70 protein-coding genes and 2 pseudogenes are annotated in these 82,618 nt (G+C 40.1%); 51 read left to right on the forward strand and 21 right to left on the reverse strand.

Going from position 1 to position 82,618, the window contains the following annotated elements; all coding sequences use genetic code 11:
• Positions 1 to 136: 136 nt before the first annotated feature.
• The 3 genes from fghA to fosX all read left to right on the forward strand — a co-directional run bounded on the left by fghA (position 137) and on the right by fosX (position 5,256).
• Positions 137 to 988: an S-formylglutathione hydrolase gene (gene fghA / locus VF06_RS29155; RefSeq protein WP_099073190.1), complete on the forward strand. Its 852-nt coding sequence runs from the start codon at positions 137 to 139 to the stop codon at positions 986 to 988.
• Between the two features lie 1,009 nt (positions 989 to 1,997).
• Positions 1,998 to 4,211, forward strand: a complete 2,214-nt coding sequence (glgP, locus tag VF06_RS29160) for an alpha-glucan family phosphorylase (RefSeq protein WP_099071545.1) — start codon at positions 1,998 to 2,000, stop codon at positions 4,209 to 4,211.
• A 640-nt stretch (positions 4,212 to 4,851) separates the two neighbouring features.
• Positions 4,852 to 5,256, forward strand: coding sequence for a FosX/FosE/FosI family fosfomycin resistance hydrolase (fosX, locus tag VF06_RS29165; protein ID WP_099071544.1), 405 nt, complete (start codon positions 4,852 to 4,854; stop codon positions 5,254 to 5,256).
• 213 nt (positions 5,257 to 5,469) lie between these two features.
• Here fosX and VF06_RS29170 read toward each other — a convergent pair whose 3' ends face one another.
• Both VF06_RS29170 and VF06_RS29175 read right to left on the reverse strand, forming a co-directional pair.
• Positions 5,470 to 6,420, reverse strand: a complete 951-nt coding sequence (locus tag VF06_RS29170) for a glycine zipper family protein (protein ID WP_099071543.1) — start codon at positions 6,418 to 6,420, stop codon at positions 5,470 to 5,472.
• A 320-nt stretch (positions 6,421 to 6,740) separates the two neighbouring features.
• A complete protein-coding gene (locus tag VF06_RS29175) occupies positions 6,741 to 8,396 on the reverse strand; it encodes a DUF1565 domain-containing protein (RefSeq protein WP_099071542.1) in 1,656 nt (551 codons plus the stop codon).
• 420 nt (positions 8,397 to 8,816) lie between these two features.
• On the opposite strand from VF06_RS29175, the gene VF06_RS29180 reads away from it, so the two are divergent.
• The 4 genes from VF06_RS29180 to VF06_RS29195 all read left to right on the forward strand — a co-directional run bounded on the left by VF06_RS29180 (position 8,817) and on the right by VF06_RS29195 (position 13,512).
• Positions 8,817 to 11,021: a GTPase domain-containing protein gene (locus tag VF06_RS29180; protein ID WP_099071541.1), complete on the forward strand. Its 2,205-nt coding sequence runs from the start codon at positions 8,817 to 8,819 to the stop codon at positions 11,019 to 11,021.
• A gap of 18 nt (positions 11,022 to 11,039) precedes the next feature.
• Positions 11,040 to 12,038 carry a hypothetical protein gene (locus tag VF06_RS29185; protein ID WP_099071540.1) on the forward strand — a complete coding sequence of 333 codons (999 nt, stop codon included), beginning with the start codon at positions 11,040 to 11,042 and terminating at the stop codon, positions 12,036 to 12,038.
• Between the two features lie 23 nt (positions 12,039 to 12,061).
• On the forward strand, positions 12,062 to 12,925 hold the full coding sequence (locus VF06_RS29190) for a hypothetical protein (RefSeq protein ID WP_099071539.1): 864 nt from the start codon (positions 12,062 to 12,064) through the stop codon (positions 12,923 to 12,925).
• A 194-nt stretch (positions 12,926 to 13,119) separates the two neighbouring features.
• A complete protein-coding gene (locus tag VF06_RS29195) occupies positions 13,120 to 13,512 on the forward strand; it encodes a hypothetical protein (RefSeq protein ID WP_099071538.1) in 393 nt (130 codons plus the stop codon).
• A 167-nt stretch (positions 13,513 to 13,679) separates the two neighbouring features.
• Here VF06_RS29195 and VF06_RS29200 read toward each other — a convergent pair whose 3' ends face one another.
• The 4 genes from VF06_RS29200 to VF06_RS29215 form a co-directional block, all read right to left on the reverse strand.
• Positions 13,680 to 16,061: a phosphoketolase family protein gene (locus VF06_RS29200; protein WP_099071537.1), complete on the reverse strand. Its 2,382-nt coding sequence runs from the start codon at positions 16,059 to 16,061 to the stop codon at positions 13,680 to 13,682.
• A gap of 669 nt (positions 16,062 to 16,730) precedes the next feature.
• On the reverse strand, positions 16,731 to 17,306 hold the full coding sequence (gene rimM, locus VF06_RS29205) for a ribosome maturation factor RimM (RefSeq protein WP_099071536.1): 576 nt from the start codon (positions 17,304 to 17,306) through the stop codon (positions 16,731 to 16,733).
• Between the two features lie 108 nt (positions 17,307 to 17,414).
• Positions 17,415 to 18,698, reverse strand: a complete 1,284-nt coding sequence (locus tag VF06_RS29210; protein ID WP_099071535.1) for a valine--pyruvate transaminase — start codon at positions 18,696 to 18,698, stop codon at positions 17,415 to 17,417.
• A gap of 181 nt (positions 18,699 to 18,879) precedes the next feature.
• Entirely contained in the window at positions 18,880 to 20,064 is a 1,185-nt protein-coding gene (locus VF06_RS29215; RefSeq protein WP_099071534.1) for an RNA-guided endonuclease InsQ/TnpB family protein, read from the reverse strand.
• A gap of 246 nt (positions 20,065 to 20,310) precedes the next feature.
• Between VF06_RS29215 and VF06_RS41420 the strand changes: the two genes are divergently transcribed.
• The 3 genes from VF06_RS41420 (at position 20,311) to VF06_RS29230 (ending at position 22,551) form a co-directional block, all read left to right on the forward strand.
• Complete coding sequence (locus VF06_RS41420; protein ID WP_180267493.1) at positions 20,311 to 20,481, forward strand: hypothetical protein; 171 nt, start codon at positions 20,311 to 20,313, stop codon at positions 20,479 to 20,481.
• Positions 20,482 to 20,504: 23 nt separating this feature from the next.
• Positions 20,505 to 21,614: an S-(hydroxymethyl)glutathione dehydrogenase/class III alcohol dehydrogenase gene (locus tag VF06_RS29225; RefSeq protein ID WP_099071532.1), complete on the forward strand. Its 1,110-nt coding sequence runs from the start codon at positions 20,505 to 20,507 to the stop codon at positions 21,612 to 21,614.
• A gap of 349 nt (positions 21,615 to 21,963) precedes the next feature.
• On the forward strand, positions 21,964 to 22,551 hold the full coding sequence (locus tag VF06_RS29230) for a Uma2 family endonuclease (protein WP_099071531.1): 588 nt from the start codon (positions 21,964 to 21,966) through the stop codon (positions 22,549 to 22,551).
• Between the two features lie 124 nt (positions 22,552 to 22,675).
• Here VF06_RS29230 and VF06_RS29235 read toward each other — a convergent pair whose 3' ends face one another.
• On the reverse strand, positions 22,676 to 25,705 hold the full coding sequence (locus tag VF06_RS29235) for a PAS domain-containing hybrid sensor histidine kinase/response regulator family protein (protein ID WP_099071530.1): 3,030 nt from the start codon (positions 25,703 to 25,705) through the stop codon (positions 22,676 to 22,678).
• A gap of 517 nt (positions 25,706 to 26,222) precedes the next feature.
• On the opposite strand from VF06_RS29235, the gene VF06_RS29240 reads away from it, so the two are divergent.
• The 5 genes from VF06_RS29240 (at position 26,223) to VF06_RS29265 (ending at position 31,683) form a co-directional block, all read left to right on the forward strand.
• Entirely contained in the window at positions 26,223 to 27,476 is a 1,254-nt protein-coding gene (locus VF06_RS29240) for a glycosyltransferase family protein (protein ID WP_099071546.1), read from the forward strand.
• Positions 27,477 to 27,834: 358 nt separating this feature from the next.
• Positions 27,835 to 28,329, forward strand: coding sequence for a hypothetical protein (locus VF06_RS29250; RefSeq protein ID WP_099073413.1), 495 nt, complete (start codon positions 27,835 to 27,837; stop codon positions 28,327 to 28,329).
• A 49-nt stretch (positions 28,330 to 28,378) separates the two neighbouring features.
• Entirely contained in the window at positions 28,379 to 29,365 is a 987-nt protein-coding gene (locus VF06_RS29255) for a hypothetical protein (protein ID WP_099073414.1), read from the forward strand.
• Positions 29,366 to 29,427: 62 nt separating this feature from the next.
• Positions 29,428 to 30,159 (forward strand): ABC transporter ATP-binding protein, encoded by a 732-nt coding sequence (locus VF06_RS29260; RefSeq protein ID WP_099071790.1) that lies wholly within the window; start codon positions 29,428 to 29,430, stop codon positions 30,157 to 30,159.
• A gap of 225 nt (positions 30,160 to 30,384) precedes the next feature.
• Positions 30,385 to 31,683, forward strand: coding sequence for an ABC transporter permease (locus VF06_RS29265; RefSeq protein WP_099071788.1), 1,299 nt, complete (start codon positions 30,385 to 30,387; stop codon positions 31,681 to 31,683).
• Positions 31,684 to 32,028: 345 nt separating this feature from the next.
• Here VF06_RS29265 and VF06_RS29270 read toward each other — a convergent pair whose 3' ends face one another.
• On the reverse strand, positions 32,029 to 32,412 hold the full coding sequence (locus VF06_RS29270; protein ID WP_099071787.1) for a hypothetical protein: 384 nt from the start codon (positions 32,410 to 32,412) through the stop codon (positions 32,029 to 32,031).
• Between the two features lie 517 nt (positions 32,413 to 32,929).
• Between VF06_RS29270 and VF06_RS29275 the strand changes: the two genes are divergently transcribed.
• Positions 32,930 to 33,562 (forward strand): M23 family metallopeptidase, encoded by a 633-nt coding sequence (locus VF06_RS29275; protein ID WP_099071786.1) that lies wholly within the window; start codon positions 32,930 to 32,932, stop codon positions 33,560 to 33,562.
• Between the two features lie 200 nt (positions 33,563 to 33,762).
• On the opposite strand, the gene VF06_RS29280 is transcribed toward VF06_RS29275, so the two are convergent.
• On the reverse strand, positions 33,763 to 34,188 hold the full coding sequence (locus VF06_RS29280) for a hypothetical protein (RefSeq protein WP_099071785.1): 426 nt from the start codon (positions 34,186 to 34,188) through the stop codon (positions 33,763 to 33,765).
• 122 nt (positions 34,189 to 34,310) lie between these two features.
• Positions 34,311 to 34,457: a cysteine peptidase family C39 domain-containing protein gene (locus VF06_RS39685; protein WP_143861649.1), complete on the reverse strand. Its 147-nt coding sequence runs from the start codon at positions 34,455 to 34,457 to the stop codon at positions 34,311 to 34,313.
• A gap of 348 nt (positions 34,458 to 34,805) precedes the next feature.
• Here VF06_RS39685 and VF06_RS29285 point away from each other — a divergent pair, with 348 nt between their 5' ends.
• The 3 genes from VF06_RS29285 to VF06_RS29295 all read left to right on the forward strand — a co-directional run bounded on the left by VF06_RS29285 (position 34,806) and on the right by VF06_RS29295 (position 37,456).
• On the forward strand, positions 34,806 to 35,099 hold the full coding sequence (locus VF06_RS29285; protein WP_099071784.1) for a microviridin/marinostatin family tricyclic proteinase inhibitor: 294 nt from the start codon (positions 34,806 to 34,808) through the stop codon (positions 35,097 to 35,099).
• A 270-nt stretch (positions 35,100 to 35,369) separates the two neighbouring features.
• Positions 35,370 to 36,347: an MvdC family ATP-grasp ribosomal peptide maturase gene (locus VF06_RS29290; RefSeq protein ID WP_099071783.1), complete on the forward strand. Its 978-nt coding sequence runs from the start codon at positions 35,370 to 35,372 to the stop codon at positions 36,345 to 36,347.
• A 140-nt stretch (positions 36,348 to 36,487) separates the two neighbouring features.
• Complete coding sequence (locus VF06_RS29295; protein WP_099071782.1) at positions 36,488 to 37,456, forward strand: MvdD family ATP-grasp ribosomal peptide maturase; 969 nt, start codon at positions 36,488 to 36,490, stop codon at positions 37,454 to 37,456.
• A gap of 45 nt (positions 37,457 to 37,501) precedes the next feature.
• Here the strand turns inward: VF06_RS29295 and VF06_RS29300 are convergent, their stop codons facing one another.
• Both VF06_RS29300 and VF06_RS29310 read right to left on the reverse strand, forming a co-directional pair.
• Positions 37,502 to 38,668 (reverse strand): baeRF3 domain-containing protein, encoded by a 1,167-nt coding sequence (locus tag VF06_RS29300; protein ID WP_099071781.1) that lies wholly within the window; start codon positions 38,666 to 38,668, stop codon positions 37,502 to 37,504.
• A gap of 782 nt (positions 38,669 to 39,450) precedes the next feature.
• The gene (locus VF06_RS29310) at positions 39,451 to 40,314 is read right to left on the reverse strand and encodes an isocitrate lyase/PEP mutase family protein (protein ID WP_099071779.1); all 864 of its coding nucleotides are present in this window, start codon (positions 40,312 to 40,314) and stop codon (positions 39,451 to 39,453) included.
• Positions 40,315 to 40,855: 541 nt separating this feature from the next.
• On the opposite strand from VF06_RS29310, the gene VF06_RS29315 reads away from it, so the two are divergent.
• Together VF06_RS29315 and VF06_RS29320 are read left to right on the forward strand one after the other, a co-directional pair.
• Positions 40,856 to 41,626: a red chlorophyll catabolite reductase gene (locus tag VF06_RS29315; protein WP_099071778.1), complete on the forward strand. Its 771-nt coding sequence runs from the start codon at positions 40,856 to 40,858 to the stop codon at positions 41,624 to 41,626.
• 80 nt (positions 41,627 to 41,706) lie between these two features.
• Positions 41,707 to 42,741, forward strand: coding sequence for a nitrilase-related carbon-nitrogen hydrolase (locus VF06_RS29320; protein ID WP_099071777.1), 1,035 nt, complete (start codon positions 41,707 to 41,709; stop codon positions 42,739 to 42,741).
• Here the strand turns inward: VF06_RS29320 and VF06_RS41425 are convergent.
• Positions 42,718 to 42,879, reverse strand: coding sequence for a hypothetical protein (locus tag VF06_RS41425; RefSeq protein WP_180267644.1), 162 nt, complete (start codon positions 42,877 to 42,879; stop codon positions 42,718 to 42,720). The two genes, VF06_RS29320 and VF06_RS41425, sit on opposite strands and share 24 nt — an antisense overlap.
• A 134-nt stretch (positions 42,880 to 43,013) precedes the next feature.
• Between VF06_RS41425 and VF06_RS29325 the strand changes: the two genes are divergently transcribed.
• Positions 43,014 to 44,435: an aldehyde dehydrogenase family protein gene (locus VF06_RS29325; RefSeq protein WP_099071776.1), complete on the forward strand. Its 1,422-nt coding sequence runs from the start codon at positions 43,014 to 43,016 to the stop codon at positions 44,433 to 44,435.
• A gap of 138 nt (positions 44,436 to 44,573) precedes the next feature.
• Here the strand turns inward: VF06_RS29325 and VF06_RS42195 are convergent, their stop codons facing one another.
• Positions 44,574 to 44,828, reverse strand: a complete 255-nt coding sequence (locus VF06_RS42195; protein WP_099076835.1) for a hypothetical protein — start codon at positions 44,826 to 44,828, stop codon at positions 44,574 to 44,576.
• A 464-nt stretch (positions 44,829 to 45,292) separates the two neighbouring features.
• Here VF06_RS42195 and VF06_RS43010 point away from each other — a divergent pair, with 464 nt between their 5' ends.
• The 5 genes and pseudogenes from VF06_RS43010 (at position 45,293) to VF06_RS29355 (ending at position 46,880) form a co-directional block, all read left to right on the forward strand.
• Positions 45,293 to 45,448, forward strand: coding sequence for a restriction endonuclease subunit S domain-containing protein (locus VF06_RS43010; protein ID WP_244918103.1), 156 nt, complete (start codon positions 45,293 to 45,295; stop codon positions 45,446 to 45,448).
• A 105-nt stretch (positions 45,449 to 45,553) separates the two neighbouring features.
• A complete protein-coding gene (locus VF06_RS29340; RefSeq protein WP_099071774.1) occupies positions 45,554 to 45,793 on the forward strand; it encodes a type II toxin-antitoxin system RelN family antitoxin in 240 nt (79 codons plus the stop codon).
• Positions 45,786 to 46,160 carry a type II toxin-antitoxin system RelE family toxin gene (locus VF06_RS29345; RefSeq protein ID WP_099071773.1) on the forward strand — a complete coding sequence of 125 codons (375 nt, stop codon included), beginning with the start codon at positions 45,786 to 45,788 and terminating at the stop codon, positions 46,158 to 46,160. The genes VF06_RS29340 and VF06_RS29345 overlap by 8 nt, the downstream gene beginning before the upstream one ends.
• A gap of 58 nt (positions 46,161 to 46,218) precedes the next feature.
• A pseudogene (locus VF06_RS43415) lies at positions 46,219 to 46,449 on the forward strand (hypothetical protein).
• Positions 46,450 to 46,643: 194 nt separating this feature from the next.
• The gene (locus VF06_RS29355) at positions 46,644 to 46,880 is read left to right on the forward strand and encodes a type II toxin-antitoxin system VapB family antitoxin (protein ID WP_099071772.1); all 237 of its coding nucleotides are present in this window, start codon (positions 46,644 to 46,646) and stop codon (positions 46,878 to 46,880) included.
• On the opposite strand, the gene VF06_RS41435 is transcribed toward VF06_RS29355, so the two are convergent.
• Entirely contained in the window at positions 46,865 to 47,170 is a 306-nt protein-coding gene (locus tag VF06_RS41435; protein WP_099071771.1) for a hypothetical protein, read from the reverse strand. The two genes, VF06_RS29355 and VF06_RS41435, sit on opposite strands and share 16 nt — an antisense overlap.
• Between VF06_RS41435 and aroA the strand changes: the two genes are divergently transcribed.
• The 4 genes from aroA (at position 47,154) to VF06_RS29380 (ending at position 51,547) form a co-directional block, all read left to right on the forward strand.
• Complete coding sequence (aroA, locus tag VF06_RS29365) at positions 47,154 to 48,434, forward strand: 3-phosphoshikimate 1-carboxyvinyltransferase (RefSeq protein ID WP_099071770.1); 1,281 nt, start codon at positions 47,154 to 47,156, stop codon at positions 48,432 to 48,434. The genes VF06_RS41435 and aroA overlap by 17 nt on opposite strands.
• 13 nt (positions 48,435 to 48,447) lie before the next feature.
• Positions 48,448 to 48,894 (forward strand): DUF3598 family protein, encoded by a 447-nt coding sequence (locus VF06_RS29370; protein ID WP_099071769.1) that lies wholly within the window; start codon positions 48,448 to 48,450, stop codon positions 48,892 to 48,894.
• Positions 48,895 to 49,106: 212 nt separating this feature from the next.
• Positions 49,107 to 50,495, forward strand: coding sequence for a histidine--tRNA ligase (gene hisS / locus VF06_RS29375; protein ID WP_099071768.1), 1,389 nt, complete (start codon positions 49,107 to 49,109; stop codon positions 50,493 to 50,495).
• A gap of 137 nt (positions 50,496 to 50,632) precedes the next feature.
• Positions 50,633 to 51,547, forward strand: coding sequence for an FTR1 family iron permease (locus tag VF06_RS29380; protein WP_099071767.1), 915 nt, complete (start codon positions 50,633 to 50,635; stop codon positions 51,545 to 51,547).
• A 97-nt stretch (positions 51,548 to 51,644) separates the two neighbouring features.
• Here VF06_RS29380 and crtW read toward each other — a convergent pair whose 3' ends face one another.
• Together crtW and VF06_RS29390 are read right to left on the reverse strand one after the other, a co-directional pair.
• A complete protein-coding gene (gene crtW, locus VF06_RS29385; RefSeq protein WP_099071766.1) occupies positions 51,645 to 52,427 on the reverse strand; it encodes a beta-carotene ketolase CrtW in 783 nt (260 codons plus the stop codon).
• Positions 52,428 to 53,277: 850 nt separating this feature from the next.
• Positions 53,278 to 54,675, reverse strand: a complete 1,398-nt coding sequence (locus tag VF06_RS29390) for an IS4 family transposase (protein ID WP_244918195.1) — start codon at positions 54,673 to 54,675, stop codon at positions 53,278 to 53,280.
• A gap of 125 nt (positions 54,676 to 54,800) precedes the next feature.
• Here VF06_RS29390 and VF06_RS29395 point away from each other — a divergent pair, with 125 nt between their 5' ends.
• The 5 genes from VF06_RS29395 to VF06_RS29415 all read left to right on the forward strand — a co-directional run bounded on the left by VF06_RS29395 (position 54,801) and on the right by VF06_RS29415 (position 62,234).
• Complete coding sequence (locus VF06_RS29395) at positions 54,801 to 55,175, forward strand: hypothetical protein (RefSeq protein WP_099070261.1); 375 nt, start codon at positions 54,801 to 54,803, stop codon at positions 55,173 to 55,175.
• A gap of 216 nt (positions 55,176 to 55,391) precedes the next feature.
• The gene (locus VF06_RS29400; protein ID WP_099071483.1) at positions 55,392 to 55,682 is read left to right on the forward strand and encodes a hypothetical protein; all 291 of its coding nucleotides are present in this window, start codon (positions 55,392 to 55,394) and stop codon (positions 55,680 to 55,682) included.
• A gap of 652 nt (positions 55,683 to 56,334) precedes the next feature.
• The gene (locus VF06_RS29405; protein WP_099071484.1) at positions 56,335 to 56,820 is read left to right on the forward strand and encodes a VOC family protein; all 486 of its coding nucleotides are present in this window, start codon (positions 56,335 to 56,337) and stop codon (positions 56,818 to 56,820) included.
• 302 nt (positions 56,821 to 57,122) lie between these two features.
• Positions 57,123 to 59,645 carry a two-partner secretion domain-containing protein gene (locus VF06_RS29410; protein WP_180267437.1) on the forward strand — a complete coding sequence of 841 codons (2,523 nt, stop codon included), beginning with the start codon at positions 57,123 to 57,125 and terminating at the stop codon, positions 59,643 to 59,645.
• 156 nt (positions 59,646 to 59,801) lie between these two features.
• A complete protein-coding gene (locus VF06_RS29415; RefSeq protein ID WP_244918231.1) occupies positions 59,802 to 62,234 on the forward strand; it encodes a CHAT domain-containing protein in 2,433 nt (810 codons plus the stop codon).
• On the opposite strand, the gene VF06_RS29420 is transcribed toward VF06_RS29415, so the two are convergent.
• The gene (locus VF06_RS29420) at positions 62,192 to 63,154 is read right to left on the reverse strand and encodes a tetratricopeptide repeat protein (protein WP_099071487.1); all 963 of its coding nucleotides are present in this window, start codon (positions 63,152 to 63,154) and stop codon (positions 62,192 to 62,194) included. The genes VF06_RS29415 and VF06_RS29420 overlap by 43 nt on opposite strands.
• 207 nt (positions 63,155 to 63,361) lie before the next feature.
• Complete coding sequence (locus tag VF06_RS29425; protein WP_099071488.1) at positions 63,362 to 65,227, reverse strand: serine/threonine-protein kinase; 1,866 nt, start codon at positions 65,225 to 65,227, stop codon at positions 63,362 to 63,364.
• A gap of 681 nt (positions 65,228 to 65,908) precedes the next feature.
• Between VF06_RS29425 and VF06_RS29430 the strand changes: the two genes are divergently transcribed.
• The 4 genes from VF06_RS29430 (at position 65,909) to VF06_RS29445 (ending at position 72,301) form a co-directional block, all read left to right on the forward strand.
• Complete coding sequence (locus VF06_RS29430; protein ID WP_099071489.1) at positions 65,909 to 67,426, forward strand: helix-turn-helix domain-containing protein; 1,518 nt, start codon at positions 65,909 to 65,911, stop codon at positions 67,424 to 67,426.
• Positions 67,427 to 67,437: 11 nt separating this feature from the next.
• Positions 67,438 to 67,740: a fertility inhibition FinO-like protein gene (locus VF06_RS29435; RefSeq protein WP_099071490.1), complete on the forward strand. Its 303-nt coding sequence runs from the start codon at positions 67,438 to 67,440 to the stop codon at positions 67,738 to 67,740.
• Positions 67,741 to 68,324: 584 nt separating this feature from the next.
• Entirely contained in the window at positions 68,325 to 68,711 is a 387-nt protein-coding gene (locus VF06_RS29440) for a hypothetical protein (protein WP_099071491.1), read from the forward strand.
• Entirely contained in the window at positions 68,708 to 72,301 is a 3,594-nt protein-coding gene (locus tag VF06_RS29445) for a plasmid replication protein, CyRepA1 family (protein WP_099071492.1), read from the forward strand. Before VF06_RS29440 ends, VF06_RS29445 begins: the two co-directional genes overlap by 4 nt.
• Positions 72,302 to 72,413: 112 nt before the next feature.
• Here VF06_RS29445 and VF06_RS29450 read toward each other — a convergent pair whose 3' ends face one another.
• The gene (locus VF06_RS29450) at positions 72,414 to 73,076 is read right to left on the reverse strand and encodes a tyrosine-type recombinase/integrase (RefSeq protein WP_099071493.1); all 663 of its coding nucleotides are present in this window, start codon (positions 73,074 to 73,076) and stop codon (positions 72,414 to 72,416) included.
• A gap of 536 nt (positions 73,077 to 73,612) precedes the next feature.
• Here VF06_RS29450 and VF06_RS29455 point away from each other — a divergent pair.
• The 4 genes from VF06_RS29455 (at position 73,613) to VF06_RS29465 (ending at position 76,210) form a co-directional block, all read left to right on the forward strand.
• The gene (locus tag VF06_RS29455; protein WP_099071494.1) at positions 73,613 to 74,179 is read left to right on the forward strand and encodes a hypothetical protein; all 567 of its coding nucleotides are present in this window, start codon (positions 73,613 to 73,615) and stop codon (positions 74,177 to 74,179) included.
• 151 nt (positions 74,180 to 74,330) lie between these two features.
• Positions 74,331 to 74,543: a hypothetical protein gene (locus VF06_RS39700; RefSeq protein ID WP_143861861.1), complete on the forward strand. Its 213-nt coding sequence runs from the start codon at positions 74,331 to 74,333 to the stop codon at positions 74,541 to 74,543.
• Between the two features lie 77 nt (positions 74,544 to 74,620).
• Positions 74,621 to 74,890 (forward strand): ferredoxin reductase domain-containing protein, encoded by a 270-nt coding sequence (locus tag VF06_RS29460; protein ID WP_143861862.1) that lies wholly within the window; start codon positions 74,621 to 74,623, stop codon positions 74,888 to 74,890.
• 612 nt (positions 74,891 to 75,502) lie between these two features.
• Positions 75,503 to 76,210, forward strand: coding sequence for a hypothetical protein (locus VF06_RS29465; RefSeq protein WP_099071496.1), 708 nt, complete (start codon positions 75,503 to 75,505; stop codon positions 76,208 to 76,210).
• Here VF06_RS29465 and VF06_RS29470 read toward each other — a convergent pair.
• A complete protein-coding gene (locus tag VF06_RS29470) occupies positions 76,172 to 76,396 on the reverse strand; it encodes a hypothetical protein (RefSeq protein ID WP_099071497.1) in 225 nt (74 codons plus the stop codon). The genes VF06_RS29465 and VF06_RS29470 overlap by 39 nt on opposite strands.
• A gap of 309 nt (positions 76,397 to 76,705) precedes the next feature.
• Here VF06_RS29470 and rbp point away from each other — a divergent pair, with 309 nt between their 5' ends.
• The 7 genes and pseudogenes from rbp to VF06_RS29505 all read left to right on the forward strand — a co-directional run bounded on the left by rbp (position 76,706) and on the right by VF06_RS29505 (position 82,384).
• On the forward strand, positions 76,706 to 77,014 hold the full coding sequence (gene rbp / locus VF06_RS29475) for an RNA-binding regulator (protein WP_099071498.1): 309 nt from the start codon (positions 76,706 to 76,708) through the stop codon (positions 77,012 to 77,014).
• 71 nt (positions 77,015 to 77,085) lie between these two features.
• Positions 77,086 to 77,276 (forward strand): annotated as a pseudogene (gene rpsU, locus VF06_RS29480) (30S ribosomal protein S21).
• A gap of 1,400 nt (positions 77,277 to 78,676) precedes the next feature.
• Positions 78,677 to 79,066 (forward strand): four helix bundle protein, encoded by a 390-nt coding sequence (locus VF06_RS29485; protein ID WP_099071499.1) that lies wholly within the window; start codon positions 78,677 to 78,679, stop codon positions 79,064 to 79,066.
• Positions 79,067 to 79,277: 211 nt separating this feature from the next.
• Entirely contained in the window at positions 79,278 to 80,141 is an 864-nt protein-coding gene (locus VF06_RS29490) for a hypothetical protein (RefSeq protein ID WP_099071500.1), read from the forward strand.
• A 21-nt stretch (positions 80,142 to 80,162) separates the two neighbouring features.
• Entirely contained in the window at positions 80,163 to 81,209 is a 1,047-nt protein-coding gene (locus VF06_RS29495) for a tyrosine-type recombinase/integrase (RefSeq protein ID WP_099071501.1), read from the forward strand.
• Positions 81,210 to 81,212: 3 nt separating this feature from the next.
• Complete coding sequence (locus tag VF06_RS29500; RefSeq protein ID WP_099071502.1) at positions 81,213 to 81,704, forward strand: hypothetical protein; 492 nt, start codon at positions 81,213 to 81,215, stop codon at positions 81,702 to 81,704.
• A 2-nt stretch (positions 81,705 to 81,706) separates the two neighbouring features.
• A complete protein-coding gene (locus tag VF06_RS29505; protein ID WP_099071503.1) occupies positions 81,707 to 82,384 on the forward strand; it encodes a hypothetical protein in 678 nt (225 codons plus the stop codon).
• Positions 82,385 to 82,618: the final 234 nt, after the last annotated feature.

Here is an 82,618-nt window from a genome sequence, read left to right on the forward strand (position 1 = left end):
TTCCCCTTTCCCCTTTCCCCTTTCCCCTTTCCCCTTTCCCCTTTCCCCTTTAAAGAGCCAAGTTTACTTGTCGAACTGCTAGTTCGCGTTAGAATATTCTTTTTTTGGCAACCCCTTAGAAAAGAGAATATAACCAATGCCTAGCCTCAACTTGATTTCAGAATATAAAAGCTTTGGTGGTAAAGTCGGTTTTTACAGTCATGCGTCGTCAACCTGCAAAGGTGAAATGCGCTTTGCCATCTATCAACCACCACAAGCAACTCAACAACCTGTGCCTATTCTTTATTTTCTCTCTGGTTTGACTTGCACTGAAGAGAATTTTATGGTCAAAGCAGGTGGGGTGCAGCGCTTTGCAGCTGAGTACGGTTTGATATTGGTTGCACCAGACACTAGCCCTCGTCATACTGGCATTCCAGGTGAGGATGATGATTGGGACTTTGGCACAGGTGCGGGGTTTTATGTTGATGCCACACAAGAACCGTGGCGTCAATATTACCAAATGTATAGTTATGTCGTCCAAGAATTACCTGCTGTAATTACTGCAAACTTCCCGGCGCGATCGGATAAACAAAGTATTTTTGGTCATTCAATGGGGGGACATGGGGCGTTAGTCTGTGCAATGAGAAATCCGCAACTATACAAATCAGTATCAGCTTTTGCACCTATTACTGCACCTATGCGTTGTCCTTGGGGTCAAAAAATTTTCAGTGGTTATCTTGGTAGCGATAAAGAAACTTGGCGTGCTTATGATGCTAGTGAATTAGTCAAAAAAGTTGGATATCACAGTTCGATCCTCATTGACCAAGGCACTGTTGATAAATTTTTAGCTGAACAATTAATGCCAGAAGTATTTGAGCAAGCTTGTGCAGATGTTAACCAGCCACTAAACTTACGTTATCAAGAAGGTTACGACCACAGTTATCATTTCATCTCCACTTTTATTGAAGATCATATCCGCCATCATGCGATCGCTTTGGGATGTAAGTGAAGCAATCCTATTTCAGTTGTGAATAATATTGGTGTTGACTGTTGACTGTTAAGTAGCTCAATTTAAAAAAACGTCATACGTAGATGTCAATAAATGTAGTAGCGTGTCTAGCTTTAAATGTTGCAATAGATTTGATTGTAGGATGGGTGTCCTCACCCCTCTGGGCGGGCAAGATGCCCACCCCACAAGAGTTTATTAATGCACTATTTTAGCTTTGTCACGCTAGTAGGGTGTGTTATGCCGTAGGCTAACGCACCTCTGTAGACTGTACTATAGCAATTGAGGTGCGTTACGCTTTGCGATAACGCACCCTACCATTGTTTTATGTTTAATTAAGTTGACCTACTTAAGTGTCAACAACCCTAACACGTAACATTTCACAAATTATTTGGGATTGCTATATATGAGATAAGAATAATTCGTAATGCCCTTCGCCCCATTACGAATTATTTAGTATTAGGAAATTCCAAGTAAATAAACCACGTTGTACGGCGAACAAGCGTTCGCCCCCACCAGGGATTGTGGTTGAAATAGATGAAAAAGGCTTTAACCGGAATTCCTTTATTTCAGAATAAATACTTTTGCTCGCAACTAAGTGCATAAGTAATTTTAGTTAGCTAAATAAAAAAATATAAAAAAATATTAAGAATAAAATAAATAAATTAAAAAAATGTCAATGAATTTGATATAAAAAAATATCATATTTCTCCAACAAACAGAGATAATCTTTAGAAGACCAAAAACAGTAAAAACCATTCATTTGGATAAAGTTTGATGTCGAACGACAGCTCCAACTTCAGGGAAAAATTCAGCCAGTGAGGATTTCAGCATCATAAATCCTGAAGAGGAAATTAAAGGAATGGGGTAAACAGGGCTTTGGGCTAAACAGGGCATTGGACAGCGAACAGTGACCAGTCAACAGATAACTGATAACTGTCATCTCCCCACCTCCCACTCCCTACTTCCTATTCTCCAGAGAAAAAATTAAAACAGAAGGGTGTAGATTAGTATGGTTAAAAACAGTGCAACAGAAGCAGCACGACGCTTGAGTGAAAAGTTACCTTTGCCGCTCAAGCGTTTAGCAGATTTGGCTTATAACTATTGGTGGAGTTGGAGTGGCGATCGCGTTTCTTTATTCCAAACCATCGATCCCCAAGAATGGGAACGATGCGGACATAATCCAGTGGCGATTTTAGAGTCAGCAAGTTACGAACGTCTGACGCAATTAGCAGAAGACCCATCTTACCTAAAGCAGATATCCGCCTTGGCGCGTGAATTTGACCGGTATATTACCCAGCAAGATACTTGGGTGAGTCGAGTTGCACCGCAAGTATCCCACGACCACCCCATTGCTTATTTTTGTGCAGAGTTTGGCATCCACGAATCCCTACCCGTTTACTCTGGTGGCTTGGGTATTTTGGCTGGGGATCACCTGAAATCATCATCGGATTTGGGCGTACCGATGGTTGGTGTCGGCTTGTTGTATCGCCAAGGTTATTTCCGGCAACGCTTGAATCGCCACGGTTGGCAAGAAGATTATTATATTGACAACCCATTTGGGCAAATGCCCCTGGAGTTAATTAAAGATGACCAAGGGGAAGCGATAACTATCCAGTTACAAGTCCGCCAGCGATTGGTAAAAGTGCAAATTTGGCGAGTGCTTGTTGGGCGAGTGACATTATATTTATTGGATAGCGATCGCAATGATAACGATCCCATTGACCGTTGGCTAACAGGACACCTATATGGAGGTAACTTAGAAACCCGCATTGCCCAAGAAGTTGTTTTGGGTATTGGTGGTGTCCGTGCTTTGAATGCTTTGGGTATTCAACCTTCTGTCTATCACCTCAACGAAGGACACGCTGCATTTTGCACATTGGAAATTGCCCGCTTAGAAATTGAACGCACTGGCAAATCCTTCTACGACATCGAAGCCAAAGTGCGGAATAGTTGTGTATTTACTACCCATACCCCCGTTCCCGCCGGTCACGATGTCTTCTCACCGGATTTAATAGACTCCTTCTTTGCCAGCTATTGGCCGCAATTGCGACTTTCCCGCGAGCAATTTTTGGCCTTGGGCGCAAGGCGACTGGGCGATCCCTGGGAACCCTTTGGGATGACGGTTTTAGCACTGCGGATGTGTCGGGCTTGTAACGGTGTGAGTGAATTGCACGGGCAAGTTTCTCGTAAAATGTGGACAGTTTTGTTTCCGCAGCGATCGGAAGATACAGTACCAATTGGTTACATTACCAATGGCGTTCATGCACCCACTTGGACTGCACCACTGTTGGCTGACTTATACAACGAGTATCTGGGAGAAGACTGGAAAACTCGCGCCGTCGATCCCAAAATGTGGGCTAAAGTTGACGAAATTCCCGATGAGGAACTGTGGTCGCGACATCTGATTCTCAAAGAACGATTAATTGCTTTTACACGTTATAAAGTCAAGAAATCGCGGGAGTTACGTGGTGAAAATCAGCAACTCATTCAAGCAACCGAAAGCTTACTCGATCCCAACGTCTTAACCATTGGATTTGCCAGACGCTTCAGCCCTTACAAACGTGGGGATCTAATTCTGCGGGACGCCCAACGGGCATTAAAGATTTTTGGCAACAACTCCCGCCCAGTACAAATTATCTTTGCCGGAAAAGCCCACCCAGCAGATGAAGAAGGCAAGCGGATTATCCAACGGTTAATGGAATGGTGTCACAATTCCGGTATTATTAACCGAGTTGCTTTTATTGAAGATTACGACATTTACACTGGACAAAAATTGGTGCAAGGTGTGGATGTTTGGTTGAATAATCCCCGTCGTCCCCTGGAAGCTTCTGGTACAAGCGGGCAAAAAGTCTGCTTTAACGGCGGTCTCAATTGCAGCGTTCTCGATGGCTGGTGGTGCGAAGGTTATCAAGCCGGAAAGGATGGCAAAGGAATTAACGGTTGGGCAATTGGTGAAGATGCTCATACTAGCGACCAAGAATTGCAAGATCGCATTGACTCGCGATCGCTTTATCAGTTGTTAGAAGAAGAAATCGTTCCTTTATACTATGACCAAGATGCCCAAGGCATTCCCCACCGTTGGGTGCAGATGATGAAAACATCCATTAAGACAAATGCACCGTTATTCAACACTGACAGAATGATTGCTGACTACGTTTCACAAGTGTATGTCCCAGAGATTGCTAAAACTGTGGAACCGATTTTAGGAAAAGTTCTGCTGTAAAAACACCGAGGAGTGATAAGTGAGGAGTTAAGAGTTTTGTAATAACCAGGACTTACGCAAAAATAACGTAATTCCGTCATTACGAGCGATAGCGAAGTAATCTCCCCTGATGCTGGGATTGCTTCCCTACACTCCGTTTCGGTCGCAATGACAATGCTGGGATTGCTTCCCTACACTCCGTTTCGGTCGCAATGACAATGCTGGGATTGCTTCCCTACACTCCGTTTCGGTCGCAATGACAATATCGGCGTTGCGTAAGTCCTAATAACGTTAGAGCAAACTTACTCAATTACTAACTAATCCACACTCACCCCACCCCGGTTTTGTCTAAAGCCAAAACCTCCCCTCCCCGCCTGCGGGGAGGGGATTGATATCATGTCCGCCTAATTACCCATAATAAAAACCTCTCCGCGTCTTTGCGTCCCCGTGTCTTTGCGTCAGTCCTAACTATGGGTCTTTAACCGAACCTGATATGAGGGGTGGGGTAAAACGGCTGTGGGACAAGGGTTTAAGCTTAAGTGTTTAATTTAGTCCTTCTACTTAATTAGAATCTTGAAAGTCACAGAAGTTAAAGTTAATCAAATTAATACTATTTTGTCGATCAAACCTTTAATCAAAAATCTTAAGAGAATATCAAAAAATGATTCAAGGAATTAGCCATATTACATTCATCGTCAGAGACTTAGAGAAAATGAAAAAATTCCTGACATTTATATTTGATGCTCAGGAAGTTTATTCTAGTGGCGAACGAACCTTTTCCATATCAAAAGAAAAATTCTTCCTGATTAATGACTTATGGATTGCGATTATGGACGGTGAGTCTTTATCAGAGAAAACTTATAACCATCTGGCTTTTAAAATAACTGAACAAGACTACGAACTATATGCCGCTAGATTAAAAAGTCTTGGAGTAGAAGTCAATGAATGTCGAAGTCGTGTGGAAGGCGAAGGACGTTCCTTGTATTTTTACGAGTATGACAATCATTTATTTGAGTTACACACAGGAACTTTAAATCAGCGGCTACAAAGGTATCTAGAAGACTGAATTCACTAATGGCAAAAAACCAGCTTTGTTTTGTTTGTCTCTCAACTTGTTTTTTATAAACTATATTCCGAAACTCAAATAATACCAATTTGAAAAATGATTGCGACAGATGTATAGCCAAAAGCGATTACTACTAACTGTTTCACAATCCAAAATCTAAAATCTAAAATCCAAAATGGTATAAGTTTGCGATGTTAATAGCAGCATGTACTTTTAAGAACGAATTAACATCGGGTCATAAATTTGGCACTCTTGAACGCCATATTTGCTCAAAATTAAGCTAGCGCCATCAAGATCGTTGTCTGTGCCACTAAGGATGAGTATGTAATTGCCTTGCTCAATTTGCTCGTTGTAAAAACGTGCCCACTCATCTGGTATTCCTAACCTCAAGGCATCAAAGCGATCGCTTAAAATAACACCTGTCGAGCCAATCAATTGAGGAAAGTCTTTGCTAATTAAGCAAATCTGGCTTACTGGAAAACCCACAACCAGCATATCATTAATTGCCGCTTCAGCATTATCTATGCGATCGAAGTAATTAATCGCATACTTGGTCAGAATTCCAGTTTTATTGGGAATGGCGCTAACAGAAGTCGTTGTGTTCAAATAATTTGTAGTTTCATACTCAGTATTGAAATGCTCGTAAATGCCGAACTCTTCAATTCCCCAACGCTGTAAAATTGCTTCTACTTGAATAATTTCTAATGATGTACAATCGACAATTATTAAATAGTGTCCATCCTCTACTCGCTCGTTATATGCTCTAGCTCGATCCTCCGATATTCCCCAACCAACTAATGCACCAGCAAAAGTCCCAGTAGCAGCACCAATACTTGCTCCTACAAGAGTTGTAACCAAAGCAGTTGCAGCTGCGCCAGCCAGCATTATTGGCCCGACTCCAGGAATCGCTAAAGTCCCAAGGCCTACCAATAAACCAGTCAAACCACCAACAGCACCGCCTGAAAGTCCTCCTACTGTTGCACCTTCGTCAGCTTTATCACCAGTTTCACTATTGGCAATGTCATAATTGCGGTCTGGGTTCTGTACAACTACAGAGACTTTCTCCATCGCCAAACCAGAATCTTTCAATTCCTGTAGTGCCTGTTCTACATCAGGGCGATGAATAAATACGCCTACAACGCGTTGATTTTGACTTAAAATCATTATTACTCCTTAGTAGCAGGGAAAATTAATTACCTGCAAATCTCGTATTTTAGTACTTGTAATCTTAAATACAAATTTGTGTTACTGGAATTCATCTTAAGTAGTAAAATATATTTACAAAAGGTGCGATCGCTACCTCCTTAAGACTCAATTAGTATCAAGTTCCGATAATCACTGATTATTAAAATTTCTCCCTTGTGCCCTTGTCCCCGCTGTTAAAGGGGAAAGGGAAAATAACAAACCTTTCCCCCTTTCCCATTCCCCTTTTCCCGACTTCTCTTAGAAGTCTATTGATGTGTTGCAAAGCCAAACAAAGGAATTTACGCACTCACAATATAAGGTGAATCGATGGCCGCTACACGACCAGCATCTAACAAAGCTTGATATACCATCACAGCAACCTCAGCACGCGTAGCATCGCGGGTAGGATTGAGTTGTTTGAGATTCGGGTGATTAACGATAATCTCTTTTTGAACAGCTTTGATGACTTCATCCTTAGCATAATCAGGAATCTTTGCTTGGTCATCAAAAGTTTTGTTGGTTGCTGTACCATTAGCAGATAATCCCAATCCATTTACCAGAGAGACAATCACTTGCACGCGCTGGATATTTTTGTTAGGGGCGAAGGTATTATCAGGAAAACCAGAGAGAAATAAACCTTGATATGCTTGCTGAATTACCTTGGCTGCCCAAAAGTCTGCTGGTACATCTTTAAATTTAGTAGCTGCGCGGTTTGATGATGGGTTGAAAGCTTTGACTATTAATGCCGCGTATTGCGCCCGCGTCATTGTAGCATCAGGTTTAAATGTGCGATCGGGAAAACCATTAACAATCCCAAATTTGACTAATTCCCGAATAAATGCACCCGCCCAATGATTATTAATATCTGTTAGTTCAATAGTAGGTGTGGGTGTAGGAGTTGGAGTTGGTGTCGGAGTTGGTGTTGGTGTTGGGGTTGGGGTTGGAGTTGGAGTTGGTGTTGGTGTAGGGGTTGGCGTTGGAGTTGGAGTTGGCGTCGGAGTTGGCGTAGGCGTTGGCGTAGGAGTTGGTGTTGGAGTTGGTGTTGGAGTTGGAGTTGGTGTTGGTGTTGGTGTTGGCGTCGGGACTGGAGAATCAGCAAACTCTACCTTTCCTGTGACTTTAGTCGGATCTATTGTATTTCCCACAGAAACCAGTTTGTTGGAACTGGCATTTTGCAAATCAAATTTACCGTTATTGCGTAGAGTATTGCCCCCTGGATTATTGGTACTGCCGATATCTGGTGAGGCAGTTGCAATTATAGTTAGACCATCATCGGTATTATTTTCACTCAAATTATTCCGCAAGACAGGACGGGCGCTACCAGAAACGACGATTCCAGAACGGTTTTCATAAATTTTGTTATCTCGCAGTATGGGTGATGCAGTATCACTAATGGCAATACCAAAACCTGTTTTGAAGAAAGTATTACCTTGAATTTGTCCTTGAGAATTTTTTGCGATCGCCACTCCATTAGCTGCATTCTCACTGAACACATTACCTAGAATAACTGGGTTAGCGTCCCCTGTAGCAAATACTCCCTCCCGCTTACATTGAGTGAAGGTGCTATTAGCAACAGTGGGGGCGGTTGATTCAATCCAAACACCACTACCACGAGTAGCCAGATTTGTGACAGTCACTCCCCGGAGTTCGGCTTTATCAGATAGCACAAAAGTGACATTTTGAGCGGCAAAAGTACGGCTCAGGAAAGTACCGCTTCCTTCAATAAAAATACCGTTTCCTTTGTTAATTTCATTACCTATCACTATTACCCCAGATGCAATGGTTAGGGGAAACACTTCACCGCTAGCTGCATTGTAATTACCATTTGCCAGTTGAATCTTAGTATCAACTGTAGCTACCTTCAGGGCTTGAGTAATAGTTTTGAATGGGGCTTGTTGGCTACCTGCGTTGGTATCGCTTCCGGCCACTGGATTTACATAAAAAGTTTGAGCCATATTTATACTTCCAAAAAATACATAGCTATCCTAGCGCTAACCATGCAAATGAGTAGCGATGGATGCATGATGAAAGTACTTTTCAGTACAAAGTTAAAAAATTACGCAAATACTTTTTAATTCGTTACGTTATCAAAAATTTTCATGGATGGGTGTTTTCCCATGATTAGCCTATAGTAGTTGTAGGGAGGTGATTGTACTCTCAGTAGAAGGCAAAAGCAACAGAGGCAATGGGATATTGTTTCTGGAGATTGGCATCAACTCTGTATGGGTTTGTCGATTTGAATTTTGAAAACTTGCTGTGACTTACTAAAATTAGTTAGATTTAGACAGGAATCATATACTTTCACGGACGATGGCTTTTATAGCAAAAGTTTGACATCCGCTATCAAGGAATTATTTTGGTTACATCCTAATTTTATGAATCTAGATAAAACTGCTCAAATAATCAGTATTATTGAGCAACGTCGTCCTTTAGTGAATAAAATTGAACGTGTAGAAAGTAATCTTCGCTCTCTAAGCTTAGCACTACATCATCTTCAAGAACACAGGGAACAATTGCTGTCAAAAATTGATGAAGAAGCAGTTATCACAAAGTTGCATAACTTAAATTTTTCTGGACTTCAGACAAAAATTGAGGCAGAATTAATTGCTTTAAATAAGCTCAAAACTCGTTTTAATCGCAATACTTTAAATATTGGGGTAATTGGAAGGGCAAGGCAAGGTAAAAGTCGTTTATTGCAAAGCTTGACAGGATTGACATCGGCGGAAATTCCTGATGGCGATCGCCAACATTGTACTGGAGTTCGTAGCACTATTCACCATAATTCTAATTTCGCTACTTATGGAGAAGTTTGGTTTCATACTGAAAGGTCTTTTTTAGACGAAGTAATAGCACCTTACTATGAAAAATTGCGTTTGGGTTTAAAACCAATCACCCTAGAAGCCTTTGCCAATCATCCCTTACCTCCTTTACCAGTTGAACTCACAGAATATGCTGAACCGGGAGCAATGTATCAACATTTGCGGCGATATCATATTAATTTAGACAAATACCGCCACCTGCTAAAAGTAACTTCACCCCGACGTATTAGCCAAGCAGAAATTCGCGAATATGTGGCTCAAGATACCACTGATGGACAGCGAATTTTCTTTAATTACTTAGCAGTACAAGAGGTAAAAATCACTTGTAAATTTCCTCATGAAGCGGTGGGACAAATTGCCTTGGTAGATATGCCAGGATTAGGAGATACAGGAATTGGTGATGAAGAGCGTTTGGTTAAGACTTTAGCACATGATGTAGATGCAGTAATTTTTGTGCGTATGCCTAAATCCTCTGGTGATTATTGGGCAGATGTGGATGTCCGACTTTATGATATTGCGGCCAATGCAATCACAGAATTACCGATAAATTTATGGTCTTTTTTAATTTTGAATCGGACTGATTCTACATCCAATAACAGCGATAATTGGTATAACTGTCAAGACCTTGCTCAAACACTTTCAGAAAAGCATATTCAGGTTGTTAATCATGTTATTGCCAATTGTGCCAATCCCCAAGAAGCAAATCAAGTGCTGGAATTAATTTTAGATTATCTAGCAAAAAATATTACGATTCTAGACAGTAAATATGCTTTTCTGTGTCAAGAACGTCTTGTGCAACTACAAAATACAGTGGCAGTAGAATTAGAAAAAGCTCGTCAAGTATTAGAACAAGCTGCAAGTGGAGAAAACTGGTTTCCTTTGTTTGAAAATTTATTTGCACAACTTTGGGATAATTTAACCACTGGTTTAGAAGCACTGTTAAAAAAATTAAGAGAACAGCGTGATGCTCAAAATATTGAGTTTAGACAACAGGTTGAAGCAGCTTTAAAAACTTGTCAACAAGATAGTGGAATTCCCACAGAAGCAGAAATTGAAACTCGACGTAACCGTGTTGGTGGTTATCCCAATGCATATTATGAATATTTAAATGAGGTTCGTGCTTATTTATCCCAGCACTTCCTGTTATTAGATAAAGGATTAAAACAGGGATTAGATCGGGTGAAAGGTCAAGTATCTGAGGTATTAATTAATCAAGCTGGTTTGGGATTTGTAAGTGATGTTCGTGGGGAAGAATTCATCAACGCGATCGCTGCATATATCCCCAACGAACTCATTCCCAGTCAACCTAGTCGCTTAAAACTAGGATTCCAGATTCTTGCTGACTTTGAGCTTTCCTATCGAGGAATGATTCAACATCGTATCAGACAACGTTTAGATGATTTAACTCCCGATGAAACATCTTTACAACTCTCATCTTCTCCTTGTGCATCTGAAGTTTTATCATGTCTCCAAGCACTACACTCTGAAGCTATTTACAAATGTAGAACAGCATTAGATGATTTATTAGCTGAACCTAGCCAAGCTGCTTTTGCCATTGTTGAAGAATTTTTAGACCGCGTTCTTCGTGCTGAAGGCGCTAAAACAGAATGGCGGATATTTCTAGAAGAAGTTCGTTCTGAAGTCTGGTGTGATGAGTTTGAGCAATTAGGCGAACGCACCAGAACTAGGCGGGAGTGGATAGATTCTATAGAATGTGCTGCTACAGCTAACAAATTAAGCGGAATGCAATTCCTCAATTAATCAAGGAAAGAGACTGGAATGCAAGAACTTCAAATTACAATGCTGGGGCCTAGTGGTGTGGGAAAAACTACATTATTAACAGCAATGTACGAACAATTTGAAAGTAATATTGGGTTAACTAATCTTCAACTGACTCCTGACGATGATAGTGCAGCTATTTTACAAGACCGTTTAGTTGAATTAAAAAGTTTAATTGATGTTTTTGAAGCCAGAGGAAGAACAGGTATTCAAGGAACAGAAGCTTTAGCCGGCCCTGAATCCTTACGTGCTTTTAGATTTGGTTTAGGGAAAAAAGGTGAAGCTCCATCATTACAATTGTGTTTTCGCGATTATCCTGGCAAATATCACGAAACTAGTGCGACTTCAGAAGAAAAACAATTTGTGAAAGAACTCCTTCAGAACTCAGTGGCAGTTTTAATTGCCATTGATGCTCCAGCTTTAATGGAAGACCCCAAAGGAGTTTTGCACGAAAAAATTAATCGTCCTCAACAAATAAAAAATCTTTTCAATGCTGCTTTTCAAGACTTAGATTCACCTAGATTAGTAATTTTTGCCCCGGTGAAGTGTGAAAAATATTTAAAAGACGATAAATCTGCATCTGAATTAATAGACCGAGTGAAAAAAGGTTATGAAAATTTATTTAATCATTTCAATTCAGAAAAATTAAGTCCTTTAATTGTCAGTGTGATTACTCCTATTCAAACAGTTGGTAGTGTAGTTTTTTCCCGCATTGAATTTGATTCTCAAAATAACCCACACTTTTATTTTCGTAAAATTAGGCATGATGCCTACTATAATCCTAAAGATAGCGAACAATTATTGCGTTATCTCCTCAGATTTTTGCTCAAACTTCATCTAGATTCGCGCAATCGCAGTTGGGGATTTTTTAGCTTCGTTAGAGGTTGGTTAAGTTTAGATGATTACCTCAGAAAAGCCGTAGATGAATTTGCACGAGGATGCAAAACCACAGGAGGTTTTGTTGTGATTAAAGGCGAACAATTACTAAATATTTACTAGAATATTTATTAGGATTTAAAACTATGCAACTTTATGTCCAAAGCCGGGGAATCAATCAAGAGTATGATTATCGCTGGTTAAAGATTAAACAAGACAATCAAGTTCCAGAAATTCCTCCTATTTTACAAACACAAATTTCTGATAATTCTGGAACTGCATTTCGTGTGGCTGATATGATAGATAGCCAAGTTCCATCAATAATTTTAATTCGGTCGAATGGCGAGCTATTATTATTAGTCACTGCATTAGAAGCCAGAGAAGAAAGAATTGATTTTATGGGGCGTAGAGTTCGTAACTCTGTTGTGTGGATATATCCAGAAAGTAACGAACAAGCACTAAGGTCTCTAACTGTCCGGGCTTTGAGAGGAGAGCTACAACAAGAAGTCGATCGAGCGATAACAATTGGAGGAGAATACGGTTTTACTGTGTTATTTGAGGAAATTAGTCGATTAGCTAATCCAGAAAGTATTGATAATTATGAAGCAGATTTAAAACCAAAAATTGGGAAGAATTTTTTAAAATTAAGGGAAGAATTAGCTTTAGAATTAGAACGCCATAAATTGCCTCAAAGAAATGGACTTTTAATTCTACTTACAAGTATAAAAACAAAACCTGCTCTCATCGAAGCTAATGTTTGGAGAGGTTTATCAAATCGTTTGCTTAATGATGATTGGGAAATAATTCCAGAAAAAAAAATTCTTACGGGAATCTGGATATTGGTTTTGGCAGTGGTCATTGTACTGGCGATCGCCTTGCTATTAATTATAATAATTCCTCAGAAAATACAGCCAAAAATGAATTCTTCACCACCTCCTCAAATAAACAAGATACTGGAGGAAACGAATCATTCATTAGTTTTGTTCCCAAAGAATTTGATGTCGAACTAAATCAAGTTGGAGAAATTATCAAACTCATCTTTGATAATCCTGTTGAATTCATTCAAAAAGGCATTGACTTTAACAAGGCTCTGTGGGAACTTAATGAATACGACCAAGAAAAGTTATTATATATTACTTCATTTATTTTAGAACAAAAAAACCTAGATAATGATGCTAATGAAAGAACTTTAACAGATAGAAAAATGACGCTAATTAATTTAGCAGAATCAGCAATGAATTATTATTTTAATAATATTAAAAATATCCAAAATGGCAAACTAATTAATAATCATAATGTTTTCATATCAAATAGTTTAGAGTATATGAATAACCCAATTATTGATTTGATTGACAAAAAAGCAAAGCTGAATCAAGCCATATTAACAATTACTTCTATTCGTCAAAAAGAAGAATTATTTTCTCTGGTTTCATATATTCTGCAAGAGAAGCAGTTAGCAAATAAAGCTATAACAAGACGGCTCACTAATGAAGACAAAAAGTTTTTAGCTAAAGCATTATTGATTTTACAAAAACATTCCGATCGATTAAAGGAAATTAAGCGAAAAAATAGGAAAAATTCAGATAAATGGATATAGTTGTGGAAATAAACGATCGCCTCAATACTTGTCGGTTAAGGGGAAAAGGGGAAGGGGAAAGGGGAAAGAAAAAACCTTTAACCTTTACCCTTTAACCTTTTCCCCAAACCCAATGCCGAGTTAAAAATCGTTAACCGAGCAGTATTGACGATCGCCTAAAATACCACTTAATACGGCCACTTCCAGTCCCGAATTTCCGGCATATCATCGCCGTACTTCTCAATGTAGTGCTTGTGTTCTATGAGTTTATCTCGCATTTGCTGTTTGACATAAGCTGCCTTAGATCCGAGTTTGGAAACCCGGTCTATGACATCGATTACAAGATGGAAGCGATCGAGGTCGTTGAGAACAACCATATCAAAAGGCGTGGTGGTGGTTCCCTCTTCCTTGTAGCCGCGCACATGCAAGTTCTTGTGATTGGTCTGGCGGTAAGTTAAGCGATGAATCAGCCAGGGATAGCCATGAAACGCAAAGATGATCGGTTTGTCGGTGGTGAAAAGTGTATCAAAGTCTTTTTCATTCAAACCGTGGGGATGTTCGCTTCTTGGCTGTAGTGTCATTAAATCCACTACGTTGATTACCCGCACCTTTAAGTCAGGGAAGTTTTGGCGCAAGATGTCTACAGCCGCCAAGGTTTCCAAGGTGGGAATATCGCCGGCACAAGCCAGTACTACATCTGGTTCGTCGCCTTGGTCGCTGCTTGCCCATTCCCAAATGCCGATGCCTTTGGTGCAATGCTTAATGGCTGCATCGATGTTGAGATATTGCAATGCTGGTTGTTTTCCGGCAACAATCACGTTGACATAGTTCCGGCTTCTCAAACAATGGTCTGTTACTGATAGCAGAGTGTTGGCATCGGGGGGCAAATACACGCGCACGATTTCTGCTTTCTTGTTAACCACATGGTCGATAAAACCGGGGTCTTGGTGGGAGAAACCATTGTGGTCTTGTCGCCAAACGTGGGAGGAAAGCAGATAATTGAGGGAAGCAATTGGTCTGCGCCAGGGAATGTGTCTGGTGGTTTTCAACCATTTGGCGTGTTGGTTGAACATGGAATCAATGATGTGGATGAAGGCTTCATAACAGGAGAAAAAGCCGTGACGACCGGTGAGGAGATAGCCTTCTAACCAACCTTGACAACTAGTTTCGCTGAGAATTTCCATCACCCGACCGTCTGGGGAAAGATGGTCGTCTTCTGGGAGGATCTGGGCTACCCAAGTCCGGTCTGTAACTTCAAACACAGCATCTAGACGATTGGATACAGTTTCGTCGGGGCCGAAGATGCGGAAATTGCGTTTGTCTTGGTTCAGTTGCACAATATCTCGCAGGAATCTACCAGTAACTCTGGTTGCTTCTGCGATCGCTTTACCTGGTTCGGCAATATCTATGGCATAATCTCGAAAATCCGGCATTTTCAGGTCGCACAATAGCAAACCACCGTTGGCGTGGGGATTGTCACCCATGCGTCGCTGTCCTTTGGGAGCTAGTTCTGCCAGTTCCTCAATCAGCTTACCATTGCTGTCGAAGAGTTCTTCTGGTTTATAACTCTTCATCCAATCTTCTAGGAGTTTTAGGTGTTCTGGCTGTTTGCTGATGTTGCCAAAGGGAACTTGATGCGATCGCCAATAATCTTCGGTTTTTTTGCCATCTACTTCCTGGGGCCCTGTCCAACCTTTAGGGGTTCGCATGATAATCAGCGGCCACTGGGGACGTTCCGTAAAACCATGTACGCGGGCTTCTCTTTGGATACTTTGAATTTCAGGGATGATTGTATCCAGAGTTGCCGCCATTTGCTGGTGTACATCTGCCGGATCGTGACCTTCTACAAAGTATGGTTTGTAGCCATAGCCGACAAATAAACTTTCTAATTCTTCATGACTAATCCGTGATAATACTGTTGGGTTAGCAATTTTATATCCATTTAAATGCAAAATTGGCAGTACCGCACCATCACGGGCTGGGTTGAGAAATTTATTCGAGTGCCAGCTAGTAGCTAAAGCACCAGTTTCCGCTTCCCCGTCACCCACAACAGCAGCAACAATCAAATCTGGATTATCAAAGGCAGCACCGAAAGCATGGACGAGGGCATAACCTAGTTCTCCGCCTTCGTGGATGGAACCAGGAGTTTCCGGTGCAACGTGGCTGGGGATACCACCAGGGAAAGAGAATTGTTTGAAGAGTTTCTGCATCCCCTCAACATCTTGGGAAATGTTGTGGTAGTACTCACTGTAAGTACCTTCTAAATAAGTGTTGGCTACCAATCCGGGGCCTCCATGACCAGGCCCAGCAATGTAAATTGTGTTGAGGTCGTATTTTTTAATAACCCGATTTAGGTGAGCATAGATGAAATTCAACCCTGGTGTTGTTCCCCAGTGACCCAAAAGCCTGGGTTTAACATGTTCTATTTTTAGCGGTTCTCTCAGTAGTGGATTGTCCAGTAGATATATTTGCCCGACTGAAAGATAGTTCGCTGCACGCCAGTAAGCATTAATTTTGCGTAATTCTTCGTCTGTTAAAGGCTTTGTTTGTGGAGTAGTTGCTAATGTCATTTCGACACTCCATTACAAAAGGATTTTGACCAGTTCATTAGTATGCAATTTTACTTGTCTGGAGTATGAAGATCATCTTACTCATGACAAATATTTCCAGAAACGAGTTGCTAAAGGTAGCCTTGGTAGGCACATAATACCTTTACTCACATCTAGAATAAGTCTAAATAACTATGGAATCTTGCTAGTAGTAAGCTAGCAAGACTAGTTTAATATTGCTGGTTTTTTAATATTAATTTTCAAATTCGTTTGATTTATTCTAAAAATAAAAAATTCTCTTTTCAAGAATTATATTTTAAGAATTTATAATATATTTATTTTGATGGATGTTGATTTACAGCAGTTTTCATGTATTTAGACCACAATCTTGTTTCTTCTTTTCTTCCTTTGCGTCTTTGCGTGAGATAAAAATAGTGTGGTTAATTTACCTGAAAATCGCTGTAATACTGTTTTTGAGGAAATTAAAGGTTTAATTAGGGTAGCATATCACTACTATAGCGATTCCCAGTGATGTGAGGTACAGATAATATTTTGAAACGCAAAGGAACGCAAAGTAAAGCGCAGAGGTACGCCGAGATTTGCACCTCAGCAGACTAGGAAACGCTATAAATCGAGGAATTTAGTTTTATATATCGTAAGGAAACCCTTTGTTTCTGGGTAACATATGATTTAATTATTAATTTCCAATAATCCATCTGGTGGTGTAATTTCAATGCGACCTGTTTGCAAGTCTACCACTGGGGCGATCGCTTCTACAAAGGGAATCAAAACAGTCTTTTGTGCTTTGTCATTGGTAAAAGATGAATGCAATTTTACTTCTAACAAATCATTACCAGCAGGGATGATATCTACCACCGTACCGACAAGTTCGCCAGAAGCTTGCATGAATACTTCCAAACCAATCAAATCAAGGACATGATATTCATCTTCGCCTAATTCGGGGCGATCGCTTGCTAGCACCATTAACTTACAACCGCGCAACTCCTCCGCTTGATTGCGATTTTCCACCCCAGCTAATTTGATGACATATAAATTTTTCCCTTCAATATAACGTCCTGCCAATAACTCTATCGGTTGCGGTTCCCTCTCCCCAGGACGCAACAACCAGCGTTTTCCCGGCACTTGAAACCGTTCTGGGAAATCCGAGTCAGGATAAACTCGTAACTCCCCAGATAATCCTTGAGGTGCAACAATCTTACCAATTTCTAGCCAGTCATTAGTCATTAGGTATTGGGCATTGGGCATTGGGCATTGGGCATTGGAATGGGGAAAGGGAAAGGGGTAAGGGGGAAAGGGGAAAGATTAAATTTATTCCTTTTCCCTTTTCCCTTTAACCTTTTCCCCTGCCCCTCATTACACACTCACAGCCGCACGCTGATAAGCTTCTTCGGCTACTTTAGCTAAACGTTGCATACCAATGGCTATTTCTTCATTGCTGCCGGTGAGGCTGATACGCAGGCATTGGTGCTTGTGCGCCCATTCTTCCTCTAAACCGGGGAAAAAGGTACTTCCAGGGACAGTAATAACACCTACTTTTTTCAATTCTTGGTAAAATTCCCAGTCGGTGATGGGTAGATTTTCTAGCCATAACCAAGCAAAAATTGCTCCTTCACCGCGATGGAGGAACCAAGGTAAATTCTTGGGCATTGCTTGTTCTAAGCTGGTTTCTAAAACGGTAAATTTATTTTGATAGAAGGGACGAATCACAGTTTGGGAAATTTCCACTAATGCACCAGAATTAATTGCTAAGGCTGCGATCGCTTGACCGTAACGTGAAGAATGCAGACTCGCGTTTGCCTGGAAACACTCTAGCACCTCAATCCACTTTTCATCCCCTATGGCAATACCAATTCTTTCTCCTGGTAATCCGGCTTTGGATAAACTCATACAGTGGAGAATATTATCGCCAAACACCGGGGTCATTTCTGTAAAGTTCAATGACGGAAATGGAGGCGCATAAGCCGAGTCAATTAGCACGGGTGAATTGTAAGCTGAAGCCAAGGCAGCAATCTTTTTCACTTCCTCATCAGTCAGGACATTACCAGTGGGATTACAGGGACGAGAGAAAATGACACATCCTGTGTTTTCAGTAATCGTCACTTGGCTAAAATCTGGGCGATATTTAAATCGGTGGGCAGCTGCATCAATATCTAGGGTGGGTTTGTAGGCGACTAAAGCTTTTGGTTCCAAGCAAATACCGCCGTAACCAGTGTAATCAGGACTCAGGGGCAAAACGATTTGTTTTAATTCACCGCTGTTGGTGTAGCCACCGAAGGTATTTGCGGCGTAGAAATAAAGGGTTTGACTGCCGGGAGTGATAAAGATATTGCGATCGCTCAATTTTAACCCGTAGCGTTTATTAAAGTCGTTGGCGATCGCTTCAATTAATGGTGCATAGCCTTGGCTTGAACCATAGCGACAAACCACTTCACCATATTCTGGACTCGCCAAAAGCTGTGCAGTGCAATCCCGCCATAACTGTTCTACCTCCGGTAAAATCAACGGGTTCCCAGCACTCAAATTAATAAACTGCTGCCCTGAACCGGCTCGTAATGTTTCAATAATATCCTTCATGATTGCTCTGACGCCAGTCAGGTTGGACATTTGAGCGCCAATTTGTGTTAGGGCAGGGTTCATAAGCTGTAACAAAATTTATTAATTTAGGGTGGACAAATTACTTGGGGTTTGCTGCTGACATCAAGTTTACATCGTTGTCACAACAACTTTTTCCGCCTTTAACCAATCTAGCTAGAGAATGATATTTTTACAAATTGACACTCCCCCTACTTTAGCGAAGCGGAGTAGGGGGATTCTTGGTTCAACCAGCCGACTTATCTATACTTGTTTCCAAGTCTAAACAGAGGTCGTTCTGTCCCCAAGCGTAGATCCCGGTGTGCCCCACCGTTCTTAATGACTTAGCTAAAATGTTCAGTGCAGCGTTCTCATCACGACATAACTCAGCACCGCAAATGCATTTATGGGTACGAGTTGACAAACTTTTCTTAACTTGCCTACCACAAGATGAGCAATTGATACTTGTATATTGAGGAGCTACAGCAATAGTTATCTTGCCGTAGATATCTCCAAAATATTCAAGCCAACATCGAAACTGATACCACGCTGCATCACTGATACTTTTAGCTAATTTGTGATTTTTAACCATGTTTCTCACTTGCAAGTCTTCATAGGCAATCAAGTCTGCCGACTGAATAACGCACTTTGCTAATTTCACAACAAAGTCTTTACGCTGCCTACTGACTTTCAAGTGTTTTCTTGCTAATTTACTTTTAGCTTTTTTGTAGTTATTAGATTGTGATTGACCCTTACGAAACTTTTTTGATACTCGCTTTTGTAGTCTCTTTAATGCTTTTTCAAATTTCCTTAAAAACCGAGGATTCTCTACTTTATTTCCATCTGAATCAGTATAGAAGTGAGTCAAACCAACATCTAATCCTACCGCTTTTCTACTAGATTCTACTTCAACTTTTCTATCAAAGGCAATGCAGAATTGAACATAATAACCATCTGCGCGTTTTATTAAACGGACACGTTTAATGTCTTTAATTTGATAGAAATGCAAGTCATAGGTTCCAACTAGTTTTAGTTGTCCAATTTCAAATCCGTCTGTTAGAGTTAAATATTTCCTATCTTCTGACAATTTCCATCCTGTAGTTTTATATTCTACAGAATGACCACGTTTTTTAAATTTTGGAAAACCTTTCTTGCCTGAAATCTTTTTCTTGCAGTTGTCGTAGAACCTAGCAATTGCTGACCAAGCTCTATCTGAGGCGGCTTGTCTAGCCATTGAGTTAAGCTTACCTGCCCACTCAAAGTTTTTAGCCAGAATTTTACAGTAGGAACTTAAGTCATACTTACCAATTTGCTTGTTATCCATCCAGTAACGAATACAAGAATTACGTATAAACAAAGCAGTCCTGATTGCCTCATCAATCAGATTAAACTGCTGTTGCTTACCCTTTAATTTGAACTCGTATACTAGCATAGACAACTATTAAGTTACGCTGTATAACATAGCGTAAATAAATAACAGATACAAGATGTCACTGCGGCTAAAGGAGACAGTGCCGTGGGCGGGTTTCCCGACTTGGGGCAACTGTCGTCCCCTTGGGGAGTTTTGGCACCCACCCCTAAAGGACGTAACCCTTGAAAATTTTTTGGATTTTCAGGGTGTTACTGGTGGGCTTTCACACTTCCCACTATTTTGTGTAATATTTCTGGGGATTGGGGCATGGCGCATGGGGCATGGGGCATAGGGCATAGGGTAAGGGGAAACATTAAATTTATTCCTTTTCCCTTTTCCCTTTTCCCCTTGTCTCCTTCATCTCCATGCCCAATGCCCAATGCCCCATGCCCAATGCCCCATCCCGATATAAACTCTAATAAGTTAATTGTCAAATAATTGTCAAACTGGGAGGGCTGAGGTTGCAAGTTAAAGCAGCAGTAGCTTACAGCGCAGGTAAGCCGTTGAGTATTGAAACGGTTGAACTATCTGGGCCACAAGCAGGGGAAGTATTAGTCGAGATTAAAGCCACAGGGGTTTGTCACACTGACGCCTATACCCTTTCTGGTATCGATCCTGAAGGTTTGTTTCCAGCAATTTTGGGACATGAAGGTGCTGGTGTAGTGGTTGAGGTGGGTGCTGGTGTCACTAGTCTCAAACCAGGGGATCATGTAATTCCCTTGTACATCGCCGAATGTCGTCAGTGCGAATATTGTTTGAGCTTAAAAACTAATCTCTGTCAAGCAATTCGCCAAACCCAAGCACGCGGTGTTATGCCTAATGGCACTAGTCGCTTTAGTGTCGATGGACAGATGATTCATCATTACATGGGTACATCTACTTTTGCCAACTATACGGTGCTACCGGAAATTTCCTTGGCAAAAATTCGGGAAGACGCGCCTTTTGATAAGGTTTGTTACATTGGCTGTGGTGTAACTACTGGTATTGGCGCAGTCATTAATACCGCTAAGGTGGAACCTGGGGCAAATGTGGTGGTTTTTGGTTTGGGTGGTATTGGTTTAAATGTCATCCAAGGGGCGCGGATGGTGGGAGCAAATATGATTGTGGGGGTAGATATTAATCCCAACAAACGCGCTTTGGCAGAAAAGTTTGGTATGACGCACTTTGTTAATCCCCTGGAAGTAGAGGGTGATTTAGTTTCCTACTTGGTTGATTTAACAAAAGGCGGTGCTGATTACAGTTTTGAATGTATTGGTAATGTGAAAGTAATGCGCCAAGCATTGGAATGCTGCCATAAAGGTTGGGGGGTGAGTGTAATTATTGGTGTTGCCGGTGCTGGAGAAGAAATCAGCACTCGTCCGTTTCAATTAGTAACTGGGCGAGTTTGGAAAGGTACGGCATTCGGTGGCGCTAGAGGGCGTACAGATGTGCCAAAAATTGTTGATTGGTATATGGAAGGAAAGATAAATATTGATGATTTAATTACCCATGTAATGCCCGTTGAAAAAATTAATGATGCTTTTGATTTGATGCACAAAGGTGAATCGATTCGGAGTGTGGTGACTTTTTAATTCGTAATTAAAAAGTATTTGCACCTATTGTTTATGACATCTCTTGCAAAAGTAACTTTTGCTCATAGGGGGGAAAGGGAAAAGGTTAATGGTTCGACAAGCTCACCAACCGGGAAAAGGGTTTTTATTTGCCCTTTACCCCTTACCCTTTTCCCCACTTTTCTTAAATGTCTATGGATTAGTCCTGTTTCAAATAGAGTGGAAAATTCTATTTGAAACAGGATTATAAGTTTTTAGCGATCGCTATTATCTATCGCAATCCCAAATAAGAGTTGTGGACAGTCAACAGTCAAGGGTGCGTTAAGCTATTGATAATACATCAATTGCCACATTTTGTGAGTTAATTAATATGATTTTACAAACAGAAAAGCGTTACTACACCCCAGAAGAATATCTGGAATTAGAGGAGAAAGCTGAATATAAAAATGAATACAAAGATGGAGAAATTATACCCATGACAGGGGGAACAACTAACCACAACAAAATTGCAGGTAATTTTTATAAAAAATTTCCCTTGACAGTGCAAAGTCAAGCTTATGACATATATATTGGAGATGTAAAATTAGCAATACCACGTTATCGTATTTATACTTATCCTGATGTGATGGTTATCAAAGGTAAGCCAATCTACGAGGGAACAAGTAAAACAATTATTACTAATCCCTCGCTAATTGTTGAAGTTCTATCAAATTCAACTAAAAATTATGACAAAACAGACAAGTTTAAATATTACCGTTCGATTCCTATTTTTCAAGAATATATTATGATTGACCAGTATAGTTTTTCTGTCGAACAATTTGCCAAACAAACAGAAGGACAATGGATATTTAAGGAATATGAAGGTGAAGAGGCTGTTTTAGTCTTAGATTCTATTGATTTTCAAATTAGCTTGCGAGATATTTATGAGCGAGTTGATTTTGAGTTGATTGAGGAATAAGTGAACTCCAAAAAATAGATTTTTCCGATTTAGGTCGTTAACTGCTGACTTTCAACAGTGAACAGTCAACAGTTAACAGTCTTCAGTGGAATATTTTTTTACTTGGAAATCCCTAATATCAATGTCAACCTTTAACTAGTTCTACAATGGCTGTTATTAGCTCCTTTGGTTCCACAGGTTTGGCAATATGCTTGGCAAATCCGGCGGCTATGGCAAGTTGTTGATTCATTTCTCCAGCATAGGCTGTTAAAGCGATCGCTTTTATATTCCCTCCCTGCTCTGGTGGCAAATTTCTTACCTGCTGCATTAACATATAGCCATCCATATTAGGCATTGCCACATCGCTGACTAAGATGTCTGGGGTCGATTGTACTAATAATTGCAGTGCTTCATCGGCAGATGCAGCTAAGGTTACCTTTGCCCCTGCTTGCTCTAACAAAAAGCTGATATAGTCGCGGGTATCTGCATCATCATCTACCATGAGAATTTGGATATCCGCTAGCGGTAAAGCCGCAGTCACATCTAATGAAGAATCAGAATTGAGTTCCTTGTCTACTGGGGCATTCTTAATTAGTGGTATCCTCACTGTAAAAGTGGCTCCATGCCCTTCGCCTAAACTGTGTGCTGTCACCACACCACCGTGTAATTCTGTGAGATGGCGAACAATTGCCAAACCTATTCCTAATCCACCAAATTTTCTTGTTGTGGCGGCATCTGCTTGACGAAAATAGTCAAATATGTATGGTAAAAAGTCAGAACTGATACCTCTGCCTGTATCGCTAACGACGATTTGAGCTTGAGTACCAACACGCTGCAAACGCACCTCTACACGCCCTCCCACATCAGTGAACTTGACTGCGTTGCATAACAAATTCCAGATGATTTGCTGGAGGCGTGCTGTATCACCTGCTACCTTTAATTTAGAGTTTTGCTGAGGTGATTTTCCTCCCAGATGCTTCGCATCTGGGAGCAAGGGTAAGGTGAGTGCTGAACCCAAAGGAATTTGGGATTTGAGATGGCTCAATTCTTGGCTAGATTTTGAGGAGACATCGGAATTTTCCCTTCCAAAATCGACAACCGAAAATTGTAAATTGATAGATTTGGCTTGAGCAGCTAAGCGCACTGTGTCTAGCGCTGCTAAGATTGTAGTTTCTAAATCAACTGGGGCAATGTCGAGACTGAGTTTGCCTTGGAGAATACGAGATACATCCAGTAAATCTCCAATTAACTGGGTTTGCAATAGTGCATTACGTTCGATGGCTTCTAAGGCGTAAGCCGTTTTTTCTCGATCTAACTTGGACTTGCGGAGCAGTTTTGCCCAACCAAGAATGGGGTTGAGGGGTGTACGCAATTCATGGGATAATACCGCCAGAAATTCATCTTTGATGCGGTTGGCGGCTTCTGCTTGCTCCCGTGCTGCTTGTTCTCGTAAAAGTAGTTGTTCTCGTTCGGCTTCTGCTTTTTTGCGATCGCTAATGTCAGTATGAGTTCCCAGCATCCGTAGCGGTTGCCCTTGACGATCCCACGATACAATCTTGCCCACCGAGAGAATCCATTTCCAATCTCCGGTTTTGGTTTGCAGTCTAAACTCTACTCGGTATTCATCAAGTTTTCCCGCAATGTAATCTTCATAAACTTCGATAACCATTGATGCATCATCAGGATGGATGCGATGACGCCACTTGTTATTAGTTTCTTGAAATTCATCCGGTTCGTAGCCTAGCATCACGGCATACTCTGGATTTACAATTGCGTCACCAGTTAGCAGATTCAGGTCATAAAGTCCTTGATTTGCCGCCACCAAAGCTAAACGCAGGCGTTCTTCACTATCTTGCAACGCCGCTTGTGCTTGTTTGCGTTGAGTAATGTCCTGAAGAATCAGCAAAATTGCATTGACGTTACCGCGTTCGTCATAAAGGGGAGCGGCTGAAATGTTGAGAATTACATTGGAGCCATCACGCTTGCGGCGATAGGTTTCCACACCAAAGAAGACTTCCCCCTTGGTGACTGCTTCTCGTAGCTGATTGCATTCTTCGAGTTTTTCTTCTGGGACAATAGGCAACTGCTGACCTAACAGTTCTGCTTCACTCCAGCCAAATAATTGTTCTGCTGCTGCATTCCATAATTTTACGGTGGTATCTGTTGCAATTACAACAATCGGTAGTGGCGAAGCTTGAATGAGGGTAGTTAAGGTTTGTAGGGTTTGTTGGAGTTCTTGTTGGACTTCCTTGTATTCAGTGATGTCCATATTTACCCCTATTAAACGATCTGCCTCACCTCCATCACCAAAAATTTGTGCCTTGGCAGCTATCCAGCGAATCTTGCCATTAGGAAGGATAATTCGCCATTGGGTGTCAAAATCACATCCTTGTGTAATAGTTTGTTGGGCGGCAAGATGGGCATCAAAGCGATCGTCTGGGTGTAATCGTTTTAACCAATGTTCGTAGCTACCCTCAAAACTTCCAGGTGCTAGCCCAAATAGAGCTTCCATTTCTTCTGTCCAAATCAATTCTCCGGTTTGGAACTTCCATTCACAAGTGCCTATTTTGCCGACTTGTTGTGCTAAAACTAACCGTTCGCGACTGGCTCGCAGGGCAGCTTCCACCCGGTGTCGCTCATCGATTTCCTGTTGTAATTGCTGGTTAACTTGCACCAGTTCAGCAGTCCTGGCCTCTACCCGTTGTTCTAGTTCTTCTTGCAACCGTCTTAGTTGATTTTCAACAGCCAAGCGTTCCTCAATTTGTGAGTATAGTGCCTTGTTTGCTTGCTTTAATTGCAGCGGACTTGGCAAGGCTAATGCTTGGGGAACTAGCGGCACGAGTTCGATGGCTGTAAACAAGGAAACTATTGCAGTTGCACCTTTGAGGATGCCTGATAGCCAATAGGTAGGATGCCACAGCGTCCAAATTTCAGCAATGTGTGTTGTACCACAGAAGACAATAAAAGCAGCAAATAACAAAAATATCCAAGAAAATGGTAAATCTTGGCGTTTGCGAACGAAGTAAAACAACGTCAGCGGAATTGAATAGTAAGCAAGGGCAATGATACCATCAGAAATTATATGCAGCCAAACCAACCCTGGTTTCCACAGGTAGCAATGACCATGAGGAATAAATGAGCCTGCGCTAAACAAATTAACTATAAAGTCGTGCATACCATTGAAAACTAGGGTGAGAGGACAAATGAAAACTTCTATCCACTGGCGAGAACATCTAACGCAGCATAAATTTCTGTGTTTGCTGTTGACGGTTGACGGTTAACTGTCAACAGCTAACGTCAACGAATTTGATAAGTAACTGGGCAATTTCAAAGCCTAATAATTTAACACTATAGGCTAGATAATTTAGATAAGGATTTGCAAGCAATAAAATATTCTATTACTAGTGTTAACTGTTGACCGTTGACCGTTGACGGTTCACAGTCAACAGTTAATATAGTACTTTTATACTAAAACAACCGAATAACTCGTAAAGATAACTATACCTAGTGGTCTGCCAACCCAAAAATGTTAGTTGCAGGTTGGGTAAAGGTTAAAGGGAAAAGGGGAAGGGATAAAAAACATGAGTCCCTTTCCCCTTTCCCCCTTTCCCCTTTACCCCTTCCCCTTTAAAGAGCCAAGTTGCCTTGGCGTACTACTATACCTTTACTTTTTAGTTCAAGGTTTGAAACTCATGACTCCAGTAGATATTCTCATTCTCTCCAATGGCCCAGGAGAAGTAACCACTTGGGTACGTCCAGTAGTGAAGGCATTGCGGCAGCAACTAGGGGATGACCGTTCTGTTGTGAGGATTTCTGTAGTTTTATCTCCTTGTCCCAATGCTACTGGTAAAGAAGCTGCGATCGCTCTTTCTTACCCAGAAGTAGATAGAGTTCAACCAGCAGAACATTTTTGGCAATTTTTCCTCTGGGGTAAAACCTTTGCAAATTGGGACTGGAGAAGTCACGGTGTGGTGGTTTTTCTCGGCGGCGATCAAATTTTTCCTGTAGTTATTGGCAAAAAACTAGGATACCGCACAGTTGTTTACGCCGAATGGGAAGCCAGGTGGCATAACTTCATAGACCGCTTTGGAGTTATGAAACCTCAAGTTGCTGTCGGTGTTTCGCCAAAATATGCCCACAAATTTACTGTTGTGGGAGATTTGATGCTAGAAGCCCAAGAACAAACTTTAACTCCTAACTCTTCACTTAACACTGAATTAATTGGTTTGTTACCGGGTTCAAAAGCGGCAAAACTAACCCAAGGTATACCTTTAATGTTAGCGATCGCCGAACATATCCACACCAGCAGACCCCAAACTAAATTTGTGATTCCCGTTGCTCCAACTGTAGATTTACAAACCTTAGCTAGTTTTGGCGATTCCCAAAAAAACCCTTTTGTGAAAACTTTTGGTATTGGCAGTGTTTCTTTAATAATTCCACAGGACAAAACAACCAAGCCATCACTGAAAACACAAACAGGTCTAACTGTAGAATTATGCCAAGAAAACCCTGCATATAATTTATTATCCCAGTGCCAGATTTGCCTGACTACAGTGGGGGCAAACACAGCTGAACTCGGTGCTTTAGGAGTACCAATGATTGTTTTGCTACCTACCCAACAATTAGATGCGATGCGTTCTTGGGATGGTTTACCGGGTTTATTGGCAAATTTACCAGGGGTGGGTTCTACCTTTGCCAAAGTGATTAACTGGGTCTTTCTCAGACGCAAAGGTTTATTAGCATGGCCGAATATCTGGGCACAGCAAGAAATCGTCCCAGAACTTGTAGGCAAACTCCAAGCCCCAGAAATTGGAGATATAGTATTAGATTTTTTAGCTCATCCACAAAAATTGGAAGCTATCCGCGACAAACTACGTCAGGTTCGTGGTGAAAGTGGAGCCGCCCAAAAATTAGCAACTTTAGTCAAAGAAGAGATGGGCAAATAACAGCTTACTAGCTACATTTTAGGTTTGTTGACTCTATTTCTCAGGTTACAGATAAGATGATTTTTTCAATGTAACTAAAATTGAAGAAAGTATAGTTTTTTTAAAAAATAAAAAACAACTTTAAAACACAGAAAATAATTTATTTTTCTTTAGTTACAAAAAAACAACCATGCTACGATGTAGTTATGATGTTTTTAAAAATTTTTAGTATGACGCTGAGTAAATAATGTTTTTAAAGCATAATGAAACAATAATTTTAAGCTACTAATTTTGATAAAACAAATTGGAATTTTGCCTGTATTACTAATGTTATAAAGTGTTAAAAATATCTTATTTTCAAATTTTGAATAAATAAAATATGAATTTATTGCCATCAGTTATATCTATAGTTATTACCATGTTCTCAGCCGCAAAAGTTTTTTCTGGCGAAAGAAACCATGAAATTCCTGTAAGATGGTGGGTTGCTCATATTTTATTGTGTTTATTAATTGGCTTTCCTATACCAATACAAAATAATGTATTAATTCTGATGTTTTTTGCGATATTTTGTATTATTTTATTAGATTCCTACTCTAAAAATGACATACCAGTATTACAAATATTAATGTTAATTGGATGTGGAATTTTTCTTTTATTTTATAAGTGGCAGAATATAATTTCTACTCCAAATGGTTTTTTAGTATTTGTATTGACCTATTTATTATCTTTTTTTCCTCAAGTTTACACAGGAATCATGTTTTTCTGTAATTTGAAATATCAAAGAAATTTTCCTCCCTTAGATATAGCCTTAGTATTAACTGCGGATTATTTATTATGTCTAACAACTGGTGGAGTAATCAGTAAAATATTTTAAGTAATTTCAATATAATTAAAAAATTAAATTATATTTATTTTTAATATTTATGAAATTAACGACAAAATTCTTCTTTTTGTTATCTTTGTTAGCTCTGGGATTATTTGGTTGCTCTGAAGAAGTTTTAACTACCAAAGAAGGTAGTGCTAGAAGGGTTGTTGTTACTAACAAAGATGGCACTAATTTATATGATAGCGATCAACTGAAGAACTCAAAATCAACCGCTAAACAATGGGAGATTTTATTTATACTAAACGACAAAAGTTCAAGTTACTATAAAGTTTCAAGCAGTATTGATGAACCAGGGAATTCAGATAATATTAGTTATGTCAAAAAGGCAGATGTTTTGGAATGGAATACTTTTTTTTGCTTAGATTATAAAAATTCACCAGAGCAAGTTAATCGCTCACCAGTTAAAACATACAAAACAATTGCAGGCTTGAAAAGCCAAAATGATGATGATGTCATTCTGTCTGAAAAATCAACACACCGTAATAACTTCATGCCAACAGATGCTAAACCTATTTTGCAAGAAGTTGACAAATCAATATATAAAATTGCTTCTCTCTATGACGAACAAAATCCAGACGGTAGTCATGAATTTCGAGGAAATTATGGCGTTGGTTATGTCGAATATACTCAAGAAGCACATAGGTTATATAGATATGTGAGTAAACAACAGCTTGAAAAACAATTAAAAAGCGTACTGGAAGCAATAGTGATTTCAAAACCAAATCCTAATCCCAATGATTTAGACAGAAAATTTGATGAAATAAGCACAATAATTAATCAACCAGGAAAGAGTAAGTTAGTTCGGGGAGTAAAGCGTGTCAAAGATATTTTTCAGTCTGGACAAGCTCCCCAGGAAGCACAAGTCAATATATTTGAAGAAAAATATTTAAAAGGCCAAAATGTAAAACAACACGACAAAAGTCTAGAAAAATTGCATAAAAAAATGCTGGAATACTTTACTGAACCATCAAATTGGAATGAAGATGGTAATTCTTATATTCCAGCAGAATGGATACTAAAATAGCTATTAATCATATCTTGATATTGACCTTGATAAAAACCTTAGTTAACAATGGAGTATATGTAATGTCTGAAAAAATCAATACTTATTCTTTGGAAAACGTCAGTAAAGTAATTGATGATGGAGGTCAGCGTAGTATATTAAATAATATTTCTCTAAATATCTCAGAAGGTGAATTTTTAGGATTGAGGGGTAAATCAGGAGCAGGTAAATCTACTTTATTAAATATTCTTGGATGTATTGATAATATTTCATCAGGAAAAATTTACTTTGAAGGAAAAGACATTTCTCGTTATACAAAGAAAGAAAAAATATTATTCATTAGAAAAATAGGGTTAATATTTCAGCATTTTTATTTGATAGAACATTTGAATGTATTTGAAAACATTGCACTTCCTTTAAGATTATGTGGAGAAAGAAAAGCAGAGATTGAAAAAAAAGTAAATCTCAGTTTAGAAAATGTTGGTTTAGAGCCAGATAAACTTCGCCAGTTACCTAAAACATTGTCAGGTGGAGAAAAACAAAGAGTTGCGATCGCTAGAGCAATTGTGAAGTCTCCAAAAGTGATTTTAGCAGATGAACCAACAGGAAGTCTAGATTCAGAAAATGAGTCTATTATCCTTGACCTTTTACAAAAAATTCACTCAGATAGACAAGGTGTTACTGTCATTTTAGTTTCGCACAATCCAAATGTAATTGAAATATGCTCAAAAGTCATAGAGCTTGCAGATGGAGAAATAGTTCAACCATTTCCAAACTTTGCAGATGGGGGAATAGTTGAATCAATTCAAAAATAAAGCTTTTTGATGCTGCTTCTATGTATAAACCACAAATACTTTTAATTTTCAGCAGTTTTTTATGGTATGAAGCCCCAATAAAAGACTGATTTCCTGCATTAATTTATCCTAAATTATGAGCTTTTGCTAACGGAAACATCTCCAGTTTAGCTTTTGAATTTTTACAGAAAAAAGCATTGTTAAAGAATTACTATTTTAATATTTGTTGTTAATTGGAGTATAAATATGCATTTAAAAGATTCTTCAAGATGGATTTGGAATGAAGTAAAACAATCTAAGGTCTTCACTTTATTGAACATTATTGGAGTGTGGATTAATGTTTGTATTTTAGTAATATTTTTAGCTTTAGCATTTGGGATTGAAAATACTGCAATCAATCAAATTACTAAAGATATTGACTTATTTACTTTACAAGTCGAAACATCGAACTTTAAACCAACATTGTCTTTTAGTGATTTCTACGCATTTCAGGGCGATCGGCGAATTGAACAAATTATTCCTGTACTTAGTGAGTTTGCCGATTTAAAAATATACAATAATATCATTAATAATGACAAACCTGACCAATCAAAGCAAAAGACTAAATTAAGCAAACCAATAGCGTCTGAATCTATATATACGGAAAGCTATTTCGTTGAGGGAGAGACAGGAGAAGATTTAAGAACAAAAAATTTAAAATTTATTAGCGGCCAAAAAATTTCTCAAAATACCCCTGATGGCATAATTATTTCTGAAAATGTTTTGAATCAGCTAGCAGGAAACAAAAACATACTGACTCAAAAGAATTATGCTAACCAAACCATGCGGTTAGTCCTGACCCGTAGTGATAAAAAGGTTGGATCGTTTCCATGTAAAATAGTAGGGATTGCAGAAAAAACATCTTTTAATGGTGCATTAGTGTATGTAGCTTCACCTTTAGCTGCAAAGATAGATGATTGGCTAAATTTCAGAAATAATGATTCAATAAATTATAAAACTCGTAATTACAAACGTTTTGACTTAGTGACAAATAATTTGGTTAATCTACAAGATTTACGTAAAGAACTTATCAATCAAGGATACAGCACTAGCTCTGTTTTAGATGATATAGATGATGTGCGTTCATTACTAGTAGTAATTAAAATTATATTTTTCTTCATTATAGGAATCTCTGCATTAATATCAGCTTTCAATATAATTATTACTCTGACTTCTTATGTCTTGAAGAACCAGAAAGAAATTGGTATTCTCAAGTCTTTAGGAGCAACAGAATTACAAATTCAATCCATATTTATTCTACACGCAACTTATCTATGCATTACTGGAAGTATACTAGGAACAGTAACTGCTTATATCATAATTGCAATCAGTCAAATAGTTTTATCTCAGTTTGAAAACCTTAAAGATGTAAACTTACTCCAAATTAGTTTTTTGGAGATTTTAATTGTTGTATTTATATGTTTATTACTGGGTATGTTAGCATCTCTTATTCCTGCCAAAAAAGCTGCTGCTATTACTCCTATTGAAACTATACGAAGTAGCTAATATCCATTCTCTCCTAACACTCTTTTATAGGAGTGCGATTTGATTTTTTTCTTGTGGGATGGGTGTCCTCACCCGTCCGGGCGGGCAGGATGCCCACCCCACAAGAGCTAAATTTTATGCACTATTTTAGCCTGGTTACACCAGTAGGTTGGGTTAAACGAAGTGAAACCCAACACGAAGGTCTACGTTGGGTTTCGTTCCTCAACCCAACCTACTGATGAACTATTTCAGCCTTGCCACGCCAGTAGCGTAACGCACCTAAATTGTTAACTGGTGCCGTTAGCCTTTGGCATAATGCAACTGGGCGTCTACGTTCAAGTCGGGAAACCCGCCTATTTTTCTGCATCATTCTGACGATCCACTACGTCTTCCCAGTTCAAAAATGCCACAACTAATACAAGCAAGTATGCCTAAGCTGATTCCCCAGCTACGTCCTAAGCTGATTTCTACACCCCAATTAAACAAAGCGCCGAATACCAAAAAAGGCACAATACTAAATAGTGAGGCGTAGAAAGCGTTTTGCGATTCTCTAGCTTTACGAGTTTTTTCAAATTCTGATTGGCTGGTATAAAGCGATCGCTCGGCAAAGTTAAACCAGCGGTTTAGTTGCTCGATTACCCATTCAGTAAGTTTGGAAAAACCTAGATATAACGCTAATGACCACAAACTAGCTCCAGCAATGGCGATCGTGTCTAATTCAAAGCGGAAAGGCAAAATTTCAGTGAGCATGTCTTCAGGAGTCCTGCAAGGGTCAACTTTAGCTTTTAGTAGATGCTAAACAAACCTCTTGTGCAATTTTAAGCATAAACGTTACCAAGATTTCAACTATTTGACAACTCTCTTATTGCTAGGCTTACTCCAGCGCCATCAGCTAACTTTGAAGAAAATCATATCGTTTGAAACTTTTTTCTCAACCACTATGTATTGATTATGTCTTAGTAACAAAAAGCATAATTATTCACTACTAAAAATAAGTAATAACCATTAAACGAACAAAAGATATAATTTATACTTTTTATTTAATACATGAGAAATTTATATTAATATCTAATCTGTGATTTTTTATTTAAATATGAAATTACCAGATATTATAACAATCTGGTATCATTGAGTTTCATTTATTTTGTTTGAATCTTCAACTAAAATATATAAATTCAATAATGAAAAAATATAATTAATTTGCTATCTTCCTTAGTAAAAAAATAGTCAGCAATCAATAATTTTGTCAAATTCGGGAATCAAAAAAATGACTAACAGGCAACAAAGAGTAATACTTTCTGGAGCCACACTGTTGATATTAGGATTTTGTTTTGGAAGTTTAATTACTCTCTTGCCTAAACCAGAAATAGTTACAGCCAAAGAAGTTCAACCAAAGAAGGTAGCCAGAACTAATAGTTGGCAAGCGGCTTCTTTCCCTGTAGAAAACTTTCAAGCTTACACATCTGGTTTTGGTTACCGTCCCTCAGCTACTGGTGGTTCTAATTGGGAATTTCATGGCGGTTTAGATATGGCTGCTCCCCAAGGTAGTTATATTCGTAATTGGTGGGTAGGTACAGTCATTAAAGTTCGTGCTGGTGAAGCTTGCGGTACTCATATAGTCATTAAATCAGGTGAATGGGAACACACTTATTGCCACATGGAAGGAAACGTGGAAACTGCATCTGGTCGTCGTTATTTCATTGACCGCGCAGGTGGAATTCTCATTTGGGAAGGTCAGCAAATACCAACTGGAGCCAGAATTGGTAGGGTAGGAATGACTGGACGCACCACCGGGCCACACCTCCACTGGGGGTTAAAATATAGCAATAATTATGTAGACCCTGCACTTGTTTTGCAAGCGATGTTTTCCCAGCAAAAAGTTTCCAGAACAAGAAGCTGAAGTAATTTTGTAGGGTGCGTTATGGACGCAAGTCATAACGCACCCCACCAAACTCCACAAAGAAATGGTATTGGTAGTACGCCAAGTAAGCTTGGCGGGGTAAGGGGGAAAGAGTTTAAATCCCTTACCCTTTTCCCTTTCCCCTTTCCCCAGACCTCACAACCGCATTTTTGGGTTGGCAAACCATTAGTTGCTTGAGATTAATACCATGAACGTCTGTAGTCTCGTTGTCGCCTTAACTGCCGTTGTTGAATATTTTGGTATCTTCTGAAAGGATCGCGTCGTTGGATGATTCGAGTTCGTCCGAAAGGATCGCGTCGGATTACTCGATAACGTCCGACAGGCTGGCGTCGTTGGATAATTCGAGTTCGTCCGTAAGGATTACGTCGTTGGATGATTCGAGTTCTTCCGTAAGGATTGCGTCGGATTACTCGATATCGTCCCAACCGCCGTTGAGCAATTAAAAACTCTCCTTTTGCATCTCCAATGAGGTTAGCCTCTGACGCCGCACCTTGTTCGTTCAAACCATTACTTAGAGAAATATCTTTCGCTTGTGCTAATGAGGGCGGATACACAAAGGCAAATAGCAATAGTGCTATCGAGGATAGCTTCCTGAAACCTTTCATGTTTTTGCTTCTCTAAATTTTCACTAATAACTTTATTAAAACACTTTAAAATCAGCATTTATCGCTGATATAGCTTTTTTTAAACTTAAATTGGTATGAAATTATGTATTAAAAATTCATTCCTATGAATGATTGCGAATCATGAGAAGCTGTGCAACTAATTTTAGGGCAGCGATCGCCAAATTATGTCCGTAATATTTAGCTATACTAGCGGTACACGTTCTTCCATAGTCTTCCACACCGTGTTGCAGCACGATTTGATATTTCATTGTTTCTGTAGCACTTTTGTTTGATTTTTCAATTATACGAATATAGAAAGTATTAATTGTTTCTTACTTGTTTGTGAGGTGTGAGTTATTTTTACACATCATCAAATCACATTCTTTTATGTCTGAAATTGTTTATTGAAAAAGGTTGTGAAGTAAACTTGTCTTTTACTCAAAAGATTATTTAGTCACAATTGTTAATAAAATGCTAATCTTATAAACAATTTAGGCAAGTACTTTTACTTAGAATTAAAGACAGGTTAAGAATAAATTATTACTTGATATATTTGAATACCATGTATTATTATGAACACTAAGTAAATTGTTCTTTAGTTTACTGTCAAAAAAATTATGTCTGAAAATCAACCAAAACAAGCAAATTCACAAGCCGTACCTTTCTTTGCCCGTTTTTTAGAAGGGCAAAGTTTTGAAGAGTTATCCGATGAAGAATTAGAAGGAATTAGTGGTGGAATTTCTGGTATAACCAGGAAAAAGAATGATGAAATTGCTCAAACTTTGAAGTATCCATCCGATCAAGAAGATAGTCCAATCTCAACGAAAAAAGCCCCTTCTGATACTGATGAGTATGCTGTTACTCAAAAATATCCTTCAGATGGGGATGATTACAATTTTCCTGTAGAATAACTGTTTAGCTTCGGTGACATCAGATATAGGGTTTTGAACAAATTCTCACAATAACAATACCATAGCAATCCTATTTGAGTTGTGAAAAATACCAGTGGTGACTGTTGACTGTAGTCAAACAACAGCTTGATATGTAAAATTTCACAAATGATTTATGACTGCTGTATTAGCTTTGCCAACTCCATTTAGGGGTTGGCTTCCCATTACAACGCTTTTAGAGTAATTCAACTACACCACTCCCGACTTTCTTTGACTTTTTGAAAATATATTATGCACCTTGAGCGTGATGTAGTTTTATTAATTACCCACAGTGGTGATTACTTCACAATAGATAGAGTTGCTGAAGCTGTATCAAAAAAAGGCGCACAGCCATTTCGCCTTGATACAGATAAGTTTCCCATCGCACTGCAACTCCAGGCTAATTTAAGTAACTTTGGTAGCAACCATACACTGAAATATGGCGATGTCTCCCTCAACACTGAGCAAGTACAAGCTGTATGGATGCGGCGTATCTGGCAACCCGATTTAGGTAAAGAATTAGCTCCCCAATTTCAAGCAGCTTGCTCTAATGAATCGCTAGCAGTTTTAGACGGCTTTTGGGATAGCCTCAGGACAGCCAAGTGGGTGGATGATTTACAGCGCATCAGTGCAGCAGAAAACAAATTACGCCAGCTTAGAGTTGCATCAGAAGTAGGTCTTATGATACCGCAGACTCTCGTGACTAACGATCCTCAACAAGCACGAGAATTTTTCCAGCAAGTCAACAAAAAAATGATTACCAAACTGCTGAGACCTCTTTCTTATGGTATGCAAGCCTCTGCTTTTTTCATGTATACCAGCATCGTCAAAGAAGAAGATTTAATTGACGCCGAAACACTGCGTTATTGTCCAGTTGTATTTCAAGAACAAATACCCAAACAATTAGAATTACGCGCAGTTTATGTAAATGGTAACTTATTTGTTGGCGCGCTAGATGCATCAGAATATGCATCATCAACCCAAGATTGGCGACGTGGCACAAAACAAACTTTAACCTGGCAACCATATCAACTACCTGATAAAATAATCCATTGTCTTGATGCTTTTATGGAAAAATTTAGCCTACTTTTTGGAGCATTTGATTTTATTAAAACTCCATCAGGCGAATATGTTTTTTTAGAAATTAATCCCACAGGAGAATGGGGGATGCTAGAGAGAGATTTAGACTATCCCATTGCAGAAGCGATCGCTGATGCGCTACTTTCGTAAAAATCGTGAGTAGGGAGATGAGGGAGACAAGGGAGACAAGGGAGACAAGGGAGACAAGGAGAATAACTCCTAACTCTTAACTTCTAGCTCCTAACTCCTAACTCCTAACTCCTAACTCCTAACTCCTAACTCCCCTTCAAATGACTATTTTAATCATTACTCACAGCCAAGATAACGAAAGTATTCCTCTAGTTATGCAAGTAATTGCAGACCAAGGAGGGAAAGCATTTCGTTTTGACACAGATAGATTTCCTACGGAAATTCAGTTAGATGTTTATTATGGGAAAACTGAACGAGTTACTCTCAGTGTGGATGACCAAACATTAGATTTAAATGAGGTGTCAGCAGTTTGGTATCGGCGCATTGCTATTGGTTCGAGAATTCCCGATTCGATGGATAGGCAACTCAGACAAGCTTCATTGAAAGAATCTCGCGTCACTATTGAGGGAATGATTGCTAGTATTCAGGGTTTTCATCTCGATCCTTTACCGAATATTCGCCGAGCTGAAAATAAGCAATTGCAATTACAGATAGCACGAAAAATTGGTTTAGATACGCCACGAACATTAACTACAAATAATCCCTTGGCAGTGAAACAATTTGCCCAAGAATGTCATCAGGGAATAATTACAAAAATGCTTTCTTCCTTCGCCATTTATGATGAACAAGGGCGAGAAAAAGTTGTGTTTACAAATCCAATTTCATCTGAAGATTTAGAGAATCTTGATGGCTTACGTTTCTGCCCAATGACATTTCAAGAAAAAATTCCTAAAGCTTTGGAGTTGCGAACAACTATTGTAGGTAAACGGGTGCTGACGGCTGCGGTTGATTCTCAAGCTTTAGATAAAGCGCGTTACGATTGGCGCAAACAAGGAATTGCTTTACTTGATGCTTGGGAAGCATACACTCTACCTGAAGATGTGGAAGAAAAATTACTCAAATTGATGGCAGAATTCCGCTTGAATTACGGTGCTATTGATATTATTTTGACACCAGATAATCGGTATGTATTTCTTGAAGTTAATCCAGTCGGCGAGTTCTTCTGGCTGGAACGCCATCCTCAGTTACCAATTTCTAAAGCGATCGCTGAAGTTTTACAGAACAAATAATTTTTTATACCTACTTGTAGTAAGTGGTGTCATTGGGCAAAAAAATCACCAACGAAATACCGCAGCTAGTGGTGTATCATCTGGCATATCTGCTGACTCAACTGCATAAACTATACCGCCATTTAAGATTGTTTGAGTGGCTGCGAAATCTAATAATTCTTCATCGTCAGGTTGTGCATTGAAATGCACTTCAACCCTTTGGCTACCTGAGTCAAAAGTACCCCACTGCTGTTGATTGAGGGCGACAATTAATTTATCAACGCGTCCCTGGTAAGCTGCGGGAATAGTTTCTTTAATTTGGCTGGAGGCTTTTCCAGTTCCCAATAATTGTCTGTATTGATTTATTGCTTCTTGCTGTGCTTGCAAAAATAATGGTTCTACTATTTTCCAAGCTTGGGCGTGTAATTCTTCTGGTGACAGTAGTTCTGGATTACCTGTTATCCCAACATCCATGAGGTAAGGATAAGTATTTGCTTCTCGGTAAATCGGCAAAAGATATTCCACCCCAGCCAGCACTAAGGGAGCGTGTTCTGCTTTTAGTAACTCCTGCAATGCTTCATTTACCCGATGAAAGTATATGCTGAGATTTTCCTTTTCATCCTCATCACCAGCGCCATGACCGTGAAATACCGTGACTCCACTAGGAGCAGCGCGTCGTCCACCTGCTGCGCCTGGAGTGCCTGTATGGGATGTTGTTTGCCGTTCTGGTTCATCAAACCACAATACCTCTGCTAAAGTTGGCAGCACATCGGTCAAATCAATCTCTTGAATATGGTGGTGTGTACCTTCTAATAACCGAATCAAATTATGGCTGAGAGCCAAAATATAAAAATGTCCATCGCTTTGAAATAAGGGTAATAGAGGTTTCAGGTAAAAATGGTTACTAACATTTACTAATTCTGGAAAATCTACAGGTAAGGAGTAATAACGCAAAAAGTCTTGGGAGCGGAAGATTGCTAAACCATGACTCTGCTGTTGCCAAAATTCATACTTATCTAGCTCTCTGACTGATTCGAGTAAGTTTTTTGCATCTTCAGCACGCCAACCATGTTCAATCAGGCGTTCTTCAGCTTCTCGGATTAAATTCCTAAAACGGATTGGGTTTTGTTGTGTGTCTGAACCAGCGTGACAAGTTGGTAGAAAAATCGATACGCAGACTTCTTTTGATTGTTTTGCTAGTGTTTCGAGTTCTGTAATCGAAAGTAATTTCATTTGTTTGTCTCCTGTTTACACACAAGGGGTAGGGCCAATACGGTTCGGTTAAAGGGGAAAGGGGAAAGGAGAAAGGGCAAAGGGGAAAGGGGAAAGGGAAAAGGGGAAAGGGGAAAGGGGAAAGGGGAAAGGGAAAAGGGGAAAGGGGAAAGGGGAAAGGTTTCAAATACATCCTTTACCCCTTAACCCCCAGACCACAAGGTAAGTTCATACTGCTTGAACCGTATTAGGGGTAAGGCTGAGCTGACTTTTCACGTTATATGGAAAAGTCCACGGAAAATCTAACTTCCAAACCAAGAATTCAAAGTCTCTCTCCTCGCAGGAGAGAGATTTAGAGAGAGGTTTTCCAGATACCGTGAAAAGTTAGTAAGGCTGAGACGTTTTTTTGTGTGGTAAATTTTAAACGCAAAGAAACGCAAAGTCAGCGCAGAGGTACGCAGAGTATTTCTGTGAAAATTCACTGCGAATTGATAAGTGAGTTTGGAGTTAAGGATTTTTTGCTTGTCTTCTATCTGTTCTTTTGCTTTTACAACAAACTAAGCAAGATTCATCTTGATGGCTTTTTTCTTCTTGCCTTTTGCTGTTCAGGTTACAAGGAAAATTTGAGGAACTTGTGAAGTCATCGTGCTATTTAATTTTTGTTCGATAATTTGACTGAAAAAATTCTCACGTCTTGTTCACATTTTGTTGACTGATGACTGATGAGTTATTATTCTTACCTGCCTGTTCCACCGATTTACATATGAAAACTGCTGTGTGAATGTAGCAGATGTAGCCAAAGTTCAGGATTTGAAATCTTGTTCCATTTGTAAATATTCAGGAACGCCAACGAGTTCTTGAAAATCTTGAAAGTTAACTAAATTGGGCAAATTCGCTGTGGTTCCTTGTTGTTTGAGATGTTGAAAACAAGCTTTCATGACTTGTGTAACAGCGAGTAAAGCAGTCACGGGAAAAAATGCAATTTTGAAGCCTAACTTTTGTAATTCAATTGCGGAAATTTCTGGAGTTTTACCACCTTCGACGATATTTGCTACTAGCGGTACATCAGGAAAAGCAGTAGCGATCGCTTTTAACTCATCAACAGATTGCGGAGCTTCCACAAACAGTATATCTGCTCCCGCCGCTATGTAAGCTCTACCACGGGCAATGGCTTCTGCTAAACCTAAGGGGCCACGCGCATCAGTCCGGGCAATAATTACTAAACCGCTATCGCCACGGGCTTGTACTGCGGCGCGAATTTTTCCTGCATGTTCGGCTTGGGGAATCACTCGCTTACCTTCAAAGTGTCCGCACTTTTTCGGCCATTCCTGATCTTCCAACAACACCCCAGCAACACCGAACTGTACGGCATCTTTAATGGTGCGAGTTACATTTAAAGCGTTACCATAACCCGTATCTAAATCAGCGATTAAAGGAATATTAATCGATTGAGCAATTCGCCCCACACTGTAAAGCATTTCCGTAGCCGTGACAAAGCCATAATCTGGCAAACCCAAAACAGAAGCCGCAATTCCAAAGCCACTGGTAGCCACGACTTCAAAACCCTGTTGTTCGGCTAACTTAGCTCCCAAACAATCATAAACACCAGGAATTACAATAATTTCTGGACGCGCTAGTAATTGCCGTAATCTTTGGCAAGCAGACATAAATTAAATAGATAAAGTAAAAGCATCCCCCTTTTGAGAATACAGTAACACGCGCTAGTGGTAAGGTAACTTGGCTTTTTAAAGGGGAAAGGGTAAAGGGGAAGGGGTAAAGGGGAAGGGGTAAAGGGGAAGGGGTAAAGGGGAAAGGGTAAAGGGGAAGGGGAATACTCTACCCATAAAGGGATAGAGTTTTAATTAGGAAGAATATTTTATTTTTTTTCGCCCACTAAGGGGGAGGTTTTAACCAATATTCAGTGCCGTAGGCAAGACTCGCTACTGCTACGCTATCAACCAATACGCTTGGTGTTAAGGCTAAAACTCTTGGTCAAATTCAATTTTTTTAACGTAGACGCGTAGCGGCTTGCCGCAGGCTACCGCCAAGGACGTATTCGCGCAGCGTCTCGTCAGAGAAGGACGCAAAGAGAAGAAAGAAAGGCTTAACTGAACTGTATTGCGCTATCAACCACTCGTACAAAATTCATACTGAATTCTGACTCAGGATTTGCTGAATTCTTCTTTATAAAACCAACCAATTTCAACTATGATACCAACCAATCTAGACAATAAAACTGTATTTGAGCAGTTGTGGAATATTACAAAAGAACTCCGCCAAAAATTAGAATCTCGTTTTCAATTAAATCCAGATCCTTCTGTAGCAGATTTACAGCAATACAGCAGTCTTGACGGTAATATCAAAGGTTCCCTGAGTGCATTTTCGGGAACAGAAATTGATTGGCTAGTGCATTCATGGTTAGGAAACCCCGAAAAATCCAACTTTAGCACCATGCGCCTCACCATTTGGTTAGCGCCGCATATCGATGTTCCCCATTTGGCCTTTGAATTTGGCACTCTTCCCAATGCAGATATTTTATTTTATATAGATTACATTCCTCGGACTGAGCTTTTAACCGATTTGGCATATCTCGATCGCTATTATGAACCAGTGAACCAAACATTTTTAAAATTACAAGATGATGCACGCCTCAAGCCATTTATTAGTAAAAGCGTCTACGTCCGCCTTTTTCAATCCCCCGTTAGTCTTTGTTACACCGGCGCACCTACCTCTGATACCCTCGAAATCACTAGCACAATTGCACAGGAAACACTAGAACGCTGGCTAACTTGGATAGACGCAGCCGCACCCATAACCGAAGATTTACGCAACACTTTAGCAAATCGCGATTTATTGCTACGCCGAACCGCCGCCGAACGCGACCCAGGAAACAAATTTGCCGCCCAACTTTTTGGCACTCAATTAACAGATAAACTAGTACGATCGCTCTGGGGTGGCGATCGTAAAATTAGTCATTAGTCAAACAATTTTGGATTTTAGATTTTAGATGTTTTCTTTAATCCAAAATCCCAAATCCAAAATTTAAAATTCTTTGCCCTATGCCCAATAATTCAGAATCCTACCGTGCCTTAGCACTGCAAGTTACTTGTCATGCAGTCAACCAAGCAAGCGATGGTCACGAAGCGCGATCGCTCATGCTAAACTCTATCAATCGCCTAGCGCCACAAATTGCTGCTAGTATTGCTTTCATTGGCTTTGATTGTCGTTTAATTGTACTGCCAGAATATTTTCTTACTGGTTTTCCAATGGGAGATACCCTCGCAGGATGGGCACAAAAAGCTTGTATAGAAATGGCTGGTGCTGAATATGAAGCACTGGGAAAAATTGCCCAAAAGCATAAAATCTTTTTGGCTGGTAACGCCTACGAAGTTGACCCCAACTTTCCCGGATTATACTTTCAAACCTGCTTTATACTCGATCCCTCTGGCTCAATTATCCTACGCTATCGGCGCTTAAATTCCTTATTTGCCCCTACCCCCCATGACGTTTGGGATAAATATCTTGATTGCTATGGTTTAGAAGGAGTGTTTCCTGTTGCTAAAACTGAGATTGGTAATTTAGCAGCCTTAGCATCAGAAGAAATTTTGTATCCCGAAGTCGCCCGGTGTCTAGCCATGCGAGGAGCAGAGATTTTTGTGCATTCCACTTCCGAAGTATATAACAAAAACCTCACACCCAAAGACGCTGCAAAAATTTCTCGTGCCGTAGAAAATTTAGCGTATGTCGTATCAGCTAATACCGCAGGCATCGCTAATATTGCTATCCCCATTGCCTCTGCTGATGGCGGCTCAAAAATCATCGATTATCGCGGAATAGTCATAGCCGAAACTGCTGCGGGTGAAAGCATGGCAGCATTCGCCGAGATAGATTTAGCCGCATTACGCCGCGATCGCCGCCGACCAGGGTTAAATAATTTACTTTCACGCCAACGATTTGAACTCTACGCCGAAAGTTATCGTCAGTCACACTTTTACCCCCCTAATACTATGCTGGATCAAGAAGTAGACCGCAAACACTTCCTGCAAACACAGCAAGCCACCATCGAACGATTAGCGAAACTGGGGATAATTTGAATTGGGGATTGGGCATGGGGCATTGGGCATTGGGCATTGGGCATGGGGCATTGGGCATTGGGCATGGGGCATTGGGCACTTGTACTGAGCGTAGTCGTTGGCGCAGCCTCTCGCAGAGAAGTATTGGGCATTGGGCATTGGGCATTGGAATCAAAACAAAATAACTCCTAACTCCTAACTCCTAACTCCCAACTCCTAACTCCTAACTCCTAACTCCCAACTCCTAACTCCTAACTCCCAACTCCTAACTCCTAACTCCTAACTCCTAACTAATGACAAAACCAATAGAAGTCCGCAACCCCCGAACTGGCAAATATGATTACGTAATTATTCCGCCGCCTCCCAGGTTACTGGTGCAGAAATGTAAGCGTATGCGTCGGGCGCAGGTTCATTGGCAACAATTGGGTATTGAGGGGAGAATTGAAGCTTTACAACAGTGGAAGGAAGCGATACTATCTACACGCGATCGCTTAACGGAAGCTTTGGTAAATGATACTGGCAGATTATCAACTTCAATATTAGAAATCGATTCTTTTCTCTCTAGCATTGACCGTTGGTGTAGGCTAGCCCCAGAGTTGCTGCAAGAATCTGCAAAAAACACAGCAATTCCTTTTATCGCTTTACAACAAGCATCAGTACCTTATCCTTTAGTTGGCGTTATTAGCCCGTGGAACTTTCCCTTATTACTGTCTACTATTGATACCATTCCCGCATTGTTGGCGGGTTGTGCCGTTATTGTCAAACCGAGTGAAATTGCTCCCCGCTTCGTAGCACCACTGATTAGAGCACTCAACGCTGTGCCCAAATTGCGCCATATTTTAACTTTTGTTGAAGGAGCAGGGGAAACCGGGGCTGGTTTAATTGAAAATGTAGATTTGATATGCTTTACAGGTAGCGTTGCCACAGGAAAAAAAGTAGGCCAAGCAGCTGCTAAACAATTTATTCCAGCTTTTTTGGAATTAGGTGGAAAAGATCCAGCGATCGTTTTAGAATCAGCCAACTTAGACTTAGCAACCTCAGCTATATTGTGGGGTTCGGTGGTCAATACCGGACAATCATGCTTATCAATTGAACGAGTTTACGTTGCAGAATCAATATTTGAAAAGTTTTACCATCTACTAATAGCTAAAGCTTCTCGCCTGAAGTTAGCTTATCCCACCCTTGAAAATGGAGAAATTGGCCCCATCATAGCCGAAAGACAAGCAGTCATTATTAGCGACCATCTTTTAGACGCAGTGGAAAAAGGAGCAGTAATTCACTGCGGTGGCGTTATTGAAGACTTGGGTGGTGGTTGGTGGTGTCGTCCCACAGTGCTGACTCAGGTCAATCATTCCATGAAAGTAATGACTGAAGAAACTTTCGGCCCTCTAATGCCAATTATGCCTTTTGCCACAGTTGAACAAGCAATATCTTTAGCAAACGACTCCATGTATGGACTGAGTGCGGCGGTATTTGCTGAATCAGAGGCAGAAGCCTTAGAAGTTGCCCAGTATATAGATGCAGGTGCTATCAGTATTAACGATGCTGCACTCACCGCCATTATGCACGAAGGAGAGAAAAACGCCTTTAAATTCTCTGGACTTGGAGGTTCGCGCATGGGTGCAGCAGCAATAAAGCGGTTTACGCGGAAAAAAGCTTATTTGATTAAAACCAATGCCAGTAATGACCCGTGGTGGTTTGGGAGTGGGGAATAGGGCATTGGGCATTGGGCATGGGGCATGGAGACTGCATTTCATCCTGTTCAAAATATCTGTTTTACCAGAGGCGATCATCTCTGGCAAAGTTTCGTCTACGCTAACCAAAGCACCTGGAAGAATTTTGATAGTTTTAGTTCACAACACAAGTCCTTTAGTCAACAACACAAGTCCTTTGGTCAACAACACAAGTTTGTTGGTCAACAACACAAGTTTGTTGGTCAACAACACAAGTCCGTTGGTTAACAACACAAGTCCGTTGGTCAACAATACAAGTCCTTTGGTCAACAACACAAGTCCGTTGGTCAACAACACAAGTCCGTTGGTCAACAACACAAGTTTTTGAGACGCACTAAGTAGATGGACATAAATAAATATAATATGTTCTGTCATTGCGAACGAAGCGAAGCAATCGCAAAGTCTCTGGGATTGCTTCGCTTCGCTCTCTACGAGACGCTACGCGAACGCAATGACATCTTAGATTTAATCATGACTATCTACTTAGAAAGATAAGTTTAGTAAAAGATGTGCATTGATGTCACGCAAAAAAAAGTTAAAAGTATTAAAAAAACCTATAAGTCGATTTCTAGAATAGCGTTACACTCTATAACTGACTAAGCATTTATGTAGATTCTCTAGCGCCTGATGAACCTAGCCGATATCCTCAAAGACTCAAATTACAAACAGTTCGCCCTATCCGCAGATTTTCAGCCTTAATTCAATCCGAGCAAAATAACCACATTTGCTCGTCTGGTTTTGCTGTTCTCAAACCAACCAAAATTGAGCCAGAAGTTTTACTAGTTTATTTGCGATCGCCTATTGTCTGCGAAATTCTGGATCTTCATACGACTGCCAGTATGTACCCAGCAATCTCAACTGAGGATTTATTGAAGATTCCAATCACTCTACCCAAAGAATCTACTCGTAAAAAAATCACAGAAAAGGTCAGAGAATCTCGCAAAGCACGGGAGCAATCCAAGCAACTGCTAGAAATTGCTAAAACAGGAGTATAAAGAGCGATGGAAACCGATGAAGCGACAGCAACGGCTTGGATCAATCAGCAACTTGAAGCGTTAGGAATTAACTTAACCACTACTACTTAACATTTTGGAGTAGCAATGAAAGCAGTTAAAGTCATGGCAACGATTAATGAGCAAGGACAACTAACCTTAGATCATCCTCTCATAACAGATAAAAACAGTCGCGTAGAAGTTATTATTCTAATTTCAGAAGAGGAAGTTCTGAACGATCAATCTCAAGCAGAAGTCTTAGCAGATTTCCGCCAAGCTTGGCATGAAGCCATGACTGGGCAAACTATCCCGGTGGCTCAACTTTGGGAAGGGCTTGAAAATGACTGATCGGCCTTTCATTCAAGTTGAAGCTTCGCCAACGTTCAACCGAAATCTACGCGCTCTTGCCAAGAAGTATCGGAGTATTCGGAATGATATACAACCCGTCATCGAACAACTTGAGCAGGGAGAGTTGCTAGGAGATAAAATACCTGGGGTTGGTTATGCGCTCTTTAAGTTAAGAGTCCGAAATAGTGACATTCAAAAAGGTAAAAGCGGTGGCTATCGTCTGATTTACTACGTCAAGACAGCAACGGGAATTATTTTGCTGACTGTTTATGCAAAATCTGAACAAGTCGATATTGCCGCAGATGACATTCAAAGCATCATTACAGAATATGAGCAACGGGCGATTGAAGATAAAGAGGATATCTAAACAAGAGCCACCGAACCTCCTTACAACGTCCAAATTCCAACCGAAAGATAGTAAAGCGATGCAAGCCAATCTCCAAGAGCAACTTTCCCCCAATGATGCCGAAGTTATTTTAGGATGCTTACCTGAACGAATTCGCGCCGCTCTAATTGCTCGTGCTACTGAAATTGAATATCCAATCGAAGCAGTTATTGAGATGGCGTTCACGTAGTGTCTCTGAAAGAGAATCGCAAGTTTTCTCGACACAGAGGCGTTGGGTTTTGCAGATTGCAAGCCAGAGCGTGGACAATAAAACAGTCAACTGGCGATGGCAGAGGCCTTGTGATTGCTTTGCTCCACTTCGTTGCGCTCGCAATGACATATCGTAAGTAATTTAGCGGACATGATATCACGCCCTACTTAGAGTAACTTTATGCCCTGAGGTGAGTCGGTGGTCTATCGGATTAAAATGTGAGCAGAATATTGTGTTTATCTCAACTCATACCTATGCAAATTACCCTTAACCTCGATGAATCTCTCCTTAGCGAAGCCTTACAACTTACTAACTTCACTACCCAAGAAGAACTAGTGAATTTTGCTCTGCAAGAACTTGTACGTTCACGAAGTGACTCCTCTAAAGCATCGCACCGCAAGAAAAACCTTTTTGACCTCGCTGGACAAATTCAGTTTGCCCCAGACTTTGACCACAAAGCTCTGCGCGAGACTCGTCATGCTGCTGATTGATACATCAGTTTGGATAGTCGTCTTCCGCGATCGCAACTTTGAAACCATTGCTCAAGTAAAATCGCTTCAACACCTCCGCTTTCAACCTTGAGTTTCTCCTGAAAAACCCAGAGGCAAGTGCTACAAACCAAATTCGTTATGCTTCGTATCAGTTTTTGATAACCTTCCCCATTTCCCAGTCCCAATGCCCAATGCCCAATGCCCAATACCCCAGTTCCCAATAATATGCGAACATAATTAAGTTGTAGCCGATCGCCTGCACTGAGGTTTAAAGTGGATACTATTGCCATCCCTGCTCTGAATCGCCCAATAGATGCCACGGTGGAGATTCCTGGTTCTAAAAGTATTACTAATCGGGCATTACTTGTCGCAGCCTTGGCGCAAGGTGACTCGATTTTAGAAAATGCTTTATTTAGTGAAGACAGCAATTATTTTGCTAAATGTTTAGAGCAATTAGGCATCCCCATAACCCTAAATCCTGACCAGGCTCAAATTCAAATAGCAGGAAAGGGAGGCGAAATTCCCGCCAAGCAGGCAGACTTATTTGTGGGTTTAGCAGGTACAGCAGCCAGGTTTATTTCGGCATTGGTAGCACTGGGTAATGGCGAATATCGTTTAGATGGCGTTCCCCGGATGCGAGAACGACCGATGGGCGATTTACTAAAGGTCTTACAAAGTAGTGGTATAAGTGTCAACTTCCAAGGCAATGCTGATTTTATGCCTTACACCATTTACGGTGGGCAATTTTCTGGGGGACATTTTCGCTTAAAAGCTAATCAAACAAGTCAGCAACTTTCGGCTTTATTAATGATTGCGCCTTACGCCCAACAAGACACCATTATTGAAGTTGAAGGAACATTGGTTTCTCAATCTTACGTGAAAATGACTTGTAAGTTGATGGCGGATTTTGGCGTACAGGTAGATGAAATCAGCGAAAATCAATTCCAAATTAAAGCAGGCCAGCGTTACCAGCCTCGACATTACACAATAGAACCAGATGCGTCAAATGCTTCTTACTTTTTTGCCGCCGCCGCCGTCACTGGTGGACGAGTGCGGGTAAAATATTTGACTAAACAATCTTGTCAAGGTGATATTCTTTGGCTCAACGTCTTAGAACAGATGGGTTGCCAGGTACGTGAAGGTGATGATTATACGGAAGTTACAGGGCCAGATCAATTACAAGGTATCGATATTGACATGAATGATATCTCAGATTTGGTGCAAACTTTAGGAGCGATCGCTCCCTTTGCCTCCTCACCTGTTACCATTCGCAATGTCGAACATATTCGCTACAAAGAAACTGACCGCATTCACGCCGTAGTTACCGAATTGCGTCGTCTGGGAGTCCGGGTTGAAGAATTTGCCGATAGACTGAAGATTGAACCAGGCCCCATTACACCGGCAGCCATTGAAACTTATCACGATCATCGCATGGCAATGGCATTTGCTGTCACAGGCTTAAAAGTTCCAGGGATTGTAATTAAAGACCCAGGTTGTACAGCAAAAACTTTTCCAGACTACTTTACTCGATTTTTCAAAATGTTAGAACAATAAAAGGTGAATAGCCATGTCTAATATCAAAGAAGCAATGCCCGTGCTTGCCCGTCACGAAGGAGATTGGATAGGCACTTATACATTAATAGATACAGCTGGAAAAATCATTGATAGCTACGAATCTCATTTAACATGTCAATTTCCAGAAAACGGCCCTCATCCTTACTACCAAATTAATCGCTATAAATGGGCTGACGGAAAAAAAGAAGAATACGAATTTCCCGGAATCTATAAAGATAATAAACTGTGGTTTGACACCGATCGCATTGACGGCAAAGCCTGGGAAGCTGACAATTCCATTGTAATTTTGTGGTTTGCTTATAAGACAAACCCAGATATGAGCTTATATGAAATGATTTACATTAGTCCTGATAATAACAATCGCGCCCGTACTTGGCATTGGTTTAAAAATGGTCAAATATTTCAACGCACTCTCATTCAAGAACAACGGGTAAAATAAAGCAGAATTCAGAAGTCAGAATTCAGAATTCAGAACTCAGAATTTAGAAGTTTCGTAGAGTTGAATGTCCCTTACTTAACCTGAGATTTAGATCCCCGACTTTTTCAAGAAGTCGGGGATCTGGGCAGCTACTTTTGCTTAAGTAAGCGACATTCTTTCGTAGGGTGTGTTATGCCAATCCAAAATCTAAAATCTAAAATCCAAAATCGTATATGGCAAAAGGTGACAAAATAAACTTTTCTACTCCTAGCGGTTTCCCAGAATTTTTACCTAGCGAAAAGCGCCTAGAATTATATTTATTAGATACCATCCGTAGAGTTTATGAAAGCTATGGATTTACACCCATTGAAACCCCAGCAGTAGAACGTTTAGAAGTCCTACAAGCTAAAGGAAACCAAGGCGACAATATCATTTATGGAATTGACCCCATATTGCCACCAAATCGCCAAGCCGAAAAAGATAAATCCGGCGAAACTGGTTCAGAAGCAAGGGCATTAAAGTTTGACCAAACAGTGCCATTAGCAGCTTACATTGCTCGTCACCTTAATGAATTAACCTTTCCTTTTGCCCGCTACCAAATGGATGTAGTTTTTCGCGGAGAAAGAGCAAAAGATGGGCGTTTTCGCCAGTTCCGCCAATGCGATATTGATGTAGTTGCCCGTCGGGAACTGAGCTTACTTTATGATGCTCAAATGCCTGCAATTATTACTGAAATATTTGAAGCAATTAACATTGGTGATTTTCTTATCCGCATCAATAACCGTAAGGTTCTGACAGGTTTCTTTAAATCAGTGGGAATTGCCGAAAACCAAATTAAATCTTGTATCAGTGTTGTTGATACTTTAGAAAAAATTGGTGAAACTAAAGTCAAACAGGATTTAGAAAAAGAAGGAATTACCACAGACCAAGCTGAAAAAATCATTGAGTTTATTAAAATAGATGGCTCAGTTGATGAAGTATTAGATAAACTCAAACACTTAGCAAACAATCTTCCAGAAAGCGAACAGTTGGCTTTAGGTGTTACCGAATTAGAAACAGTAATTACAGGGGTGCGTAATCTCGGAGTTGCCGAAAATCGTTTTTGTATTGATTTATCCATTGCCCGTGGGCTTGATTACTATACTGGTACAGTTTACGAAACAACTTTATTGGGACATGAAGCCTTGGGTAGTATTTGTTCTGGTGGTAGATATGAAGAATTAGTGGGAGTATTTTTAGGTGAAAAAATGCCTGGTGTCGGCATTTCCATTGGCTTAACTCGCTTAATTAGTCGATTGTTAAAAGCAGGTATTCTCAGTACCTTAGCTGCTACACCCGCACAGGTGATGGTGGTGAATATGCAAGATGATTTAATGCCGACTTATCTAAAAGTTTCCCAACAACTGCGTCAAGCGGGAATTAATGTTATCACTAACTTTGATAAGCGTCCTTTGGGAAAACAATTTCAATTAGCAGATAAACAAGGAATTCAATTTTGTGTAATTATTGGTTCTGAGGAAGCAGCAGCAAATAAATCTTCTCTGAAAGATTTGAAAACAGGTCAACAAGTGGAAGTTTTATTGGAAAATTTAGCAGAGGAAGTTAAACGACGGCTGACGTAAAAGTTCATTGATGACTTGAGTGCGATCGCTGTTAGCATAGCTTTGGCAGAAGGTTATGAGAGGTTGTTGAAAAATCAGCAAGTATACTCAAAATCTCTCGCTAAATCTCTGTTAGTGAAATTATCTATTAAAGTTCTATGAATTGGAGTGCTGCTTTACCAACTTTTTTTATCACCTTAAGGGAAGGCGTTGAAGCCGCTTTGGTTGTGGGAATCGTCTTCGCGTGTTTACAGCAAGCTCAACAACAAAAATTACAGCGTTGGGTTTACTTTGGTGTTTTCATCGGTATCTTGGCGAGTTTTGTATTTGGTTTGCTAATTCATGTGGGATTACAAGGATTGCAGACATCTAAGCAGCTTTATGCACCTGTGTTCAAGCAACTTTTTGAGGTGGGGTTGGGTGTAATCGCCATCGCCATGCTCAGTTGGATGCTAATTTGGATGACACGACAAGCGCGATTTCTCAAAGCTGAAATTGAAGGTTCTGTTAAAAGTGCTTTGGGGGGAACTGATAGCGCCGGTTGGGCAATTTTTAGTTTAATTTTTATTGCTGTGTTTCGCGAAGGTTTAGAAACAGCTTTGTTTATCGTTGCTAAATTCCAAGAAGGTTTGACGCCTGTTTTGGGTGCAATGGGAGGATTAGCGATCGCTGTTATCATCGGTATGCTGCTATTTAAATGGAGCATCCGAATTAATTTAAGCCGATTTTTCCAGGTGATGGGTGTGTTACTGCTGCTAATTGTCTCCGGGTTAGTAATTTCTGTTCTGCGCCATATTGATGCTGCGGCCATTGCTTTTAGCCAAATCAACCCAGAAGTCTTGGGTATTTGCGGACAAGGAAATACATCTTGTGTTTTAGGCCCCCAAGTTTGGGATTTCTCAACAATATTACCTGACCGAAAATTCCCCGGTATTTTGCTCAAAACCTTATTTGGTTACACCCAAAAATTGTATCTACTCCAAGCTGTGGGTTATCTACTTTTTTGGATAACCGTAGGCGGTCTTTATTTCCGCAGTCTCAGCCAACCCAAACAATTAATTACTAATTCGTAATGGTCTGAATTGCATTAGAGACGTTGCATTGCAACGTCTCTACAATGATGGCTATGGGAATCATAATTAATTATGCGGACATAATATTATTGAACCGTCAACCGTCAACCGTCAACAACTTTCCCTTTTTATAAATTTCTGGTAATTTCCACCAAGGAAGATGAGGATTTTCGTGATGTTCTTTGTGGTAACCGAAATGATAACAGGTAAGAAACGACAACCAAACTGGACACTCAATAGTTTGGGCACAATGTGGTTGAACATAACCCCTAATTGGTTGGCTATGGGGTATAAAAGTCCCGAAATAAAATAACTGCAATGAACTTAAAAGTGAGGGAAGTACCCAAAACAAAATTAAATTTTCATGGGGTATCTGGAGTATACGATTTACAAATTGATAACTGAAAGTAATGGCAATTATTTGTCCCCAACTCCAGTAATTTTTCATGAAATAGAAATACCAAGCAAGGAAACTTTTGTGTTTTCCATCATGAAAATCAGGGTCTATTTGACTAGCTGGATTACGGTGATGTGACCAATGTTTTGCTAATAGTTTATCGTATGGTAAAAGCCCATAAAAACATAGGCTCAATCTACCAATTAAATGATTTATTTTAGAACTTTTAGGAAAAACTACGCCATGCATGGCATCATGGGAAGTAATAAATAATCCAGTATATAAAAATGTTTGCCAAGGAATTAAGACACAGAACATCCAAAAATTTAATTTATAGATATCAACTAAAAGTAAGAAAATTAAACTGATAGCCCATAAACTAATAATGAAAAGAGCAATAAAAAGCCCTCTAAAATTAGATTTCTTTTTTAGGAAAAAGGTTAGCTTTCTTTGATAATTGAGTGATTGCTTTAACTGGATCACGCTTTTACTCCGCCTAGCATTCAAGTAAAAATTCCTCAAATATAGTCATGGCAAGAACCACTAACCACCATATAGAAAATTCTATTAGTGATTAGCGTTACGAACTGTACAGTGCTAACACTCTAAATATTGCAAAATATTAAGTTACATTAAATATTATTGCACAAATAACTCCATACCAAAAACTGTTTTTCCTTGTAAGGCTAAGTAAAAAAGTCAGTCAATTAGTATTACGAGTATTAAAAATTACTAAAAATTTTGTTCGATCGTTTCTAAATAGTCAAAACATACTAGGTAGTATCGGAAATTAAATGGAATGAATCTCATTTACACAAGTATGATTTGATACTAATGTCTAGATAACTAGAAAAGCGATCGCAACAAGCCAGGATTCCAAAACTCAGACATAAGAGTTAGTACCATTGCAATACTGCTCGGTTAAGGGAAAATAGATAGTGGAATAAATCATAATTTGTTCGCGTGTGTCTTACGAGAACAAAAACAGCTAAAAACGTTGCTTGTACCTGAAGGCACTCTCGAAAAATTTAATTGTCAATTGCTGAGAAGATTTTTAACCTGTTGAATTATAAATTCAGAATGAACAATTTACGGTATCGCCCAAATAATAGATGACCAGTTCCAATACTGCTCGGTTAAGGGAAAATAGATAGTGGAATAAATCATAATTTGTTCGCGTGTGTCTTACGAGAACAAAAACAGCTAAAAACGTTGCTTGTACCTGAAGGCACTCTCGAAAAATTTAATTGTCAATTGCTGAGAAGATTTTTAACCTGTTGAATTATAAATTCAGAATGAACAATTTACGGTATCGCCCAAATAATAGATGTATTCAACTTGCTTGACTAAAAATTTGAAAGGATAATAGTTGTCGAGGAGTGCCATTATTTCTATGACATCGTTTTTTACTCGGAAATTTTGAGCGAGTTTTCTTGACGACTCTGGGATTAGTTCTGTGCTGTGGTGGTGGAATTTTTAAATCTTTTATTTCCGAAATTAACCAACTAAAAAATACATTAATATCTGGGAATATTTCTACTGCAATCTGGAACAAAGGGATAGCACGTCTAATCACTCTAAGGCTGCCAGTAAAGCTTAGACGTAGCGGAGACAATCCTACTTTTTCAGCACTTTGAAACATTAAACAACGTATGCAATAATGTCCTAGTAACCAACCATAGATTTCTTGTACTACTTCACGAGGATTTTTAGAGCGAATAGGAGTTTTTCGCCCTAAAAGATGGACTTTTAATTCATCCAAAGTATTCTCTGCTTCCCAGCGCTGGTGATACTCAGTCGCTAAAAGCAAAGCCGGAAAAATCGAAATATCCATTAAATCGGTAATCAGACGATAAACTTTTTCTGTACCGTTCTCTTCAACAGTATATTCTATTACGCGGACAGGAATTCGGGTTGCACCTAACTTTAGAGACTTACCATCAGGAGCAATCCACGACTTATAAGAACCATCATCAAAAGTTTGAACGACCTCGAATTTAACGTGGGCTGGTACACGTCCAAGAATATGGCATTTTTGTTTAATTGCGGCATTAACCATCTTGAATGAATGTAGTCCCCTATCCCACATCAGCAACATCCCGTCACTAACACTTCGTAATAATTTTAAAGCTCCTTTCCTTTCACCAATTCGATAAGGACTAATGAATGCATCGGTAATTAAATGAGTACCCGCTTCTACCAAAAAAACTAATCTGGCTTTCGGGAATGCCGGATATGTCCCAGGGCGAGAACCAGGATAACCAAATACTCTGGCATTTTCTTGAGTCTCAGGAATGTCCATTACTGTCCCATCTACAGCCATTATTCTTAATCCTCCCAGAAAGGCATCTGGCGTTAAAACTGTTGCTAATGGCTTTGCAACCATCTCAAACAAACGAGTCATTACAGATGCTCCGGTTCGTTGCCGTGCTTCGGTAATTGATGAAGAAGTTGGTGTTTTAAAACGTATTAATTCCGGTATTCGTAAACTGGCGAAACCATGAATCAGATTTTTGAACACCGATACAATAGAGTCCGATGACCAAAAACTCATGGCAATTACTAAAACCACAACTACATGAGTTGGAAGTATTCGTTGTCGTTGCCCAACAGAAGAAGTACTGATAATTGCGTTCGTTATTGTTTGAGACGGAATTACTTCATCCATTGCCAGAAGTAATTGGCTTGGGGTAATGCAGGGCTGTTGAACCTCAAAATTAACAAGTGACATTAACAAGACGGTACTTACGTTTAATTTTGGCTGTAAAATAATATAAACTAAATTCGGTCTTGTTCGCGTAAAAAATCCGCGAACAAAGCAACCCACTTAATTACCATACGCACGAGAAATGCCAGATGGTTGATTCTGACATTATTTCTAGAGCTGAACTCATACAACAAGCCATTGCTACCTTACAACTCTCCATTCAACAAATTCAGGCTTCAGGGGAAGTAGCGCCACCTGGTTGTTGTGTTTTACGTTACCAAGCACGCGGAAAAAAACAAGCTTATTGGTACTATAAATTACACGCTACCAAACCAATTTTTTCCACAACTCAACCCAACAAATTGAGCAAATATAAGCATTTGGGTAAGGCTGGAAGCCCTGCTCATATTGATGCTGTCCTCTCTGTGGCTAGAAGAACTCAAATCGATCACTTAACTTCCTGCATCGACTCTCTTCGTCAAAATTGGGTGGACTTGTACGATAGCCTCAAAGAGAAAAAGTAAGTCCAATCATCTTGTTCGCGTAAAACATTYGCGAACAAAATTTTCTTTGTTTTACCTCTATTTCTCCTTAACCGAGCAGTATTGATTGTTGTTTAGATTATCTTGTTTTCACTACTTGTCCAGCATTACCCAATCACTCACAATAGATGAGGCATTCATGCAATTTTAACTGCATTTATTTTTTTCGCGCTCTCAAGCTTTTACGCCAGGATGATTATGAAACCTATCATTAAGAAACCGGAGTTCCGCGCTCTCAAAAAATCTGTCGTTCCACAGCCAGTAACAGAAGTACCACTCGTACCAGAACAACTTCCTCCAGTAGAACCCGCCGTTGCCGACGTACCTATCGAACAGCAGCCATTACCAGAAGCCGAAACCTCTACCACAGAATACCCGGCTTACCAAGCATCGGCGCAAAATTATCCTGTTCTACAATCCGTTGGTAACACTGGATGGCAGGTTTCTGACATTTGGCGCGATTTACGAGTTGATGGGTTTTGTGATTAATAATCTATCTTGAGATAGTTGCATTAATTAACGCACATATTACATATATGTCTCAGTACTAGCTAAATTAAGCTACTGATTTGTTTGAGTATTTTACTGAGATTTGAGAATTTTGTAACCAGTTTTTATCCTTATCCAGTAACTCTCACAGCAGTTTTTCTCCCAAAAATGTCAAAAAATACTTTCGACACTCGTGTGTGCTGCTGTGGGATGTCGTGTGAAGCACAGCTGGTGTTGGGGTGGGGCTAGGGCGATCGCAGTTTAAGTGTTCGTTAACTCAAAACCCGTCTTAGGAGAGATGACAGCAAAATCAGGACATCAATCAGGTATATTTTGCATGACCAAATCGTTAACTTCCGGGTCAAAATCAAGAACTTTTCTAGAAACTTCTGTTATCAAACTCTACAATGTATTTTTGTTCGGATAGAGAATTTCGTGAAGGGCGCAAAATCCAGTAGTCTTTATCGCTTATAAACTAACTTTATAGATTTATCTAGTTTATGCTCTTTAAAAGATTGGTTTCTCTCATCCCAAGACTTCGTTATTGAATTAATTGGTTCAAAACTTGAGCTATTTTGGCTTTTTGTTTGCTTTCGTCTCAACCCCAGTTATACGCTAATAGTCAAATATCAAATTATTAAGTGATTAAGCAATGAAAGAATTTCAATTACAAAACATTAACCATCTTGCATTGGTCTGTAAAGATGTAGCAACTACTGTAGATTTTTACAGTAATACTCTGGGACTTTCTTTGCTCAAAGTCATGGAAATGCCAAATGATGGAAAGCATTTCTTCTTTGATATTGGCAATGGTGGCACTTTAGCTTTTTTCTGGTTTCCAAATGCGCCTAAAGCAGCTCCGGGTATTGCGTCTATGAATCCAGATGCTCACTTAACGGGAAATATTGCTACAGCGCACGCTTCTATGAACCATGTAGCATTTAATGTACCACTAGAAAAGTTAGAACAATATAGAGAAAATTTAATAGCTAAAGGTATACAAGCTACTCCAATATCAAATGCAGATTTCATTTCTTCATTCTATTTCTTCGATCCCAACGGTATTTTGTTAGAGTTTGCCGCTAATAAGCGCCCATTAGGAGATCCAATACTAGATTTAGGAACTAATCTGCTTTAAATACAAAATAGAAATAAATTTTTCTTAACCCTATAGTTGTATTTGAGCTATAGGAACATTTTACAATGTCTATATTTTTACCTAGCAGGATATAAAGATAAATCAGTATTATCAATACGTAAAATTTTAACTATGTTGCTTATATTTACAAGAATCATAATGTGAGAAGCACTTACTACATATGTTTAATTTGATTTCAAGTTACTTTGGAGCAAAATCTCAATATTAAAATGAAAGAACAAAGTTATTTTCTCTTCAAAACATTTACAATTTCAACTTGTTTTTATTATTCAAGTATCTGTTTGTCAAACGCTGAAATAACTCCAGATAAAACTTTATTAGAGAATAGTACTACAAGGCTAGATGACAACACTATAGTTATTGAAGGAGGCACTAAAACAGGAGACAATTTATTCCATAGTTTTGAGAATTTTTCTGTTCCCATAGATATTACTGCCTATTTCAATAATCCTCTAGATACTCAAAACATTATTAGTCGAGTTACTGGAACATCAGTTTCTAATATTAATGGACTAATCCGTGTTAATGGTACAGCCAACTTGTTTTTGATAAATCCAAATGGAATTGTATTTGGGCAAAATGCACGCTTAGATATTGGTGGCTCATTTGTAGGTAGTACAGCGAACACCATTAGATTTGCTGACGGATTTCAGTTTATTGCTAAAAATAGTCAAATTAAACCACTGTTAACTATTAGCGTACCTGTGGGACTACAATTTAATAAAAATCAGGGAACAATTACTGTTAGAAATACAGGTCATACTCTAAAAGCAAATGATTATTACTCTCCCCTTAACTACGAGATATTTTCTAATGCTTTACAAGTGAAAGCCGATCATACTCTGGCTTTGATAGGAGGAAATATTTTTTTAGAAGGAGGAATTATTAGCAGCAAGAATGGGAGAATTGAATTAGGAAGTATTAATTCCGGAGAAGTCAATATTAATTTTGAAAATAATCTGTTATCTTTTATTTATGATAAAAATTCAGCTTTTCAAGATATCCAATTATCAGACAGTGCTTTAATTTATGCTGGTAATAATCAAGGAGTAGGAAAAAATACTATAAACCTTCAGGGACGCGAAGTGAGAATATTAGATGGTTCTGTGTTACTTAATCAAGACTATGGTTCGCGTCAAAATGGCAACGTTTCTATTAATGCATCTGAGTATTTTATCCTAAAAAACTTTCAACCAGAACAGGATGCTACTGGAATTTTTTCTGTAAATTTTGGGAGAAATTCCGGTACAAATATTATTATTAATTCCAACAAAACTTACTTTGAGCAATCGCAAATAGCTACTGCTACTTTTAGTAATGGTTCAAGCGGAAATATCATTATCAACACTGATTTATTAGAACTTATTGGGACTGGAGAACCAGATTCTAGTTTTAACGGCTCTGCTGGTATTAATACTTTCACCTATAGTTCTGGCTCTGGTGGAAATATCACTGGAAAAATAGGTAATTTAATTGAAAATTATGGAGTAATAGCTACTGCTGCTCTCTCTTCTGGAAATGCTGGAAAACTAGATATAACAGCCGAAAATATACTTCTACAAAATGGGAGTAATATCGGTTCCATTACTTTTGCTAGCGGTAATAGTGGCAACGTATCATTAAATGCGAATGGGAATATAAAAATAATAGGCCAGTTGCCCTCTTTTAAAACTAATTCAGCAATTAATTCTGCTACCTACGGAAGTGGTTATGCTGGAGATTTAACTATTAATTCCTTTAACTTGTTTGTCCTTGATGGGGCAAGCGTAACTACAAGCACATTATCTTCAGGTGATGCCGGAAATATTACTATTAAAACTGTTAATTCAATAAAAGTTTTAGGGACATCTTCAGATTCATTGAGTTTTAGTACTGTTGCATCATCAGCACCAATTGTGAATGAAACTCTACAAATAGCTTATGAAGTACCACCAACTCCCACCGGGAAGGCAGGAAGCATAACGCTTGATACTCCGTATTTGAATATTACAGACGGCGCCCAAGTTACCGTCAGAAACGAAGGCCCCGGTAACGCCGGCACGCTTCAAATCAACGCCGACAGAATCAGCATTACCAACACCGGGGGCATCACAGCAACCACAGCGATTGGGGAAGGTGGCGACATCGACATCAAATCAAAACTACTACAACTGCGCTCCGGCACGATTTCGGCAACAGCCGGTACAGCCGGCACCTCTGGCAACGGCGGCAACATCCGCATCGCTACAGGCATCCTGAGTGCCTCAAACAACAGCGCGATTACAGCGAACGCATACCGGGGGCGGGGCGGCAACATCCGCATCAATACCAAAGGATTATTTGTTTCCCCCGACACACAAATTACCACTAGCTCGGAGCTAGGAATCGACGGCACGGTGCAGATTAACTTCCAAAACGGGAATCTGAGTACATTGAAAGTACAACCACAAGATCTCGCAAAAACACCAGAGGTAGCATCAGTATGCCAGGGTGATTCTGATGGAGTAGCGAGTAGCTTTGTCAATAGTGGTACTGGGGGAGTGCCAGCTAATTTTGACAACCAGTTAGATAACAGTTCTACTTGGCAAAAAAATTCTGTTTGGCTTGAATCTATTGATAATTCCGAACAATTAAACCCATTAACAACTAAAGAACCCATAGAAATTGTAGAAGCCCAAGGTTGGATATTGAATGCTAACGGAAATGTGGTCTTAACCGCACAAGCCAATCCACCAAACCCCTACGCCCAAGTCTCTGCTTCTAAATGTCAGGAGCAACCCTCTACAGCAAAAGTATCATCTGTTACAGAAATCAGGAGGAATTGAGATCGACACGGCATAAATATAAGAGCGATCGCAATTAATCTACGGCTCTTTGTTTTTAAAGTTTTACTAGCAATAGCAATGATTCATTTTCGATATTTTTTCAAATACCTCTTACTAGGCATTCTAGCGTTAACAATAGCCATAAGCCAGCCATGTATGATTCTAGCTGAGCAAGTAAGTAAACAAACCCAACAGCGCCAAGCTGAAGTACTCAACCACAAGGGTCAAAGGCAGCTGGATCTCGGTCAAACAGCAGAAGCTTTTGAGACTTGGCAGCAAGCTACAAAACTTTATGAACATCTTAAAGATACAGAGGGAATCACAGGAACCTTAATCAATCAGAACGTAGCTCTACAAGCTATGGGTTTACATCTGAGAGCTTGTAAGATAGTTGTCAGAGCTTTGAAATTCGATACTGAAATCTGTGCCACCTCGCTTCTTGAGCCTGCTAATTCTACGAAAAGACTACTTGATGCAGAAATTAACAAGTTGAACCCCATACCCGTACACCTACTAGGATTACAAAACTTAGGGAATGTATTGCGCCAGTTAGGTAAATTATCTCAATCAGAATTAGTTTTAAGAAAAACGTTATCAATTGCTCAACAATTGGATAATTTTGATATTAGTGCAATTTTGCTATCGCTCAATAATACTGGAAAATCTCTTTATCAACAGGCACGGGATAAATATAGTTGGATAGAAGAACCAGTTTTTCAAAAAGAAACTTTTAATTTTATTCAAAAACAAGCACTCAAATTGCTCAATGATTACCAGTCATTGATTAATATTCCAACCGCACCAATCGCAATCAGACTCCAAGCGCAACTACAGCGTTTAAGCTTACTGTTAGACTTTCAAAAGTGGTTAATGGCAGAATCAAATTCAGGCAATACACAGTTAGCTGGAATTCAAACTCAAATCAATCAACAGATTCAGCCTTCAGTAAATAATATACTGGAAAATGCTCCTGCATTCTCTGAATTACCTACTAGTCAATCTATTTACAGCAAGCTAAACTTTGCCAATAGCCTCAATCAAATTTCAGATGAGCAATTACATTCAGTAGCCCTCCAATATGCAGAATCAGCTTTACAAATGGCAAAAAGTACTAAGAACCAACGACTAATGTCGAATGCTTTCGGCACACTGGGCAAATTAGAAAAACAACCAGAGCGTTCGCTCTATTATCTCGAAGAAGCGATGACTTTAGCTCAATCAATTCAGGCATTTGATATCGCTTATGAATGGCAGCACGAATTGGGTTTAGAGTACTACAAACAAGGAAAGTATGACAAAGCTCTTAAAGCTTACAGTGCTGCAATTAATAACCTGACGCAAGTTCGCGATAATCTTTTAGCAAGTAATGCAGATTTACAGTTTTCATTTTATGAGAAAGTAGAACCTGTTTATCGGGAATATATGCGATTGCTGCTCTCATTTTCTAAACCGGATCTAGAGTTAGTAATTCAGATGAACGAACAATTACAAATAGCAGAATTGGAAAATTTTCTTGGGTGCGGTAAGCTTGACCTTGTAGCGTTGAGTAGCTTTCAGAAGTTACCTAGTACTGCCACAATCATTCATATTATTGATATAGGCAACACTATAGAAGTAATTGTACAATCTCCTGACCGTTCTCTTCACCATAACTCTGTAGACGCTAAATTAATTAAAAACCCTATCAATAATCTGCTAAGTATTTTGCAGTCTCCTAGATTTTCATCTAGGAGCGAATTTGATATTATTAGACATTCTCAAAAACTTTATAACTTACTGATTGCACCTATTAAAACACATTTATCCTCATCAGGAACACTAGTGTTTGCTTTGGATACTTCTTTCCAAAGTTTACCGATGGCATTACTACACGATGGAAATAACTATTTAGTCAATCAATACAATATTACAGAAACTTTAGGTTCTAAAGTTCAACCATCTAAATCTTCATCTAAAAAGCAATTAATAGCTTTAATTGCAGGACTCAGCAAAGAAAGTCCTAGTTTCAATGATAAAAATGCTCCAAAAGGTTTGAGAGCGCTGCCAAAAGTAGCAGTAGAAGTAGCTGATATTAAGAAAGAAACAAATTCTTCAACTGTACTGCTAAACGAAAAATTTACTAGCCTACAGTTTCAAAAAGAATTAAGTAAAAATGATTTTCCAATTGTTCATATTAGCACTCATGGACAATTTAGCTCAAGCTCTGATAAGACTGTATTTTTAGCTTATGACAAAGCCATTAACATATTAGAGTTTGATAGCTTGCTCAAAGGTAGATTTCAGTCTAATAAGAATGCAATCGAATTATTAGTTCTAAGTGCTTGCCAAACAGCTAAGGGCAATAAGCGCTCAACTTTAGGAATCGCTGGAGTGGCAGCACAAGCTGGCGCAGAGAGCGTAATCGCTAGCTTATGGTTGGTAGATGAAGGCTCTACGGCTATTCTCATGCAAGAATTCTACGAGCAGTTGAAAAATGGTTTAAGTAAAGCAGAGGCACTACGTCAGGCACAATTGAGTTTATCAGCTAATCCTCAATACACTGACCCTTATTTTTGGGCTGGGTTCGTGCTAGTTGGCGGTTGGTTATAATTTTCTACTATTTTTAAACCTTCTTGTATGCGAGCTAATTCATCTAAATTATTAGTACTTTTTGCCAGTTGTGCTGCTTTTCTATATTCACGAAGTGCCTCCCTTGGTAACCATGCTTCTAAATACCGATCTGCTAATAATCGGTAGATAGTGGGGTTTTGACTTCCTGCTCTTACTCTTGCTTTCAATGTCTCAATCGTTTCATTCAAAAGATATCTAGACATATATATAGCATCTAGATCCGAAATAGCAGCTTCATCTGGAGATAGGGCTAATTCATTGACTTGCTTCACCTTTTGTAAAATAGCATTTTGCTCTTCTTGAGGCAAAACACTAACTACCAACGTTTCAGAAGAACTAATAGGAGTATCACCGACGTTTGCAAGCACAGTAAATTTGTAGGTATTGCCAAACTGCAATTGGTTTTGTTGTTTTGGGTAGGGCAGTGTGGTGACAGTTTTATCCACCGTTGTTTCCCAGTAAAATTCGTAACCACTAACAATAACTGTGTAACTTGTAGCCCTAGAAACGGCGTACCAAGAAATTATAGGTCTAGTACTCAACATTGAACTGCCATAAGGACTAATTAGCATTGGTACATTTGTTGGGCCCTTAATACTGTCACATCCACTTGGGTTCAATCCAGTACATAATCTTACTCTATTGCGCGGGAGGCTACATTTATCTTTAGCATCGAAAATCCTACTTTGTTTAAAATCTAGAAATTCTCCGTTCAAGTAGCATAAAGTATTAACTGTTCGTCCCTTCATTGGAGTAATACGATCTCCAGAACACAACAAGTTATTCACTCGCCAACGAAGATCGCCCACACTAGTAACTCGACCAATAACGTTACACCTACGTTTTACTTCTGGCTTTGCCTGACCCCACGCATTACTCCAACCTAGAAAAAGTATCATAGATGCAACTACTAGAATTTTGGAGATACTGACTTTTCTCTCAATTTTCTTCTTTTGTCTGTGCGTACTTAGCATTAAAAGTATTTATCTAGCTATATGTAACTTAATAGCATACAGAAATTGGAGATATAAAAGAAAGTGTTTAACAAGGTTTTTGAAATTTAATAATAATTTTTTACTGTTAAGACACTATTAATTACAATAAGCTTAATCTTGAATTAAATTAGGAGCCTTCTGTCTAATCTTTTCTATTATCTCGGCTCGCCAGCTGAAAACCTCTGGTTCTCTAGATTCAGTTAGTAAGCAGGCTTCCCAAGAAAGCCAGGAATTATCAAAATCACCTAAAATTCCCTGCACTTGTGCCAGCAAACAGTGGGTAGCCGTTCTTTGGATATCTAATTTTTTTGATTTCTCTAAATATTGTTCCGCCTCGCTATATTTCTTCTGCTCAAATTTTGCCCAACCCAAATTTTTGTACAAAGCTGCTTGCCATCTAGGATTTGTAGTTTTTTGTAATCCTTCTTGGGCAAGAGAAATTGCTGTATCATAATCACCTTGTAGGATTTTTACTCTAGATAAGTTATTAATAGCAATTATCGCTTGATTATTAATTTTTATGGCTAACTGGTATTGTTGCTCTGCTAAATCATATTTCATTTGTTCATCGTAGTAAGTCCCCAACCCATAATGCCCTTTCCAATTATTATAGGTTAGCTGAAAAGCTTTTTCATAGCTATCAATTACACATTTATCATTTTGTAATTGTTTACATACAATACCTAAATTATTATATGATTCTATATTTTTATTATTATATTTAATTGCTAATTCATAGTATCTTTTAGCTAATTCGAGGCTATTAATACTGCGAAGCCCTTTTTCAAAATAAAATTTGGAAATAGCGTACTTGGCTTGAGGATTAATTTTTATTGCTGAATCAAAAAACTCTTTTGCAGTCTGAAAATTATTTGCTGCTTCAGCCTTCTCACCTTGAGACACTAAATATTTAGCTCTTAGTGGTAATAATACTTTGAAAGTTACAAAGACTGTCAAAATCATAAACCCAATTACTGCACTGGCTCTGAACGTTTTAGACCTTGTTATTCTATAAATTTTATTTTGCTGAGGTAATATTTTTAATCTTTGTAGGATAACTTCAGTAGTTGTTGGACGTTGCCCTGGCACGGAAGCCATTAATTCATCGAGAAAATCAGCAAAAGGCTTGTCAATCTGCTTTGCTTTATTTCTCCATAGTAAATTTCCTGTTTTGCGATCTGTTGGTAAATCTACCAATGAAATACCAGTAACTAGACGTACAAAAGTCCGCCCTAAAGCGTAAAAGTCTGACTGAGGTACTGCCTTGCCATGAATTTGTTCTAGTGGTGTGTAATAAAAGGAGACGACAGTTGTAATTTCGTATTTTCCTACTCTCGTATTAGTTCCTCCACTTGCACTAACTTTTGTTAAATAAGTGTCACTCATTCGTCGCACAGTTCCGAAATCAATTAATGCCAACTGCCCATTTGGCTGAAGAATTATATTAGCAGGTTTAATATCTCTATGAAAAAATTCACTATGGTGTACTACATCAAGTATTTCAACTAATTGACGTAGCCATTCTAATGCTTGAGCTTGCGAAATAGCTTCATTCTCCTTTATCCATTCTTCTAAGTTTTGGCCTTCAATTTTATCCATCACTAAGCAACGTAGTTCCAGAGGACTATTATTAGGTGCAAAACTGAAAAAGTCCTCAACATCACACTGAGGAATATTTGGATGTTGGATTAATCGTAAAGCACGAAATTCCCGCTCAATTAACTCACGAAGCCGACTGGAATTCCATTTAAGAACTTTCATAACTCTTCGCTTACAAACCGGATGCCATTTGATACCAGCGTCATCTACTTCAAAAACTTCAAAGTAGCTCTGCGGGTCATAAGTAAGCTCTCTCAATGGTTTGAGCAGTCGAATACGGTTATTGATCAGCAGTGGAGTACCACAAGACAGACATGTTTGAGTATTGTCAGGATTTTGACGTTGCTCACAAAGCGGGTTTATACAATAAAACGACATACTTGCCAAGTATAAATTTATGTATTAGACAGTTGACAAACAGTGTTTATGTTTTACTGTCTGAATACAGATACAAGTACCCATCACAATTTACGCTAATTACTCTTCCTTTACATTGCCCGGATTTTTGGGGTTTGTAAAAAATTTTTTTAGAAGCACAGATTCAATTTAAAAATCTCCGACCCTAGCTTTGCCCAAAGGGCGCGGTAGCACCAAGGGACATCCATAAAAATAAATCCCCAGTCTTGGTGGTTTTCAGTGGACTCCTGTCGATTATTCGTTTTAATACGAAGAATCGATTTATTTCGGGTTTGTGCCCAATATGCCTACAATTGTGGCTTTTTTCTAGAGCAAGCGCCAAATAGATATGAGTGCTTTTTTATACCAGAATTGCAGCGACTACGGAAATGGCCAGCTTTAGACCAATGTCATCATAATACTTTTACTATCCTGAATGAAAAGTAAGTTACTATGACTTCGTAAGCCTTATCTTTCCGTAGATGCCCTAAATTCGATCGAAACTACACCAAAGTCAACTTAGTACTTTTTTGAAAAAATTAACCACAAATAGTAAAATCAGGTATGATTGATCGCAATGTAACATACTTTGAAAACTAAGCCTCGTTTGCGGAGAGCCTCTTAACGAACATTTTTTACCGTATCAGAGGTACTGGCATAACTATGGATTTTACTGCTGAACCGGAACTTCAATCTTCTCTTTCTTCCTCTGCCTGTTTTAGAGAGCAGGAACTTTCATCTGGTCATTTATCTCAAGAAGTATTTTCAATAACAGAGTCTTTTAGGCTAGCTCTGGTCGTAGTAAATGACTTAGTATTTGCTAAGAGAGGCAAATATTTATCTGAAATTGAAATGCTCGTTATAAGAGGGGCATTGAACGATCAAGAGTACGAGGACATAGCAGGTCACTCGACTTACAGCCTAAATTACATACAGCGCACAGTAGCACCTCGCTTATGGGACATACTTTCAGAAACCATAGGGGATGGCGAACGAGTAGGGAAAAAGAAGCTGTGGTATTTTTTAGAGCAAGTTAACAAAAAGTACCATATTCAATCTGTTTCAGACGAAAAGCAAAGGCTTAATGTCAACAATTTGACATTAACCATTAGGGGTAAACTGCCGGATATATCTCGCTTTTATGGGCGAACACAGGAACTAAGCTCATTAAAAGAATTGATAAGTAATCAGCGTTGTATATCATTGATAGGAATTGCAGGCATTGGTAAAAGTGCATTGGTTGCAAAGTTGTTAGAAGAAGTTAGTGGAAGGAAACAACCAACATTTGATACTTTAATCTGGAAAACAATTACCCATGTACCATTACTTCAAGATTTAGTAGCCGAACTCATAGAACTAACTCAATCTTGCGATTCTGATTTAAGTTTGCCTGAATATACCCAAGCATTGATTTCAGTATTAATTAAACGCTTACAATCACGCCGTTGCCTGCTAGTATTAGATGGTTTTGATTTTTTATTTCAGAAAAGCAACTTTCAGCAAAGACTGGAGTATGGAGTATTTTTTCACCGCTTGATAGAAGAAGAACATAAAGGCTGCATACTCTTAACTGGTCGAGCTTGGCCTGATGAACTTGATAATATCATAACGGCAAAACTACCTCTTCATATATTGAAAATCCAAGGCTTAGACATAGATGCCGCAATCCAACTTTTATCTACTAAAGGATTATCAGATAAAGAAAAGTGTAACCAATTAATTCAAACGTATCGTGGAAATCCTTCAGAGCTCGAAGCAGTAGCTAATCGAATTAATCACTTCTTTGCTGGCAACGCCAAATTATTTTTTGAAAATCCAACTACGCTTGTTAGCAGTAATTTTGAAGTAATGCTTAATCAGTTGTTTGGAGAATCATTGAGCAGTACTCAGCGACAAATCTTGATTTATATAGCCGAAAGAATAGTTGGAAATCAACAATTTATTAGTTTTACTAAACTCTTGTCTGGGATAAAAGAGAAAAGTCAAGAAGGTGTATCAACTTTAGAGTTAATCAAAGCGTTAGAGAAACTTGAAAGGCAGTCGTTAATTGAAAGTATTAAAGACCCAGTTACTAAAGAAATCAGTTTTACTCTCCAACCAGTTATAAAAAAATACATTAAGACAGATCCGCAAGGTTTGGTGCATACTTCTGATAATTCAAAATTACCGTTCGCATCTTAACAGAGGTATTTATGATTGCAGGAAAACTAGAAGTAACAATCAAAATCAACGAACTACCAGAAGCGAAAACGGTTGAAAACGGTTGGCAACAGTTCGAGCTTGACTGCGATGGGCGGATCGTAAGCATTACAGTCAAGCCTAAGATTTGGAAGAAACTGACCGATGCTGCTAACAATTACCCGCAGTGGGTAGCAGCAATCGCCGGGAAACTCGGTCAAGAAACTGATAACGGGTTCGTATTGGATGAACCCAATATACAAGTTTTCGAGCGCAAGCCCAAGGCAGAGGCAACAGCCGCGCCCGGTGCTGCTTGAGAAAAAACCTTGCCCAGCAAGGGAAGCCAAAATAAAAGTTCACAAACAGAGGAGGAGTTTCAAGCAAAAAATCAGAATCTCGTTAGATGCTAGAAGACCACAAGTCAAGTAAGATCGAGTTTATGGTTGCGTTGAATCAAAAATGGAGGTATTTATAGACACATCAAGAATTTAAAGGACAAAACGCACTAAGGAGTGACGCTTTGTCCAGTATCAAAACAATTTAATAACTTCAGAGCGGGGTTCATCTCTAGATAACCGAGAAAGTGGTCTTTAAAGTTTGGCGACTTGATTCCACTGACTGGTCAAAGGAGATTTAGTCCACGCTACTCTACTATGCCCATTATACTTGGGTGCGACAGAAAATAGATTAATTCTGCCGTGATATTTTGGTGTCTTGGCAAAAAATTTAATTTTCGCCAAAGTTTGCTTACAAAATACTAGAGTGTAGCAGCGCGTATTAACGCGATTGCTTATCAGTCATCAGTTATCAGTAGGGAAAATCCTTGATAGCTGTGAACTGATGGCTTTGGGCTGATTTAACCCCCTCTGATGGTGAAAAACCAACAATCAGAGGAAAAATCGTGAAAAATGGATGCTTAACGCAGATAACTCCCGCACCCTCAAAACTTTGGGAGTGGCTCTTTAATAACATTGAAATCGCAAGAATTGAGAAACACTCGGTGGGAGTGTGGTTAGAAAATCTGAGAGTGATGACAGGAAAAGCAATTGTCATCATGAGCGAGTGCTGGTCAGATTACGGGTTGCTTTTGGGTGCAAAACAACAGTTGCTTTCACTAGTGCAAGAACTAGAACCTAATTTAGGGCTAGTGATTATCATGTCGCCCGATTTTCTTTTAACGGGCATCGTGATTGTAGAGACTGGAGAAATAATAGCCTTTACCAGAGGACTAGCTGCATCAAAGGCGTGTGGTGAGGTATATTTTGGTTTGACTGGGGAGCAGTTATGAAAAATAACTCTGTATCCCCGCCTGAAACAGTTGTCTACCCTAACAACCTAACAGCCGCTTCTTATCATGAGTTAGCAGTTGGTAGTGCCATCCACCCTGCCTTAATTGAGCGCAACTTCTTCCACATCGAAGGAGATGCAGTTTACGACTACCTATTTATCAGTGACAAAATTCCTCGGAAAAATGCAGGTCGAGTCACAGATGGATACTTAAAACTATACGAGCATCTCCAAGCTGGAGCGACTAGAATTGGTTCGCTTGACCCGTACAACCATTGGTTGCCAATGGAATGGGGACGGATAAAGCCCAACTTCCCACGCATGGATTGGGAAAAAGGAAAACCTGTTAAGTATGAGTCACCCCCCAAAACTCCTAACCGTGTTACCTACTTTGATGTGGCCGATTGTATCTGGGATTTGGTGGCACTACGGTATAGCATTAAGCGATATCACTCACCCCTGGCACTGCGATTACAAAATAGGCTTACTCCACTGATATTTTGGGAATGGGTACAGCGGCATCCACAGATCCCAATAATATTATGTGAAGGTGAGAAAAAGGCGGCCTGTTTACTCAGTCTGGGGTTTGTAGCTCTAGCACTGCCGGGAATTTGGAATGGTCGCGTGGGCAAAAAGGATTTCGATGAAAGGCTGCATCCGGATCTACTACCACTGGCACAACCGGGGCGCAAATTCATTATTCTGTTTGACTACGAGACGAAGCTAAAAACCCGATGGTCGGTGTATCAAGCCACAGTTCGCACTGGCAAAGCTATTGAGGCGGTTGGCTGTACTTGTGAAGTGGCACTGCTGCCGGGGCCGGAGAAAGGCGTTGATGATTTTGTAGTTGCTAGAGGTGAGGATGCTAACGCATTGCTGACGGCAGTTGTTGATGATGCTCACTCATTGAAAGATTACCAGAGTTTGTTTCTACTCAAGCACCGGGGGCTGAGAAAATATAAACCTGATGCAATTGTTAATACAAAGTACTTGTCTGATGCGGTTTTGCTAGAAGACAACACTGCGATCGCACAACCTCATACAGTATGTGTGTCGCTGCCCAAAAAACAAGTTGAACCTTTTGATTTTCTTCATCAGCCAGAGCCAGCCCTTGAAATACCCCCAGACCATCGAGTCAAAGTCAGGTACAAGCTCAAAAAATTGAGGCAACAGCAACAACCAAGTCGTGTTGTGTTCCCCCGAACTGGACTGGTAGTATTAATCAGCGATATGGGTACTGGTAAAACCGAGTTAATGCGTTGGTGGCGTGATGCTCACCCAGATCAAAGATTTCTCAACAACGGGCATCGGGTGAATTTGCTCAAGAATTTAGCCGAACGCCTGAAAACCTTGATGTATTCTGACCTTGGTTATGCTGGCATGGCCCAGGCAAGGGCGCTGAGCATTACCATCGACAGTTTATATAAGTTAAATACCCAGGCCCTAACTTATGGCTGCATTTTCATTGATGAAGCTTGCCAATACCTGACTCATCTATTACTGAGCAAAACCTGTAAAGAACATCGCGCATTAATCCTGGAAACACTACAGTATATCGTCTACAACGCCCCCCTGGTAGTGATTGCCGATGCACACATGGATGACACAACCATTGAGTTTTTCAAAGCGATGCGACCAGAGAACGAGCAACCATACATTATTAAGAACGAATTCAACAACGGAGATCGCACCATCTATTGGTATGAAGGTCAGGATTCAAGTGCTTTGGTTGCTCAAATTTCGGCGGCAATTATGATTGGTCAGAAAGTTATGGTGGTCAGCGACAGTAAGCGTTTCATCAAGAAGTTGGAAAAATCATTTTTGCTACACATTGAGTTATCTCCTGATGCCGACGAGATTGACTCCACCACTGATTCTCCATCTACTACTAACAATAGTAAGCGTTTGGCAAAATTACGGATTTGGTCTGTGCATTCAGATAACTCTGGCAGTGACGAGAATGTGGCCTTTATTAAAGACATCACTAATGCCGTCAAAAATATAGATATACTTTTGACTTCCCCCAGCCTGGGAACTGGTGTAGACATTCCAGACTATCATTTTGATTTAGTGTTTGGGGTGTTTCATGCCATCAGTCAAACTGCAACTGAGTGCGCTCAACAACTGTGGCGCTATCGTCCAAAAGTGCCGATTCATGTTTGGGTCGCGCCGAAGCCACCTTTTGGATATTTGGATACCAACCCGACTAAGATTAAACTTAGACTACTCCAAACCAACGAGATTACAGCTTTCTTACTGCGGATCGACCGAGAGTCAGGCAAGAGGGGCGCTGAGAAAGACTGGGCGTTAGATGCTTACTGCAAAATCAAATCTGCTCGTCACCAATCCATCAATAACTTACGTACAGACCTGCGCGAGTTGCTTAAGCACATGGGCAATGAGATTATACCCGTGGGAGACGAGAATGATGCCCCGGCTTGGGAATTGTTGAAGACGGCGGCGTCCGCTCTCGACTCGGCTCATCATCATGCCGTCGCCACTGCCAAAAACATTACTAAAACAGAATACCGCGCACGACAAACCAAGGATTATCTTTCGCCTGATGAGATGAACGAATGTGAAAAATTCCGCATTCATGATGCCTATGGCATGGAAGTTACGCCCCTATTAGTCGAGAAGGACAACTCCGGTAGACTCGTTGGAGCGCTTGCTGCTCTTGAGGCCATCCTTTCACCATCAGATGAAATCATCCAAGACTCCAAGACTGGTAAACAGTACCCCGCACCACCAGCATTCGTTACCCAACTAGACCGCGCTGAACGCGACAAACTTCCATTTTGTATGGATTGGGGAAATTATTCCGCCAAGTGGTTAGCAAGGGTAAACTTGGGGTTACATCATATCCTGGGGCGTTTAGTCACTGGCGAAGAAGTAACAGCTGCCGATCCACATCTATTAAATATGACAGCGATCGCCATTCAATGTGCTGCTCACATCAAAGCAATTCTTGGTTTTACAGTTCCAAGCGATTGTCAACCGATTTGGCTGTTGGCCACAATGCTTGAACAACTGGGGCTAAAGTTAGCTTGCCGCAAGCAGGGCAAACGCGGTCAACAGGTGAAATTATTCTCGCTGTCGAAGGCAGAATTGGATTTTGCACTCGCTGTTATCGAACATCGACAAAGCAAACGTGCCGAAAGACAATCAGCATCAGGCTTAGAGCCGATTTTCTCCCCTGTATCCACCCCCCCCCATAATGGTATAGGAAACTCCCTAGTTGAAGGGGTGGATACTACACAACCAGAAGAGGCTCTTGGGCACAGATCTATGGCAATAACCCCTAACGCAGCACTGTGGTGCAGAGGGGCACAGGGGCAAAAATCTCTCTCCCCTGCTTCCTCTACAGATCGCATTACTTTACTTCACTGCGTGGAAACCCTTCGCTCTGGCATCGCCCAAGGTGTAGAGGCTCTTAAGGGTATCCTCAAACGGTGGACTGGTGATTGGCGGTGGGAGGTGGTGCTGGAGTTGGAGGCGATAGCGCTCAGTGAACTGCGCTCGTTGGAGGCAGCAATCCCGGAATTTTACGAGTGGCTCAATGAGGAAGTGTTGCCTATGGAGGGCAGCTAAACTCGTGCCACAACTAACCGTATTTTCTGAGTAATTTCTACTTTTGCTTTCAGCGAATTTACGCTAATTCCGCTCGTATTGCTTGCAAATTTGTTTTTTGAGTAAAATGAGGTTAATGCCTTTGCTTGACTGATTTTTTGGGGACTTCGACTTTCGCAGTTTTCTCGAAGTCGCTCTCTTCAATCGGCGCAAGCAGCGATAAAGATGATACTGCTCCCAATACTTGTTCTTCTTTCACCTCCAGGTACTTGTAAAGCTCGTCCAACGTGCGATGCCCAGAAATTTCCTGAATAACTCTTAAGGGAATTCCAGCATTACTCATTGAAGTGAGTGCTGTACGGCGAAAGCTGTGAGAGCTTACACCTTCAATTCCGACTCGTTGGCAAGCAACTCGCACTATCCACAGTGCTGAATCTCTGTGCAGGTGGGTACTAGCTCTCTTGTGATCGGGATTTCCTGGAAATAGCCACGGCGAATCATCTCGCGGTTTATATGCTTGCAGCCTGATTCGCAATTCTTGAATTACGGGTATGGCGCGGGTAGCCAGCTTGCCTTTGGTGTTGCCTTTGCGAAAGGTGATTTTGGCTCGAACTTTTCCTTTGGAGTCATAGACATCGCGCTTGAGCAACGTCACGGCTTCCGAAACCCGACAAGCGGTGTAAAGCATGACGGCAAACAGGGCTTTGTCTCGTAGTGAGTCTACCCCCTGCGAGAAGAGAAGTTGAATTTCCTCTGGTGAGAGTATCTTGGCTCTGCCGTGTCTATCAATCTTCAACTCGGCTCTCCTATTACCGCCCCCGTTGTTTTCTCATTATCTCAGTCTAGGGGGACACCTTTCTTTGAGCGCGTGCGATCGTGCGCCCGTGCAGATGATGACTGGCAACTAATAAGGAATGCGGCTCTTGAGTGTCAAGCAGGGCAAGACTTTCTACACAGTGCGTATAGACAAATATCTATTGTTGGTTCGCGGACTAATTGAAAATCCTCACCCCAATCATCAGCAATCAACTTACCTTTTTCTCTTCCTAATTACCCAGTCAGCAGTATACTTAAGTAAATTATTACTATATAGATGCTTTCTGTACCACATCTACACACACTGCTTACTCCTATGTGTCTCTTGAAAGTCAACTGATGTAAGGCTTTCTATACAATTGGCTTCAAACGTATTTACACAATCAACAGAATCATTACTGGGAGAGCTATTTTGCCAGTAACGATTCTGTACAGTTGCCCCAAACACCTATAAATACGTGAAAAATCTGAGGCTCACGTGGTAAACTGTCTATACCAGGGTTAAAGGATACAAATATGACAAATGTAGAGCGTGAATCGATTAACTTCCGATTACCAAAAACCCTGGTTAAAGCACTTCGTCTAGCTGCACAAGAACGTAAAACAACCGCCACAAAATTGGTAATTCAAGGTCTACACCAAGTTTTAGACGAGATACCAAGTACAAAAGAAACTGTAGAAAATCGCTTGCACAAACTTGAAAAAGATTTTCTTCGTTTACAAGAAAATATCGACAACCTTTCTTCTTCCAGAGAAAGCAACATTTCTGCCAAGGTAGAAGAACTATTCTTAAAGCTGGCACGATTTGAAGGGGTATTGTTACAAATGCAAAATAGTATTAACGCATCAAGGTCACGCAGCAAATCAAGCAGCTACCCCTACCAAACGAGTGCACCAGTCAAGCTTGAACCCCGTAATGCAGAACAACTAGCCTCGCGTCTTGGCACTAGTGCATCGACCGTCGAAGAAAAACGTGCAACTTTGCGCCAAAAGGACTTTGAACGCTGGACACAAGACCGCGATATGGGTAATCGTTCGTGGCGATTTAACGAGAACGACGGGCTTTATCATCCAGTTTATTAAACAAGTCGGAAGTCGGAAGTCGGAAGTATAGTTTTGTAATAGGTGCTACACCGACCACAAAACTGACCGATTATTGAACCGGGGGACTTAAACCCACCGAATTTGGTTAATAGCCAACAGGGCGAATGTTCCATTAAATCAACCTTCAGCTTTGGCTGCCTTCTGCCCTGGAGCCTTTAAAGCGAAGCGAGATAAAGCTCTTGAATACCAATGTGATTACTTGCTTGCTGATATGCCACTCGATATTTTGGCACTCCAGCCCAGCATAAGCGCTCGTCTTTTGCCGACCATTGGTCGGCATTTTGTTTCAATTATTTACAAGCGATCGCTTGTTGACAAGAATCAGAGAATCCACCGCGCTTGAGTACAAATGACATTCTTATTTGAGTTGGCAGCTTGCGGTAAGTTCTACATTGAAGAAAGTTCCTGGCTGGGGTTTAATTGAACTCTAGAGAAATTGAAGAGCTTAGGAATAAGTTTAAGAGCTTTACAGCTTTATACTTTATTAGTGGTCAAAAACGCATGAATAGAGATATTCTTGCTCAATACCTTCAAAATCAGATGAATTCAGAAATATATATTTGTGGTTCTTCTAAGTTAAAAGAATCAATGAAAGCTGATTTGAAAGACTTAGGTGTCAGTAAAGAGCAGCTACATGAAGAAGACTTTGCTGATGGCTATGTCAGCTTTTTTCAGTACGTGAAAACCTAAGCGGAATTAACTTTAAAGGGTTCAATACAATTGGTGATCGCTTCCATTTGTGCGCTCACACCCAAAGATTCAGGTGTTTGAGGACAACCCCTAGCCATCAACATCATCAGTGCCGCTTGACGGCGTGTAGTTAGAAACCGTTCTTGTATACGGCATCACCGTGCCAAAACGGGAAAATTGTACGCGCTTGGCTGAAAAGCTTGCATAGCAGCATCTTAGCCACTGATTTTTTAGCCTTCACCATTGAGCGGCTGATTACCCTTATTTTGTTGGTGCAGAGTAACTCATGTATGAATTAGCAATCAAAATAGAAGTACGACTTTGGGAACTAGATAAAAATTTAGAATTGAGTTAGGAAAAAATTTTTGATATTATCTGTCAAGAATATCATAATTAGGTTTGATTTACCAGAGTATGGCCCATATTCATACTACAGAATGAATAGCCCCTACTTTAGAAGCATCATTTACATAGAAGATGAAAATAGAAATAATGTAGCCTGCTACCGTCCATATTCTAAAGCTATTTATTAGTGATTAATTACTATGTCTAGATTGATTCTGGGTGGTTCATGCATCCCAGGCAAGTCGTGAAAGAAGGGGAAATTTAAAAATGACAGTCTCCAAAGTAACTGACCTAATAATTGCTTCTGCTTATGAGATTTCCTCCCCAGCAGGGGATGGAATCCACAGCTGGGTAAGCACTGAAGCCAACAACATTCGCGCAATCAACTGGCGTGACTTGGAAGCAGATAAACAAGGGAGCGATCGCATTTATCGGCAGCTCTTACTATGCAATTTTCATAGGTCAGAGAACTCGCAGCGAAGTGTAAAAGGAATCATAGAGCATGGGGAAGGGATACAGGCAGAACTACAGTTAAGCGATCCTCATTGTGAGTATCCAGACTCTAGATATCAAGAGCTATCAGCGCCTGTGAAGTTTGACAGTATTGCAAGTGCTAAAAAATGGTGTGAACTGGCAGCGCTAGAAGTATTAGAAATTATGGACGTTCCCTATCCTGCTCTCAATAGCGAAATAATTGCTGGAGTGGGTGAAACCATACCTTACCCTGGAGTAATGGAAATCGAAGGTAAAAAGCTTTGGGTAACTAGTTTTGGTTTGGCAGCTGCTGAAGATTCAGAATGTCGTCAAATTTGGGGAATTAGAAACCGGATACCTTGCTTGATGGGAATGTCCGTAAACAGTCAATTTGTAGATACAAAAGTTCCATTATCCGAAGTCTCTTTAGGAGCATTCAGCGAGACAGCTTGGCGAACGCTGCTAAAGCAGTCCAGGAAACTGCAAAGCGATCGCCCCTAAAAACCTGTTAACAGGACTATCAACTTCCTGCATCGGTTGGAATGAATTGCAGAAATTTATAGTAGCACAATTAACAACTGCTTCATCGGGGTGAATACATTGCACAACACCCTCTAACACATGAAAGGCACAGTCATTACAGATAGTTTTACATGGCAATGGTTGAGCGTCGATTGAGTTTGACATAGATCAAGATTTTCAAGAAAGGAACAGCAGCAATAGCAGGCATAAAGCTGAGATGCCTTTTAGCTTCAGTGAAAACCATGTTAATTGGGCGTATACTGCTAGGCAACACTTACGACATCCCAAGCCGGCGATCACCACCTCATTACATCACTGTTTAACCATTTATTAACCATCTACTGGATGCGTAGATTTGCCTTCTATGTCATCCTAAGAATGAGAGTTAATTCGGTGGCAGTGTTTGTTTTCAGTATTCACAGGCTTCTCTCCGAAATTTAAATCTCTAGACGCTTATAATTTTGGAGAAAATCAATGTCAATTTATGTAGGCAACCTCTCTTACCAAGTTACGGAAGAAGATATCAGAGGCGTTTTTGCTGAATATGGTACTGTAAAGCGGGTTCAAGTACCTACTGATCGGGAAACAGGTCGTCCGCGCGGCTTCGCTTTCGTGGAAATGGGAACAGATGCCGAAGAAGATGCTGCTATTGAAGGTCTTGATGGTGCTGAGTGGATGGGCCGTGACCTGAAAGTTAACAAAGCCAAGCCCAAAGAAGACAGAGGTTCGTCTGGTGGCGGCCGGGGCGGATATGGTGGCGGCGGTGGACGCGGACGCTACTAACCTTTGAAACCGTATTGAAAGAGAGAGCGAATTTTTAGGCCATTGATGAATTCAATTGAGTAGGAGAGAGAATGACCCAAATAATAGTGGGTGAAAATGAACACCTTGAGTCAGCGTTACGCCGATTTAAACGAGAAGTTTCACTCATCGGGAATTTTTCAAGACATGAGGAAGCATCGTCACTTTGAAACACAAGACAGAAAAATCCAAGCGCAAAAAACAAGCTTTACAAAAGCAGGGTAAAAGACGTTTCCGCACTTGAGAACTGACATAGATATAAATCAATGCCCTCATAATGTTTATGAGGGTTTTTTCTATGGAATTTGGCAGCAGTAAGCAAAAATTAAGCTTTATTGTTCTTACTGACTTCAAAGCCAGATATATCAAGAATTATAGAAACCAATTATAGAAACCAATGCGGGATAGCTTTGTTGCGCCGTCGCACATAAGGGCGATCGCCCTACGCCAAAAATTAAGGGTAGGCTCATCAGCTAGCCTTTGGTTTATTTAGAATGGAGCGTTACCAGTTTTTGCTGTGTACCCCAGATATAGGACTTACGCAACTGGCACAAGTGATTGTGGGTTTGCAGACTAAATGAAATTTTTTCAAGGTAAGAATGTGGGTTCGCACATAAGATGAAATTTGAACAACGAATTTATAGGGGTTTGGGGCATCGAGATTCGCGCATAAAGTGAAATCCATTGTGAGGCAAGGGTTTGAGCCAAATAGCCAATTCGCACATAAAGTGAAATTTTCTGCTTTGATCTAACAACAGCCCGAATGCTTTTAAAACGTACTTTTCAAGTGCGATCGCCTGAACCTATCCCACTATTCTAAAAATCCCTAATCTTGTCGTAAAACGTGTCTGAAAACCTTGATTTTTGGTTTTTAATTCTCAATCAGCTTAAGCTTCATAACGCAAATATTATTAGTGGGATAGGTTCCTGATCTATGGAATTGCTAATACACTCTTGATAAGAAAATAGCCAAGTAGCTTTTGTACGTAATATTTAGATTGTTAGGTATAAAGCACTATCACTATTACAAGAAATACTGTGAATTTCTGTGATCAGATGCAAAATTTCAATTTATGTGCGAAGTCGCTTTGAGGCTCAAACGCTTACTCCATAATCAATTTCACCTTATGCGCGAACTAGAGGGGCTGAAAACCCTGTAAATTCGTCCTCAGAATTTCACTTTATGCGCGAACCCACAAGAATAAGGGTTTGAACTACCTTTGTTGCAGACTAAATGAAATTTTTTTGCGGACTAAGTGAAAATTTCCCCCTAAATTCGCAGACTAAATGAAATTTTCCGCTTTAGGGGTAGAGAACGTGTCAATTTGTTACCACACAAGGCTTTGATAAAAAAGTCTGTGAGTTGCGTTCGTCCCTGACGTTGGCGCAGCCATCGCTGTGTGGCTACCAGAGAATCAGGGTTCCACAAGTAGAATTTCAATTAGTCTGCGAACCCACAAAGGGGAATGTCGAAAAATCAATGCTGTCAAAAATCGGGTATTTTAATCGTAGTTTATATCGTAGACAAGATAAGGGTCACTTATTTTGTGTTGAAGTGGTGTATTATCGAGTAGGGAAGTCGCAAGTCGCAGGTCGCAAGTCGCAAGTAAGAATAAAGAAAGATAAAGTACAGCGGGTGCAAGTATGGATAAAGACATTAGTCTTACTGACAGGAGTAAAGCGTTTGCGGTCAGAATCATTAAAGCTTGTAGCTTTCTTGATGAGAAACCGGGGGTTTGCCGGACGCTATCAAAGCAACTGTTGCGTTCTGGTACGAGTATTGGCGCTAATGTGCATGAATCTCGTTCGGCTCAGTCAGATAAAGATTTTCTGCATAAAATGGAAATTGCTTTAAAAGAAGCGCGTGAAACCGAGTACTGGCTGGAAATCTTAATTGAGTCTGAAGTTGTAGAGAAATCTAGATTTTATCCGTTACTTCAGGAAGCTGATGAAATAGTGAAGATACTCGTCGCCTCTACGCGTAAAATTAAAGATAAATTGAATGAAAAAAACGAAGTTGTCAGTCGCAATTGAGAGGCAGTAATTAGAATTGAACGAAATTTAAGTTCATAGCTTTACCTAGAATGTCGCTACTAGATTGACCTCCGACTTCCGACTTCCGACTTCTTTAAAGTTGGATGCCACAGAGCACAACTGAAACCTTAGTTATTTAACTCAAAAGCCAGTTCCTCATCACTATTTTCTACTTCCGACTTCCGACTTCTTACTTCCGACTTCTTTAAGTATGGCTCAAACCTTTTTTCGCCAAAAATCATCGGGCTACCGGTCGCAAGGGGCTGATACGAACATTGAGGCAGATATTTATCTGTTCGCTCGCCTACGGCAACTTTCGCTCAAGCAACGCTTAGAAATATTCGCTGCTCACGAGCGTGGAGTCAAGAAACTTTGCCTTGCAGGAATAAAATCGCGGCATAGTGGAGCGCCAAAAGAGGAGATTCGCCATGTGTTTGCTCGCGCTGTACTAGCAGAAAAATTTCGGGTTGATTTTGACTTTGTTGGTGTTGATGAAAATATGTGGATTCAAGATTCAATTTCGCTTGCAGGAGAGCTACACCAACTTTTTGAATCAATAAGTGTTCCTTACTACGTGAGTGGTGGTGTTGCTGCTTCGCTGCACGGTGAACCCCGTTCAACTCGCGATCTAGATTTAGTAATCGAAGTCCAACCGGAGCGGATAGAAATGCTTGTGACGACGCTCTCCTCAGCACTATATTATTGCCCAGCAGGTGCAGTTGAAGATTTATTGCTGGGACGCGAGCGGATGCTTAATATCACGCACACCGAAACTATCGCTAATGCCGATTTATATATAAGTGATGTTTCGCCGTTTGCACTTTCGCAGATGGCACGTCGGAGATTAGTTGACTTAGAAGGGATACCGAAGTTTTGGGTTGCCTCACCAGAAGATACAATCTTACAGAAATTGCGGTGGGGAAAGGAAAGTCAATCTGAAAAACAGTGGCGCGATGTGCTGGGGATACTCAAGTTGCAAGCAGAAAGCTTGGACTATGCATATTTGGCACAATGGGCAGAGAGTTTGAATTTGATTGAGGATTTTTCCCAAGCATTGACTGAAGCTGGTGTTTAATATTTAACTGAGAACTAAAAAATGCGATCGCCTGAAAATTTAGTCAAAGATTCCTTACCTCCAATTAAACTCATCCCATTAGAAAATGGTGATGAAGTGCCTGCTAAGGGTGCTACACAATTGGGTAGTAAATCTACAAAGATAAAAGCACCTACTGATATTCGCCTTGTAAAAGTACTGGAATTTTTACGCAGCAACAATCTCGCACCCAACAGCCGCAAGCTCTACGAACGCGAACTAAAGAGATTCTTAGGATGGACACAGCTGCATTATCACGAGCTACGCCCGCGTCACTTAGGATTGTACAAAGAATACCTCAGGGATGAAGTAAAAACTGATGCAGAAAAACCGCTTTCAAAAAGTAGCATCAATGCGGGAGTTGCTGCACTCAAAAGCTTTTTTAAATGGATGTGTTATACGTATCCAGATATAATTGCTACTAATCCTACATTGGGAATGAAGCTAGAAAAAGTGCCACTGCCACCAGCCCAAAGCTTAACACCAGAACAGATGGAAAGGGTGTGGGCAGCTTTAGAGCTACTGGGAGAAACAAAGCAACGGGATACCGCACTAGTACACATTCTCAGCCACGGGTTGAGGGCAGGAGAAATTGTCGAGTTAAATGTCGGGTCATTTGATGGCAAGCTACTATTTTTGCCAGATACCAAAACGAATGAACCGCGCTTAGTGCCACTAAAGAAAGAAAGCCGTGAAGTTTTGCAAGAATATTTGCGATCGCGTATTGAATCAGGGGAAGAATTGAATAGCCTCACGCCGTTAATGATTTCACATCATGCTTCATATAAGGGCGAACGCTTGAGTTACCACGGCATTTACTTTGCTGTGGAGAAGATAGGTGAGCTTGCAGGTATTGAAGACTTACATCCCCACTCCTTTCGGCACACCTACGCCACAGACTTATTGCTGTTGGGTGTTGACCCCAGCCATGCGCGAAAACTGACCGGACATCAAAGCGAGAAAGCATTTCGACGGTATACTCTGCGTAGCGAACAAGAAGCGGCGATCGCTGCTTACTACCGCGCCATTGGGGAGGAAGAACAGGAGTAGGGTATGCCAAAGCCGCTCGATCCCAAGTGCCAACTGTGTGCTAAGTTGCCAACATCTAAGGCTAAAGTGCTGCACGGGACAGAAGGTGATGGCTGTTGGAATCCGAAGGTCTGTCACAATCGTCGCTCGTTCTACCGCAAACGAACATTAGATGACTCAGCACAAATTGAAGCGATGGGCTACGCCCCGCCGAAGGCGATCGCCGTTGAGCCACCAGCCAACTATTTCGCCGTGTTGTACTTATATAAAGAACCAGGAGATAAACCGTTACACGCTATGTCGGCAGAGTTATGGCTGGGGCAAAAGCCGATTTGTCGTTTAGAGCCGATTCACTGCTTTGGGCTAACGGCAGGGAAGATACGTACCTACACAGATAAGGTATTACAGGCGTTTGCTAAAGAATACAATATTTCCCTGTATCAGTATAAAGATATGTTTGAGGTTAGTCCAACGCATTGCCCAGTGCGACCTTGCCCAAAGCACCCACAAGTTTAATCATGACCAGCTATCGCCAATTAACGATTTGGGAGCTTTTAGATGAGGTATCCGAAGCCCCACCCACCTCTTCACTTGCGCCAGTATGGGAATGTTTAGACACCGAGCTAGAGAGTTTACCTGTGGAGGCACAATTAGTAACAGCCGCCACAGCTTTCTACCAAATCGCAGATATTCTCAAAACCCGCGCCCAGTTATTGTTGGAGGATATACGCGCCGACAGCGATACTGATGGCCCAGTAATCAGCACCGACATCTTTGCTGGTTTGGTGCGGACAACCATGCACCTAGAATTGGATGACCTAATCGAAGAACCGCCAGCGCAGACTTTTAGACCGCATGGGCCGCATCAGTTTTCCAATACTGCCCAAAATAATGATTCAGTGGCAGCGCCTGTTGACAAAGCGAACGTCCTAACAATGCTAGAACAAGTGACGACTTTAGAAGATGTTCGCAACTTAGCAAGCGATGAAGATGTGCAAAAATGGACTGCTGCGATCGCTCTTTATCTTGCACAAGTAAAAGAAGAAATTGCCCTAACTAAACTGCAACGCGCTTTGAAAATGCCGATGGTGGAGGTGTGGTTGGGATTATTGCTAGGTGGCTTTAAATTAGAGCAACGTGGGGATTTTTACAATAGCCAAAATATTTGGGTAATAGAAAGTTCTTCTGGATGTTGAATGGGAGCAACGCGATTTTGTGAGGTCGGGTAAAAACCAAGCGTTCGCTAAAACTGACATTTGTGCATGAAGTAATTTTGTTTACAGTTAATATACGTAATCATACGATAAATCATCTTGATGAGATATCTCAAAAAGATTGCTAGTAAGTTATTTGACGATTATTTCCAAATATATCTACGATAAGTCTTTAATACTCAGTATCAATTATGGCAAACAATAAATTGAATACAG

This window comes from Nostoc linckia z4 (genome assembly GCF_002608075.1).
Lineage (GTDB): Bacteria > Cyanobacteriota > Cyanobacteriia > Cyanobacteriales > Nostocaceae > Nostoc > Nostoc linckia.

Coding starts and splice junctions, on each gene's coding strand:
- fghA (WP_099073190.1), top strand. CDS start 137: ATGCCTAGCCTCAACTTGATTTCAGAATATAAAAGCTTTGGTGGTAAA.
- glgP (WP_099071545.1), top strand. CDS start 1,998: ATGGTTAAAAACAGTGCAACAGAAGCAGCACGACGCTTGAGTGAAAAG.
- fosX (WP_099071544.1), top strand. CDS start 4,852: ATGATTCAAGGAATTAGCCATATTACATTCATCGTCAGAGACTTAGAG.
- VF06_RS29170 (WP_099071543.1), bottom strand. CDS start 6,420: ATGATTTTAAGTCAAAATCAACGCGTTGTAGGCGTATTTATTCATCGC.
- VF06_RS29175 (WP_099071542.1), bottom strand. CDS start 8,396: ATGGCTCAAACTTTTTATGTAAATCCAGTGGCCGGAAGCGATACCAAC.
- VF06_RS29180 (WP_099071541.1), top strand. CDS start 8,817: ATGAATCTAGATAAAACTGCTCAAATAATCAGTATTATTGAGCAACGT.
- VF06_RS29185 (WP_099071540.1), top strand. CDS start 11,040: ATGCAAGAACTTCAAATTACAATGCTGGGGCCTAGTGGTGTGGGAAAA.
- VF06_RS29190 (WP_099071539.1), top strand. CDS start 12,062: ATGCAACTTTATGTCCAAAGCCGGGGAATCAATCAAGAGTATGATTAT.
- VF06_RS29195 (WP_099071538.1), top strand. CDS start 13,120: ATGACGCTAATTAATTTAGCAGAATCAGCAATGAATTATTATTTTAAT.
- VF06_RS29200 (WP_099071537.1), bottom strand. CDS start 16,061: ATGACATTAGCAACTACTCCACAAACAAAGCCTTTAACAGACGAAGAA.
- rimM (WP_099071536.1), bottom strand. CDS start 17,306: ATGCCCAATGCCCAATACCTAATGACTAATGACTGGCTAGAAATTGGT.
- VF06_RS29210 (WP_099071535.1), bottom strand. CDS start 18,698: ATGAACCCTGCCCTAACACAAATTGGCGCTCAAATGTCCAACCTGACT.
- VF06_RS29215 (WP_099071534.1), bottom strand. CDS start 20,064: ATGCTAGTATACGAGTTCAAATTAAAGGGTAAGCAACAGCAGTTTAAT.
- VF06_RS41420 (WP_180267493.1), top strand. CDS start 20,311: ATGGCGCATGGGGCATGGGGCATAGGGCATAGGGTAAGGGGAAACATT.
- VF06_RS29230 (WP_099071531.1), top strand. CDS start 21,964: ATGATTTTACAAACAGAAAAGCGTTACTACACCCCAGAAGAATATCTG.
- VF06_RS29235 (WP_099071530.1), bottom strand. CDS start 25,705: ATGCACGACTTTATAGTTAATTTGTTTAGCGCAGGCTCATTTATTCCT.
- VF06_RS29240 (WP_099071546.1), top strand. CDS start 26,223: ATGACTCCAGTAGATATTCTCATTCTCTCCAATGGCCCAGGAGAAGTA.
- VF06_RS29250 (WP_099073413.1), top strand. CDS start 27,835: ATGAATTTATTGCCATCAGTTATATCTATAGTTATTACCATGTTCTCA.
- VF06_RS29255 (WP_099073414.1), top strand. CDS start 28,379: ATGAAATTAACGACAAAATTCTTCTTTTTGTTATCTTTGTTAGCTCTG.
- VF06_RS29260 (WP_099071790.1), top strand. CDS start 29,428: ATGTCTGAAAAAATCAATACTTATTCTTTGGAAAACGTCAGTAAAGTA.
- VF06_RS29265 (WP_099071788.1), top strand. CDS start 30,385: ATGCATTTAAAAGATTCTTCAAGATGGATTTGGAATGAAGTAAAACAA.
- VF06_RS29270 (WP_099071787.1), bottom strand. CDS start 32,412: ATGCTCACTGAAATTTTGCCTTTCCGCTTTGAATTAGACACGATCGCC.
- VF06_RS29275 (WP_099071786.1), top strand. CDS start 32,930: ATGACTAACAGGCAACAAAGAGTAATACTTTCTGGAGCCACACTGTTG.
- VF06_RS29280 (WP_099071785.1), bottom strand. CDS start 34,188: ATGAAAGGTTTCAGGAAGCTATCCTCGATAGCACTATTGCTATTTGCC.
- VF06_RS39685 (WP_143861649.1), bottom strand. CDS start 34,457: ATGAAATATCAAATCGTGCTGCAACACGGTGTGGAAGACTATGGAAGA.
- VF06_RS29285 (WP_099071784.1), top strand. CDS start 34,806: ATGTCTGAAAATCAACCAAAACAAGCAAATTCACAAGCCGTACCTTTC.
- VF06_RS29290 (WP_099071783.1), top strand. CDS start 35,370: ATGCACCTTGAGCGTGATGTAGTTTTATTAATTACCCACAGTGGTGAT.
- VF06_RS29295 (WP_099071782.1), top strand. CDS start 36,488: ATGACTATTTTAATCATTACTCACAGCCAAGATAACGAAAGTATTCCT.
- VF06_RS29300 (WP_099071781.1), bottom strand. CDS start 38,668: ATGAAATTACTTTCGATTACAGAACTCGAAACACTAGCAAAACAATCA.
- VF06_RS29310 (WP_099071779.1), bottom strand. CDS start 40,314: ATGTCTGCTTGCCAAAGATTACGGCAATTACTAGCGCGTCCAGAAATT.
- VF06_RS29315 (WP_099071778.1), top strand. CDS start 40,856: ATGATACCAACCAATCTAGACAATAAAACTGTATTTGAGCAGTTGTGG.
- VF06_RS29320 (WP_099071777.1), top strand. CDS start 41,707: ATGCCCAATAATTCAGAATCCTACCGTGCCTTAGCACTGCAAGTTACT.
- VF06_RS41425 (WP_180267644.1), bottom strand. CDS start 42,879: ATGCCCAATGCCCAATACTTCTCTGCGAGAGGCTGCGCCAACGACTAC.
- VF06_RS29325 (WP_099071776.1), top strand. CDS start 43,014: ATGACAAAACCAATAGAAGTCCGCAACCCCCGAACTGGCAAATATGAT.
- VF06_RS42195 (WP_099076835.1), bottom strand. CDS start 44,828: ATGACAGAACATATTATATTTATTTATGTCCATCTACTTAGTGCGTCT.
- VF06_RS43010 (WP_244918103.1), top strand. CDS start 45,293: ATGTACCCAGCAATCTCAACTGAGGATTTATTGAAGATTCCAATCACT.
- VF06_RS29340 (WP_099071774.1), top strand. CDS start 45,554: ATGAAAGCAGTTAAAGTCATGGCAACGATTAATGAGCAAGGACAACTA.
- VF06_RS29345 (WP_099071773.1), top strand. CDS start 45,786: ATGACTGATCGGCCTTTCATTCAAGTTGAAGCTTCGCCAACGTTCAAC.
- VF06_RS29355 (WP_099071772.1), top strand. CDS start 46,644: ATGCAAATTACCCTTAACCTCGATGAATCTCTCCTTAGCGAAGCCTTA.
- VF06_RS41435 (WP_099071771.1), bottom strand. CDS start 47,170: ATGGCAATAGTATCCACTTTAAACCTCAGTGCAGGCGATCGGCTACAA.
- VF06_RS29370 (WP_099071769.1), top strand. CDS start 48,448: ATGTCTAATATCAAAGAAGCAATGCCCGTGCTTGCCCGTCACGAAGGA.
- hisS (WP_099071768.1), top strand. CDS start 49,107: ATGGCAAAAGGTGACAAAATAAACTTTTCTACTCCTAGCGGTTTCCCA.
- VF06_RS29380 (WP_099071767.1), top strand. CDS start 50,633: ATGAATTGGAGTGCTGCTTTACCAACTTTTTTTATCACCTTAAGGGAA.
- VF06_RS29390 (WP_244918195.1), bottom strand. CDS start 54,675: ATGTCACTTGTTAATTTTGAGGTTCAACAGCCCTGCATTACCCCAAGC.
- VF06_RS29395 (WP_099070261.1), top strand. CDS start 54,801: ATGGTTGATTCTGACATTATTTCTAGAGCTGAACTCATACAACAAGCC.
- VF06_RS29400 (WP_099071483.1), top strand. CDS start 55,392: ATGAAACCTATCATTAAGAAACCGGAGTTCCGCGCTCTCAAAAAATCT.
- VF06_RS29405 (WP_099071484.1), top strand. CDS start 56,335: ATGAAAGAATTTCAATTACAAAACATTAACCATCTTGCATTGGTCTGT.
- VF06_RS29415 (WP_244918231.1), top strand. CDS start 59,802: ATGATTCTAGCTGAGCAAGTAAGTAAACAAACCCAACAGCGCCAAGCT.
- VF06_RS29420 (WP_099071487.1), bottom strand. CDS start 63,154: ATGATACTTTTTCTAGGTTGGAGTAATGCGTGGGGTCAGGCAAAGCCA.
- VF06_RS29425 (WP_099071488.1), bottom strand. CDS start 65,227: ATGTCGTTTTATTGTATAAACCCGCTTTGTGAGCAACGTCAAAATCCT.
- VF06_RS29430 (WP_099071489.1), top strand. CDS start 65,909: ATGGATTTTACTGCTGAACCGGAACTTCAATCTTCTCTTTCTTCCTCT.
- VF06_RS29435 (WP_099071490.1), top strand. CDS start 67,438: ATGATTGCAGGAAAACTAGAAGTAACAATCAAAATCAACGAACTACCA.
- VF06_RS29445 (WP_099071492.1), top strand. CDS start 68,708: ATGAAAAATAACTCTGTATCCCCGCCTGAAACAGTTGTCTACCCTAAC.
- VF06_RS29455 (WP_099071494.1), top strand. CDS start 73,613: ATGACAAATGTAGAGCGTGAATCGATTAACTTCCGATTACCAAAAACC.
- VF06_RS29465 (WP_099071496.1), top strand. CDS start 75,503: ATGACAGTCTCCAAAGTAACTGACCTAATAATTGCTTCTGCTTATGAG.
- VF06_RS29470 (WP_099071497.1), bottom strand. CDS start 76,396: ATGTCAAACTCAATCGACGCTCAACCATTGCCATGTAAAACTATCTGT.
- rbp (WP_099071498.1), top strand. CDS start 76,706: ATGTCAATTTATGTAGGCAACCTCTCTTACCAAGTTACGGAAGAAGAT.
- VF06_RS29485 (WP_099071499.1), top strand. CDS start 78,677: ATGGATAAAGACATTAGTCTTACTGACAGGAGTAAAGCGTTTGCGGTC.
- VF06_RS29490 (WP_099071500.1), top strand. CDS start 79,278: ATGGCTCAAACCTTTTTTCGCCAAAAATCATCGGGCTACCGGTCGCAA.
- VF06_RS29495 (WP_099071501.1), top strand. CDS start 80,163: ATGCGATCGCCTGAAAATTTAGTCAAAGATTCCTTACCTCCAATTAAA.
- VF06_RS29500 (WP_099071502.1), top strand. CDS start 81,213: ATGCCAAAGCCGCTCGATCCCAAGTGCCAACTGTGTGCTAAGTTGCCA.
- VF06_RS29505 (WP_099071503.1), top strand. CDS start 81,707: ATGACCAGCTATCGCCAATTAACGATTTGGGAGCTTTTAGATGAGGTA.